This is a genomic window from Flagellimonas okinawensis (genome assembly GCF_029194005.1).
Taxonomy (GTDB): domain Bacteria; phylum Bacteroidota; class Bacteroidia; order Flavobacteriales; family Flavobacteriaceae; genus Flagellimonas; species Flagellimonas okinawensis.
Genome location: NZ_JARFVA010000001.1, coordinates 806,668 through 922,010 on the forward strand (window position 1 = coordinate 806,668; position 115,343 = coordinate 922,010).

The window sequence follows — 115,343 nt, forward strand, 5'->3', positions numbered from 1 at the left end:
CCCTACATGCGCTTGCCCGGCTTTGAAAAAGTGGAAAAAAACGACATTGTCGTATTCAGTTTACCAGCGGATACTTTGTATCAGTTTTTTAAAGCTCAGAAAGCGGTCATAAAACCCATTGATAAAAAATCCAACTATGTAAAACGGTGCGTAGGAACCCCTGGCGATTCCTTGGCAGTAATTGATGGATTCGTTTATATCAATGGCGAACAATTGACATTGTCCGATCGGGCAAAACCGATGTATGAATATAACATATATGCCGAAAAAGGAGTTTCCACTCGACTTCTTTTAAGCTTGGGAATAGATGAGTTCAGCAGAACGTATATCTCCAACACGCCATTGTCCGCCTCTCAAATTCAAATATTGAGAAGTATGGGATATGGTGTGTTTACCCAAAGTGGCACCAATGTGATCATGACGGACAGCAAAGGTATTCAACCAGAAACCATTAGAGCCGTTAGACTTTCGCTTAAAGAGATTACCGGAAGGGAGCGAAATGCCAATATGACCAATGAAATGGTGGATCAACTTAGGAAAAATGAAGCCATTGATTCTGTTGTCAAAATTATTGAACCCAAAGGTGAGTACGGAGGAGCTTTTCCCCAAAAACCAAATCTGTACCCTTGGAACAACGATAACTTTGGACCGATTTATATTCCCAAGAAAGGAACTACCGTTGAAATCAATTCCAAGACCATCCCATTGTATAAAAAGATTATTCGGGATTATGAGTACAACGATGTAAAAGTTACCGGTAACAAAGTATTGATCAATGGTGAAGAAGCAGATTCGTACACCTTTAAACAAGACTATTACTGGATGATGGGCGATAACCGCGACCATTCCGAAGATAGTAGGACTTGGGGCTATGTACCTGCAGACCATATTGTAGGTAAACCGGTTTTCCTTTGGATGAGCTTTGACAACTTTAGACAAGGAATTTCCAATTGGAGGATTCGTTGGGATCGTGTATTCACCACAGTAGGGGGTAGCGGAGAATCTGTATCGTATTTCTGGTATTTTATCGCACTATTGGCTGCATGGTTTATTTTTGATTTCTTCCGTAAGAAAAAGAAAAAAGCATAGTCAACCTTAATCATTGATTTCTTTGAAAATTCTTGTCCATCCAGCATATTTTCCAAGTATAGCAACGTATGCAGCTATAGTCCAGCATGATGTAATATGGGAAGCACACGACAATTTTCAGAAGCAGACCTATCGCAACCGTTGTTATATTTCAACTGACAAAGGCAAGCACATGCTCAATATTCCCATAAAACATGTGGGAGGTAAAGAAGGCCGTCAAAAATATTTCGATGTATCCACGGAAAACAGTTATAATTGGAAAAAGGAACATTGGCGAACATTGGAAACAGCCTACAGGACTTCTCCGTTTTTTGAGTTTTACGAAGATGAAATACGGCCGCTTTACGAGGGCTCGGATGACAACCTATTCGAGTTCAACTTAAAAACGGTGCAAGCCATTGCTGAATGCATTGGTATTCAACTTGCTGAGGAAACCACACCCACTTACCAAACCGAACCAACAAATTATACTGATGCCCGTTTTCTGGTAGAAGCCAAAAAAGAGAAGGATTGGGGTATTATGCCTTATACACAGGTTTTTGAGGAACGACATGGATTTATCCCCAACTTGAGCATCTTGGACCTGCTTTTTAACGAAGGGACGAACACGCTCAACTATTTGAAGAACTTACCTTTAGATTTAAAAAATGTATAGGCATCTGATTCATTATGGAATACATTTTTTGGTTCCAGTGATCATTGCTTTTTGTTTTTTTAAAAAGGATGGAGTAAAGGTTGCGCTAATATTATTGGCGGGAATCGTAATTGATATCGACCATCTTTGGGCAACTCCGCTATATGATCCAAATCGGTGCAGTGTTGGTTTTCATGCGTTACACAGCTACTTGGCCATATTGGTATATGCGATTTTGCCATTTTTCAAGACTACTCGAATTGTTGGTCTCGCCTTGATCTTGCACATTTTTGCAGATACCATGGACTGTTTACTCATGTGAATTTAATCTCAAAGTAGCCATAACAGGGTAATGATCGGAAAGCCGCTCATCAAAATTTTGGTGGGACAATACCTCGAAGTCTTGGTCTGCCAAAATATAGTCTATCCTCAACGGGATTTTCCATAGATCATATGTTCGGCCAAAACCACTACCCTCTTCCAAGAATGTATCCTGTAAATCCCCTTTTACAATCTTATATACATTGGAAAACTGTGTATTGTTGAAATCTCCACAAACCAAATTGGTGTGCGGACTTTTTTTAATATGTTCCCTAAAAAATTCAGCCTGCTCCAATTGTTTGGAAAATGTACTGACCAATCGTTTGTATGTTCTTTCCGATTTTTCACCATCTGAAAAATTATCGGTACTTGGTATTATGCTAAAAGACTGTAAATGTGTGTTGTAAATCCTAACAGTATCCTGATTATACACAATATCAGCATAAATAATATTATTGATGGTCCCTGGTAAATCCAATGATCCATTTCCAACAATGGGATATTTAGAGAAAATAGCCTGTATGGTCCTAGGAACAGAATAAGGCGTTTCACTCCGATAGGGATATTGTGCCAACTGTTTGTATCTTATCCGATTATGTTCCTGAATACAGATGATATCCGGGTCCTTTTCCTTTATAAACTCAATAATACTATCACCCACACCTGGTTTTTTAATCCAACCATTTTTATTAAAACCCCAAGCATTAAAAGACATTATTTTTAAGTCTGAAGATTGTGTTTCTTTGGATTCTGCGCCGTTAACTCCATAAAAGGACCCAAACATGGCATAACCAACCAAAATAGCAAACAGGGATAATAAGAAGTGTTTTCTCAATCGAAGAATCCAATAAATGAGAAATAACACATTGAATGCAAAAAGAAAAGGAACAAATAAACTCAATACGGCAAATCCAGAGACAAAAGAAAACGGCAAAAACGATATAACACCGGAAAACAAAAGCAGAAAAGCCACCAATATATTGATTGCGAAAACCGCTTTACCCCATATCGAAATTGATTTTTTCACCTTTATCAATCCTCCTTTCCAGCCTTAAACAAAAAGTCCTTTTCTTCTTTAGACAAGCTTTCATATCCCGACTTACTTATTTTATCCAAAATAGTATCGATCTTACGTTGCTTGGCCTGTTTATCGTAACCTTCCTTAATGTTAGTGGATGCCTTTTTTTTGTAAACCGTTTTTAATGGCGCCTTTTTTTCCTTGGGCTTAAAAAGTGCTATTATGGCGTTTCTAAACTTGGTGAAACCAGCCCCGATATCATTCCCTTTAAACAACTGTCGCGCATAAACATATCCCAATAATGCACCGCCCAAATGGGCCATTCCCCCGCCAATGTTCTCCCCCATTCCTATTAGCACCAAATCCTTGACTACCAGGGCGGCGCCTATGTACCAAAGCTTGATATTAAAAAAGATAACCCTGACCTCTTGGTTCGGGAGATAGGCGCAAACAAAAATCAGTACCGCATTGACACCTGCAGATGCTCCGATAAGGGCGGCATTGGAGTTGACCAAAGTCGGGAATACATTATAACTAAGTAGAAACACCAGTCCACCCAACATCAAACCCAAAAAATAGACATTGATGAAGCGTTGGGAATCAAAAAGGTTCAAGAAGATTCTACTGGCAAAATAGAGAACGAGCATATTCCAAAAAATATGTCCAAATCCTGAGTGAAAGAAAGAATACGTTATCAGCGACCAAGGTTGTGATAAAAACTCGAAAAAATCCTTTGGCAAATGGAACCAATGGGCGAACGATTGCCCGAACAAGGCCCTAGAAAGTCCGTCCACCAAAAATATAAGTACATTGACGACAATCAGCTTTTCCGCAATGCTAAGTCTTGCAAATTGATATCGTAGTCCGCCACTCATCATATATTAATCCCATCGATTATTGTTGAACTGGTTCCTTTTCCAGTACCACATAATTATAAATCCTGTAATTGCCCCACCAACGTGAGCCATGTAAGCCGTATTACTAGGGCTAAAAAACGATTGGCCCGTAATTGCCGAAATAACATCCAATAGTATGATTCCTGGTATAAAATATTTAGCCTTTATTGGAATCGGCAAAAATATCAACATTAATTTCGCTTCTGGGTTCATCATGCCGAAAGCCGCCAAAACACCCATTATACAACCCGATGCACCGACCATACTAGCATAATAAATTTGAGCGTATTCGGGCATAACCGCTCTCACGGTAGATACCTGAACTTCACTCAATCCATCTATCAACCGATTAGAAGACATCATGTCCAATATTTGTTGATTTGAAAGTCCAGTACTTAGCATTTCCGCTTGGGCCGGTAAAAAATTGAAATAATAATACCCCAATTGGAACAGCACTGCTCCTAGACCTGCTGAAAAATAAACAAATAGAAAACGATTTTTGCCCAAAACTCGTTCAACGGGGGTTCCGAACATCCAAAGTGCAAACATATTAAATGCAATGTGCATAAAACCGCCATGCATGAACATATGGGTAATTATTTGCCAGGTTTTAAAGTTCTCACTTTCCGGAAACCAAAGTGCCAACCATTGGTACAGTTGCTCTCCATAAATTTGAGTGGCAAAAAACAAGATCACGTTAATGATCAATAAATGCTTTACTGCCTCGGTCATTCTACCCATCTAATTGAATTTTTTATCGATATCTCCCTCGGAGATAATGGTGTACGTTATTTTTTGAAAAGGACTCAAGTCAGGTTCCTTACATGCAAATAGGTTGTTGACCAGCATTAATTGCGACTCGGCATCAAGAACATCACCGGTACGCACCGCAAGATTTCTACTTAGTGCCTTTGCCAACATTTCGGCCTGCGAAATGGAACCATCGCCATAGCCCTCCATATAATCCGCAATCAAGCGATCCAATACCGTGCCGATCCCACTTTCTGGGACCATCATGGGTACTCCTGTCACTTTTACAGTTTCGTGTTCCAAACTCTCAAATATAAAACCAATGTTTGTCAGACTTTCATGGATTTCCTGTAACACAGTCAACTCTTGCTTATTAAAGTTCAATTCCAATGGAAAAAGCAACTGTTGGCTCACGCCTTCTTTAACGGTGATCTCTCCCAAAAACTTTTCAAAAAGAATCCGTTCATGGGCTCTATTTTGATGGATGACAAGCATTCCGGATTTTACGGTACTCACTACATACTTACGTCTCAACTGAAATGTGCTCGCTAAATGCTCCTCTATCCCTTCACCGGAATATAAGGTACCCTGCTCCTCACTTTCAGATTCGATTACCACACTACTGAACTCTTGGTGCTCGTTCTGGCTCCCAAGTCCCTCGTACAGGTCTTCCCATCCTTTAGAACTTTGCTTACGGAAATTACTGCCCGATCCGCCCTTTCTTGCCGTTGTTGCCTCTTCAAACGGATTAAAACTGGCGTCTACGGTAACTTTTGGGATTACAGCACCTTTCTCTTTATAAGCATAGGGTGTGTCCAAATTGGGATCATGATCAAAATCCAACACTGGGGCCACATTGAATTGTCCCAAGCTATGTTTTATGGTAGAACGTAAAATTGCATAAAGGGTATTCTCATCATCAAACTTGACCTCGGTTTTGGTCGGATGAATATTGATATCTATGGAAGCAGGATCTACATCCAGGAACAAAAAATAACCTGGATAGGTTTCGGACTTGATCAAACCTTCAAAAGCAGCGACCACAGCATGATGCAAATATGGACTTTTAATATATCGGTTATTGGCAAAAAAGAACTGTTCACCCCTACTCTTTTTGGCATATTCTGGCTTACAGATAAATCCTGATACCTTAACCACGTCGGTCTCTTCCGTTACCGGCACCAAACGATGTTCCATCTTACTGCCAAAAATATGCACGATCCTCTGCCGGTGCTTTGCACTGGGTAGATTGAATATTTCCGATCCGTTGTTATAAAAATGAAATTCAACATTCGGGTGCACCATGGCCACGCGATGAAACTCATCGGTGATATGGCGAAGTTCCACTTGATTGGACTTTAAAAAATTACGCCTAGCGGGAATATTGAAAAAAAGATTTTTTACTGATATGGAAGTCCCCTTTGGTGTGGCCACCACTTCTTGGGAAACTATTTTGCTCCCTTCAATCTTAAGATGTGTCCCTACTTCGCTCGCAGCAGTTCGTGTTTGCATATCCACATGGGCAATAGCGGCTATTGAGGCTAGAGCTTCACCACGAAAACCTTTGGTTTCCAAATTGAACAAATCTTGGGCCGAGGATATTTTGGAGGTAGCATGACGCTCGAAAGACAAACGGGCATCCGTTTCGCTCATACCACTACCATCGTCCACTACTTGAATAAGCGTTTTACCGCCGTCCTTTATAATCAATTTAATGGAAGAAGCACCGGCATCTATGGCATTTTCCATTAGTTCCTTTACTACAGAAGCTGGCCGTTGCACCACTTCCCCTGCTGCTATCTGATTAGCGACATGGTCCGGTAAAAGTTTAATGATGTCCGCCATTATGGATTCAGGAATATTGATAGATCAAAATCGATGATAAAAAGGAACACCAACACCAATACTGCCACTATGATCCAGAACCGAAGTTTTAAATTTTTATCCCCTTCGGTCTGTAGATCGTCCATTGCAGAGGTGAACTTATTTTTGAGACCCCTGGTAGACTGTGCCGTTGTTCTAAATTTATCTAATTTATGCTCAATTTTATAAGGATTCCCCTCACCCTTATAATATCTGGGAGAGTAATCGAAGCTCTTATTTTTCCTAAGTTTTAAGGGGTTTCGCATGATATCCTTGTAGCTATTACCTCAAAGGTACTCAAATTAGGAAAAAAGGTTTGGGGGATAGTCCCAAAAAATGTTAACAACCCATATATGGATGATTGGATTGTTGGATTGTTGTATTGTAAGAGTAACTCAATTTGAACTTGCGCTAAAGATTGAGCTTTATTTCGTTACGTAGGCTTACTTGCCCAACATAGCCATTTGTATGGCAACGATGGCAGCCTCGGTTCCTTTGTTTCCATGCTTGCCACCACTTCTTGCCCTGGATTGTTCGATATTATCGTCGGTAAGCACACAGAAAATCACGGGAACATCATAATTAACGTTTAAATCCTTGATGCCTTGGGCCGTTGCACTGCAAACAAAATCAAAATGACTGGTTTCTCCACGAATAACACTGCCAATAGCAACTATGGCATCAACTTCTTCCGTTTGAATCATTTTTTTACAACCAAAAGTCAGTTCAAAACTGCCCGGAACGTTCCATCGTATCACATTTTCTGGAAGGGCCCCGCAATCCAAAAGAGCTTCTTCCGCACCCTTGTAAAGGGCCTCTGTAATTTCATCGTTCCATTCAGAAACAACAATCCCAAACCGAAGATCCTTCGCGTTTGGGACTGTATTTTTATCGTAAACGGATAAGTTTTTATTCTCTGTGGCCATATTTTAGTTTTGCGCCAAACCAATTAGGGCGTCAACACTATTGGCTTCTTGTGAGTTGGGATATTCCTCTTTGATTCGCTCAAAATATCCTAACGCTTTACTTTTTTCGCCCAAGTCCAAGGCTACAACTCCTGCTTTGTACAAAAATCTAGGAGCTGTGAATTCATTATCACTGTGTGAAACCGCTTTCTCATAATAGTCCAGAGCGTCTTCCGACTGGTTCAATTGAGAAAATGCATCCCCGATTCCACCTTTGGCCATAGCACCCATTATGTCATCATCAGAAGTAAAACCTTCCAAATGTTCAATGGCTTGGTCATATTGCTTCAAGTTCAGATAAGTCATACCAGCAGAATACTTGGCCAAGTTGGCCGCTTTTGTTCCACTGTACTCTTCAATAATATCCAAAAAGCCATATTTACCTTGGGCACCGTTCAATGCCAGTGTGAACAACGAATCCTTCTCGGTTTCACTAACCAAGGCTTGATCAAAATATTGTTGCGGGTAAAATAGTTCGTTTGCTGCGGAAGCTTCTTTTGGATTCTGTATAAATTGGTGGTAGCCCAAGTAGGCCAGTACACCGATTGCAACGACTCCAATTACGCCCAAAATGTAGTTTTGGTTCTTTTGAACCCACTCTTCGGTCTTGGAAGCACCTTCGTCCAAAGTATTGAATACTTCAGCCGTAGTACTGTCGTGTTCTTCTATCTGAGCTTCCTCCTCCTTATTTTTTGGCTTAAAGCCTCTCTTCTTGTATGTTGCCATCCGTCATTTAATTGGTCGCGCAAAAATAAAGTTTTTATCCAAAACCAAAAGCTAATTTATTCGTTATTTTTGGAATCCCTCAAAAGAAGGGCAACCTTTTAAACCCATTTTGTTTCTCTAATTTTTTATGTTTTTAAGACATTTATCTTTAGTCAATTACAAAAATTTTGATTCCAAGACCCTGGATTTCGACCCTGTGATCAACTGTTTGGTTGGTGACAATGGCGTAGGAAAGACCAATGTTTTGGACTCTATCTACCATTTATGCTTTGGCAAAAGTTACTTTAACCCGGTATCTACCCAAAACATAAAACACGGCACCGATTTTTTTGTGATCGAAGGGGAATTTGAGAAGAACAATAGGACGGAAAAAATTCTATGTTCTTTTAAAAAAGGAACTAAAAAAGTGATCAAACGCAATGGTAAACCTTACGAAAAGTTTTCCGAGCACATTGGTTTTTTGCCCTTGGTGATCATTTCACCGTCCGATCGTGATCTAATTCTTGAGGGTAGCGACACCCGAAGAAAATTTATGGACGGGGTAATCTCGCAATCGGACAAGGTCTATCTGCAAAACCTCATCAAATACAACAAGGTGGTATCCCAACGGAACTCTCTTTTAAAATATTTTGCAGCCAACCGCACTTTTGACTCCGATACCTTGAGCATTTACAACGAACAAATGAATACCTTGGGAACGGCAATACACCAAAAAAGGGTTGATTTTATTGATTCCTTTTTGCCAATTTTCAAAGAACAGTATCATCATATTTCGGAGAAGGACGAGCAAATTGACCTTGCCTACGAAAGTCAATTGAGCGACGACAATCTTTTAGATCTCCTGAAAAGTAATATTGAGAAAGACAGAGCCTTGCAATATACTTCCGTTGGTGTTCACAAGGATGACCTCAGCTTTACGATTGCAGGCCATCCCATCAAAAAATTTGGCAGCCAAGGCCAGCAAAAATCCTTTTTGATCGCTCTAAAACTGGCGCAATTCCATTTCATCAAACAAATGGCGGATACTACTCCCATTCTATTGTTGGATGATATTTTTGACAAGTTAGATGAGAACCGTGTATCCCATATTGTGGGACTGGTCAAAGATGATAATTTTGGTCAGATCTTCATAAGCGACACACATGCCGACCGAACGGAAAATGTAGTTAAAAACATTCATCAGAGTTATAAAATATTTACCTTGTAGGAACATGAAACGCATTCTTCCCCTTTTATTGATTTTATTGTTATGGAGCTGTAAAGATTCTTCCATAACTGAAAAAGATTTGACCTATTTGAACGGTTATTGGGAAATATCAGAAGTGGAATTCCCTGATGGATTCACCAAAGAATACGGATTAAATCCCAGTATTGATTTTATTCAATTGAAAGAGAAAAAAGGCTATCGAAAAAAAATGAAACCCCAGTTCGATGGCTCATATGACACCTCCAATGATGTTGAAAATTTTGAAGTTTCGCAAATCAATGAAACCTATACACTTCGTTACAAAAGTGAGTTCAGCGAATGGGAAGAAAAGTTGGTTGCTTTGGATTCGGTGTCCTTTGCTGTAACCAACCAAGAAGGTGTCACCTACAAATACAAGAGATTTGAACCTATAAAAATACCACAGTAATGGCCAAACGACACAGTTCCCATATTCCGCTGAGCGAAGCACTGAGCGAATTCATCCAAGAGAACAAGCTGCAAAAAGGCATGGACAAGGTGGATGCCAGAGAAGCATGGGTAAAACTGATGGGCAATGGGGTCAACAACTATACATCCGCCGTTGAGCTAAAAAATGAAACACTTTACGTATCACTCAACTCTTCTGTATTGCGAGAAGAATTGAGTTTGGGAAAAACCAAGATCATTAAAATGATCAATGAGGAACTGGGCAAGGAATTGGTGAAAAAATTGGTTTTGCGATAACTCGACATCATGCTGAACTTGTTTCAGCATCTCATCAATAATCGGTTGGGTATCATTTGACACAAATTCAACGAATGGCCGCGAATACCTTTCCTGGTCATTCTGAGCTGGTGCGCTGAACGGAGTCGAAGTGAAGCGAAGAATCTTTGATCTTGAACTTAAATCCTTCCCTTTTATTAGCTTTTGAAATAGAGATTCTTCAGTCACATGCTCCTTCAGAATGACAAATCTGCAAAACCATTGCTGAAATTCCGTGACAAGTACGGAACAAATAAAAAAGCCACCCAAAAAGGTGGCTTTTTTTTATCAATATCTTGTAGCTAGACTAGTAGATTTCCCTTCCTGAAAAGTGGAACGCTCCTTCGATAGCAGCATTTTCATCGCTATCCGAACCGTGTACGGCATTTTCACCGATACTGGCAGCATACAATTTTCTGATGGTACCTTCTGCAGCTTCTTCTGGGTTTGTTGCCCCGATCAAAGCACGAAAATCATCAACAGCGTTGTCCTTCTCCAAAATGGCCGCAACAATAGGACCTCTTGTCATGAACTCTACCAACTCGCCAAAAAATGGACGTTCTTTGTGGATGGCATAGAATATTTCGGCATCCCTCTTGCTCAATTGTGTGTACTTCATGGCCACAATCTTAAATCCAGCAGCCGTAATTTTATCCAAAATTGCACCGATGTGTCCGTTTTCTACAGCATCAGGCTTAATCATGGTAAATGTTCTATTTCCAGTCATTTTTTAAATTTTGCGCAAACTTAAGCTTTTTAAATCAAGGTACAAGGCTCAATAGCTTTGTTTTAACTCTTGCAACACTTCGCCGTTGTCTCCCATTATCTTAAATTCTGCTTCCTTATCCTTTATATTTAGGTTGATAATACCATAACTCTTATCTGAAACCACCTCACCTACACGATGTTTATTAGGTTCACCGCTAAAGCTAAAATAAGAATGGGTAAGTCCACTGCTGGTAAAATCCACCAAAGGATACGATAAGCCATGGACCTCCGCTCTGGAGAATTCGGAAATATGTCGGTCACCTGATAAAATGATCACACCTTTTGCCCCTGATTGGGTTATCGTTTGCTCCAATTTTTCCACTTCCAAAGGAAAATTGCCCCAAGTTTCGAAACCATGCTCTCCGGATAAAACCTGAATACTGGACATAATCAAATTAAAATCCGCATCGGAGCCATTAAGCTCGTTCTCCAACCATTTCCATTGCACTTCACCCAGCACGGTAGCTGTAGAGTCCATGGTAGGCTTATAGCGTTTGTTGGAATCTTCATCTTCTATGAGATCGCTCCTAAAATAGCGGGTATCCAAAACGATTACTTTTATCTTGCCCTCGGGCACTTCGTAATCGTGGGAAGCATAAACCCCCTCTTGTGACCGTCTTTCACTATCCTGGGGCACTCTCATAAAATCCAAAAACACTTGTTGGCTTTCAGCTTTAATAGCAAAATCCGAACCTCCATCGTTCACACCAAAATCATGATCGTCCCATGTTCCTATTATCGGCACCTCATTTCTTAACTTGTTGTATCCGGCCACGGTATCCTGCATGGCATAAATAGACCTTAATCGATCAACATCGTCTGTATCCGCATAAACAATATCCCCTCCCCAAATCCAGACATCGGGGTTCTCTTGCAGAATATCATCCCAAAACGGATTCGGTTCTTGCGACATATTGCACGAGCCAAAGGCTACAACAAAATCTGGTACTGATTGCTCCTCTGCCACCGTGGTTTTCTGCTCTTTATTTTTACAAGCTGAAAACAGAACCACTGCGACCAAGAAAATATTAAAATGCTTCATGATGTATTTTTACAGATCCAAAAATAAGGATAAACCAAGTTACCTCTATATTATATTATTGTATATTTGGCCGCATGAATTCAGCGGATATCACGACAGTAAAGTCGATTCTTTCCCAACCTCAGAAGATAGCAATCATCCCTCATAGAAATCCAGATGGGGACGCCATGGGATCCTGTTTGGCACTTTATGGTTTTTTAAAGGCAAAGGGGCATACCGTGCATGTGGTAGCTCCGAACGACTATCCAAAATTCCTGAAATGGATGCCGGGAAATGATACGGTAATCAATTTTGAAAGGGAAAACCCAAAAGCCAAAGAAATCATTGAAGGAGCTTCCCTAATTTTCACCTTGGATTTTAACGACCTATCCCGTGTTGGTCAAATGGAAACAAGTTTGCAAGAAGCAGCGGCAGATTTCATTATGATCGATCACCACCAACAGCCAAGCGACTATGCCAAGGTGACCTACTCTGATGTTTCCATGAGTTCTACCTGTGAAATGGTGTATAATTTTATTGCTTTCTTAGGGGAAACCGATTTGATTGATGCCGATATGGCCACAAACCTGTACACGGGCATTATGACGGATACGGGCTCCTTTAAATACCGTTCCACATCGAGCAAAACACATCGAGTGGTGGCCGATTTAATAGACAAGGGAGCAGACAACATGGCCATCCACCAAGAGGTGTTCGACACCAATTCCCCTTCCCGTTTGCACTTGTTGGGCGTAGCTTTGAGCAACATGGTAATTCTACCGGAATATAAAACCGCATACATTACATTAACGCAAGATGAACTGGACCAATACGATTTTAAGAAGGGAGATACAGAAGGTTTCGTTAATTACGGTTTAACTTTGGAAGGGATTATTTTTGCCCTCATATTTATAGAAAACCGTGAAGAGGGCATTATAAAGATTTCCTTGCGATCCATCGGGGATTTTTCGGTTAACGAATTTGCAAGAGAGCATTTTAATGGTGGAGGACACAATAATGCGGCCGGAGGAAGAAGTGAAATGAGCATGGAAGATACCATTGCCTATTTCAATGGAATTTTGAAAAATTATAAAGATAAATTGAACCCATGAGATTTGTTGGAGTCATACTATTGGCAGTAATCATTGTGAGTTGCGGTGGCCCTGAGCCAAGAAAACCAGTAGAGGTTAAGACGGGCAGTTTTTACAAAGAATCCATAGAGCGGACCAAACAATTATTGGCAGAAGAGGAAAAAGCGATTCAGGAGATTATTTCCAAAGACACAGTTCACGAATACCTATCAAGTCCAAATGGATTCTGGTATTATTTCGAGACCAAAAACGATACAGCTAGCTATCTGCCCAAAACCGGTGATCAAATTTTATTTACCTACAATTTGATGAGCATGAATGGAGACACCATTTATACGGCCGAAGAAATTGGGCCAACATCCCATGTGATCGACAAGCAACAGTTGTTCCCCGGACTCCAAAATGCGGTAAAGCTTTTAAAAATAAACGAGAAAGCCACCTTTTTGTTTCCATCTCCCGTAGCTTACGGATACCAAGGAGACAATAAAGCCATCGGTCCAAAAACACCTATTCAATCATCTGTAGAATTACACACAATCATAATAGATAACGACAGTTTAAACTAAAAAAAGTAAACATGAAGAAATCACTTTATATCATTCCGCTTTTGTTGCTCTTTGTTTTGGGGTGCAAATCGAGCAAATATGCCGATTTGGGCGATGGTATTTTTGCGGATATCCAAACCACTAAGGGAGATATCATTATTCAATTGGAATACAAAAAAACTCCGGTGACCGTGGCCAACTTTGTTTCTTTGGCAGAGGGCAACAACCCATTTGTTAGTGATGAATACAAAGAAAAGAAGTTTTACGACGGTATCATTTTTCACAGGGTCATCAAAGATTTTATGATTCAGGGAGGAGATCCAACCGGAACAGGAAGCGGCAGCATTGGTTACACCTTTAAAGATGAGTTCAACGATTCTTTGAGGCACTCCAAAAAAGGACTTCTATCTATGGCAAACAGAGGACCAAAAACAAATAGCAGTCAATTTTTTATCACCCATGCCCCTACCCCTTGGCTCGATGACAAACACACCATTTTTGGCGAGGTAGTTGCCGGAATGGATGTAGTGGATACCATTGCCAATGTTAAAACCGGGCAAAGGGATAAACCGACAACTGACATTGTTATGGATCATGTAGAAATTATTCGCAATGGCAAAGAAGCCAGACAATTTGATGCTGTTCAAATTATGAGCGATTATTTCGAAGAAGCTAAAGCAGCCGAGGAAGCATTCATTAAAATGAAAGAGGATTTGGCCGCACAATTTACCGAACAGATCAATGAAGCGGAAGAAACAGCTAGCGGACTGCGTATCCTTAAATTGAAAGAAGGAGATGGGGAACAACCTAAAATTGGTCAAAAAGCATTGGTAAACTATGCAGGCTGGTTGTTCAATGGAGATCTTTTTGATAGTAATATTGAAGAAGTAGCCATCCAATTCAACCAATTGAACCCTGGCAGAAGAGACCAAGGCGGGTACCAACCATTCCCGATGGATTATAGCCCTGATGCACAATTGGCGGCAGGATTCCGTGAAGGTTTGTTGACCATGAAGGTCGGTGACAAAGTACGTTTGTTCATTCCACCCCACTTAGGGTATGGAGACAACGACTACGGACCTATTCCAGGTGGTTCAACTTTGGTTTTCGATGTGGAAATAGTCGGAGTCCAATAATAAAACTCAAATGAACAAACATAAAAAAGCCGTACTTTTCCGTGCGGCTTTTTTTATGTTCAATTTTCACAACGCTTTTATTTTTTGATGGGACAGAAAACCAAGACCATTATCGCCTTTGCGCTACCCCTACAAATTATACTGGTACTTTGGGCCGGTAGCTACCCCAACTTTATCGAAAACTATTATAGCAACGGTGTATACCCATACATTTCAGGCTTTTTAAGAATTCTTTTGGGCTGGATTCCCTTTTCCTTTGGTGATTTGATCTATACCACTTTGGTGATTTTAGCCATTAGATATGTATACAAACACTGGAAACGCATTAAACAAAAACCGCTTTATTTCATAAAGGATATTGCAGTTGCTCTATCCATCGTTTATTTTTCCTTTCATCTATTGTGGGGCCTGAATTATCATCGCCAACCTATAACTTGGAAGCTAAATATTCAAAATGAATACACGGTTGATGAGTTGGTGGAATTGACCCAGCATATCGTCGAAAAATCAAATCAATATCAGCAGCAGCTCACTGGAGATACCATTTTACCTGTACACATTCCCTATGCGAAAAAAGAAATCTTTGCCAAAACTGAAGAAGCTTATGAAAATTTTGCGCATCAATTTCCCGATTTCAAATACGAGCATCGTAGCTTAAAATCCTCCATTTATAGTGTACCCCTAACTTTTATGGGATATGGAGGCTACCTTAACCCATTTACCAACGAAGCACAAGTGAACGGAGTAACACCTAAATTCAGGTTGCCAACGGTCAGCGGTCACGAAGTCGCACATCAATTGGGTTACTCGGCGGAAGGGGCCACTAATTTCATAGGTTTTTTGGTTACATCACAAAGCAACGACCCTTATTTTAAATACTCTGCATACAACCATGCATTGGGCTATTGCCTAGCGGACCTTTACCAAAAAGATGAGGCAAAATACAATCAAGTTGTGATGACCATTAATCAGGGGGTGAAAGAAAATTTTAATGAATTGCGAAAATTTTGGGAAAAATATGAGAACCCATTGGAACCCATATTTAAATCCGTGTTCAACACTTTTTTAAAGGCAAACAACCAAAAGGACGGCATCAAAAGTTACAATGCTGTCGTGGGCTATATGGTGAACTACCAAAAACAGCATTCGAGTCAACTTTGAAACTTGCGGAGTCCTTTCACAAAGGTTATCTTTAAACCGACTAATTCAATTCAAACCTTATGAAAATTAAACTTTTAGCACTGTTTCTATTCATGGGCAGTGTTTCTTTGTTTGCACAGGATTATTTCCCCATAAATGATGGTGTAAAGGCAAAGAAGAACAACAATTACACGGCATTTACCAATGCCAAGATTTATGTTACCCCCACTCAAGTAATCAATAACGGTACTTTGCTTATCCAAAATGGCAAAGTAGTACAGGTGGGCAAATCAGTTAACATTCCAAAAAATGCTATCGTTGAGGATATGAGTGGTAAATCCATCTATCCATCATTTATAGATGTATTTTCTGGATTTGGTGTAAAACTACCAGAAAGAGCTAGTGGAGGAGGCAGATCTGCACAATATGGCCCATCTAGAGAAGGGTTCTATTGGAACGATCACATTATGCCAGAAAACGACGCCATAAACAGTTTTTCCTATGATGCCAAAAAGGCAAAAGAGTTGAGAAATGCTGGTTTCGGTACAATCAACGCACATATCGAAGATGGCATTGCCAGAGGAACGGGTCTATTGGTTACTTTGAACGATGATGCTTCCGAAGCACAACGAATCCTTTCCGACAAATCGGCACAATATTTTTCTTTTGAAAAAAGTCGTGCATCCAGACAATCCTATCCAGGGTCCCTAATGGGCTCCATGGCTTTGATGCGTCAAGTGTATTACGATATGGATTGGTACAATAAGGGTAATGTGGACACCAAAGACCGTTCCTTGGAAGCCCTTATTAAAAACCAAGGGTTAACGCAGATTTATGCGGCTGGCGACAACGGAAATGTATTGAGAGCTGATAAAATTGGCGACCTTTTTGGAATTCAGTATACTATTTTGGCCGGAGGAGATGAATACGAACGTATTGATGAAATCAAAGCGACCAACGCCAAATTGATTTTGCCCATTAACTTCCCAGATGCGTTCGACGTTTCCAATCCTTACCAAGCAAAATATATTGCCTTAAAAGATATGAGGCATTGGAACCTAGCTCCATCCAATCCAAAAGTATTGGCAGACAATGGTGTGGAGTTTTCCATTACATTGCATGGGCTTAAATCCCCAAAAGATTTAAAAGGAAATATCATGAAAGCCATCACTTATGGTCTTTCAGAAACAAAAGCACTTGAAGCCTTAACAACGATTCCGGCATCCATTTTAGGAAAATCAGATGAAATAGGATCTCTTCAACCAGGTAGCCAAGCCAATTTCTTGATTACATCGGGCGATATTTTTGACAAGGGAACCACCCTTTACGAAAACTGGGTTCAAGGAAACAAGAATATTGTGGAGAGCATGGACGTAATCGACATTCGTGGCGACTATGATCTTGCCATTAATGGTACAACATACAAAGTATCTTTGACCGGCAGTGCCGATAAGCCAAAAGCGGAGATCAAAAAAGGTGATGAAAAAATAGATTCCAAAATAGATTACTCATCCGATTGGTTAAATATTTCCTTCAGCGAGGACAATGTTGGTTCTTTCCGAATGGTAGCACAGGTCTTGCCCGGTTTTAAAACCATAAAAGGAAATGTTGTTCTACCAAACGGCAACGAAACTTCGGCAAGTATGACCAAGACCTCACCTTTCGAAGAAAAATCCAAAGAAGAGGAAGCTGTAGAAAAACCAGAACTTATGGCCGTGACATATCCAAATGTCGGTTTTGGCTATAAGGAAAAACCAAAACAGGAAAGTATCCTTTTCAAGAATGCTACAGTTTGGACAGGTGAGACCATTTTGGAAAACACAGATGTACTGATTAAAAATGGAAAAATTTCCAAAGTGGGTAAAGATTTACGTGCAGGTGGTGCCACGGTTGTAGATGCTACCGGCAAACACTTAACCGCAGGTATTATAGACGAGCACACCCATATTGCCGCTCTTTCCATAAACGAAGGTGGCCATAACTCCTCTGCCGAAGTGCGCATGGAAGATGTTATCGATCCTAAAGACGTAGCGATTTACCGTGATTTGGCAGGTGGTGTAACCTCTGCTCAATTGCTTCATGGTTCTGCCAATCCAATAGGTGGCCAATCGGCGGTAATGAGATTAAAATGGGGCGAAAGTGCCCAAAACATGGTATTCGAAAACTCTCCCAAATTCATCAAGTTTGCCTTGGGTGAAAACGTAAAACAATCCAACTGGGGCAGTTATTCCAGGTTTCCACAAACAAGAATGGGTGTTGAACAAGTCTACACGGATTACTTCCAAAGAGCCAAGGAATACGATGAAAAGAAAAAGAGCGGACAGCCATACCGACATGATGAGGAGATGGAAACATTGGCCGAAATTTTGAACGGAGAACGATTCATTTCTTGCCACTCCTATGTACAGAGTGAAATCAACATGATGATGAAAGTCGCTGAGAAATTCGATTTCCGCGTAAACACCTTTACCCATATTTTGGAAGGTTACAAAGTAGCCGACAAGATGGCCGAACATGGTGTTGGTGGTGGAACATTTAGTGATTGGTGGGCCTATAAGTACGAGGTAAACGATGCTATACCGTACAATGCAGCAATTATGACCAGTCAAGGTGTTACCGTTGCCATAAACAGTGATGATGCCGAAATGTCCAGAAGATTGAACCAAGAAGCTGGTAAGACTGTAAAATATGGAGGTATGTCAGAAATTGAAGCTTGGAAAATGGTAACATTGAACCCGGCTAAATTACTTCATTTGGATGACAGAGTTGGTAGTATTGAAGAAGGTAAAGATGCTGATGTTGTTCTTTGGACCGACCACCCGTTGTCTGTTTATGCAAAAGCTGAAAAAACCCTAATAGAGGGCAAAGTGTATTTCGACTTGGAAAAAGACAAGCAGCTAAGGGAGTCCATCAAAAAGGAACGTAATCAGTTGATTGGAATGATGTTGAACGAGAACAAGAAGGGTGGTAAATCCAGAACTCCTGTTCAGAGCAAGAAACAAGAGTTTAATTGTGACACCCTTTAAAAAAATAGACCATGAAAAGAATATTTTTAATCATAGCAATTGTTTTTGGGGTTTCAACAAACGCACAACAAACCCCGGCACCACCTCAATCCGAACAGATTGCCATTATTGGAGCTACGGCACATATTGGGAATGGAGAGGTCATAGAGAACTGTACCATTATTTTTAAAGATGGAAAAATCACGGCCATTGGAGCAGATCTAATGGCACCGACCATCGGGACCATGATCAATGCCGAGGGCAAACACGTATACCCAGGGTTTATCGCTCCTTCCAAATCCCTTGGTTTGGTAGAAGTGGATGCGGTCAGGGCCAGTGACGACCAAGATGAGATTGGTGAAATGATTCCACATGTGCGATCCTTGATCGCTTACAACGCAGAGTCCAAAGTAGTGGAAAGTATGCGTCCAAATGGCGTTCTCATTGGACAGGTCACCCCTGTTGGCGGTACTATTTCCGGAACTTCCAGCATTGTACAATTCGATGCATGGAACTGGGAAGATGCAGCCGTAAAAACAGACGATGGCATTCACATGAATTGGCCAAACTTCTTTAGAAGAGGTCGTTGGTGGATGGGCGAAGAACGAGGCTTCATCCCAAACAAGGATTATGGAAAAGAAATGAACGACATTAAAATGTTTTTCCAAAATTCGATAGCCTACGGAAAGGCTTCCGAAAAAGAGAAAAACCTTCCTTTTGCTGCCATGCAAGGTTTGTTCGATGGGTCACAACGACTTTATATCCACGCTGATGGGGAAAAAGAAATGACCGACGGCGTAACTTTGGCCAAAGAAATGGGCGTTAAAAACGTGGTAATCGTTGGCGGATACCGTGCCAATAAAATTGTGGACTTGCTAAAAGAACATAATGTACCGGTTTTGGTAGAGCGCACACATTCACTTCCAAGTTTTGAAGACGATGATTACGACATTACCTACAAACTGCCAAAATTATTGGTAGATGCAGGATTATTGGTAGGATTGCAAAACGAGGAAGCTGCAAATTTCCAGACCAGAAACCTTGCCTTTTACGCCGGTCAAACGGTCGCACAAGGGTTGGATAAGGAAACCGCTCTAAAATTGATTACTGGAAACACAGCAAAAATCCTTGGCATAGATGATATGTACGGAACTTTGGAAGAGGGCAAAAGCGCAACGCTTTTTATCTCTGAAGGTGATGCCTTGGACATGAGGACCAACCAATTGACCAAAGCTTACATCGATGGTAGGGATGTTTCCTTGGAAACACACCAGACCGAACTTTGGAAAAGGTACATGGGCAAATATGAAAGAGAAAAACAAGGACAATAGAGTTATTGATCCGACCATTTAAAAAAGGCGCTCCATCGAGCGCCTTTTTTTATCTTATAAAATCAACCAAATACACTTGGAAAACGTTACTCTGAATTTATTTCAGAATTTCACCCAATTGATGGTGAAACAAATATGAGAAGCTAAATGAAGTTCAGGTTGACAATGAACAATCAATTCTTATTAGTTTCTCAGTGTCAATTGACAAACTCTCCCTCTTCAGGTCTGGCGTAAAAAGATACAGGATTAGGACCCTGGCTCAACATAACCTTTTCAAAAGTCACCGTACTTACTGGGTCAAGAATTTGCCTGCCTTCGTAATTGTGCCAAGTAATCGATTTGGGCAGTAACAGCCCGTTCACCTCCTGCCAATCAGTATAATTGATCCACCTTACATTTTCCGAACTTTCGCCTGATCGATAGGTAACGGTGTATCCCAACCATGCCATCTCGTAAGTTTCAGGATTAAAATGGATGAAGTACTCATCTTTAGATGAGGCACCAACTCCAGAGCGGTAGGCTATTTTAATTCCGGGATAACTTTTTCCATCATACTTCAAATCTTCGGCTTCGGAATACATGATACCGTCATCCGCAAAAACAAAAGGCATGGCATAGAAGTAAAACATCAGATTATGGTAAAACCCTGGATCACCTTCATAATTCCCGCTTCCATTCATAAGCCAGGCTTGTTCGCCATCAAAACCCATGGAAAATTGTTCGGTATCCACTCTATCCATTCTGGACCACAAATCAATAGTATGAGTTTCTGAGAAGTTTGTCTTTGGCAATAAAAAGGTTAAAGTACGTTGCTTTTTCCATTGTTTTAAGCTCCCATGGGCCTCAAAAACTTTCGATAAGGCATCTGGATAAATTGTATTTTCTTCAGAAGTTTCCTGTTCAACATATGGTTGGTTCTTATCGGATGTGTGATTTTGCTTGCAGGCTATTATGCCCAATAAAAGTAATAGGGTGGTTATTTTGTTCATGGTTCAAATTTTACCTGTTGGTCGAAAACCCCTTTTTATAATTACAGGAATGGCTATTTTTACCATTAATATGGAAGCTAAACTCATTAGTAGTACCCAAAATCCTTTGATAAAGAAAGTCCTGCTCCTAAAAGAGAAATCACGAGAAAGGAGAAAAAGTGGTCTTTTTGTAGTGGAAGGACAGCGAGAAATTGAATTGGCCCAAAAGGGTGGATACAATTTGCAGACTCTCTTTTTTTGCCCAGAAATCATGGGTTCTAGCTCCATAGATGTTTTTACCAAAGCCACAGACCCTGAAATTGTGCAGGTTTCAGAAAGTGTATATGGTAAAATTGCACATCGTGCCACCACCGAGGGTATTCTTGGTCTAGTACAATCCAAGAACCACGGTTTGGACCAAATATCCTTTACCAACAAAACACCTTTGGTGTTGGTTGCCGAGGCCCCTGAAAAACCTGGCAACATAGGTGCACTGTTACGTACCGCAGATGCTGCTGCAGTGGATGCCGTTCTTATCGCAAATCCCAAATCCGACCTATATAGTCCAAACATAATCCGTTCCAGTGTGGGGTGTCTTTTCACCAACCAAATTGGCGTGGGTACAACGGACGAAATCATTGATTTTTTAAGAACCAACCAAATCAAAATTTACTGTGCTGCATTAAGCGCTTCCAAAAATTATGTGGATTGTGATTTTAAAGCTGCTTCGGGCCTAGTAATGGGCACGGAAGCTACCGGTCTTACCGAAACATGGCTTCAAAATTCCGACCAAAACATAATAATACCGATGCAGGGAGAAATAGACTCCATGAATGTTTCGGTATCCGCCGCAATACTTATATTTGAGGCGAAGCGCCAGCGCGGATTTTAAGCTATGGAAAAAAATATACTCTTTTATGTTATCCTGGCCATTCTTGTGGTCCAATACCTGGTTCACCAGTATTTGGAATACCTGAACGCCAAGCGTTTCAAATCAACTTTACCGCCTGAACTTGCCGATGTTTTTGATGAAGACGAGTATCAAAAATCACAAAAATACAAACAGACCAATTACAAATTCGGTGTTATTTCCGATGGATTTTCACTGGTATTGACCATCTGTTTCCTAGCATTCGGAGGTTTTGAATGGGTAGACCAAATCACGCGTTCCATAACAGAGGACAGTATCTCAATGGCTTTGATATTCTTCGGCATCATAATGCTAGGAAGCGCCGTTTTAGGCCTCCCCTTTTCCTATTATCGAACCTTTGTGATCGAGGAAGAGTACGGGTTCAACAAAACCACCAAATCCACCTTTTGGTCCGATAAAATCAAGGGCAGTATTCTCACGGTTATTCTTGGAGGTGGTATTTTGAGCTTGTTTATGCTGTTCTACCAATCCACAGGCCCTAATTTTTGGATTTATACATGGATTGCTGTGGGCATTTTCATCTTGTTCATCAATTTATTTTACAGCAGGTTAATCGTTCCATTGTTTAATAAACAAACACCTCTTGAAGATGGAAGCCTTAAAAGTTCCATCGAAAACTACGCCCAAAAAGTAGGGTTCGAGCTCCAGAATATATTTGTGATCGATGGTTCCAAACGATCTACTAAGGCAAATGCCTATTTTTCAGGTTTCGGCAAAGAAAAACGTATCACCCTTTTCGACACCTTGATAAACGACCTTAGCGAAGATGAAATCGTAGCCGTACTGGCACACGAAGTAGGTCATTACAAACGTAAACATATCATCGTGAACCTTGTGGTTTCCTTATTGACCACTGGGCTCACACTTTTTATACTATCGTTGTTCATCAACCACCCAGAAATATCGCTGGCCATCGGAGTGTCCAAACCAAGTTTTCATGCTGCTTTGGTAGGGTTTGCCTTGTTGTACAGTCCAATTTCGGAATTGACAGGATTGATCATGAACTATTTATCCAGAAAATTCGAGTTCCAGGCCGATGATTTTGCAAAAACGACATTTGCTGCGACACCCTTGGTTTCGTCCCTGAAGAAATTGTCCAAGAAAAGTTTGAGCAACTTAACACCACACCCTGCTTACGTTTTTGTGCACTACTCCCACCCGCCATTGGTGGAGCGTATCCGAAACCTAAAGGCATAGATTTTGTTGGTTAGATAATAAGATTGTAGTAAATTTAAAATACTATGACAGAGGCTGCTATTGAAAAAGAGAACAAGGAGATTGCGAAGCAGTACAAAGAATTACTTCGCATAAGCTACCAGACGCTGACGGATGAAGACAAGAAATTGATTCGTACTGCCTTTGATGTGGCCGTGGACGCCCATAAGGATCAGCGAAGAAAGTCTGGGGAAGCATACATCTTCCACCCTATTGCCGTTGCCAAGATCGTGGCTTCGGAAATTGGATTGGATGCGGTTTCCATCGCCTCTGCCCTACTGCACGATGTTGTTGAGGACACACCCTATACCTTGGACGATATTGAACGGATGTTCGGTGAAACCGTGGCCCGAATTGTGGATGGGCTAACCAAGATTGCCCACTTAAAAAAGGACAAGGACATCAGTCAACAGGCTGAGAATTTCCGTAAAATGTTGCTTACCCTTCATGATGATGTACGGGTAATCATTATTAAAATTGCCGATCGGTACCATAACATGCTCACCATGGATTCCATGCCAGAGCACAAGCAGGTAAAAATTGCATCGGAAACTTTGTACATATATGCACCACTGGCGCATAGAATAGGATTGTACAATATAAAAACGGCCTTAGAGGATTTAGCGCTTAAATATACCGAGCCGGATGTTTACGAGGATATTCAAGCCAAAATTGAAGACACAGAAGAGGAAAGTTTAGCCTATATAGATGATTTTGCCAATGTAATCAGGACTTCATTGGACAAGGAAGGACTAAATTACTATATAAAAGGGCGAATGAAATCCATCTTCTCCATCCGTAGGAAGATGAAGGCCCAAAATGTGACCTTTGAGGAGGTATATGATAAGTTTGCCATAAGAATCATTTATAAATCCGACCGGAAAAATGAGAAATTCCTGGCCTGGAAGATTTATTCCATTGTTACGGACCACTTTACACCCAACCCTATTCGATTACGTGATTGGATCACTTCACCAAAATCTACCGGTTATGAGGCCCTACATATCACCGTTATGGGACCAAAGGGTAAATGGGTAGAGGTACAGATACGAAGTGAGCGGATGCACGAAATTGCCGAAAAAGGATATGCGGCACACTTTAAATACAAGCACGGAAACCAAAAAGAACAAGGAATAGAAGAATGGTTGAACAAGCTTCAGGAAGCCCTCGAAAGTGCCAATGGAAATGCCGTAGACTTTGTGGAGGAATTTAAGCTCAACCTATATTCCAAAGAAATATTTGTTTTTACTCCAAAGGGAGACCTAAAATCCATGCCCAAAGGCGCTACTGCACTGGACTTTGCCTTCAATATCCATACAGAAGTGGGGATGAAGACCCGAGGTGCAAAAGTCAATGGAAAATTGGTGCCCTTAGGCACAAAGCTTCGTAGTGGTGACCAAGTGGAGATCATAACATCGGAAAGTGCCAAACCAACACAGACATGGTTGGATTATGCCGAAACGGCAAGGGCACGTTCCAAGATCAAATCCTCACTGAGTGAAGAGAAAAAAGAGGTGGCCGCAGAAGGCAAAGAAATTTTGCGCCGTAAGCTAAAAGCCCAAAAAATAACCTTGAACGAGGACACGGTAAATAAACTGGTGACCTTTTTTAAGCTAAAGACCAGTTTGGACCTCTTTTATAGGGTGGGCATTGGCGTTATAGACAATGAGAAATTAAAGGATTTTTCCTCTTCCTACCACAATGCATTTATCAATTTCTTTAAGAACAGGATACGCAAGACCCCTGCCCCTAAGGATATCGATAAAAATGAGATTACCACCAAGTACGATTTATTGGTGTTCGGAAAAGAAGAAGAAAGGCTCAATTATAAATTATCGCAATGTTGCAACCCAATTCCCGGTGACGAAGTGTTTGGATTTGTGAGTGTCAACGATGGTATCAAGGTGCACAAAAAAAACTGCCCCAATGCCATTTCATTGCAATCCAATTACGCTTACAGAATTATTAGTGCCAAGTGGATAGACTCATCTCAGGAAGAATTCTCCGTTGATATTCAAATTACGGGTATCGATAATATGGGGCTGGTCAAGGACATCACAAAAATTATCTCCGAAAACATGCATGTCAACATGCGCAACCTCAACTTCAGTGCAGACGGAGGCACCTTTAAAGGAAAAATCACTTTGGTGGTAAAAAACAATAATATCCTTAAAAGGTTGATGAACAGTTTAAAGCAAGTGGAAGGTATAGATAAAGTGACCAGAATTTAATTTTTAACTGTACCTTTGTGCATTAGCATAGGTAGAACGCCATGGGAAACAATAAAAATCAGGAAATTGTAAAAAATGTGTTCACTGCTTTCCTAGAAGAGAAAGGACACCGCAAAACCCCTGAACGCTACGCCATTTTACAAGAAATTTACGAAAGCGACGATCATTTTGATGTAGAGTCCCTTTACATTAAAATGAAAACCAAAAACTATAGGGTAAGTCGAGCTACGCTCTACAATACCATCGAGCTGTTATTGGAGAGCAAATTGGTCCGCAAACATCAATTTGGGGAGAACCAGGCAAAATATGAGAAATCATATTTTAATCGTCAGCACGATCATGTTATTCTTACCGATACTGGCGAAGTAGTGGAATTTTGCGACCCGCGCATTCAATCCATCAAAAAAACAATTGAAGAGGTTTTTGATATCAAGATCAACAATCACTCATTATATTTCTACGGAACTCGAAACAAAGAAGAAAACCTAACCGAATAACCCGAACATTACATGGTAGATTTATTGCTTGGACTCCAATGGGGAGACGAAGGAAAAGGAAAAATTGTTGATGTACTGACCAAGGAATACGATATTATAGCTAGATTTCAAGGAGGTCCGAATGCAGGGCACACCTTGGAATTTGATGGTATTAAACACGTTCTGCACACCATCCCATCGGGAATTTTCCATGAAAACGCCATGAATGTGGTAGGTAACGGCGTGGTAATCGATCCCGTGATCTTCAAAAAAGAACTGGATAATCTTGAAAAGTTCAATATCGACATAGAATCCAAACTTTTTATCTCAAGAAAAGCACACTTGATTCTACCAACCCACCGTTTGTTGGATGCCGCTTCCGAGGCTTCAAAAGGTAAAGCAAAAATTGGATCAACCCTAAAGGGTATTGGCCCAACTTACATGGATAAAACCGGACGAAATGGTATGCGTGTTGGGGATTTGGAGTTTGATGATTGGAAAACAAAATACCGTGCGTTGGCGGATAAGCATGAGGCCATGATCGACTTTTACGATGTGGACATTCAGTATAACCTGGATGAGTTGGAGGCCGAGTTCTGCGAAGGTGTCGAGACCTTAAAAAAATTGACCTTTATTGACAGTGAGGAATATATTTTCAAGGCGCAGGCAGAAGGAAAGAAAATTTTGGCAGAAGGCGCCCAAGGCTCCTTGTTGGATATAGATTTCGGAACTTACCCCTTTGTAACATCTTCCAATACCACTGCGGCCGGTGCATGTACCGGATTGGGCGTAGCTCCCAATAAAATTAAAAGTGTTTTGGGAATTTTTAAAGCATACACCACTAGAGTGGGTAGCGGTCCATTCCCTACCGAACTTTTTGATGAGGATGGAGCCACCATGGCAAAAGTGGGCAACGAATTTGGTGCCACGACAGGAAGACCACGACGTTGTGGTTGGTTAGATTTGGTCGCCCTAAAATATGCGGTTCAAATCAATGGTGTTACCGAACTTATGATGATGAAAGCCGACGTTCTTAGTGGTTTTGATACTATTAAAGTCTGTACGGCCTATACTTACAAAGGAGAGGAGATTCAACACTTACCTTACAGCATTGAAGAAGAGTATGTTACCCCAGTCTACACAGAGATGAAAGGGTGGTCCGAGGACCTCACAAAGCTTACGAATGCAGAACAATTGCCAAAAACCTTGAACGATTATATCTCCTTCTTGGAAGAGCAGTTGAACGTACCTATAAAAATAGTATCCGTAGGCCCGGACAGGCTTCAAACTATTCACAGATAAGTCTCGGTTTTCTGTTCATTTTTCAGTAATTTAAAGGTCCGATTGTCTAATCTTGGACAATATTTTACTGCATAGTTAATTGACTAAAAATCAATACAATGAACAAAACACTGACCCTGCTATTTCTAATAGCTAGCTTAATTTCCTGTACAAAAGAATCAACAAAACTAACGGTAGCATCCCCAAACGGAATCAATTCCATTGATTTCCAACTTTCGGAGGATGGTTCACCGTACTATTTTGTGAATCATAACAACAAAACCGTTATCGATTCCTCTTCCATGAGTTTTGACTTCAAAAACCAAGAATCCTTAAAAGGTGGATTGAATATCATCAATTCAACCACAACTTCGGTAAATGAAACTTGGGAAATGCCCTGGGGAGAACAAAAGGAAGTGGTGAATCACTACAACGAAATGATTATAGAGCTTGAAGAGACCCAAGCACCCAACCGTAAATTCAATATCTATTTTAGGGCCTATGATGATGGCATCGGTTTCCGCTACGAGTTCCTGCCTCAACAAGGGATGGATAGCATCATTATTATGGATGAAAACACGGAGTTCCAATTAACCGAGGATTATATGTCTTGGTGGATTCCTGGAGACTGGGACATTTATGAGCATCTGTACAACACCACTAAAGTTTCAGAAATAGATGCCATATCCAAAAGAAATAATGAAGATTTGGCGCAGACCTACATTCCCGAAAATGCGGTGAATACTCCGGTGACCATGCGTGGCAAGGATGGTCTGCATCTTAGTTTCCACGAGGCCAATCTTACCGATTATGCTGGGATGACATTAAAAGTGAACAATGAGTCATTACTTCTTACAAGCGAATTAGTAGGTTCCGATAGGTCGGGATACAAAGTAAAAAGGGAACTACCCTTTAAAACTCCATGGCGTAGCATACAAATTGCCGAAAAAGCTGGGGACCTTATTGAATCCAAGTTGATCGTAAACCTTAACGAGCCCAACAAATTGGGTGATATCAGCTGGTTTAAGCCTAAAAAATATGTGGGTATTTGGTGGGAAATGCACGTAGGTAAATCTACATGGGACTATGCAGGCTCCCAAGACATGAACACCTTTACCAACGACCTAAAACCTACAGGCAAGCATGGAGCCACCACAGAAAACACCAAGCGCTACATTGACTTTGCCGCTCAAAATAACATTACCGGAGTTTTGGTTGAAGGCTGGAACACCGGTTGGGAACACTGGATAGGTTTTGAAGACCGTGAGGGTGTTTTCGATTTTGTGACCCCCTACCCCGATTACGATTTGGAAGAATTGAATCGCTACGCCAAAGAGAAAGGTGTAGAGATAATTATGCACCACGAAACCTCGGCCGCACCGAGAACCTACGAGCAACAATTGGATACTGCCTATCAATTGATGAACCAATTGGGTATCCACTCCGTTAAAACAGGTTATGTGGGCAAAATAATTCCAGAAGGTGAATACCACCATGGACAATGGATGGTCAATCATTACAGAAAAGTAGTGGAGACCGGTGCCAAATACAATGTGGCCATAAACGCCCACGAACCCATTAAAGCTACCGGAATCCGAAGAACGTATCCAAATGCCATTGCACGAGAAGGGCTTCGCGGTCAGGAATTCAATGCCTGGTCGGCCGATGGTGGAAACCCTGCCGAGCACTTGCCCATTGTAGCTTTCACCAGAATGTTGGCAGGACCTATCGATTTTACACCTGGTGTTTTTGATATTGAAATCCCGAGCAAGGAAAATAACCGCGTCAGCACCACACTTGCACAGCAACTGGCTTTATATGTTGTTATCTACGGACCTGTACAAATGGCTTGCGATTTACCCGAAAATTATGAAGGTCAGCCCGCGCTTCAATTTATCAGGGACGTTGGCGTGGACTGGGACGAATCCAAGGTCTTAAACGGAGAGGTCGGCGATTTTGTTACCATTGCCAGAAAGGAACGGGAAACAGGCAATTGGTTTGTTGGTGGAATTACCAACGAAAATGCACGGGAAGTCACCATTGATTTTGATTTTCTGGAGGATGGCGTTGCATATGAAACCATTATTTATAAAGATGCAGAAGATGCTAATTTTAAAAACAACCCAACAGCCATCAATATTGAGCGAATCGATGTTGACAAAGATTCATCTTTGACCATACAAATGGCAGAAGGAGGAGGATTTGCCATTAGTTTATTAAAGAAAAACGGATAATTCAAACCGGGGTTATGTGACCTATATCACTGTAAAAACAGGTTGCATAAACTACTTTTGAAGAAAAGCAAAATATACCGTTATGACAGATAAACTCAATAAAATAGGACTGGACAAACAGGCCTCTAGCGACTTAGCCGATAAACTAAACGAATTGTTGGCCAATTATCAATTATTCTACATGAACGCACGTGGTTTTCACTGGAACATTAAGGGTGAAAAGTTTTTTGAACTGCACCTTAAGTTCGAAGAGCTCTACAACGATTCGTTAGTGAAAATTGATGAAATTGCAGAGCGTATATTAACCTTGGGCTTTACTCCCCTACACACGTACGGCGACTATACAGGATTATCAAAAATCAAAGCTGCAAAAAATGTATCGAGTGGCAACAAGGCCATTCAAGAAATTTTAAATGGATACGAGGTACTATTGCCATTGGAACGAGAACTGCTGGAAATGTCCGGAGACTCCAATGATGAAGGTACCAATGCCTTAATGAGCGATTACATTCGTGAGCAGGAAAAACTCATTTGGATGTATTCCGCATATTTGAACCAATAAATTATATGACCAAAAACATTCTTAAGGATTTAATCGCACAGAACAGAAAAACATGTGATTTCACTTTCAACGAGATCACTCAGGAAAATAGCTCGCTAAAATTAAACGATGATACCGCTTCCGTTGGATTCATATATCGTCATATTGGGGAGATTATGCATCTACTCACGCAATTTTTTGGTATTCCCACCGAAGTTAAAAACACCACCATGGGCGAAAAGGATACCGGTGAAGTGTACAACTTGGAGGAAAGTCAAAAACTAGTGGAAGATGGATACAAATTACTGGATGATCTCGTTGAAAGCTTATCCGAAAAAGAATGGACGGAAACCATCGAAACTCCATTTTTTGGCCCCATATCCAGGACCAAGTTGTTGGGACACGTACTATACCACAACACCTATCACTGCGGACAAATAACTCTTACCTTAAAAAGGGGAAAGTAAAAGCAAAGGGCAATCACTTGAATTAGAAATCCCAAAGCTTTCTAAACGATGTATGCCACTTCCGTTAAAAATCCTACTTTTGGGCAAAATTTCGTGAATTTGAAAAGCATTTCATTTTTCATTCTGGCCCTTTTCACTTTTGGCGCATTTGCCCAAGAGCAGCAGCCCGAGGGTGGCCGACAAATCAACATCGTTTACGGGGCCAACTTCACCAAAGATGAGGCACAGTTTCCCGGTGCTTCCATTTTTAGCAAGGATGATGAGCGACAGGTACAGTTTGAGCACCAAGGAGCTGACCTGTGGTGCGATATTGCTATTTTTTATGCTGAAGAAAACCGCCTAAAGGCGATTGGGAACATTCGTTTACAACAAGGGGATTCCATAGAGATGAACAGTGGAAAAATGGACTACGATGGCAATTCAAAATTGGCCAAAGCTTGGGAAAAAGTGGACCTTACCAATGGCCAAATGACCTTGACAACCGACACCCTTTATTTTGATAGGGAAAAACAACAGGCCTACTACAATTCAGGTGGAAAGGTTATAGATTCCGCGAATGTGCTCACTAGCATTGTGGGAACCTATTTTATGACCCCCAAAAAGTACCAGTTTCAACGCAAGGTACACATTGACAATCCTGATTATATTATTGATTCGGAGCAACTGGACTATTACACCACATCCAAAAACGCCTATATGTACGGTCCTTCCACCATAACTGGCGAGGAATACAAAATCTATTGCGAGAGAGGTTTTTACGACACCACAATCGAGCAAGGTTACGGGATCAAAAACACCCGTATTGATTACGACAATAAAATAATCGAAGGGGACAGCCTCTATTTTGACAAGGCTACGGAATTTGCCTCTGCAACGAACAACATCCAAATTACAGACACCATCAATAATGGGGTGATCAGGGCACATTATGCCGAAGTGCACAAGGCCAAAGATTCCGTTTTTGCCACCAAAAGAGCAGTTTCCATCAGTCTGGTACAGAAAGATTCCCTTTATATGCACGGCGACACCTTGATGGTCACTGGAAAAGAAGAAGAACGTGTTTTACGCGCATTCAGGAATGCCAAATTCTATAAAACAGACTTGAGTGGCAAATGTGATTCCATTCATTTCGAGGAAAAAACGGGTATTACCCAATTGATTACCAATCCTGTTTTATGGAATGTAGACAATCAGATCACGGGAGACAGCATTCATTTAATTTCCGATTTGGAAACAGATAAGCTGGATTCCCTAAAAGTAATCGAGAATGCTTTCATAATTTCATTGGATACGATAAGTGGTACTGAGTACAATCAAGCCAAGGGAATAAACCTGAATGGAAAATTCATCGAAAATGAGCTCAAAATCATCGATCTGGATAAGAATACAGAATTGATTTACTATATCTACAATGATGACCAAGAATTAATAGGGGTAAATAAAAGTAAATCGAGCAAGATTAGACTCGAGATGGCCAATAACGATATTGAAGACATCACCTTTTACGTAGATCCGGATGGGGACATTTTCCCGGAAGATGAATGGGAGCAACAATCCAAAAAATTTAAAGGTTTTATCTGGCGTGGCGATGAACGAATCATGTCCAAAGAAGAAATATTCGACGAAGACGACAACAACATTGAACTGGTTAAAATTCGGGGCATAGACAACCCCATTGATATTGATGCAGAGGAAAACGAACGGCAGAACAACCAGAACGACCCCATAAATGCACCCAATACCAAAGCGGTAAAACCTAAAAAGCCCGTTCTTAAAAAGAAAGAACAAACCCCATAATGTCCAAAAAAGATTTTTACACATACCAAGCCCAAACTTCTCCGCATCCATTGGCCTTGGAAGTTTCGCATGCCAAAGGAAGTTACATCTACGACCAAGATGGCAACGCCCATTTGGATTTTGTGGCAGGCGTTTCGGCATGTAGCTTGGGACATTGTCACCCAAAAGTGGTAGAGGCCGTAAAAAAACAAGTAGATCAATACATGCACGTTATGGTCTATGGTGAATACGTACAACAACCCGCGGTAGCGTTTTCCAAATTATTGGCATCTCTCCTACCCAACAATTTAAACACCACATATTTGGTGAATTCGGGTACAGAAGCCATGGAAGGCGCCATTAAATTGGCTCGAAGGCATACAGGCCGCTCACAAGTCATCGCTGCTAAAAATGCGTATCATGGGAACACCATGGGGAGTTTGAGCCTTATGGGATTGGAAGAGCGTAAAAGTGCATTCAGACCGCTAATTCCGGATATTAGGTCCATACAGTTCAATGCTGAGGAAGAAATCGAAAACATTACCGATAAAACTGCTGCGGTTGTATTGGAAACCATACAAGGTGGTGCTGGTTTTATTGTACCTGAAAACGGTTATTTGGAAAAAGTACGGAAGCGTTGCAACGAAGTGGGTGCCATGCTCATCTTGGACGAAATACAGCCAGGTTTTGGACGCACAGGCAAATTGTTCGCTTTTGAGCACTTTAATTGTCCACCAGATATATTGGTCATTGGAAAAGGAATGGCCTCTGGTCTGCCTGTTGGTGCTTTTGTGGCATCACATGAGGTAATGGCCGATTTAAAGGAGAAACCAAAATTTGGACATATTACCACCTTTGGTGGAAATCCGGTAATTGCAGCGGCCAGCTTGGCCACCCTAAAAGAAATCACCGAAACGGACCTTATTCCGCAAACACTTGAGAAAGAAAAACTATTCCGAAAACTACTCAATCACCCCTTGATCACAGAAATTCGAGGCAAAGGCCTAATGTTGGCCCCGATTATGAAAAGCAAGGAAGTAGCCGATTACTTGGTTGTTGAAGCAGCTAAAAAAGGCCTCATACTTTTTTGGCTTTTATTCGAGGATAGAGCTGTGAGAATCTCACCTCCATTAACCATTTCCATGAAAGAAATCGAGGAAGGTTGCGACCAAATCCTCAGCATTTTAAACGACTACCAAACCCGTACTGTTAACTAATTTGTTGATAACATACCCCAAAAATGGACTTTAAGAGTAGCTCAAAGGGTTAATTTTAAGTCCATAGTTCAACCAAAAACGTTCCTATGGCGTTAGAATCTAACGAATATCCAGACAAATCCATTAGCAAATTTGAGTCCATGCTCAAGACGGATGACGTCTATTTCTTTGATGCGGAGGACTTTGAGGAAATCATTCACCACTACCTTAACAACGGCAAAATATCCTTGGGGAAAAAAGCCATTCAAATTGGTTTGGAGCAACATCCAAATTCAATGGAATTAAAACTTTTACAGGTAGAAGTTTTGGCATTCGAGGACAAGTTCGAAGCAGCTGAAACACTGTTGGACGAAATTCAGAACATTAATGCGGCGAACGAGGAAATTTATATTCAGCGTGCCAATATCCGTTCCAAACAAGATAAACACCAAGAGGCCGTAAACCTTTTACTGGAAGCGTTGGACGTTACCGACCATTCTTTCGATATACATTCACTGCTGGGCATGGAGTACCTGTTCATGGATAACTATGAGCAAGCGAAATTGAGCTTTATGCGATGTGTGGAAATGGACGACCGTGATTATTCATCGCTGTACAATGTAATTTACTGCTTCGAGTTTTTAGAAGATTTTGATGGCAGCATCCATTATTTGAACGATTATCTGGAAAGAAACCCTTATTCTGAAGTCGCTTGGCATCAATTGGGAAAAATGTATCTAGCCAAAAGCCTGTACCTTGAAGCTTTGACCGCTTTTGATTTTGCCGTTATTTCGGATGATTCCTTTATCGGAGCCTATTTTGAAAAAGGTAAGGTTTTGGAAAAATTGGGCAGATACAATGAGGCCATAGAGAACTATGAATCTACCATCTCCATCGAAGACCCTACATCTTATGCATTTTTGAGACTTGGAAAATGCCATGAAAAACTTGGGAATTTCGAATTGGCCAAATACTACTATTACCACACCGTTCACGAAGACCCTTTATTGGACAAGGGCTGGTTGGCCATAACGGATTTTCATTACGGACAGAAAAACTTTGAAAAAGCCCTGTATTATATCAACAAGGCCATAAATATTGATGGTGAAAACCCAAAATATTGGAAAAAAGCAGCTAAAATCTATTCTGCCCTAAACAATTTTGATGAAGCTGATTTCGCCTATAAACAAAGTGTAGACTTGGGCAACTATGAATTGGGAACTTGGAAAAATTGGGCTGAGGTCCTTTATAAAATCGGGGACCTGAATTCAGCCATCCAAGTCTTAATACAAGGCCTTGAATTCTATCCGGACAATTCCGACCTCACCTACAAACTTGCGGGCATCCATTTAAAAAATAAAGATTTGGATGAAGCAAAAAGCATTTTATCCAAGGCCATGAGAATTGATATTGGTAAATTGCAGCAATTTGAAAAAGAATTCCCAGAATTCATTGAAGTTGATTGGGTGAAAGCGCTGGTTTCCAAAATAAGGAAGACAGCCAAATAGCCTACAGTTTATCCAAAATTCATGCAAGCACGTCGTATACTGGACTACGTTTTCGTTACCCTCAAAGGTATGGCCATGGGTGCCGCCGATGTTGTCCCGGGAGTATCAGGAGGAACCATCGCCTTTATTTCGGGCATTTACGAAGAACTCATCACCTCCATAAACAATATTGACCTTTCCTTGATTGGTATTTTAAAAAAAGATGGCATCAAAGCCGTCTGGAACAAGGTGAATGGCAATTTTTTATTGGCCCTCTTCCTAGGAATTTTTATCAGTGTGCTCTCCCTGGCCAAATTCCTAAGTTGGCTATTGGAAAACGAGCCCATTTTATTGTGGTCCTTTTTCTTTGGCCTGGTAGTTGCCTCTATATTCTTTGTAGGCAAGGAGATTAAAAAATGGACTGTGGGCACAGTTGTGGTGCTTCTTTTGGGAGCCGCATTGGCATTCTTTATCACCGAACTCCCGGCAAACGACAATGTGGATAGCTTACCATTTTTGTTTTTATCGGGGGCATTGGCCATTTGCGCCATGATTTTGCCCGGCATATCAGGAGCATTTATTCTAGTGTTATTGGGTTCTTATAAAACCATTTTGGATGCTGTTCACGAAAGGGACATCAAGATTATTTTGACTGTTGGGGTCGGCGCTGTTTTTGGACTATTGAGTTTCGCCCGACTTCTTAAATGGATGTTCAATCACTACAAAAACATCACTTTGGCGCTGTTGACCGGTTTTATATTAGGTTCACTGAACAAAATATGGCCATGGAAAACGGTGTTGGAGACCAAAACTTTTGGGGACAAGACCATTGTTGTGGATGATATGAACGTACTTCCTGGCGCTTTTGAAGGCGATAGTAAATTAATGCTGGCCATTGTATTAGCCATCCTAGGTTTTTCACTTATTTTTATCCTGGAAAGACTAGCTTCCAAAAAATAAGGAAAACCTAAGTGGGCAAATGCATCAACCTAGAACATTTCTGGATAATTTCTTCTTGGTCATCAAAGGCCTGTGCATGGGCGCTGCCAACAAAGTGCCAGGTGTTTCAGGTGGTATAGTTGCATTTGTAGCCGGTTTTTATGAAGAATTCATCTATTCACTACAAAAACTCAATTCTAAAGCACTCAAGCTTTTGTTCAATGGAAGGTTCAAAAGTTTTTTCCAGTATACCAATGCTCGCTTTTTAGGTCTATTGATCTTTGGGATGTTGGTGAGTTATTTCAGTGTTTCGCGAATACTGGATTATTTTTTGGAACACAACGAGCTGTTTGTCTGGGCCACTTTCTTTGGAATGGTCATCGGTTCCATTTACCATATCGGGAAGGATTTCACCCCTTGGAACAAACGCACCATTCCTGCAGGTTTAATTGGTTTGATAATCGGCGTATCCATTAGTTTTTTAAGTCCCGCACGCGAAAACGACAATCTCTTCTTCATATTTTTCTGTGGAATAATCAGTGTCTCCGGTATGACGCTCCCCGGCCTATCCGGTTCATTTATTTTAATCCTTTTGGGCAACTATGTGTTGCTTCTTGTAGACTCCGTAAACGCACTTTACGACACCTTTTCCGAGTTGTTTTCCGGTGACTTCAGTTTTGTGAACAATCCGGAGCGAATCCAAATTTTAAAAATCTTGGGGGTCTTTACCTTGGGGTCGATGACTGGGCTGGTTACGTTTTCACATTTATTGAGCTACTTATTAAAACATTTTAAAGCAACAACAACTGCCGTACTATTGGGATTTATCACCGGGTCTTTAGGGGTTCTGTGGCCTTGGAAAAGGACTATTTTTAAATTGAACCCAAACGGTGGCACTTTATTGGATTCCAACGGCAATAAAATCATCCTCAACTATAGAAGATATTTCCCCGACATGGCAGATGCAGAAACCTGGTGGGCCATACTTTTTATTTTGATGGGGATTTTGGTATTATTGATTTTGGATTGGTATGGCAACAACAGACAAAAAAATGTATAGGTACGGACTTCTCGGTAGAAATATCTCATACTCTTTCTCACAAGGATACTTTACACAAAAATTTAAAGACCTTGGATTAACTGACCACAGCTACGAGAATTTTGACATTCAACATATATCCGAATTCAAAAATGTTCTAGTCCAAAAGAACCTAAAAGGACTGAACGTAACTATTCCTTACAAACAAGATGTAATCCCCTATTTGGACGAACTGGACTCCAAAGCCGCTAAAATTGGGGCCGTAAATACCATACAGTTTTCAGAAAAAGGATTAAAAGGATTCAACACCGATGCTTACGGGTTCAAGAAGTCTTTAGAACCTTTTCTACAAGCGCATCATACCCATGCTTTGATCTTGGGTACCGGTGGCGCATCCAAGGCAGTACGCTTTGTACTGGACGAACTAGGTATTGCCAACACTTATGTTTCCAGAACTAAAAAAGAAGGTCAGCTCACCTACGAGGAGCTGGACAAAACATTGATGGAGCAAAACACCTTGATCGTTAACTGCACTCCATTGGGAACATATCCCAATATTGAAAACAAACCAGAACTCCCCTATCAGTTCATTGGAAACGGGCATTTGCTCTACGATTTGATCTATAATCCAGAAAAAACCAGTTTTCTCTCTATAGGAGAAGCCAATGGAGCTGCCATCTGCAATGGCCTGAAAATGTTGGAACAGCAAGCAGAAAAAGCTTGGGAAATCTGGAACCAAGGTTAAAAAAGAACCATTGACATAAGGATTCCATCAATCCTCACAAGCGTCATATTCTGCAAAAAGAAGAATCAATACTTTTGCTATTAGACAATTAAGTTGTTAAATTGGCTATAACTTTCATCAATCACATAGGTAAACAAGCAACGAATGCAGGAAAATGATCGTAAACTTCAGCAAGCTGAAGGTGGCAAAGAAGAAACTACGGAAAACACAAAAGCTCCTTTGGAGGAGACCAAACAGGTCGAACCAGAAGTAGCGGAGGACACCACACCCAAAACTGAAAATTCGGAAGAGCCGAAAGAGGAAACGGTTGCGGAATCCAAAAGTGATGAAGAAGCTGCCAAAACAGATGCATCCAACGATCATTTAGATGAAATTGACGAATCCAATGCCGAGGATGCCGAGGATACGGACAACGAAAAACGTCACACGATTCCCATGTTGGACTATCACTCCATGTCCATGGAAAATCTTGTGGGAGAATTACAACGCTTGGTAAAGAATGAAAAGGTTCAGGCAATTCACAAGCATGTCAGTTCCATCAAATACGAATTCGACCAAAAATTTCAAGAATTCCTTGATGAGAAAAAAGAGGAATTCGTTTCCAAAGGAGGAAATGAGATAGACTTCAGGTATAATTCCGTAGCTAAAAGACAATTTAACGAAGTATATTCCGAATATAGAGAGAAACGTGACCAGTACTACAAACAACTGGACCAGTCGTTAAAGACCAATCTACAGAAGAGACTGGATATAATTGAAGAATTGAAGGGCCTGATCGATATTGAGGAGGACATTAATACCACCTACAACAATTTTAAAGATCTTCAGCATAGATGGAAGAATGCAGGACCTATTCCCAGAGCCAATTATAACGATGTTTGGCGCACCTACCATCACCACATGGAAATCTTTTATGATTTTCTGCACCTTAACCGCGAACTGCGGGACTTGGATTTTAAGCACAATCTGGAAGAAAAACAAAAACTTGTGGAGCGTGCAGAAGCTTTGGCCAACGAGCCAGACCTGAACAAAGCCTTCCGTGAGCTACAGACCTTGCACAAAATTTGGAAAGAGGACATAGGCCCAGTTGCCAAAGAGCATCGCGAAGAAATTTGGGAAAAGTTCAGCAACGCTACAAAAACCATGCACCAACGTAGGCAGGAACATTTCCAAGAACTGGAAAAGGTCTACGAGAAAAACTTGGAGAAAAAACAGGAAATTATCGCCAACATTGCCAAGATTGCAGAAAGCGTTGCGGATAATCACAGAGGCATTCAACAACAAATAAAAGAAGTTGAAGCATTGCGCGAATCCTTCTTTAAAGCGGGAAGAGTGCCCCAAAAAGTGAACGAGGAAACCTGGAGCCAATTCAAGGAAACCGTTCGCAAGTTCAACAGAACCAAGAATGCTTTCTATAAAAATCAGAAGAAAGAACAACAGCTTAATCTTGAAAAGAAAAAGGAGCTGCTGGAGTTGGCAGTATCTTTAAAAGATAGCGACGATTGGGCGGAGGTTACTCCCCAAATGAAGCGCATACAAAGAGATTGGAAAAAAATTGGGCATGTTCCAAGAAAATACTCCGATAAAATCTGGAAAGAGTTCAAAGATGCTTGCAACCACTATTTTGATCGCCTACATTCAGAAAAAAATGAAGCCCATAAAGAAGAATTCGAAAACTTTAAAAAGAAGAGTGAGTGTTTGGATCGTTTAAAGGAATTCCAGCTGAGTGGAGATAAAAAGAAAGATATTGAAGACATCAAGGCCTTTTTGGCGGAATGGAAGCAATACGGCCGTATACCCTACAACAAAAAGCACATAAATTCCAAGTTCAACAAGATTGTGGATGCCCTGTTCAAAAAATTAGGGGTCGGCAAACAACAGTCCGAACTTCTCAAATATGGCAATAAGGTTCAAGAATTGGCCAAAACCGAGGACAATTATGCCATAGGCAACGAGCGTGTTTTTGTAAAACGTAAAATCGATGAAGTCAAAGCCGAGATCCGTCAGTTAGAGAACAATCTTCAGTTCTTCTCTGGGGACACGGAGGACAATCCATTGGTAAAAGAGGTGGTTAACAATTTGAACAAGCAAAAAGAGGCACTTCAAACCTGGAAAGAAAAAATGAAGAAACTCAATATCCTCGAACACAAACTCAACAAAGAAACCGAAGAGGATGAAAACTACGAGGAGGAATAGACCTCGGCCCATTCCTCCCCATCAAAAAATCATATCACCATCCAGAATTAAAAAATACTTTTTAAGAAATACCTTATCAAGTCGGTCGTAGTAACAATACCTTTAAGTTTTCCGTCATCTACGACAGGTAAGGCATGAAATTCTCTCTTCGACAAAATTTCTGCTACTTCTTTTATGCTTGAACCGGAAGTAACAGTAACTACATCGTGTACCATTACTTGTGGTATGGTGAACATATTATAAACAATGGTATCCACATATTCTTCATGTTCATCAATGGCATCCGCAAAACTAATACGCAACAAATCCGTATAGCTCAGCATTCCTTTAATGGCATTTCCCTCAACTACGGGAATATGTCTAATATGATGCTTTTTGAATAACCTCTCGGCCGCCACCAAATCATCTGTGGGACTTAATGTGACCAAGTTTTTGGTCATGATTTTTGAAACAGGCACACCATTTTTCATCTCACCAGTATTTTACAATTCCATGAATGAAGTTACCCTGATTCTCAACGGAAAAGTATGATAATTGTCAGGCCAACTGCATTTTTCAGGACGATTTAAACACACTATTTTGCCATAAAATGGTTCGTTCACTTATAATTTTTGGCAATACACCCCTTTTTCTTGTGGTTTTTGTAAACTTTTAAAATATTTACCGAAACCAACCTCTACTATCCTTACAATGAAAAATCTTTTTACCCCCGCACTGATTTTATTGTTTTGCATCCAAGTTTATTCACAATCCTTTTACGAGACCAGCTGGATCAGCAATAATGTAAAATACACAGCTTTTATAGTTCAGCACACCAGCGAAGAAGCGTTGGTTGCAGTAAAGTATTTTAACAACGGTTCTGACAAAGTAGCATTATACCCTGGCAGGTACAAGACATTTACAAAATCGGACGGCACAACCGACCGATACCTAAATGGATACGACGCCTTTATAAAACGTGGCCCTTCAGGTTCTAGCTACAGTGCCGATAATTTTTACTTTAAAAAGACGGGGAACGGTAATTTTGAAGCTTACACCGTGGATGATAATGGGTTCAAAGGAGGCGACATCACAAATTATATGAAACCTACCCTGTATTGGATTCCAATACAAAAAGAAGCTCTCACAAAACGATACTTGGACGACTATTTTGATAAAGAGGATGCACTATTTCCACTTTTAGCGTTTTACGGAAACGGCGAAGCAGAATTTGTAACTGAAAAAGCCGCTATAACAGCATTGGGAAGTGGAATTACCCACGCCAACCCGCCTTACGATGATAGTCTTTGGGCCATATCCCTTAGTGATTTAGGTTCTGCAGCCTATACAAAACAAGTACTAAAACATTCCGACAGTTTTCCAAGTACCTGGATCAAGACTCAATGGGACAATGGCTATTTTATCACCTCCCTGGAATACGACTCATTTATGAACAAGTATTTAGTTGTAATGAGCAAAGGACCTAAATTAACAGGGCCACAATCTTGGAAAAAGTCCGAAACCTTCCCAAAAGAATGGGTTTCGGAAAAATGGGATAATTCATACTATATCACTTCAATGACCAATGATGGTGGAAGTTGGTACTTGGCAATGACAAAGAATACAGGACTTGGCACCCAAAGATGGAAAACCAGTTACGAAATCCCAAAAAGCTGGATCGAAGAAAGTTGGAACATGGGATATTCCATTACCTCTGCGACCTATGGAAACGGATTATGGGCGACCTGTGTAAGCAAAAATGCAAATCTGGGCCTACAATCCTGGAAAACGGCGACAGAATGGCCTATCGACTGGATTCGAGGAAAAGCAAATGATGGATATAAAATAACCACGATAGCTTATGGCGACAATCGTTGGTTTGTAGTAATGTCCAATAGCTCATCTATAAGTTACAACACCTCCATAACAAACTATACCGATTTACCCATCGATTGGATACTAGATAAGATCAGAGGTATTAATTAAAAGTAGCGACAAAGTTATTTTGCCACGTTCACGGACCTTGTTTCACGGATAACCGTTACTTTCACCTGTCCGGGATAGGTCATATCCGTTTGTATCTTTTGTGAGATTTCAAAAGAAAGTTCCGCCGCTTTGTCGTCGTTCACTTTTTCGCTTTCCACAATTACACGAAGCTCCCTACCCGCTTGGATAGCGTATGCCTTTTGCACTCCATGAAAACCAAAAGCAATGTCCTCCAAATCCTTCAAACGCTGGATGTAAGAATCCAACACCTGTCTTCTTGCACCTGGTCTTGCACCACTAATGGCATCACAAACCTGTACAATTGGTGAGATCAAAGTGGTCATTTCTATTTCGTCGTGGTGAGCTCCAATGGCATTGCAGACCTCTTCCTTTTCACCATATTTTTGTGCCCATTGCATTCCCAAAATGGCGTGTGGTGTTTCTACTTCAACCTCTGCCATTGGCACTTTTCCGATATCGTGAAGAAGTCCGGCACGTTTTGCGATTTTTGGGTTAAGCCCAAGTTCAGCAGCCATTACCCCACAGAGTTTGGCAACCTCTCTAGAGTGTTGCAATAAGTTTTGCCCGTATGAGGAACGATACTTCATTCTTCCTACGGCTTTGATCAATTCTGGGTGCAATCCATGGATTCCCAAATCTATGACGGTTCTTTTCCCTATTTCGGCGATTTCTTCATTGATTTGCTTTTCGGTCTTCTTCACGACTTCCTCGATACGGGCTGGGTGAATTCTTCCGTCGGTAACCAATCTATGGAGCGATAAACGGGCCACTTCTCTTCTTACCGAATCAAAACAGGACAAGATAATAGCTTCAGGGGTATCATCTACAATAATCTCTACACCAGTGGCAGATTCCAATGCCCGGATGTTCCTACCTTCCCTACCAATAATACGTCCTTTGACATCGTCAGATTCCAAGTTAAATACGGAAACACAGTTTTCCACGGCTTCTTCTGTCCCGATTCGCTGGATAGTGTTGACAACAATTTTTCGGGCTTCCTGCTGAGCGGTAAGTTTTGCCTCTTCCAAGGTGTTCTGCAAATAAGCCATGGCATCGCTCTTAGCAGTTTCTTTTAACGACTCTAACAATTGTGCTTTTGCATCTTCGGCGGACAGTCCAGAAATAACTTCTAACTGCTGCACCTGGCTTTTATGGAGTTTTTCAACCTCAGCCTGTTTTTTGTCCAGTATCTCACTTTTATACTCGACCTCTTTTATCTTTTGTTGGTATTGGTCGTTCAGTTTTTTATTCTTGGCAAGTTCACTGCTTACTTGGGACTCTTTGTCTCTTGTGCGCTTTTCTGCCTCACCAATTTTTTTATCCTTATTGTTGATGACCTTTTCGTGCTCTGCCTTCAACTCCAAAAACTTTTCTTTGGCCTGAAAGATCTTATCCTTTTTAATGCCCTCTCCCTCTTTCTTGGCTTCTTTTATTATGTCTGCAGCCTCCTTTTTTGCATTGGCAATGGTCTTGGACGCTTTGCCCTTCTCCATCATCTTGGCAATTGCGAATCCTATTGCCAGCCCTACAACAGCTGCGACAACGATAAATATGATATTATCCATGTTTGCTTGTGTTTAGTTAAAAAAAAAGCCCACATCGGAAGAAGTTTTGTACAAACTCCAAAATACAGGTTTAGGGCTAACAGACTGATCAAGGATCCCTATACAAGTAGGGCCTGCTTTTACGGCCTAAACTCACCCTTTCTAATTATATTAGTGTTGAGTTTGTCAAAAATAAATTACCAATGTGGGCAGTAACAATATTTTATTTAAAAGAACTTATTCCCCCAATTTAGAATGGACCAGCTCATCCAAGGCCCTGAGTCGCTGCATGGCGGCCTCTGCGTTTTCTGAACGGTCTATTCCACCTTGCTCAATTTTGGAAGCAAATTGCAAGGCACACATGGCCAATACATCTTGCTTGTCCCGAACGGCATAGTTTTGCTCAAACTTTTTTGCCAGATTTTCTATGTTCTTGGCTGCTTTACGCAACCCCTCCTCTTGCTTTGGGTCTATCGTTAACGGATATACCCTATCGGCAATGGAAAGCTTTATTTTGAGCTTCTCGTCCATAATTTCGGTACCAGTTAATCCGCTAGTTTTGCAATGCAAACATCCAATTCACGGATCAAAGTATTTATTTTGAGCTTAGCTTCTGTTTTACTAGTATTACTACCCAGCATTGTGTTCGCCATTTTCAAGGAGTCATATTTTTCCTCCCATTCCTTGAGCGCTTTTTGTTGAAGGTCGTTTTCCTCCTTTTGAAGCTCCAATTCCTGTTTTAACTTGGCATTGAATTGGTGCAATTGCTCCATTTTGTGAAGCAATTTGCTCACCTTGTTCTCCAAAGAATCAACAATCTCAACAAGTTCGCTCATATATGCAAACAACAATACGTATTACACAAAGTTAACCAACCTCGGACAACCTCGCAATACTTTTAAGATTTATTCTTACAGCTATTATTCAGGTTATAGGCACAACGATCAAAACCTTTTTTCAAATCAAAACATTGGTTATTTTCGTGGGGAACTATTGACGATTTTATGCGCAGCAACTTTTTTTTAGTCCTTTTTTTTATTGCATTACAACTTCCTGCACAAGAAAAATACCCCCAAGACGCGTTTCGTTCCCCATTGGACATCCCCTTGGTTTTGGCCGGCACCTTTGGTGAGCTTCGCTCTAATCATTTTCACTCGGGAATGGATATTAAAACCCAACAAAGGGAGGGACTCCCGGTTTTCGCTATCGGAGATGGTACCATAACCCGTATAAAAGTATCCCATTGGGGCTATGGCAAAGCCCTTTATGTTGCGCACCCAAACGGATACACCTCCGTTTATGCCCACTTGAACAAATTTGGCCCCGAGATAGAGGCATTTGTAAAAAAAGTACAGTATGAAAAACAATCCTACGAAGTTGAAATGTTCCCGGATTATGGCGAACTCAAAGTTTCCAAAGGAGATATTATAGCTTATTCCGGAAATACGGGCGGTTCTGCAGGGCCTCATCTACATTTTGAGATTCGTAACAGTGTAAACGGAAAACCCACCAACCCCCTGCTCTATGGCTATGATGTCAGGGATGCAACAGACCCTACGTTATTGGGACTTTATGGCTATCCGTTATCCGATGAATCGCTGATCAACCAAAGTGCGGAAAAAATACAACTCAACTATACCAGACAATCGGACGGCTCATATTTGGCCGACAAAGTAACTGCCATTGGCACCATTGGGTTGGGCATCAACAGTTTTGATAGGTTGGATATGGCAGCCAATAAAAATGGCGTATATGCCGTAAAGCAAACCGTAAACGGCAGAGTTTATTCAGCATTTGATTTTGAGTCGTTCTCTTTTGGGGAAACCCGATACATCAATACACTGATAGATTATGCCCATTTCTATGACCATAGGCAGCGAATCCAGAAATGCTTTAAAGAACCCTACAATCATCTGAGCATTTATAAAACCCTTTATAACGATGGGAAAATTGATATCGAGGAAGGCATGTCCTATAATGTGGAATTGCTTATTTCCGATCTTGCGGGGAATACCACCAAATTAATTATTCCCATTGAGGGCAAGTCGATGGAGGAAAAAATAAGCAAAGAGGATATGTCCACCGATAATTTTGTAATCGCGGACAAACCAAACAATTTTGACCTTGGAGCTGCAAAGGTATATTTCCCGGCAAGTACGTTTTATGAGGATTTCTACATTAATTTGGAAAAAGGGAACGACACGGTTACCATTCACGATAACAGTGTAGCTGCACACAGAAATTTTACCATAAGCTTTGACCCGTCCAAATATCACTTAGAGGACAGAAAACAATTGTTTATAGCGCATTTGGACAGTAAAATGAGACCTTCCTACTCCAAAACCTACAAAAGAGACGGTTCTTTCACCACCAGAACTCGAACCTTGGGCACATACACATTGGTAAAAGATACCGTTGCACCAGAAATAAAACCCAAAAATTTTAGGGAGAAACAATGGTTGAGCAATTACAACTTTTTAAGCTTAAAAATCACGGACGACCTTAGTGGAATTGACACCTACACCGCCACATTGAACGGCAAATGGATATTGATGGAATATGAGCCAAAAACGAATACCATTACATACAACTTTGAAGATAATGTGACCAATGAGACCGAATGTGAACTAAAAGTTGTTGTTACGGACAATGTAGGCAACTCAACAACCTTTACCAGCACGTTTTTCAGGAAATAGGCTTATTTTTGCAACCGTAAAACCAACAACCACTTTTAATTGGACGTTTGTTCCCTCTTAAATACAATCAATAATCAACCTGACTTGTTACAACCTGAAGCCAAAAAACCAAAGGCGTTAAATTAAAAATAGATCAATGAAAAGATTTGTCTTCTTTATTTTTCTTTTGGCCACATCCATGGCATCCGCACAAAAGAACATTTATGAAAACATTAGGTTTGATGAGTTAACGAGCGACCATGAAATTTTGGCCATTGTACCATTTATAGCCCATTTGGAACTTAAAAAGGCCGTTGATAGGGAAGAATTGAAAGTACTGTCCAAAAACGAAGGGTACGCTGTACAGAATGCATTGGAAATGTATTTTTCGAAAAGAAAAAAGAGGAAAAAATTCAATGTGGATTTCCAAAACACCACCAATACCAATGCCATTTTGGCCCAGAACAATATCGATTACAACAATATAGACACCTACACTACCCAAGATCTATGTAAAATATTGGATGTAGATGGAATTATAAGCGGTAACCTTAATCTTAACATTCTACTATCCGAAGGTGTCCCAACAGATTTTAGCATTTTGGACTATTTCAGCGGAGACGCCAATTATGGACGGATCGGGGTTAAAATCAGTGATGGGGAGACCGGCAAACTTCTTTGGAAATATGAAAATGAAATTTCCAAGAAAACCGGTAAGAACACCAACGAGCTTATCGACAAAATGATGAAAACGGCATCGAGAAAATTTCCGTACGACCGAGAAAAAAGAAGGGATAGAAATTAATTAGCTATTGGCAAATTCCCTTAAAACCTCAACAGCGTAATCCAACTCCTCCTTTGTATTGTACATGGAGAAAGAAAAACGTAAACTAGGTTTCTCCAACTCCTCACCGGACAATATTTCGGATAATACATGAGAACCTTGATCGCTCCCTGATTGACAGGCACTTCCTTTGGAACAGGCAATTCCCTTCATATCCAAATGGAACAAAAGCATCAAGCTTTTCTGTTTATCAAATGGTAATCGAACATTCACTAAAGTATAGGTACTTTTATCCAAATCACCGGAAAGTCCATTACAAACAGCCCCGGGCACCTCTTTTAATACCTTGTCCACAAAGTATTCCTTTAATTCCCGCACTGTTTTGGTCTCTTCTTCCAGATGCTCATAGGCCTTGATAAAGGCTTCCTCCAACCCAACAATGTTGTGAAAAGGCTCCGTGCCAGCTCTAAAGCCTCTTTCTTGGGCTCCCCCGACAATCAATGGTTTTAAACCGGAATTTTTTCTGATAAATGCAAAGCCTATTCCTTTTGGGCCATGAAATTTATGGGCCGCTGCAGTCATAAAATCAATATTGACCGCTTGCACATCCCAAGGGTAATGTCCAATAGACTGTACTGTATCAGAATGAAAAAGTGCGTTGTTTTCTTTGCAAAGTTCACCTACCGCAGCGATATCAGTAATATTACCGATTTCGTTGTTCACGTGCATTAAGCTCACTAATTTTTTAGAATCGTCCTTTTTCAATAGTGTTTCCAAATGATCCAGATCAGGATTGCCCCATTCATCCAAATTCACATACCAAACATTTATGCCATACTCTTTTTCAAGTTCCTCAACAGTGTGCAGAACAGCATGGTGTTCAATTTTTGAAGTAATAATGGTCTCAACCCCCAAATCCCTTACCGAGCATCTTAAGATCATATTGTCGGCTTCGGTGCCTCCAGAAGTAAAAATAATTTCCGAAGCCTGTGCATTCAAGGTTTTCGCAATGGTTTTTCTTGCTTGCTCCACTGCTGTTTTTGCAGATCTTCCAAAACTATGGGTAGAAGAAGGATTGCCATAATACTGCGCCAATGCCTCTTGCATCCGCGAAATAACTTCGTCCCTTACCTGCGTTGTAGCAGCATTGTCCAAATACACTTTTTGCATGGTCGGATTTACTTTTTAACAGGTGCAAAAGTACAAGAAATAAAGTTAATTTCTTTTAAAGTAGCGCTTGGGATTGGGGTATTAAAATGGAATTGCTTTAAATTTGGAGCATGAGAAAATTTATCTTTTCAATTCTTGGATCAATCGTATTGCTATCCTGTAGTGATGGTGATCTTGAAATAGAGACAATTGATTTTGACAGCGTCTCCATACAGTTTTGCAGTGAACCTGACCCCACCACAAGCAATATACTGTTCAAAATAAATGATAGTGAAGCACTCATTTTAGAATTGCAGAGCGGCGTACTTGACAATGGAGTTGTGGGTGAAACAGTAATTACCGAAAGTTCCGTACCAAGCAGGTCACAAGTTACTTATAGGATTTTCTCCGAAAATGTAAACAATGCCTATTTCTGTGACAATATCCCTCCTGCAACACCTACTGTTGTGGATGAAGTGGAAGCCGAGGATGGAGCAGTGATCATAGAGACCATGGTCGACCCGGATGATGCCACTTCTTTTATCCATAACATTAGCTTAAGTGGAATATCCTTTGTCACCGGCGATGGAGAACGCATTACCAATTTAACCATCAGTGAGTTCGGTGATGTTCGCACCGATGTACCTTAGTTCTGATAAATATACACCTCGGTTGCACCCAAACCATACTTTTGGTAGTCGGCGTCATAGAACTTGATGTTATCGTAGCGGTTGAACAGATACCTCAATTCCTCCTTTAATATTCCCTCACCCACTCCGTGGATAAAAACCACTTTTTGGATACGCTTGCCGATGGCAAAGTCCAATTGCCTTTTTGCCGTATCCAATTGAATATTGAGCATATCAAAATTGCTCATTCCCTTACTGGATTTAACCAATTGATGTATATGTAGGTCCACTTCCATTTTTGGAGCACTTCTTTCCTTTGGCTTCACCGTGCTCGCTTTCCTTTTTTTAGGACCTTCCTTTTCTTTTTTAATTTGGGCCACCTCGTAATTGGTCACAGAAATATCATCTGCCACACGAACTAGGTCGCCAGCTTCAAAATGCATGGGAAAACCATCATCGGTGATCATGGTCACTTTATCACCTTCAATATTTTGGACAACGCCAGAAATTGCTTCGTCCAATACCTCAACCTTATCTCCAATAGAAAATTTGCCCATAATGATTTTCTGCAGTAAAAAATGATGTAAAAATTAAACCTGAATACAAAAATAATAGTATTTTTCGCCTACCACAGACTATGATACACTTAACACCGACCATATTGGCCATTGACTTGAAAGACTATATGTTGCCCTGCCTCAACAAACAACTTTTTGGACTGGATTGTCCAGGTTGCGGCATGCAACGTTCCATTGATTTGTTGTTTCATGGTGAATTTATGGCCGCTTTTAAAATGTATCCGGCCATTTATCCCATAATGGTCCTGTTGGTTTTTTTGATCACGAGTACTTTTTTCAAGTTAAAATACTCGTCGCAGATAAAATTGGGGCTCATGCTGATCACAGCTGGGACCATTATGATTAGTTACATCCTAAAAATGAACAACCTTTTTAATTAATACCTTAAAATTATGGAACAACAAAAACTTCCAAACGCAACACTTATAATGGTCTTTGGAATCATTTCAATCGTAACCTGTTGTTGTTATGGTGTAATCGGACTTATATTCGGAATCATTGCCTTAATCTTGGCCAATAAGGCTTTAAAACTCTATGCCGAAAACCCTGAAATATATGAAGGTGTCCAGACTGTAAAAACAGGAAGAATACTGGCAATTATCGGTCTTGTACTCAACGTTTTGGCCATCGCCTATATGATCTGGGCCATTTCATTCTTTGGATGGGAAACCCTACAGGACCCGCAAAAAATGCAAGAGATTTTAGAACAATATCAATAGTAGAATATGAACCAACAACCCTTACCCGGGGCAAGTACTGTGTTGACAATGGGGATACTCTCCATTGTCGGCACTTTGATTTGCTGTGGCCCATTCGGAGCCATTTTTAGTATTATAGGATTGGTAAAGGCCAAAACCGCCAATCAATTATACCAACAAAGTCCTGAAAGCTATACCGATTACAGCAATGTAAAAACGGGTAAGATCCTATCCTATGTTGGATTGGGTCTAGCCTTAGTCTCCTTAGTACTGTTTATACTTTATTTTGGATTAATTATAGCGGCAATTACTACAGGTGAGTTAAGTCGCGAATTTTAATTCGCGACCTCACTTATAAATTTAAGACGGTACAAACGTAGCTCTTCATCTTCGTAATCACCCTCAAACTCATCTATAGCTGCTGAAATGGAGTCCGACTCGGCTTCTAAAAAGTAATCGTGGATTTCTTCCTGCTGGTCCTCATCAAGGATTTCATCGATCCAATAACCAATGTTCAATTTGGTACCACTGAAAACAATTTGCTCCATTTCTTTGATCAACTCAGGTAGTTCCAAGCCTTTTGCGGAAGCAATATCATCCAGTGGCAACTTTCTGTCCACACTTTGTATCACATAAAGTTTTAAGCCAGAATTGGCTCCTGTGCTTTTTACCACGAGGTCATCAGGCCTTACAATATCATTTTCCTCAACGTATTTGGAAATCAAATCCACAAATGCCTTTCCATACTTTTTGGCCTTTCCCTCACCAACTCCTTGGATATTAATGAGTTCCTGCATAGTAATCGGATATTTTAAGGACATATCCTCTAAAGACGGGTCTTGAAAAACCACAAATGGAGGTACCTCGCGTTTTTGCGCTTCCTTTTTTCTGAGGTCACGTAATAATTTCAATAAATTTTCATCCGCAACGGCCCCATTGGATTTTTCAGCCGTAACAATATTTCCGGTATCATCCTTGGAATAGACATGGTCTTTTGTCATCATAAAAGACTCTGGGGCATTTAGATAGCTTTGACCCAATTTGGTCAAGTGTAGTATCCCGTAGCGTTCAATTTCCTTTTTGAGAAGGCCAGCTACCAATACCTGTCTTGTCAGGGCCATCCAAAACTCCTTATCCTTGTCCTTTCCTATTCCAAAAAAGGGTTTTTCATCTGTTTTATGTGAGGAAATCATCGCATTGGTCTTTCCCACCAACACCCTTACAATTTCCTTGGTCTTGAATTTTTCTTTGGTTTCCTTTACCACGTTCAGAAGTTTCACCACTTCATCCATGGCTTCCTCTTTAGGCTTTGGGTTTCTTGAATTATCATCCATATCGGCCCCTTCACCGTTCACTTCGTCAAAATCTTCTCCAAAGTAATGGAGTATGAATTTTCTTCGCGATATGGATGTCTCGGCATAGGCCACAATTTCCTGTAGCAGCGCATTTCCTATTTCTTGCTCCGCTACCGGCTTGCCCGACATGAACTTTTCCAGCTTTTCCACATCTTTGTATGCGTAGTAGGCCAAACAATGACCTTCTCCCCCGTCTCTTCCTGCGCGTCCGGTTTCTTGATAGTAGCTTTCTATACTTTTTGGAATATCGTGGTGGATCACAAAACGCACATCGGGTTTATCGATTCCCATTCCAAAAGCAATGGTGGCCACGACCACATCCACTTCTTCCATCAGAAACATATCCTGATACTTGGAACGTGTCTTGGCATCGAAACCCGCGTGGTAGGGAACAGCACTTACCCCGTTCACCTGAAGCACCTGGGCCAGTTCTTCCACCCTTTTCCGACTCAAACAATAAATAATACCGGATTTCCCTTGATTCTGTTTTACAAAGCGAATGATATCCGCATCAACATCTTTGGTTTTTGGACGAACTTCGTAAAATAGATTGGGGCGGTTAAAGGATGCTTTGAAAACTTTCGCATCCGTCATCCCCAAGTTTTTAATAATATCTTCCTGGACTTTGGGCGTTGCCGTTGCCGTTAACCCAATTATTGGAATATTGTCTCCAAGCCTGTTGATTATACCTCGAAGATTTCGGTACTCGGGCCTAAAATCGTGCCCCCATTCCGAAATACAGTGGGCTTCATCCACCGCTACAAACGATAGCTTTACTTTTTTCAGGAAATCTACATTCTCCTCTTTGGTCAACGATTCCGGTGCTACATAGAGTAGTTTGGTAACACCGTTGGTAATATCCTCTTTGACCTGCCTTACTTCCGTTTTGGTCAGGGAAGAGTTAAGTACATGGGCTATTCCGTTTTGTTCGGATATCCCCCGTATGGCATCTACTTGGTTTTTCATCAAAGCGATCAAGGGAGAGACCACAATGGCGGTCCCCTCTTTCATGATTGCGGGCAACTGATAGCATAGCGATTTACCCCCTCCTGTGGGCATGATCACAAATGTATCGTTATCACCAAGTACGTTCTGTATTACATCTTCTTGTAATCCTTTGAACTTTGAGAAACCAAAATATTTTTTGAGCGAGGAATGCAAATCAGTGTTCGTTAGGCTCATTTCCGCATTTTTCAATTTTATACAAGCAACCTAAAAGGCAGTTGAAGCTAATATTTTAACCATTCGATTACAGAAGAATCTATTCTCACTTCCATAATAGTCTGTAAAAGATAGTTTGATTAGTTTTGTAATCTTAAATATAAGACATTCTTTTAGGAATACAATCAGATAATCGGTTAATTACTTTGAACGACATTAAGTCCATTTTATCCATAGCAAAACGGACCCTTGAAATCGAGAGCAAGGCCGTGGCAAATTTAATAGGTCTGTTGGATGACCAATTCGCTCATGCCGTCCAATGCATTTTGGAGTCGGAAGGTAGGGTCGTGGTATCCGGGGTTGGTAAAAGCGCCATAATCGCATCCAAGATCGTAGCTACTTTAAACTCCACAGGAACACCTGCCATATTTATGCATGCAGCAGATGCCATCCACGGAGATTTGGGAACCATACAACAAAACGATGTAGTAATTTGTTTGTCCAAAAGTGGCAATACACCGGAGATCAAAGCACTGCTTCCACTTATTAAAATTGGAAAGCACAAACTGATCGGCATAACCGGAAACATGGATTCCGTGTTGGCAAAACAGGCAGATTTTGTATTGAATACCTATGTAGAGAAAGAGGCTTGCCCAAATAACTTGGCCCCCACAACAAGTACTTCGGCCCAAATGGCCATGGGAGATGCTCTAGCTATTTCTCTTCTGGAACTCAAGGGGTTCAGCAGTTCTGATTTCGCTAAATACCATCCAGGCGGAGCTTTGGGCAAAAAATTGTATTTGCGCGTTGCCGATATTGTAGTGAACAACCAAAAACCGCAGGTGGACATCAACACCAAGGTAAAAGACGTAATTGTTGAGATTTCCGAAAAAATGTTAGGTGTAACCGCAGTATTGGACAACAACAAAGTCGTAGGAATCGTTACAGATGGCGACGTAAGGAGAATGTTGAGCAAGTATGATAATATAAGTGGACTTACCGCAAAGGATATTATGACTTCCAACCCAAAAACAATAGACGTGGACACCCTGGCCATCAAAGCTTTAAAAATGTTGCAGGAAAAAAGCATATCCCAATTATTGGCCTTTGATGGGGACAATTATGCGGGCGTTGTCCACATCCATAACCTTATAAACGAGGGAATCCTATAATGGCAAAAAAAGAGAGAAAAAATCCGGATGAAATGTCCTTTTTGGACCATTTGGAAGAGTTACGTTGGCATTTGGTGCGCTCCACTTTGGCAGTAGTGATCATTGCCTGTTTAGCCTTTGTATTCAGGAGCTTTATTTTTGATACGATATTGTTCGGTCCCAAAAACATGGACTTCCCAACCTATCAGTTCTTCTGTAATATTGGAAAGTTCTTTGGAGTAAACTCCGAATTCTGTGGTGATACAATTCCGTTCACCATTCAGAGTAGATTGATGGCGGGTCAATTCTCCGCCCACATCTGGACTTCAATTTGGGCAGGGGTTATCCTTGGGTTCCCTTACATTTTATGGGAATTGTGGAAATTCATCAGCCCTGGGCTATACGAAAACGAAAGAAAACACTCCAGAGGCTTTATCATAACAGCTTCAGGATTGTTTTTTCTTGGGGTTCTTTTCGGTTATTACATAGTTGCTCCACTATCCATCAACTTTTTGGGGTCGTACCAAGTGAGCAAGGAAGTACTGAACGAAATAGACCTAGCATCATACATTGGAACAGTAAGGGCCTCGGTAATAGCTTGCGGTATTATGTTCGAATTGCCCATTGTAATCTTCTTTTTGACCAAAGTGGGATTGGTAACCCCGGAAATCCTCAAAAAATACAGAAAGATTGCATTGGTGATCATATTGATACTGTCCGCGATCATTACACCTCCGGATGTCACCAGTCAGATTATTGTATGTATTCCCGTTCTTGTTTTGTATCAAGTAAGTATTTTCATTTCAAGAATGGTGGTTAGAAAAGAAGAAAGAAAAGAGAAAGCAAGAAAAAATGCCAAATAAAGTAGAAGAGTTCAATGCCTATCGTGCCAAAATGAACGATAAGCTCCTTGCCGAAAACAATAAACTCATCAAACGCATCTTTAACCTGGACACCAACGCCTACATGGAAGGAGCCTTGGATGTAAAGACCAAAGAGCTATTGGGCTTGGTAGCCTCAGCGGTGTTACGCTGCGATGATTGTGTTAAATATCACTTGGAAAGCTCCAAGGAGGCCGGCGCCAACAAGGAAGAGGTGATGGAAACATTGGGCATTGCCACTTTGGTGGGAGGCACCATTGTAATCCCACACTTGCGTCGCGCTTTTGAATATTGGGAAGACCTGGAAGAAGCCGAAGCTTAAAAAAATCCAAAAGACCATACAGCAGAAAAAGAATATGTTTAGTTTTGGCAAATTCCTATGAAGCTACGCGCAGATAATATAATGAAGGCCTATCGAGGCCGAAAAGTTGTAAAAGGTATTTCCTTGGAAGTAAACCAGGGTGAAATCGTAGGACTATTGGGACCCAATGGTGCCGGTAAAACAACTTCGTTTTATATGATCGTTGGACTGATAAAGCCAAACGGTGGAAATATTTATCTGGACAACACCGATATTACAAGTTTCCCTATGTACAAAAGGGCACAGCATGGTATCGGTTATTTGGCGCAAGAAGCTTCAGTTTTCCGAAAATTGAGTATCGAAAAAAATATTCTCAGTGTGTTGCAACTTACCAAGTTGAGCAAAAAAGAGCAACATATGAAAATGGAATCCCTGATCGATGAATTTGGTCTGGGACATATCCGTAAAAACCGCGGAGACCTTCTTTCAGGTGGTGAACGTCGCCGTACAGAGATTGCCCGTGCTTTGGCCACTGACCCTAAATTTATTCTTTTGGATGAACCTTTTGCAGGTGTGGATCCCGTGGCAGTGGAAGATATTCAACGAATTGTAGCACAGCTCAAGAACAAGAACATTGGTATTTTGATCACAGACCACAACGTACAGGAAACCTTGGCCATTACCGAACGCTCTTATTTGATGTTCGAAGGGGGAATCCTAAAAGCAGGTGTTCCCGAAGAGCTGGCTGTAGATGAAATGGTAAGGAAAGTATATTTGGGTCAAAACTTTGAGCTGCGTAAAAAGAAACTGGATTTTTAACATCCACTATTTCTTATTTTTCTTCTTAAGATCAACCTGAATGGATGGTGACAATCGCTTGAGATGCTCAATGAACTTCATTTTATCCCTGGGAGAGATTATAGTGCCACTGTATTTTCCATAATAAACTTCCAAACGATCCAAGGAAGCTGCCGGGGAACTAAGCGGATTGTTTGACTCCACTATCCTTGTAATATCTTTTATAAGAATACTTTTCTTGATAAAGAAAAAGGTGGTAACAGTTAAAACTTCATCAGTAACCTCATAAGAAATCGAGAAAAATAGAGCTATGAAAGCGAACATCAGCCCAAACTGGACAATGACATCAATCAAGCTGCTTTTTTCAAAAGAGAGGACAATTGCTATCCCGAAAATCAAAATAAAGGGAACAAGCAACTCCAATCCCACCTTGGAAGGATAAACCACACCTTTGGTCGAAGCTTCTTGTTTTGCACTATGCTGCTTTTCCTCTTCCATTAATCAATGACATCAAAATGTAAGCAAAAACAATAACAGGTATCGCCAAAAAGCGCAAGGTCAACAACAGCACCAAACTACCAATAATAAACAAATACCTAATCCCATTATCCTTAAAGCTCCAATTTTTAAACTTTAGCGCAAACAATTCAATCGGTGAATTCAATAAGTACGAACTCAAAACGGTTAGCGCTACCAAAAACCATGGGTTCAAGATAATGTTACCCAACACCTCGTTGTTGTGGTATAACAGAATCATGGGCAACGAAAGAATTAAAAGTGCATTTGCAGGTGTTGGAAGACCAACAAAAGAGGATACCTGGTTTTCGTCCACATTAAACTTGGCCAAGCGATAAGCTGAAGCCAAAGTAATGGCAAATCCCACAAACGGCAGAAGGGTAATTTCTGCATCATGGCCAATAAACCCAAGGTTCCATCCTCCCCTTTCAGCCATACTCAACAATTGGAACATTACAACTCCGGGCACCAAACCACTCGTAATAACATCGGCCAAAGAGTCCAATTGTACTCCAATTTCACTTTGAACATTTAGTGCTCTTGCAGCAAGGCCATCGAAAAAATCAAAGAAAATCCCGATAAACACAAAAAGTGCAGCCCATTCCAAATGATTGAGCACCGCGAAAACAGTTGCCACACAACCACTAAAAACATTGAGAAGGGTTAAAAAATTAGGAATATAGGACTTCATAAAATTAGGTTTCCGTAAAAATAAAGGAAAAATTAAACTGTAGGCAACGCAAGGTACACCGAGCCATTTTTATTCTGATATTTGTTCTGATAAAATTCGGAATGAGACGAAAGCTCCATCTATTATTTATATGCTTCATTATAGGGAAATTCCTTTTTTCCCAAGTCCCACAGCTCACGGAAAACTCAAAAGTAAGCTTGCTTACGTGCGCAGCAGGCGATCAGCTTTACTCCGCATTTGGCCATACGGCATTTAGAGTACAAGACCCTGCCCTGGGAATCGATGTAGTGTACAATTACGGTACTTTTGATTTTAACCAGCCGAACTTTTATCTAAACTTTACCAAGGGAAAAATGATCTATTCCCTTTCCAGAAGAAGGTTTGAGAGCTTTCTGTACGAGTACGAATTGGAAAAAAGATGGGTAAAGGAGCAGATTTTGAATTTGGACCTTGGCCAAAGAAATCAGCTACTTTCATTTTTTGAAGAAAATTATCTGCCCGAGAACAGGGATTATCTTTACGACCCCCTGCTGAACAACTGCTCCAGTATTACAGGGGATATTTTAAAGGAACAATTTGGTGATGCCGTTGTTTTTGATGGATCATATCTTGAAAAACAATACACATTCCGACAATTGGTACGTCAATTCATGGATGTGAACACTTGGTCCATGTTCGGCATAGACTTGGCCTTTGGCTCTCCGGTAGACCGGACTGCCACAGTACAAGAGCATATGTTTTTGCCCTACTACACCATGGAGCAACTTAGAAACACTACATTGAACGGAAAAGCCCTGGTCTTAAGAGAACGTTCCATCTTGGATTACAATGAGCATACCCAGAACAGTTTTTTCCCGCTCTCCCCTTTATTTTGGTTTTTGATGCTCTTTGCTTTTACTGCCATTATCACTTATTTTGATTACAGACATAAAGCCCGTAGCCGCTGGTTGGACTTTTCTTTGTTGTTCATAACCGGATTTGCAGGCACCTTCCTATTTCTGCTGTGGGTAGCGGCCGACCATACCTCCACACCTTACAATTTTAATATCCTATGGGCATTTCCATTAAATATGGTTGTTGCATTTATCCTTGCTTTTCAGGATAAAATACCCGAGTGGGCACCTAAATATCTTTGGGCCACATTAGGCCTTATCGCACTTGTTCTGATACTATGGATATTTAAGGTCCAAATTTTTTCTCCTGTGCTTATTCCACTACTTTTGACCCTTGCCATCCGCTACGCGTACATGATTCGGTACTCCAAATTGTAGGAAGGCACACAAATAACAGACATGAACTTATTAACGGTCGAAAACATATCAAAATCGTATGGAGAGCTAGTGCTCTTCTCCGCTATTTCCTTTGGAATAAATAAAGACCAAAAGATTGCGCTCATCGCTAAAAATGGAAGTGGTAAAACTTCCATTCTAAACATAATGTCGGGAAAGGACACTTCCGAGACAGGCCAAGTGACCACCCGCAAGGGCATCAAGATTTCATTTTTGGAACAAGAACCCGATTTGAATCCAAATTTGACCGTCGAGGAAACCATTTTTACTACCGACAATGAAATCTTAAAGGTAATTGCCAATTACGAAAAGGCCGTCGAGAACCCAGAGAACACCGAGCAATACCAAAAAGCCTTCGAGGCCATGGAACGGCTCAATGCTTGGGATTTTGAGACACAATACAAACAAATACTATTTCAATTACAGCTTTCCAAACTGGATGCGAAGGTGAGCACACTATCCGGTGGACAAAAAAAACGATTGGCCTTGGCCAATGCCCTGCTTAACAAACCTGACCTTTTAATATTGGACGAGCCTACCAACCATTTAGATCTAGAAATGATCGAGTGGCTAGAGGCCTATTTTGCCAAGGAAAGCATAACGCTGTTTATGGTGACGCACGACCGCTATTTTTTGGATAGGGTCTGTAACGAAATTTTGGAGCTGGACAACAACCAACTATACACCTACAAAGGCAACTACTCCTATTACCTGAACGAAAAAGAGGCCCGAATGGAGCGAGAGGCCGTGGAACAGCAAAAAACAAAAATGCTGTACAAAAAGGAGTTGGATTGGATGCGCAGACAACCCAAGGCACGTACTACAAAATCCAAATCCCGCATCGATGATTTTGCTGAAATTAAAAAACGGGCACATCAAAGGAGACAAGAGCATGAGGTTCAATTGGAACTGAACATGGAGCGCTTGGGCAGTAAGATTTTGGAACTTCACAATATTTCCAAATCTTACGGCGACAAAACGATTTTGGATAAGTTCGATTATAACTTCACCAAAGGTGAACGTGTGGGCATTATCGGGAAAAACGGAACCGGAAAATCCACTTTTTTGAACATCATCACACAACAAGAAAATGTGGAAGGCGGGAAGGTTGTGGTCGGTGATACCGTAAAATTCGGTTATTATACCCAAAAGGGAATTCCCGATAAAGAGGGCCAAAAGGTAATCGATGTAATTCGGGAATTCGGCGACTACATCCCTTTAAAAAAGGGGAGGCAAATCTCTGCCCAGCAGTTGTTGGAGCGTTTTCTTTTTGACCGTAAAAAGCAATATGATTTTGTTGAGAAATTGAGCGGAGGGGAACGTAAGCGACTGTATTTATGTACCGTACTCATTCAAAACCCTAACTTCCTTATTTTGGATGAGCCGACAAACGATTTGGATATCGTTACCCTTAATGTACTGGAAAGCTTTTTGTTGGATTTTCCCGGCTGTTTGATAGTGGTCTCCCACGATCGTTATTTCATGGATAAAATTGTAGACCACTTGTTTGTCTTCCGCGGAGAAGGAGTAATAGAGGATTTCCCAGGCAACTACTCCGATTACCGAAGCTACGAGACCAGTAAAGTAATCGAGGAACGCGAAAATAAAACCACTTCTTCCGACAAAACAGAGAATAATTGGCGTGACACCAGTGGCGGCAAACTGTCCTATTCAGAGCAGAAAGAATACAAACAACTGGAAAAGGACATTCAAAAACTGGAAGAGAAAAAAGTCACACTGCAGAACAAATTCACTGACCCTGATCTGGATGGGGACGAAATTGCCAATCTTTCCATCGAACTTAAAGAAGTCACCGATGCTATCGAGGAAAAAACGGAACGCTGGTTCGAGCTTTCTTCCATTCTAGAAGGATAATACATGTGGTTCCGATTCATTTCATATCTAAAATTTTTAGGTAAATCTACCAACGAACACGGCGTGCATTCGCCATTTGTGTTCCAATATGTAACGCAATGCCTATATTCCAAAAAAAAGCTGCACCAGAACAAAAGCATCAATGTACTGCTAAAGACCATGAGCTATTTCGGTTTTGAAAGAGTGGGCATTAAAAACAATGATGAGGTCATGGAGCTCGTTGAACAAACCTTTCCCCATATTCAATTTGATGAAAACCGTTTAGACCTTTTTTTTGTTGATGAAATGGATATTCCCTTATTTCAAGAAATACATTCCGAAGGAAAATTGCACAACGACAGTCTTGTGTTGGTCAATTCCATTTATGATAACAAAGAAAAATTGGAAAAATGGAACCGTTTGATTGTCCTACCAGAGATAACGGTAAGCATTGATATGTACCATTGCGGTCTCATTTCCATCCGGAGGGAACAAGTAAAGGAACATTTCACGATTCGAATTTAAAACGGTAATTTTAGGCTATGGAAAATGTTGCAACAGATAACACCATTTGGTACGTACTCGCCGTTTTGGGGCTGGTCTATTTGATTATACTGTTCCGAAACAAGAAAGCGACAAGGCGTAGAAAATCCAGAAAGTTTATGGAAGGAAAGCGTCAACATGATAAAAACAATGAGCAATAAACAATGTGCAATGGTCAATTACTATTGTTAATTGATTATTGAACATTGATAACTGACAACATGAAGATATACACTAAAACCGGGGATAAGGGTACCACATCATTATTTACGGGCACCCGTGTTCCCAAGCACCACGCCCGTATTGAAAGTTATGGCACCATAGATGAGCTCAATTCGCACCTAGGTCTTTTACGAGATCAAGACATGGATGAGCATTCCAAAAACACGCTGGCCCTGATTCAGGAAAAGCTTTTTACCGTTGGTTCCATTTTGGCCACAGAGCCAAAAAAGGACAATCGACTCAAAATTCCGCGTATAAGTCCAGATGACATTCAATTTTTGGAACTTGAAATGGATAAAATGAACGAGGAGCTTCCAGAAATGACACATTTTATTTTACCTGGAGGACATACCACCGTGTCATACTGTCATATCGCCAGAACCGTTTGTCGTCGTGGAGAACGCATGATATCCTATTTGCACGAAAACGAACCCGTGCCCGATGCTGTGTTATCCTATATTAACCGACTATCCGATTATTTATTTGTTTTGGCCCGAAAGTTATCCAAGGACTTAAAAGCCGATGAAGTAAAATGGATCCCAGAGAAGTTAGACTGATAAAATCTCTTTTTTAGCCCAAAAGTTTTGTCAACAATAAAATAATTTTTAAATAATGGTGTTTTTACTTGACAAATTGGGTTTAAAAATTATTTTTGCAAAAAATTTAAAATCAAACCGTTACTATGTACTGGACTTTAGAACTAGCTTCATATTTAAGTGATGCGCCTTGGCCAGCAACCAAAGACGAACTGATAGATTACGCCATTCGAACAGGAGCGCCGTTGGAAGTTGTAGAAAATTTACAATCGATGGAAGAAGAAGGTGGCGAAATATACGAGTCAATAGAAGAAATTTGGCCGGACTATCCTACCGAGGAGGACTACCTCTGGAACGAGGACGAATATTAGATCCGAAAAACACAAACCACGTTAAAAAGTCTCATTTGAGGCTTTTTTTTATGTAATTTTGACAGCCTAGCGAAAGAATTCCATCGTAATCCCATCAATGGAACAGCTTTTGACAATCAAAAGAAAAAACATTTCATGAGTTTTATTAATTCCGTACTAAAGGTATTTGTAGGAGATAAATCGGAGAAGGATGTAAAATCATTACAACCTTTGGTGAAAGAAATTAAATCCTTTGAGCAAGAACTTGAAGGGTTGTCACTTGATGAACTAAGACAAAAAACCATCACATTCAAGGCCAAAATAGCCGAAGATTGTAAAGAGGTAAACGATAAAATAGCCGAACTTCAGGCCGAAGTGGAAAACTCCAGCGACATAGATCGTAACGAGGAAATCTACTCCGAAATAGACAAACTCAACGAAGAAGCATATAAAATCTCCGAGAAAACTTTGGAGGACATTCTTCCCGAAGCCTTTGCAGTGGTAAAGGAAACGGCTAAGCGTTTCGCCGCTAACGAGACCCTTACCGTAACAGCAAGCGAATTCGACAGAATGCTTTCCGGTGATAGGGACTACGTTACTTTGGAAGGAGATAAGGCAGTTTGGCAAAACTCATGGGATGCTGCCGGTAAAGAAGTGACCTGGGACATGGTACATTACGATGTACAGCTTATAGGAGGTATAGCCTTGCACCAAGGTAAAATTGCAGAGATGCAGACCGGTGAAGGTAAAACCTTGGTAGCGACCCTCCCACTCTACTTAAATGCACTGGCAGGAAAAGGCGCACACTTGGTAACGGTGAACGATTATCTGGCCAAAAGGGATAGCGCTTGGATGGCTCCTTTATTTGAGTTCCACGGCCTATCCGTGGACTGTATAGACAAGCACAGACCCAACTCCGATGGAAGAAGGGCTGCTTATAATGCGGATATCACTTACGGAACCAACAATGAATTTGGTTTTGATTACCTCCGCGACAACATGGCGCACACTCCAGATGATTTGGTGCAACGCCCACATCACTACGCTATAGTGGATGAGGTGGATTCGGTATTGATCGATGATGCTCGGACACCTTTGATCATTTCCGGTCCCGTCCCAGAAGGTGACCGCCATGAGTTCAACGAGCTTAAACCTCAGGTAGCGAATATTGTACAACAACAACGCCAGCACTTGACAGGGGTTTTGGCAGAGGCCAAAAAAATGATCAAGGAAGGAAACACCAAAGAAGGTGGCTTCCTATTGCTAAGGGTTCACCGTGGATTGCCCAAAAACAAGGCACTCATCAAATTCTTGAGTGAAGAAGGCGTAAAACAGTTGCTTCAGAAAACGGAGAACTTCTACATGCAGGACAATAATAGGGAAATGCCAAAAGTGGATGAGGACCTATTATTCGTTATCGACGAGAAAAACAACCAAATAGAACTTACCGATAAGGGAGTTGAATATATTTCCACGGATCAGGACAAAGAGTTTTTTGTAATGCCCGACATTGGTAGCGAGATTGCCAAAATCGAGAACCAAGGACTGGAAATTGAAAAAGAAGCGGAGCTCAAAGAAGAACTTTTTAAGGATTTTGCCGTAAAAAGTGAGCGCATCCATACCATGACCCAGTTGTTGAAAGCCTACACCCTATTCGAAAAAGATGTGGAGTATGTGGTGATGAACAACAAAGTAATGATCGTGGACGAGCAGACCGGTCGTATTATGGACGGACGCCGTTACTCGGATGGTCTCCACCAAGCTATCGAAGCAAAGGAGAACGTAAAAATCGAGGCAATGACCCAGACTTTTGCGACCATTACGCTTCAAAATTATTTTAGAATGTACAACAAGTTGTCCGGAATGACCGGTACAGCTGTTACCGAAGCAGGGGAATTCTGGGAAATTTATGAGTTGGATGTGATGGAAATTCCAACTAACAGACCCATTGCCCGTGACGATAGACACGATTTGATCTATAAGACCAAACGTGAAAAATATAACGCGATTATAGAAGAGGTTACAAAACTGTCTCAAGCAGGACGACCTGTATTGATCGGTACTACTTCTGTAGAAATATCAGAATTGCTGTCCAAATTGTTGAGCGTTCGTAAAGTGCCCCACAACGTATTGAACGCAAAACTCCATAAAAAGGAGGCCGATATTGTGGCCGAAGCTGGTAAAGGCGGGGTGGTAACCATCGCAACCAATATGGCCGGTAGGGGTACGGATATTAAATTGTCACCGGAAGTCAAAGAAGCTGGCGGTTTGGCGATTATCGGTACGGAACGCCATGATTCCAGACGTGTGGACAGACAGTTGAGAGGTCGTTCTGGACGTCAAGGAGACCCAGGTAGTTCACAATTCTACGTTTCCTTGGAAGACAATTTGATGCGTTTGTTCGGATCGGACCGTGTGGCCAAAATGATGGACCGTATGGGCTTGGAAGATGGCGAAGTGATACAACACTCCATGATGACCAAATCCATAGAACGTGCTCAGAAAAAAGTTGAGGAGAACAACTTTGGTATACGAAAGCGTTTGTTGGAGTATGATGATGTTATGAACGCACAACGTGAGGTCATTTACAAAAGAAGACGACACGCATTGGAAGGTGAGCGACTTAAGGTGGATATCGCCAATATGATCTACGACACCTGTGAGGCCGTTGCCGAGACCAATAAAATGGCGGATGATTACAAGAACTTTGAGTTCGAATTGATCAAGTTCTTCTCCATCACCTCTCCAATAAGCGAGGAAGAGTTCAAGAAAATGAGCTTCCAAGAAATCGCGAACAAGATTTACGATGAGGCCTACAAGTATTACAAACAAAAAATGGAGCGCAGTGCCACTGTGGCATTCCAAGTAATCAAAAAGGTATACGAAGATGAGTCCAACAAATTTGAACGCATCGTAGTTCCATTTACCGATGGCATCAAAACCTTGAACGTAGTCACCAACTTGGAGAGAGCCTATAACACAGATGGTAAGCAGTTGATCACAGATTTTGAGAAAAACATTACCCTGGCCATTATAGATGACTCTTGGAAAACGCACTTGCGCAAAATGGACGAATTGAAACAGTCCGTACAATTGGCGGTCCACGAACAAAAAGACCCATTATTGATCTATAAGTTCGAAGCATTCGAGCTTTTTAAGGAAATGATGGACAAAGTGAACAAAGAAGTGATTTCCTTCCTATTTAAAGGGGAACTACCTTCTGAGAACACCAATCAGATACAAGAAGCAAGAACCGTTCGTAAACCAAAGGAAAACCTTAAGACTACAAAAGAGGAAATTCCGAACAGTGACGAACTTGCCGCACAAAACAGAGCTGCGGGACAAACCCAGGGACAAAGACCACAGGTAACCGAAACCATAGTGCGGGAAAAGCCAAAAATTGGTAGAAACGAAAGGGTCACCATTAAAAATGTGATGTCCGGGGAAAGCAAAACCGTAAAGTTTAAGCAAGCAGAACCCCTTATAGATAAAGGCGAGTGGGTTTTGGTGAACGACTAAAGTCCCGTTTATAATACCAACAAAGTGGCAGTTATTAAAGCTGCCACTTTTTTTATATCAAAAACATAGTTAGATTTACATCCTAAAACACCCCATTAAGCTACTCTGCCACACGATTTTCAACTTTATATCGTGGTAGAGCACATTCACGCGCAGCATATGAAAATTCCTGATAAGGATACATATAGATTACAAGACAAGATTGATTTGATACTAAAGGTTAATTATAATTCATCCTTTTTTGCTGCCATTTTTGGTTTGGTCTGTTTTTTCCTTTTAGATATAAGGGGGATTATCACCTATACCTTTTTGGGGTATGCTTTCATCAACTTATTGAATACGTTGTTGTACCAAAAACACAAAAATTTGGTGCTCACCTATAATTTGACTTCGATATTATCCATGATCGGGGCCATCATTATTACCATATATAGTGGAGGAATCGAAAGTCCATTCATTTTTGTACTGGCCATTATCGTATTTGCAGGATATGTAACTACCAAGGTTTTTGGTCAATTGTACCTAATAATCAACTTGGCGGTCCTTACCCTCTTGTTTTTATATGACACCGGTGACTTTAGAATATCGGAAAATATGGTTCCAGCAGCATCAAGAAGTTGGTTTGCCTATTTAAGTGCGGTTTTCGCCGTGTATTTGCTAGGAGGTGTTTTTGGTAAAAACCTTTTAAGGGCCCATCACAGGCTTTATAAATCCAGAAATGAGATCCAGGAACGCATCGAGGAAAAAGAAACGTTGCTCAAGGAGGTGCACCACAGGGTCAAGAACAATCTCCAGACTGTTTCCAGTCTGTTGAGCTTGCAATCCCGAGCCATAGACGATACCAAAATCAGCAATATCATTAAGAGTAGTCAAAATCGTGTTGTATCCATGGCCATGGTACACGAGATGCTCTACAAACGCGATGACTATCTTTCCAAAATTGAATTGGAGCCCTATGTTCGTGAACTATGCGATTATTTGGTAAGATCGGTAAAGGGAAGCAATCGAAATGTAAAGGTTGATTTGGATATAGCCGATTATAAACTTAGTATCGATACCGTAATCCCTTTGGGGCTTATAATTAACGAAACCATCACCAACGCATTGAAATACGGCATTACAGAAGGGCATGATGGAGAAGTTCATGTATCCATTCAAAAAATGGATGGTAACCGCTATAAAATGTACTTGGGTGACAATGGTATAGGATATTCTGAGGAAATCAACCCGAAAACTTCAAATTCTCTCGGGTTAAAGCTTATTTACAATCTTGCTCGTCAATTGAGAGGTTCTATAAGCAGGGACTATTCCAAAAAAGGAACACACTATTGTATCGAATTCGAAGAGGTCATAGAAGAGTTCAATTCGGTGGATTCCTAAAAAGAAAAAGGTCGGATGTACCGACCTCTTCATACTTATTCCAATATAAACTTAAACTTCTACAGTTTTCTTTCCCTGAACGAGAAAGCTATACTTGCCAGAACAAAGGCAATACTTAAGGACAACACAAAAGGCACCAGAATATCCAACATCATAATTAAGCCAATTTTGCTCTGTTCTTCTTAGTTTTAAAAGAAAGTTCTTTTTTAATTCTAGAATTCTTGAACTTGTACAATCTAGCTGTCTTTCTATCTTTTCTGATAGTATTGTCGATTTCAACTTTCAATTCCACTCCAGCTGCAAGAGTGTCAACTTTGGCTTCTTTTGAAATGTCTTGAGCAAAGGCCATAGTTCCGAAAAAAGTTACTGCGATGATGGTGAAAATTGTCTTCATTTGTTCTGATTGTTTTACGATGTAAAATTACTTTCGCTCACAAGCACAACTCGATTTCTGTCGCTCAACGACCCTTTTCTTTCGGTGAATAATTTTTTTTCGGATGAAGTGAATTTTATCGTCGATGAACGTTTTTGAGGTCAAAAACACTATACCGAACGCAAATGCATTTCATCGATAATCTCTCTTATGTAACTTTTGTAACATACTGTATTTCAATAACTTATTTGTAGGAAAAGGACTATATTTTTGTAAGTATATATAGGAATAAACTCTATATTTCCTACATTTTTTGATTCATCCAATTTTTGTAAATGGATTATCGAAAAACGTTGGATTAACATTTTTTAACGAGCATCCTAGTAATTCTTGGTATCTTATTGCAACTAAATAAGAAACTAAAAAAATCAGCATGAGAACTCCATTTTTAATTCTTCTCTTTTTGGCATCGGTAAGTTGTCAGCCAAAGAACAAATCAGAACAAAAAGAAGTAGCCCAAAAGGAAACTTCCGAAACCCAAATTCAAACAAAATTGAGCAACGAGCAATTGCAACAATTCGAAACGGCCTATTTTGCCAGTGGGTGTTTTTGGTGCGTGGAAGCCATTTTTGAAAGTGTAAAAGGAGTAAAAGAAGTGTATTCGGGATATTCTGGTGGCTCTGAAGAAAATCCTACCTACGAAGAAGTTTCTTATGGTAGAACACACCATGCAGAAGCTGTGGAGGTGTACTACGACCCCAAAGTAATATCTTTTGAAAAGTTGGTGAAAGTGTTCTTTGGTTCTCACGATCCCACAACACTTAACCGACAAGGACCGGACCGAGGAGCGCAATATCGCTCTATTGCCTTTTACAAAAACGAGGAAGAGCGTAAAATTATTCAGGATTATATCGACCTACTGGAAAACGAGAATGTATATGGCAATCGTTCCATTGTAACCGAGGTAACACCTTTCGAGAAATTCTACATGGCAGAGGAATACCATCAGGATTACGAGAGGAGAAACCCGGACAACAGTTACATTCAAAATGTATCCATTCCTAGATTAAATCGTTTTAAAAAGAATTTTAAATCCTACTTGAAGGAAGAAGTTCACTAAAGCAATATAAAAGAGAATCGGCCAGGGAAGAAACAAGTGGCCCAATAGGATAGTAGGTGGTTCTTTTTGGGACTTTAAAAAAGATTAGTTCTCTAGAACCACCTCGCTGTATTTGGAGTTGATCTTAATGGATTTACCATCATTCTTGCTAATATTATAACCTGTATACGAATTGCCTCCCTTTTTTTTACTGGGCACCAATTTTAAGGCCTTTGGATATTTAAATTCAGATGTGGTTTCGTTTACCGATATTACAAATGAAGTTTCTGGCAATTTACAGCTGAGTTCGGCATTTTCCATAGAAATATCGATAGTGCTGAAACTACTGGATACCTCATCAATACTTAGGGCTCCAAAATTATTGCTCACCAAGGCCTTATTGGCCACCTTCCCTATTTTTACATTGGATGATATCGAATTTAATTTTAACTCCTTCACCTCTTTTAAGTTGACCTTATCGGAATAATCCGTACTCAAGGTTCCGTAGTTCCAGTTTTGAACCACAACCGGGGAATATGACGCCCTGATATCCGTATTGGCCCCATCGATGGTAGAGGCAAGCAAGCTTGCGTAGGACAAGCTTGCATTGATGTTTTTGGCATTTTCGGCCAATTTTACCTCGCCGTGGCGTACATTCATGTTCACTTTAATGTACTTGGGCATTTTGATGATTATTCGTTTTTTGACTTTGTACTCTTTATGCTTGCCATCGGAAGAGAAATAGAATACGTTCGGGTTTCCATGTATGGTCCTTGCCTCTTGTCGCAACTGTTTTCTCAACTCCGCCTGTTCTTTTCTAATTTCCGTTTGCTGGGCACGAATCTCCTCTCGTTGCTCTCTAACTCGCTCTTGGATCTCCTTGCGCATTTCTTCACGCTCTTCCCTTAGCTGTTCCCTTTCTTCCCTCATCTCTTCTCTTCTGGCTTCGCGTTCCTCTGCCATCTTTTCCATTTCTTCTCCCCATTTTTCAAAACGCTCTTTGTACTCCTCATCAAAGGTTTTTCGGAATTTTTCGTTCCATTCCTTCATGTATTTTTCTCCATCCTTTTTATAGGCATCATAATCAAAATTTATCGGGGGCATTGGAGGCAATGGTGGCATAGAGGGCATTACAGCTATTTCAGGAATTACAATTTCTGGAAATTCCTGAATTTCCACATTAGCGATAATTTCTGCCACAGAGGGCATTTCTGGGATGTCAATGTTCTCAGCTCTATAATCAAAAGCATAGGGCGATGCGGCACCCCTGGTACTCACCTCTATTTCTTTACTATTGCCCATGATTTTCACCAAATCCCTATCGAAATAAGAATCTGCCTCTTCCTGTTCCACACCCTCAAGTTCGATTACAGCCGTGATTTCAACCTGGTCCTTGTTCCACGTTTCAAATTCTATATCGGCATAACTGGTGGTAATGTTAAGTTCCGTGTCTTTGTTGACATTGAACGTTTCCTTATAGGTTTTAGACTTTTCCTGCGCTTGACCGGTAAACCCGACCAAGGCAAGAAGCAGTCCGCTAAACAATATTTGATGATTCCTGTTCATTTTTTGATGATTTTAATTGATTCAACTTTGATTTTAACTTTTGCAACAACTGCAACCGTAACTGTAGATTATTGATTAAGGCACTAATGGTTTGATCATTGGGGCCCAATTCGTTCAACTCTTGGTTCAACCTTAGATATTCTTTATTGAGTTCCGCCAATCTGTCCATATAACTATCCACAAGTTCCTTGTTCCCTGGGTCATCGGCCAATTCGGATAATTGCAGGTTGATATTGGTGGTGTAATAGGTTTCGATTTTTTTGAGGTCGGGCGACAAATCTCCCAATGAGATGCCCTGTACACCATTATCTGTATGATCCCTATCCACAACAGTTACTTTTTCATCCGGGTCCACTGTTCCCCCATTACTGTTAAAATAATAGAAGGACAACCCAACAGCTACGATAACGGAGGCTGCAATCTGCATCCAAAGGGAAATTACCTTTCGCTTGGGCGGGTCTTTGGGCAACTCTTCTTCCAACTTGGCGAAAAATCGGTCCTCATGCCCTTTCTTCATTTCAAAGCGCTTCTCCTCTCTTTCCTTTTCAAACAATTTTCTAAGATCACGTGCCATAAGCCAAATCTTTTAATTTCTCTTTTAATTGTGCCTTTCCTCTTAGCAATCGGGTCCGGGATGCTGTTTCCGTGATGCCTAAAATTCCAGCTATCTCTGAATGATCGTAACCTTCCACTAAAAACAATTGCACAACATATCTATATTTTTGAGGCAGTTCCTCGATGGCTTCCTTCACTTGCTCCATGGAGATTCCTTCTTCCACGGACCAATCATCCTCCTCTGCCACCTGCATGTAACTCTCATTGAGTTCCACAGTTCGTTGGTGTTTCGATTTTAAAAAATCGATACTGCCGTTCACCACAATTCTTTTTAACCAAGCTCCGAACGTGACATCTCCCTTAAACTGCTCGATCCGCTGAAAAGCCTTTATAAAGGAATCTTGCAACACATCTTCCGCATCATCGGCGTTTTTAAGAAAGCGCATGGCCACACAAAACATACCATCGCAATACTGACGGTACAGTTTCATTTGTGCCTGGCGATCGTTCGCTTTGCACTTCTCTACTAGCTCTATATGGAGCACACTTGGTTCTATGTCTGGTTTTTTAGTTGTTCTGTATTAAGGACGAAGCAAAAAATGCAACGTTGCAAATTAGTATGTTTTTGACGCATTTTTAACAAAAAAAGCCCCGCTGATCACTACAACGGGGCTCATAATTAAAAAGTTATGTGACTTATTCGTCCATCAACAAATTTAAGTGCACAGTAATATTATCACGTGTGGCCTTGCTATAAGGGCACATTTCGTGCGCTTCATTGATAATGGTTTCGCCCATTTCCTTATCTACGGTCGGTAAATAAGTATCCAAGGTCACTTCCAAGAAAAAACCTTCCTCCTCCTTGTTCAAAGCTACAATGGCGGTAACATTAAAATCTCCAAGGTCATCAATATCGTGGCTTTTGGCAACAGCTTCTACCGCACCAGCATAACAAGTGGAGTATGCCGCGGCAAAAAGTTCTTCAGGATTTGTTGATTTTGGGTCTGGCTTTCCTTTGGAATTAGGCATGGAAATAGGGAAATCCAACACACCATCCTCGCTCTTCACATGTCCAGCTCTTCCTCCCGTATTAGTGGCCTGGGCCTCAAAAATAGTCTTCATCTTTTAAATGTTTATAGGTTCGTATCAATCAATGTCTACGCGACTATTGATTATTTATTGAATAAGGTACCAATTTGTAATTGGAAGTTTGCTTAAACAGATATTAAATTTTTGTGAAATGGATATTTATCAAAGAAGAATGGTAATAAGTCACAAGTTCCACTTTGCACGCAAAATCTTTATAAATTCGTATAAACTGATGAAAAGGACTTTTGACAGACAATAACCACAAACCTTCGGATACCATTTCTAAAATTAAGGCCCTCAGAAAACAAGAGCTTTCTGCAGATGCTTTGGCACAAGGTATTTTTGATGGCAACAAAGCCATGCTGGCCAAGGCCATTACCTTATTGGAAAGCACCAAACCAGCCCATTTTGAAAAAGCCAACGCTATTATTGAAAAATGTCTGTCCCGACCAACAGATAGCATACGTTTGGGAATTACTGGAGTACCTGGTGTTGGCAAGAGTTCGTTTATAGAAACCTTGGGCAAAACATTAACGGACCAAGGCAACAAAGTAGCCGTTTTGGCCGTAGACCCGACGAGTTCCTTGAGCAAGGGAAGTATTTTAGGGGACAAAACCCGAATGGAAACCCTGGCCAAAGACCCTAATGCCTTTATCCGCCCCTCACCTTCGGGCACCTCCTTGGGTGGTGTGGCCCAAAAAACAAGGGAAAGCATCATTCTTTGTGAAGCGGCGGGATATAATGTGATTTTGGTTGAAACCGTTGGTGTTGGCCAAAGTGAAATTGCCGTGCACAGTATGGTGGATTTTTTCCTGCTGCTCAAATTATCGGGAGCCGGCGACGAGCTCCAGGGCATAAAAAGAGGGATTATGGAAATGGCTGATGCCATAGCTATCAATAAAGCGGATGGCAGTAATTTGGAACATGCCAAACTAGCAGTGACCGAATTTTCTAGGGCACTGCATCTTTATCCGCCCAAAGTCAATGGCTGGACACCCAAAGTGATGAAATGCTCGGCAATGGAAAAAACGGGGATTCAAGAAATTTGGGAAATGGTACAGCAATTTGTGAAGCACAACAAGGAAAACGGCTTTTTTGAAAAAAACCGACAACGGCAGAACAAAAACTGGTTCCTTCAGACCGTGGACGAATACATCAAACAATTTTTCCATCAAAAAGAGACCTTTAAAGCAGAACAGGCCAAGTTATTGACAGAGATTGAGGAACTTAAAATCTCTCCATTCTACGCCGCGAAAATCCTATTGGATAAGATTACCAAGGAACTTTAAATAAAAGCAATAAATTTGCACAGATTTTATACTGAATGAGCACCGTCACCGATTCCCTTTTATCCATAGTGGTTCCTTTGTACAACGAGGAGGACAATGTGGTTCTTTTGACCGAAAAAATCAACGAAAGCCTTGAAGGGTACAACTATCAAATTGTGTATGTGGATGATTTTTCCACCGATAAAACCCGCATCAAGGTCAAGGAAATGGACGACAAGAGAGTCCATCTGATTGAGTTGAAAAAGAACTACGGCCAAAGTTTGGCACTTGCCGCGGGAATTGATTATGCCGAAGGTGAATACATTATCACCATGGATGGCGACCTTCAAAACGACCCTTCCGATATTCCAAATATGTTGGAGTACGCTATTACAGAGGAGTACGACGTAGTGACTGGTATCCGTCAGAAAAGGAAAGATTCCCTGGCCAAAAAAATACCATCGAAAATCGCCAACTTTCTGGTGCGCCGAGTTACCAAATTGGATATTAAAGATAATGGCTGTGCGCTCAAGGTTTTCACCAAGGATATTGCAAAAAGTCTCAATTTGTACGGTGAAATGCACCGTTTTATTACACTTTTGGCCCATTTGGAAGGTGCTCAGATAAAGCAAGTCCCTGTAAAGCACCATGCAAGACACGCCGGGGTTTCCAAATATGGTTTGGAGCGTGTTTTTAAAGTTGTGGCCGATATGATGCTGCTACTTTTCATTAGAAAATACTTCCAACGTCCTATTCACCTGTTTGGGATTTTTGGGGTGCTACTAGTAATCTTGGGAATCTTGATCAATGTGTATTTGCTGATCGTAAAACTTGGATTCGGACAAGATATCGGGACCCGACCCTTACTAATCTTTGGTATGATGTTCATTGTTGGCGGAATCCAATTATTTACCATCGGGATTGTAATGGAACTCTTGATCCGTACCTACTACGAATCGCAACAGAAAAGACCGTATCGCATCAAAAAAATAAGCATAGGTGACGGAAAAGCTGCGTAAAAAGCTCATCACTGCCCTAAAAATCATTATTAGTGCGGTACTGATCTACTTTATTTTCACCAAAATAGAGCTGAAGGATGTACTCCAAACCCTTAAAAAGAGTGATCCTTTATATTTATTCTTCGCACTGCTGTTTTTTGTGGTATCCAAAGTCATTGCAGCCATAAGGACCAACTTGTATTTTCATCAAATTGGCGCCAAGGTTTCCCAGTTGAGCAATTTGAAATTATACTTATTGGGTATGTTCTACAATCTCTTTTTACCTGGCGGTATTGGTGGTGATGCTTACAAAGGCTATGTCATTCAAAAAGAATATCAACCGGGCACCAAAAAAGTAGTATCCAGTTTATTGCTGGACCGACTTAGTGGCATGTTGTTGCTTTTTGTTTACGCTTGTATGCTTGCGGTGTTGTCCAAAAATGAGTTTTTCCAAAGTTTTTACTGGTTGATTATAGCGGCCATTCCTCTGAGCGTCGTAGTATTTTGGTTTGTAAACAAGATGTTTTTTGCCACTACCCTTCCTGTATTTTGGAAATCTGTCGGGTTTTCCGCTCTGGTTCAATTGACACAGTTGGTCTGCGTGATTTTTATTTTGAAATCTTTGTCCGTTGATTTGGACACCATTGAATACCTTTTTGTGTTCTTGGTATCTTCCATTGTTTCCGTAATTCCATTAACCATTGGGGGAATTGGAAGTCGAGAGGTTACATTTCTATACGGAGCAAAATGGCTGGGACTGGATGAGAGCACTTCCATCGGCATCAGCTTCACCTTCTTTTTGATTACTGCGCTCACCTCCCTTTTTGGCGTGATTTACCACTTTAAAAAGCCAAAGCTGGAATCCGTGGATTAATTCAAATGCACCAAGTGCATTTTATTCAATTTTTCTTTGCGCGTATCGGGATTCAAAAACTTGACCTGTAATCTGGTAATACGAAATTGGTCCACAGTAATTTGATTGTCCCAAGCAATTCCGTTTTTTTCCAATTGTTCCAATTCTTTATCGGTAGCATATACCCAAACATCCTTCATGTTCTTCAAATCGGAAGTGGAAACAATGTTCACAGGGTTTTGATTATAGAAATCCAATGCCCATGTGTGTCTTTCGTTTATTTTATAAATGTCATCCACAGGAATATTGTTCTCCTTTACCTGTTGTGCCATATTTGAACCTCCCTGGTATTCGAGCAATTTTGGATAAAAATGGGCATTCATATAACCATTCAATAAAACAGAGCTTAAAATGGCAACGGTAACGATCTTGGCATATACAGTTTCCCTTTTTTGAACAAAATAAACCACCATCCCTAGTGCCAACAACAAGAATACATAGCCGTACCAATGTTCCAATTGGAAAACGGAAAAGCTTATCAATAAAGTGAAGATTACCACCAATCCCAATATAAAATATTGGATTCCCAGAATCACTTTGGCCATCTTCAATTTTTCCTGCTGATGTAAAACATACAGAAACCCTGCAGATAGAATGGCGTATAGTGGCATCAAAATGTTCATGTAGTGCGGCAATTTAAATTGCGCAAAACTGATGAGCAGAAACAAAATTGAAATCCCACCTACAGTCAAAAATTCCATATTGGACTTGTAAGAGAACTTGGTTTCCCAAAAGGCTTTTACCTTCGTCCAATAGCCAATCAATGCAAGGACGGTCCATGGTAGGAACACCCATAAAAAGGTATGAAAGAAAAAGAAAAAGTCACTACTGTTCTTCCCAACGCCTTCGCCACTCATCCGCTCAAAGCTCTGTTCCCAAAAAATAAAGAAGATGCCACTGCGGTTATCCTTACCGCGAATCACTTTCTCAGGGTGCAAATCAAATTGATGGTAGTAAGCATACAACATCGGTGTAATGGACAAACCAAAAACAAGTAGAGCTACCAATAACTTCCAATTGAGTAATCGTTTCCACTTTCGAGTATAGGCCAAATGGCAGAGTATCGAAATTCCAATGACCACGAGGGCAATCTGCCCCTTGGTGGAAAAGGCCATTCCTGCTCCAAAAGCACCCAAAGCAATGTTTTTTAAGGTTCCTTTTTCAATATAAGTGGCCAAATGCCAAATAGAGAATATTGTAAATCCAGTCAAAACAGCATCGGTACGGACATCGATATTGGCCAAAACCATGGTTTGCGCCGTCATAAAAATCAATGAAGCAAAACGACCTACATCCTTATTGTAGAGCAATTTCCCGAGACCGTAGCAACTGTATGCGCCCAACAAAGTAGACAAAATACCGGGAATGCGATACGCCCAATCATGAATACCAAATATTTTATAAGAAAGTGCGGCCAACCAGTAATGCATGTGAGGTTTGTCCAGGTACTCTTCGGGGCCTTTAAAAAGGCTTAGAAAATCATTCTCCTGAACCATTCGCATGGCCATAACCGCAAACTGGGCCGAATCGTTCTCGAACAGGGTGGCAAACATTCCTATAATGTATACCAACACAATCAGCGCAATGTAAAACCAATATCTGGTGACCGAGATCATACCCCTGTTTTTTGGAAAGCAAATATAGCCAACTTGGCCCATAACCAACCGAAAAGCGTACCCACCAAGGCCCCTGTTAGCACATCCAACGGATAATGCACCCCAATATAAATTCGGCTATAGGCCACAATGCAGGCCGAAAGCAGCAATATCCAAGCAATATATTTCACTTTGTTCCTGAATATCACCGTAAAGAAAATGGCGGGACCAAAAGAGTTAGCTGCATGGGCAGAAAAATACCCGTATTGACCTCCACAATAGCTTTTTACCAAGCGCATCACACTACTAACTTCAGGTTCGTGACAGGGTCGCAAACGGCCGATTCCATATTTAAAAAAGTTGGACAGCTGATCGGTACAGGTAATCAACAATGCGATGGAAACCAAAATTATTCCAGTTCCCTTCCAGCCAAAAGTTCGATAAGATAAATAAAGCAATAAAAGATAAAGTGGTGCCGAGTTTCTGGTCGTTGTCATGAACATCCAAAAACCGTCCCAAGTTTCGGTTCCCAAACCGTTGAGGAACAAAAACAGCTCTTTATCGTATTGTAATAGCTGCTCCAGCATTATTGGTCGTATCTGGAAACTTCTCGATCGTAAAAAGCAGTAGCGGCCTCAATTAGGCTTTCCGCTTCTTCCATAAGGTCTTCTTCATCTTGTTTGGAGAATTCTTCCATCCACTCCACTTCATCATTTTCCAGATTGATGATGAATCGTGGGTATTCGGTATGGACGATAAAAATTGCCTCGGGATGATCTGTATTGTCGGCCAATAAAAATTTAGGTAGTTCCATGTGTTCTTATTTTGATTCCAATCTTGGGAATCCTCTAATTTGTTATCAATTTCTTGGTCAAAAAGTTAAATCGAAGATACAACATTACGGCCGATGCGGTAAGCCCCGACAACAATCCGATCCAAATTCCCGTGCTTTCTAAATTGGTGTGCAATCCCAAATAATAACTGATCGGGAAACCAATCAACCAATACGCAATAAAAGTGATGAACGTAGGTATCTTCACATCTTGCAAACCGCGTAAGGCTCCCAAAACCACTACTTGTAATCCATCAGAAATTTGGAAAAACGCCGCCACAAGCAACAATTTGGCCGCAATAATGATTACTTCTGTATTATCGGCCTGATTGGCAATATCATCCACATCCAAATAAATGGTGGGGAACCAATGTCTTCCCAAAAGGAATATGGCAGCAAAGGCTATTTCCAAAATCAGGGTCAAGAAAAATATGGATTCCGCAATACGCTTCAACTCCTTATGATTCCGGAGACCTTTTTGGTTTCCGACACGGACCATAGCCGCTACGCTAAGTCCCATACCCACCATAAAGGTCATGCTGCTCAAATTCAAGGCAATTTGGTTTGCTGCTTGCGCGTTTTTTCCCAATACACCGCTTAACCAAATGGCCGCGGTAAAAATGGCTACTTCAAAAAACATCTGTAATGCCGACGGAAATCCCAAACTGATGATTTTGTTCATCACCCTTTTTTCAATCTTTCCAAAATTGAAATGGGTCACAAAAAATTCAAATTTCTTTTTGCGCTTGAGCAAATACCAAATAAAGGCCACCATGATCACCCGAGAAGCCAAGGTACCAACTGCCGCACCCACAATTCCAAGTTTTGGAAACCCGAAAGAACCAAAAATGAACAAGTAATTCAGGGTGATGTTCACCACGTTCGCCAAGATGGTGGCGTACATAGGATATTTGGTCTGGGAAAGCCCTTCAGAAAACTGTTTAAAAGCTTGAAAAATAATCAAAGGCACCAACGAAAAAGCCACCAAATCCAAATAGGGCAAAGCTAGCTCCACTACCTCAGGAGGTTGTTTCATGTAGTGAATCAGGGGCTTGGATACCTGAATGAGACCAAAAAGTGACAAACCTAAAATAGTACAGAGTACCAACCCATGCTTTAAGGCACTTTTTCCAGCGGCCTGGTCCTTTGCGCCATCTGCTTCGGCCACCAAAGGTGTAATAGCAGTGGAAAAACCTATTCCAAGGGACATTGCTATGAACACAAAACTATTTCCCAAAGAAACAGCTGCCAACTCGGCCGTACCCAATTGGCCCACCATAATGTTATCTGCAAAGGCCACAAAAGTATGCCCCAACATTCCCAAAATAACGGGATAGGATAGCTTTAGGTTATAGGCAAACTCTTTGGTGTAGTTCTGAAACACAATGGATACTTAAAAAAGGATGGCAAATATAGCTAGATTGACGACAATTATAGTCCCACCTTACATTAGCTTACAAATAATTTTAAAGCTGTTTGGCCTCTTCCCAAAACACGTCCATTTCGGCCAGGGTCATTTCGCTCATGGATTTCCCGGCCTCTTTGGCCTTGCCTTCCAGATATTGAAAACGTTTAATGAATTTTTTGTTTGTCCGTTCCAGTGCATTTTCCGGGTTGATTTTTAGGAAACGGGCATAGTTGACCATGGAAAACAGCACATCTCCAAATTCCGATTCCATTTTATCGGCATTGTTGGCTTCCACTTCTTCTTGAAGCTCTCCCAGTTCCTCCTTCAACTTCTCAAAAACCTGTTCGGGTCTTTCCCAATCAAAACCAACTCCTGCCACTTTATCTTGGATTCGATTGGCCTTGACCAAAGACGGTAAACCATTGGGAACACCTTCGAGCACACTTTTTTTGCCTTCTTTCAATTTGATGTTTTCCCAGTTTTGCTTTACCTCGTCTTCATTCTCCACCGTTACATCACCATAAATATGCGGATGCCTATTGATGAGCTTCTCACAAATACCATTGGCCACATCAGCAATATCAAAGTCTTGGGTTTCGGAGCCTATTTTGGCATAGAACACAATGTGCAGTAAAATATCGCCCAACTCTTTTTTAACCTCCTCAAGATCGTTGTCCAAAATGGCATCTCCCAACTCATAAGTCTCCTCAATGGTTAAATGGCGAAGTGTTTGCATGGTCTGTTTTTTATCCCATGGACATTGTTCACGAAGCTCGTCCATTATGGTCAAAAGGCGGTCAAAGGCAGCCAACTGTTCCGATCTTGAATTCATGATATTGGATTTTCATCAAAAATACGAAGTCCAGTTGGTTGAAATTTCATCCTAAAAATTTACTTATGAAAAGTGTCCCTCTATTTTTCAACAAAGAGGACTTACGGAAAAATATCACTATATTCAACGTCATTTTTAGGCTAAAAACAGTAGAATGAAACAACTATTTATTGCGTTGCTCATACTTCCATTGACGATGTTGGGGCAAACCGATAATCCTTTTAAAAATGAAGTGAAATCCGTTCAGCAAAAAAACGATTCTCTTTGGGATTCATCCAAACCAACTATTGTTTTTACAGGAAGCTCCAGTATACGTTTTTGGAACGATGTACAGGAACGATTTCCGGAACACCAAGTGCTCAATACTGGTTTTGGAGGATCTCAATTTTCTGACCTTGAGCTTTATCTGGATGAACTTATTTTAAACTATAAGCCTGTCAAAGTTTTTATTTACGAAGGTGACAATGATATTTTCGCGAAGAAAAGACCACGAAAAATTATAAAAAGGGCGGAGCAGATTCTAGGTACCCTTCAGCAGAGAAGCCCTAACATGGAAATTGTACTTATTTCTGCCAAACCCAGTATTTCGCGATGGAAGTACAGGGGCAGGTACCGCAGGTTAAACCGTAAGATGGATAAACTTGCATCTGAAAATGAGGGTATTGATTTTGTTGACGTGTGGTATCCCATGCTGGACAAAAGAAAAGTAAAACAGGATATTTTTATCGAGGATGGACTCCACATGAACGATAAAGGTTATGACATCTGGTACGATGTGATCAAAGACTACATAGACTAAAACTGAACAAACGTGATTTATAGATCCCTTTTGCTGTTCGTTGCAGTTATCTGCATGGCAGCTTGCCAAACTGAAAAAGAGGAAATCAATTTTCCCAAGACCGACCTTTCGAATATGCCCATGATCCCAAAACCTTTAAAGACGATTCCGACGGGAAGCGCCTTTGGTTTGGACGCCGGTACAGCTATTTATACTTCCACTACAGATCCAGCTTTTGAAAAAGTTGGGAGGTTCCTATCCGAAAACATAAAGTCCAAAACTGGATTGGAACTTGGCGTAAATTCATCATCGGAGGCAAAATTGGAACGCCTAATCTACATTAATCAATCGGATAGTGTGGATTTGGAAACGCCGGAATCCTATCAACTATACATTAAAAAGGATTCAATTTTATTGAATGCCAAAACTGCGGCAGGTGCTTTTAGGGGGATACAGACCCTTCAACAGCTTATTCCAACAAAAAGCAATGATACCTTGACCGACCACCCATTGTGGGTAATTCCATCCGGTAAAATTACGGATGCTCCGAAATACGGATACCGTAGCTCCATGTTGGACGTAGCCCGACACTTTTTTACAGTGGATGAAGTAAAAAAATATATTGATGCATTGGCATATTATAAGTTCAACACCTTGCATTTACACTTATCAGATGATCAAGGGTGGCGAATCGAAATAAAATCATGGCCAAAACTAACGGAGGTTGGTGGTGCCAGCGAAGTTGGTGGTGGCGAAGGTGGTTTTTACACTCAAGAAGAATACAAAGACATTGTGGCCTATGCTGCAGATAGACATATTACAGTTGTTCCAGAAATAGATATGCCGGGACACACCAATTCTGCTTCGTTGAGTTATCCATTTTTGCACTATGCCGGGGCGGAAACACCACGTGTTAGAACAGACATGAAAGTGGGTTACAGTTCTTTTGATGCACAAAAGGATACGGTATACAGCTTTTTGGATGACGTTATCGGTGAAATCGCCGCGATTTCCCCAGGTCCATATTTCCATATAGGTGGTGATGAAAGTCACGTGACCAAGAAAAGTGACTATATCCTTTTTGTGGAAAAAGTGGAAAAGATTGTACAAAAACACAACAAAAGAATGGTCGGGTGGGACGAAATCGCTCAGGCAGATATTGACTCCAAGTCCATTGTACAATTATGGAACAGTGCTGATAATGCTTTAAAAGCAGCTGATAATGGTTCAAAACTGATAGTTTCCCCTGCTAAAAAAGCATATTTAGATATGAAATACGATTCCATATCAGAATTTGGATTGCACTGGGCAGGTTATATACCGGTGGATGTAGGCTATAATTGGGACCCTGAAACCTATGTTGAGGGAATTTCCAAAGAAAATATTCTTGGTATAGAAGCCCCACTATGGTCGGAAACCATTAGCAACGGCACTGAATTGGAATATTTAGCATTCCCAAGGATTATCGGGTATGCAGAATTGGGATGGTCACCCAGCGATCACTTGGATTGGGAAGACTACAAAGTTCGTCTTGCCGCACAGGTTCCATATCTGGAAGCGATGCAAATCAATTATTATCCATCAAAATTGGTGGATTGGAATAAAGAATAGTGTTTATTCTTCCTCTCCGGAGGCAGATACAGTAGGTTCTTCAGCATCCTTTTCTTCTTCAACAAAATCTGTGATATTGTTGTCGAGAAGGATGTTGTACCACTGTATAATCTTTTTAATATCGCTAGCGTATACTCTGTCCTCATCGTAATTTGGAAGAACTTCGAAGAAATATTCCTCCAATTCGATTTTATCGGCCTTATGACTTATTGAGGTCTTTTTCCCTCCTTCTTTTTCCTTGATTTTTTGAAATACTTCCTTTAAAGGAAGTTCCTCTTCCAAGGTATAAATGGCTATTTCGGACAACACGCTTACATTGCTTCTTAATCCAACGGTTACACGTTTGCCATCCAAAAGGGATTCTCCGACAAAGCCACCTCTAGTTTGTGTCAATAATTTGTAAAGTCCTGGTTTACCTCCAATAGATAAAATCTTCTCTAATGCCATTCAAATAATAATTTATGGGCGCAAAAATATGTTTTTATCGCAAACAGCGATTTTTTTAACGTCCTTTTTTAATGTTAGGAAATCTCATTCTGTAGTCTACATTGATTTTTCCTTTGGAAATCTTTTCCAACCTACTTTTTAAAAGTCGCTTTCTAAGGGAAGAGAGCTTATCAGTGAACAAAATCCCTTCGATGTGGTCGTATTCGTGCTGAATTACCCTGGCCAAAAGTCCATCATAAGTTTCGGTATGGGGTTTAAAATCCTCATCCAAATAACTGATGGTAATCTCTGGCTTGCGTTTTACATCTTCACGAATATCCGGTATGCTTAAACAGCCTTCGTTAAAATCCCACTCCTTACCGGTTTCATCTTCAATCTTGGCGTTGATGAACACTTTTTTGAATCCATCCAGCTGTTTTTGTTCCACTTCGGTCAATTCATCATCTTCCGAAAAAGGAGTAGTATCGACTAGGAACATTCTAATGGGCAAGCCAACCTGTGGGGCGGCCAAACCAACCCCATGGGCATTGTACATGGTCTCCCACATATTTGCTATTAACTCATCAAGTTTTGGGTATTCCGATGTAATGTCCTTTGCTTTTTTTCGCAAAACGGGGTCTCCGTAAGCAACAATAGGTAAAATCATAAATCAAAATCTGTTTAAGTAGGCCTGCAATATAAGCGTGGCACTTATTTCATCAACGAGGGCCTTGTCCCTCCTCTTCTTCTTTTTTACTCCGCTATCCAGCATGGTCTGTACCGCCATTTTTGAAGTGAACCTTTCATCCTGGCGTTCCACAGGTATGGATGGCAATTTGGCCTTCAGCTTTTTTAAAAAGTCTTGTATCAACACCTCGGATTCAGAGTCCGTATTGTCCATTTGCTTGGGAAGTCCGACCACAAAACGCTCAACATCCTCCTTTTCCGTATACTCCTGTAAGAAGGACAAAAGGTCCTTGGTTTCGACCGTAGTAAGTCCCGAAGCAATTATCTGAAGTTCATCAGTAACAGCTATTCCCGTCCTCACCTTTCCATAATCCAAAGCTAAAATTCTAGCCAAAATAATTTTTTGGCAAAAATAACCTTAAAAATGTTATGCGCTTAAAAATGGGAACCATAATTCTGTCTTGGAGCTTATCTTTGTCAAAACTTTAAGAAAAATGACAGGATTAAGATCGCTGATAGAGCAAGCGTGGGACAATAGAGAGTTGTTGGAAGAGGAGAAGACCCAAGTGGCCATTCGTGAGGTTATCGACCTTATCGACCTTGGTGAACTTCGTTGTGCTGAACCGACCGAAGATGGTTGGCAGATCAATGAATGGGTCAAAAAAGCTGTTGTGCTTTATTTCCCCATTCAAAAAATGGAAGTGCTGGAGGCCGGTATTTTTGAATACCACGATAAAATTCCTTTAAAAAAGGGATATAAAGAAAAAGGCGTACGTGTAGTTCCACATGCAGTGGCCAGACACGGCGCGTACATCTCCAGCGGTACTATTTTAATGCCCAGCTATGTAAATATTGGCGCTTATGTGGATGAAGGCACTATGGTGGACACTTGGGCCACAGTAGGTAGTTGTGCACAGATTGGCAAAAACGTTCACTTAAGTGGTGGCGTAGGTATCGGAGGTGTATTGGAACCACTGCAAGCTGCTCCTGTTATTATTGAAGACAATGCTTTTATCGGCTCCAGATGTATTGTAGTTGAAGGTGTACGAGTTGAGAAAGAAGCTGTTTTGGGTGCTAATGTGGTACTAACTGCATCTACCAAAATTATTGATGTCACCGGAGACGAACCTGTAGAATTGAAAGGTCGGGTTCCTGCAAGATCTGTAGTGATTCCTGGTAGTTACACTAAAAAGTTCCCGGCAGGCGACTACCAAGTACCCTGTGCTCTTATTATAGGTAAAAGAAAAGAGAGTACGGATAAGAAAACTTCGCTGAACAATGCATTGCGCGAACACAATGTTGCCGTTTAAACATTTTTAAAGCCATACGGTGTATGCATAAACAAGATAGGGTTGCTATTTTTTCCTGAAATTAAAGCAACCCTATTTGATTTTTAGCCTCTTTAGAATACAAAAGAGATTGAACCATTAACATTTTAACAAAAAATAGGTAGGGAAATTGAATACCTAATTGTTGTAAGAAAAATACGCAGCAAAACAATTTTTACCCTATATTTTTGTTATAGATTTGTAAAATACCAAACACTACACCAATAAATTATGGCTGGATTGAGCACCCCAAAGCAAAAATTATCAGCACTTATTATAACCTACAACGAAATCGGATTCATTGAAAAATGTATCGATTCCGTTTCTTTTGCTGATGAAATCATCGTTGTTGACTCTTATAGTACAGATGGTACTTTTGAGTACCTTTCAAATCATCCGAAGGTTAAGGTAATCCAAAATCCTTTTGAAAATTTCACCGCCCAAAAATCGTTTACTTTAAAGCAGGCGAGCAATGACTGGGTTTTGTTTTTAGATGCAGACGAAGTAGTCACCGAAAATCTTCAAGCAGAAATAACAGAGACGATAAACCAGCCCGATGCCCTTGAAGCGTATTGGTTTTACCGAAAGTTTATGTTCCAGAACGAACCTCTCAATTACAGTGGGTGGCAAACCGACAAAAACCATAGACTTTTTAGAAAAAGTAAAGCTCATTTTACCGACCGTAAGATTGTACACGAAACTTTAGTAGTGGATGGTAAATCTGGAATCCTGAAGGAAAAACTAATCCATTACTGCTATAAAAACTACGAGGATTATAAAGGAAAAATGCTCAAGTACGGCCAATTAAAGGCTAAAGAGGATTTTTACAAAGAAAAGCACTTCAATTACCTTTTAATGACGGTAAAACCTTTCTGGAAGTTCTTTAACCACTACATCCTTCGTTTGGGTATATTGGACGGCAAAAAAGGATGGACCATCTGTTATCTTAATGCTCTTGGTGTATTGGAACGATTCCGTGAACTCAAAAGATTGGAAAAGAAAAACGAGCTTGCCTACTATTTGGTAATGCCGTAGTGCGTCCAAACCAACTTATTGGACCTAGTCTCCTTACGTATGGCCTGATTTTTTGCGATTGATTCCGGTGTTTTGTAACCACGTTTATGGTCTAAGTGCACGCAAACGGCACTGTAGCGCAATTGTTTGGACTTAATACCAAAATTGAACAAACGCTCCCCCAATTCTCTATCCTGACCGCCATATTGCATACGCTCGTCAAAACCGTTCACGTTTAATATATCCTTTTTCCAGCCTGAGGAATTATGTCCGTTCCAACTGGCATTGGTCGGGGTAAACCTATTCAACAATTTAGACACAATTCCATTTGCCGTGAGCTTATTATTCTTGAATGTTTTGGGAATACCTTTATCCTTGAGCCACTGAATATTGAAGCAATGCTGTTTCTCGATATCCTCTAACGTAATCATCTTGGAAATATTCATCGGGAGCATGTAATATCCCCCAGAAATAAAATACCCTGGTTCTTTATTTATATAATGTACTTCGACAAAATCTTCCCGCGGAATACAATCGCCATCCGTCATAATGATGTAATCCGCGTTGCAGGCCTCAACTGCCTTGTTCAAAATCCTGGATTTTTGAAATCCATCATCCTCTTGCCAAACATGGATGATGTTATAAAATACCTTTTCGGACATCTCCTCTAACAATTCCTTTGTTTTTGGACCGGAACCATCATCCGCAATAACCACTTCAAAATCCTTGAAAATTTGGCAATTGAAGCCCCAGAGCACTTTTTTTAGCCATTCTTCGGCATTGTAAGTACTTACGATTACTGATATTTTCGGAGATTCCTTTTCCTTTGGGCTCATTTGAGCAAAAATAGTAAAGTCTATCATTTAAAAGATAACTTTGTAAAAAGAACCTTTAGTTTTATCCAAAAACTCCCAATGAAGAAAGCAGCACTAATCGAGTTCAACTCTTATCATGATGAATGTTTGTATTCGCAGATAAAGTTTCTCGATTCCGCTGGATATTCCCTGACCTTGGTTGTAAGCAGTCAAATTAAAGATAGAGCTTCTGAATATTTGGATATTCCTGAAGATGTGATAACATTTGACCGTTCCCATCAAAAGAATTTTTTCAGTCGCATTTCCTTCTTATGGAAACTTAAAAAGCAATTCAAAAGAAGAAGCTTAAAAAAGATTATATTCAATACCGCAAGTTCCAGATTAGAAGTCATTTTATTGAGTTTTATATTGAAAAGGCAAACAGCTTTATTTGGCATTCTGCATAATCTGAAAAAGGTAAACCACAGCTTTTCCCAAAAGCTCATCAATAGGTCCATAAAAAACTATTTTGTACTCAATGATTTTTTAGAGGACTCCATCCCGCTGGAAGACAAGTCAATACGACTACAGAGTTTTTACCCTATCTTTTTTCCAAACTATGAGGAAACAATCCTCAAAAAACCAAAAGGAGAGATTTGGATCAGCATACCTGGCAAACTCGATTTTGGAAGAAGGGACTACTATCTTGTTGCAGAGGCTCTTCAAAAAACACTATCAAAAAGCAATTTGAAAATTCTGATTTTGGGAAGCACCAACTCCAACGATCCTAGAAATGGGAAATTCATTGAATTCCTCCAAAAAAATGACCTCCAAGAGCATTTTATGACCTTTGATTCCTTCTTGGACAATGATGTATTCCATGACTATTTGAAAAAATCAGATTACATTCTCATCCCATTGAATATAATCGGGAATAATTATGCAAAACATAAAATCATGGGGTGTTACAATCAAGCCTTTGGATATCGGAAAACCTTGATCTCCCCAATCGGACTCAGCCATATCCCCGACATTGATAATCACTCCATACTTTATGATGGAGCAAAAGGACTCTCCATGGTTTTAGAGCAAATCAGCCAAGGAAAAGCAGAAAAAAAGGAATATCCGGAAAGCAAATGGAGTTTCGAAGCACAGAAAAGTAACTATATCAACTTTCTAGAAGAAAATCAAATAAAATGATTGAAGAAATCAACAAATGCTATAAAGTACTGCAGGAAGGCGGACTCATTCTCTACCCTACCGATACGGTCTGGGGCATAGGCTGCGATGCTACCAACCCCGAAGCGGTAAAAAAAGTATATGCCCTAAAAAAGCGAGAAGATTCCAAGGCTCTAATTTGTATGGTGGCCAACCAGGCCATGTTGGAACGCCACGTAAAAGAAGTACCCGATGTCGCCTACGATATTATGGACTTGGCCACAAAACCAACCACTATCGTATTCGATGAGCCTATGGGCGTGGCCAGCAATCTGGTAGCAGAAGACAACACCTTGGCCATTAGAGTAGCTTCGGATAAATTCTGTCAGTATCTCATCAATAAATTTAGAAAACCGATAGTATCCACATCGGCCAATATTTCGGGCCATCCCACTCCAAAACAATTCAAGGATATTGAGGAAGAAATTTTAAAAGGAGTGGACTATGTGGTAAATTTGCCCGATGAAAACATAAACCCTTCCCCCTCCTCCATCATTAAACTGAGTACGGACGGACAAGTGAAGGTTATTCGGGAATAACAATGGCGAAGGAATTCCATATAGAAGCAATACAACATCCTGTTTTTAAACTTATTGGCGAAGCTTCAGATGAATTGGGCGTAGACGCTTATGTGATTGGTGGGTTTGTGCGGGATTACTTTTTAAAAAGAAACATCCCTAAGGATATTGATATTGTCGCCATTGGTAGCGGTATAGAACTTGCCAAAAAAGTGGCTTCCAAACTTAAGGGCAAACCGGAGATTTCCGTATTCAAGAATTTCGGCACGGCCATGATCAAGCACAAGGATTTGGAGCTGGAGTTTGTAGGGGCCCGAAAAGAAAGCTATAATCGGGATAGCCGAAAGCCCATCGTAGAAGATGGCACTTTGGAAGACGACCAAAACCGTCGTGATTTTACCATAAATGCCATGGCTTTGGCATTGAACGAAACCAATTTTGGGGAGCTTTTAGATCCTTTTGATGGTTTGGTGGATTTGGACAAGCAAATCATTCGCACCCCATTGGAGCCCGGTATCACCTATTCCGATGACCCTTTACGTATGATGCGTGCCATCCGATTTGCCACCCAGTTGCATTTCACCATTGAACTGCAATCACTTCAGGCGATAACAGAAAACCAAGAACGCATCAAAATTGTTTCCAAGGAACGTATCGTGGACGAGCTCAACAAAATATTGATGAGTTCCAAACCTTCACTTGGTTTCAAATTGATGCACCAAACAGGGTTGTTGCCTTTGATTCTACCCGAGCTCACAGCATTACAAGGCATCGAAGAAATAGAAGGTCAACGCCATAAGGACAACTTTTGGCACACCTTGGAAGTAGTGGACAACATTGCAGAAACCACGGACAACCTTTGGTTGCGCTGGGCCGCATTGCTGCACGACATTGGCAAAGCACCGACAAAAAAGTTCCATAAAAAAATTGGATGGACTTTTCACGCCCACGAATTTGTTGGTGCAAAAATGGTCTACAAACTATTTAAAAGACTTCGATTGCCATTGAACGAGAAAATGAAATTCGTTCAGAAAATGGTATTGATGAGTTCACGCCCAATCATCCTATCCGAAGACCACGTGACCGATTCCGCCGTTCGGCGATTGGTTTTTGATGCCGGTGATTTTGTAGAGGACCTTATGACCTTGTGCGAGGCCGACATTACAACCAAGAATCCCCGCAAGCAGAAAAAATACAAGAACAATTTTAAGATTGTTCGTCAAAAAATAGTGGAGGTCGAAGAACGGGACCATATCCGAAACTTTCAACCACCTGTTTCCGGTGAAGAGATCATGAAGACCTTCAACCTAAAACCTTCCAAAGAAATTGGCATCATCAAAGACGCTATTAAAGAAGCGATTTTAGAAGGTGAAATCCCTAACGAATATGAGGCTGCCTACCATTTTATGTTGGAAAAAGGCAAAAAAATGAATTTAAAAGTCCACTCCGAATGAAAAAGAACAAATATGTAGTGTATTGGTTGTTAACTGGATGCTTTCTCATTTTTATCATGGTCTTGGTCGGCGGGATTACCCGCCTTACCCACTCTGGACTGTCCATTTCCGATTATAAGTTGATTCAGGGAACAATCCCTCCAATGAACGAGCAGGAATGGCAAGAGGCCTTTGAACTTTACCAACAATACCCGGAATACCAAAAGCTCAACAATCATTTCGGGATAGAGGAATTTAAGGACATTTACTTCTGGGAATGGCTGCACAGGGTTATTGGAAGATTTATTGGTGTTGTATTTATCATACCGTTCCTATTCTTTTTGTTCACTAAAAAATTGGACAGACCAACCATAAAAAAGGCCATTATATTATTGTTTATGGGTGGTTTCCAAGGCTTTTTGGGATGGTATATGGTCAAAAGTGGCTTGGTGGACCGTCCAGATGTATCCCACTTTAGATTGGCGGCACATTTGACCACTGCGTTCATCACATTTGCCTACAGTTTATGGGTGGCCTTGGACCTTATTTATCCAGAACGAAAAGAAATCAACACGAAGATCAGAAACCTGATTCGATTTGGACTTGTGGTTCTATTGCTTCAAATTATTTGGGGTGCTTTTGTGGCTGGTTTGGATGCAGGTTTTATACACAACCACTGGCCTTTGATGAGCGACGGCAAACTTATACATGAAACGGTTTACATTGAGCAACAACCTGTCATCAAAAACTTTTATGAAGGAAAAAGCGGGGTTCAGTTTGTGCACCGATACCTTGCATATATCGTGGTTGCATTTATCGCCTTGATTTGGTACCGCACAAGAAAAATCGAGACTACGGCACTTCAAGAAAAAGGATTAAAAACCCTATTGGCCTTGGTATTTGTGCAATTTTTATTGGGTGTACTCACTTTGATTTACGCCGTACCGCTTTGGCTGGGAATTGCGCATCAAATTGGTGCATTTTTCCTTTTGGCCGCCATGACTTTTACCTTGCACAGGTTCTCCAAATAAGTCCTATTTATTGTACCTTTGTGCCCACTCTAAAATTTGATGGATGATTTATAAAATCAGGATAATACTTGATGCTGAGGAAGATATCTTTCGAGATGTCGAAATTGAGGAGCAAAGTAATTTGGAGGATTTCCATAATGCCATTACCCAAGCTTTTGGTTTTGAGGGAAGTGAAATGGCCTCCTTTTACACTTGTGACGAAGAATGGAACCAAGATGAAGAAATTGCTCTTTTTGATATGAGCGAGAGTGGTTCCGATATCCGATTGATGAACGAAACGTCCCTTGACGATGTTTTAACAGAGGACAATCCAAAATTGATCTACGTGTACGACTTTTTTAGCATGTGGACCTTTTTTGTGGAATTGGCCGATATTGTTGAAAAAGAGGATGGAAGGGTATATCCGAACGTCTTGTTTACTTTTGGTGAATTACCGGATGCCCCACCGGAAAAACAATTTGAAGCTGAACCAAACGACGACGAAGGAAACTTTGACGACCTTCTGGACAGTTATGACGACATGGATTTTGACGAGAATTGGAACTAACCAAAAGTGCTGCCAAGTTTTAACCATTAACACTTAATCTTAACATGCTAAACCTATATAACGCCCAAATAGAAAGTATTTCGCTTCATCGTGTTGGCAACAAAAGTAAAAACGAATCTGCCTTTTTATCCGCAGAACCTTTTTCACTGAACGATGAAATGTCAGGTTTACTAAAGGAGTACTTCTTTAAACCATTTAGGGAAAAGGAGGAAAACTACTATAAGTTTGGCCATGAGGTGGATATGGAATTTAATGAGGTATTCACCGCTGTCACCGGAATTTTTGATAATCCATCCGACAACCACAGGCTTTCCAAAAAAATAACCACACATCTGTATGAACAATCCAATCACCCCCATATTAAGAGTGGTGAGGTCTATGTGGTTCATTTTTCGGATATGGTGATCGACAAACAAAAAACGGATGCCGTAGGTATTTTTAAAAGTGAGTTGAAACACGACTTCCTTCAATTTGAAGAAAAGGAACACAACTTGGAAATTTTGATTCGTCAGGGAATCAACATTAATAAATTGGACAAGGGCTGTATTGTTTTCAATGTTAACAAAGAAGAGGGCTACAAGGTACTGTCCGTTGATAGCAATAGATACGATGCCAAGTATTGGTTGGAAAACTTCTTGGGCGTTGCTCCTTTGACCGATGAAAATTTCTATACCAAGAACTACCTGAAATTCTGCCAGAACTTTGCCAAGGATGTTGTACTACCGGCCGAGGACAAGCAACAGGAAGTACTTTTCATGAACCGAGCGGTTAATCACTTTGCGAAAAACGACAATTTTGAGGAAACCTCATTTTTGAACGAGGTAATGGAAAACCCTGAATTGATTCCTGAGTTTAAGCATTACAAGGTTGAAAAAGGGCCCAAGTATAGCATTGAAGACGTTTCTAATTTCGACATCGCCAATAAGGCTGTAAGTGATGCTCGAAGGAAGATTAAAAACGTAATCAACCTGGATACCAACATTCAGATTAAGATGGATTTCATTAATCCGGAATCCGCGGAAAAATTCGTGGAAAAAGGTTGGGACGAAGAACGTCAGATGTACTACTACCTAGTATATTTCAACAAAGAGCAGAAGAGCTAGAACTTTTTATCTATAATCTGTTTCATACTCACATCTTCGTAATTACGTTTCACAAAGTCCAGGGCATTGGTCAATACTTCGCCCATGGTCTTGCTGTCCCTAAATTTAATGTCACCTGTTAACTCCTGAAGCTGGGCTTTAAGCATTTCAATATTTTCAGGTGGCGAGATGGTATCCACCTCACAAACATCCAAAAGTCGTTTTAGCCTGCGTCCCCAGCTCAATATCCTTTTAGCGATAATGGATCGTTCTTCCACTATATATTGGTTTACGGAATCCACGGTCAATTTATCCTGGACCAGGTCCACCATAATTTTGTTCTCTTTAAAAAATTGGGGACGATACACCTTTAATTTACCCTCGTAGCATTGTTGGTCAAAATCAATGGCCCTTATCTTATAAACCACACTATCAAAATCGTGGGTAGGAACAATAACATAGTTATAAGACCGCATATCACCCAATAATCGGATCATACACCTTTCATTGAATTTCACGAACTCCTTGGCTATTTGTGCTTTATCGAATTCGGAGCATTCCGGCAGATTTTTTTTCATAAAAACATCACCCGGTATACCAACAATATGTTCCTCGATCAACGTATTTTCATAAATCACAAAGTTAAGGTTGTAAGGCGACAGCATGTGTTCCAGTTCCAAGCCATATACACGGGAAGCATCGGTCTTTTTTACATAGAACAGGGTGTAGTTATCGTTTAAAATGTTACGCACCTTGATCCTGAAAGGTTTTGAATTTCCAAAAGTGCAATAGTCCACATAATCTACGTTCAAATACTGAAAAATGGAGTCGCTACCATCTGAAACAAAACTGGAATACACACGTTTTAGGGCAAGGTCTATCTCATCGCGGTCAAACTCGGGATAAAACACCCTTACCCAAAGGGTATCTTCATCATTGGCATCATATACGGCCACACTTCCCGAAAAACGAAGCAAATCGTCGTAATGGATCGGAATCTCTATCTTTCTATTATAATATTCCAAATATTCATCCAGCTCTTCACTTATGGGATAAGCAGGCTTTTTTTTCGACATCAACTTTTCTTCCGACATTGTATTCGATTATTTTGTAACAAATTGCGATAAACATCGTCAAGTTAGTATAAACCATTCAAAAAACGATAGCATCTTTTGGAAACAATACTGAACGTAAGCCATCTCACCAAAAAATTTGGTTATCTCACAGCCGTAAAAGACCTTTCCTTTACTATTGAAAAGGGGAATGTTTATGGTATTTTGGGACCAAATGGGAGTGGCAAATCCACTACACTGGGCATTATACTTAACGTTGTTAACCGGACTTCGGGAGATTTTAGTTGGTTCGACGGAACAACATCCACTCATGACGCGTTAAAAAAGGTCGGGGCGATTATTGAACGGCCCAACTTTTACCCCTACATGAACGCTATCCAAAATTTACGTCTGGTTTGTAAAATAAAAAATGTTCCCGAAACCAAGATTCAGGAAAAATTGGAATTGGTTGGGCTGTGGGACCGCAGAAACAGCAAGTTCAAAACGTATTCCTTGGGGATGAAACAACGTATGGCCATTGCTTCTGCCCTACTCAATGACCCGGAGATATTGATCTTGGACGAACCCACGAATGGATTGGACCCTCAAGGTATCCATCAAATCCGTGAAATCATCAAAAAAATTGCAAGTCAAGGCACTACCATATTATTGGCCTCCCACTTATTAGACGAGGTGGAAAAAGTATGTTCACATGTAATTATTCTTCGTAAAGGCGAAAACCTGTATTCGGGACCTGTGGATAGTATGCTGGCCAGTCATGGTTTTTTTGAGCTTCGTGCCACCCAAATGGAACAACTCCAAGAACTATTGAAGAAAAATGCAAGTTTCGGTAAAATCGAAAATTTCAATGGCACCATAACCGCGTATTTAAAAGAAGAAATGGATGCCGAAAGCTTAAACAAAATGCTGTTCGATAAAGGTATTGTACTATCACACCTCGTAAAACGAAAAGAGAGCCTTGAAGAACAATTTTTAACCTTGACCAAGAACCAATAATCAAAAAACGAATGTTACGTCTCCTTCAAATAGAATTCATAAAACTTTGGAACAATAGGGCCAGCAAGGTGCTGATCATCTCCTATTTTGTGCTGCTAACCTCCATTGCGCTTATTGCGGCCATAAAATTTGACATTGGGCCCGTTCAGTTCCACTTGGCCGACCAGGGAATTTTCAACTTCCCATACATCTGGCATTTTAACACCTTTGTTACAGCTCTGTTCAAATTATTCTTGGCCATCGTAATTGTATCTATGATGTCCAACGAATACAGCAACAAGACCATTAAACAAAACTTGATCGATGGTTTGTCCAAAAAGGAATTCATCCTTTCAAAAGTCCTGACCGTCATAAGTTTTGCATTGATTTCCACAGTGTTCGTTTTTGCCGTATCCATGATTTTAGGTTTGGTATACTCGGACTATAATGAGGTTTCCATCATATTTTCGGATATGGAATTCTTACCGGCATTCTTTTTTAAATTGGTCGGATTCTTCTCCTTCTGTCTATTCTTGGGCATTTTGGTGAAACGTTCCGCGTTTGCACTTGGCTTCTTGATTTTATGGACCATTTTGGAGCAAGTTGCTTTTGGACTACTGGGCTGGAAAGTAATGAGCTGGGAGTCGGCAAAAGCAGTAAAACGATTCTTTCCTTTGGAATCAATGTCGAATTTGATAAAAGAGCCTTTTACAAGGTTGTCCGCCGTACAAAACATCGGTCAGCAAATTGGGGAGGACATGAAATTTGATTATCATGTGTATTGGTATGAATTTTTGGTCGTCATCGTTTGGACAGCCATTTTCATCTATTTATCCTATGCATTATTGAAAAAACGTGATTTGTAGTATCTTGTTAGATGCACATAATCATGTAAATGAAACTTAAACTACTCATTCTTTTGGCGCTAGTAACTGTTGTTCATGCGCATGGTCAAGAATGTCCAAACATTGTATATCCCGCCAATGGTGCCAATAATATTCCGGTTGATGCCACCATTGACTGGGAAACTGTGGATGGAGTCCCCTCATACAATATTACATTGGGAACCAGCCCTGGCGGCAATGATATATTAAGTTCACAGTTCGCAAGCACATCGGCATATACCCCACCAATGGGGCTACCTGCAAACACAACCATTTATGTAACGATCATTCTTTACTTTTTTGACAAGCCCAATATCACTTGTTTCAGCTATAGTTTTACCACTCAGCCTTTAACAACGGTTCCAGAATGTACAGAATTAACCAACCCTACCGATCTCTCAAGTGACGTAAACCCAAATACAAATATTTCTTGGGCCTATGTATATGGCGCAGAAGGGTATCGGCTTAGCTTAGGAACCACCGCTGGTGGCACGGACCTCCTTGATGATTTTGATGTTCAAAATACCTTGACCTATAATCCCACTACCGACCTTCCCGCAGAATCAACCATTTATGCCACTGTAGTTCCGTACAACTCATTGGGGAATGCCATAGGCTGCACCTATCAACAATTTGCTACCAGAGCGGAATCTGATATTCCCGATTGCACCAATATTATTTATCCACAAGATGGTGAAACCAATGTACCCTTGTCCCCCCTGCTCGAATGGTATGCTGTCCCCAATACTACCGGGTATATTGTAACTATAGGCACGACTCCATCTGGCACCGATATTTTGGATGGTTCTATTTTTTACACAAGCTCAACTCCAGTTGTAAATTTTGAGCCGAACAAAACATTTTTTATTTGGATAACCCCTTTTAACGAAGCCGGTCAAGCAGAAGGATGTATCCAAACAAGTTTTACTACCATTGTAGGGTGTGGCCCTTATCTAGATTTTGAAACAGGGGAATACATCACTATAAATCCTACTATGGATTTCCCCGATTCGTTCTCCACATGCCAAAATGATGGTCCCTTAACTATAACCGCACCGGACATAGCGGAAGGTTACAGATGGTATAGCATAGATGAATTTGAGAACGAAATGTTGATTTCAACCACCAAGGATGTAACCATAACAGCGAATGGACTTTATAGATATGAGATTTACAATACAGCCAACCAAGATGGAAACATTATCGAATGTCCCACATCTAAAGTGTTTGAAGTGGTTTCCTCCCAAGTCCCGACGATTGAAGATATCATACCAGAAATAACAGATTCATCATTAAACTTAACGGTAATCGCATCAGGTATGGGGGATTATGAATATGCCATTGATGATATTGATGGTCCTTATTCGGACAATAATATTTTCAATAATGTATCACAAGGCAACCATAAAATTTATGTCCGTGACAAAAATGGTTGTGGCATCGCAAGTGAAGAGTATGCTCAAGATTTGACGATAAACGGTTTTCCTAATTTTTTCACTCCAAATGGAGATTCAGTGAACGATTATTGGCAATTTATACAGCCTCAGGGAACAGATAAAGTTGTTTTAAAGAGCATTCGAATCTTTGACCGCTATGGTAACTTTCTAAAACAGATTTCACCAAATTCCCTAGGGTGGGACGGTAATTTAAGAGGAAGGCCATTACCATCTGACAGTTATTGGTTCGTGGCAATCAATGATTCGGATCAAGTAATCAAGGGGCACTTTGCACTTAAAAGATAATCTGAAACTTTTGTTTCCAATTGGGACAAGCCTTTAGTATTTTTACCCTATGAAATTTCAGGTAGTTTCGGACTTTAAGCCCACGGGCGATCAGCCCCAGGCCATTAAGCAATTAGTGGAGGGAATCGAGGGAAATACTCCCCACCAAACACTTCTTGGGGTAACAGGTTCCGGTAAAACTTTTACGGTTGCCAATGTGGTGGAATCGGTACAAAAACCAACATTGGTACTTGCTCATAACAAGACGTTGGCTGCCCAATTGTATTCCGAATTTAAACAGTTTTTTCCCAATAATGCGGTAGAGTATTTTGTATCCTACTACGATTATTACCAGCCCGAGGCCTATATCCCTTCCAGTGGACTTTATATTGAAAAAGACCTTTCCATAAACGAGGATATAGAAAAATTAAGACTTAGTGCTACTTCTTCACTCCTCTCCGGGCGCAGGGATGTACTTGTAGTCGCTTCGGTTTCTTGTTTGTACGGTATCGGAAACCCTATTGAGTTCCAGAAGAACGTAATCACGATTCACCGAGATCAGGTAATATCAAGAACCAAGTTTCTAAAACAATTGGTTCAAAGCCTTTATGCCCGGACCACTGCGGATTTTAGAAATGGGAACTTTAGGGTAAAAGGAGATGTTGTGGATGTATTCCCCGGCTATGCCGATCATGCGTTCCGTATTCATTTTTTTGGTGATGAGATTGAGGAAATCGAGGCTTTAGATCCATACAACAACAGCGTTATAGAGATTTATGACACGCTGAACATCTACCCTGCCAATATGTTCGTTACATCGCCCGATGTACTTCAAAATGCCATAAAGGAGATACAGGACGACCTTGTAAAGCAAATAGATTATTTTAAGGAAATAGGAAGACCACTGGAAGCAAAACGGCTGGAAGAACGTACCAATTTTGACCTAGAAATGATTCGTGAACTTGGCTATTGTTCAGGAATCGAGAACTACTCTAGATATTTGGACGGTAGAAAACCAGGAACAAGACCTTTCTGCTTACTGGATTATTTTCCCGATGATTATTTAATGGTCATTGATGAAAGCCATGTGACCATCCCTCAAGTGCATGCCATGTACGGTGGCGATCGCTCCCGAAAGGAAAACTTGGTGGAATATGGATTCCGTTTGCCCGCGGCAATGGATAACAGGCCATTAAAATTTGAAGAATTCGAAGCGCTTCAAAATCAAGTATTATATGTCAGTGCAACTCCCGCGGACTATGAATTGGAATTGAGCGAAGGTGTTTATGTAGAACAAATTATCCGTCCTACAGGTCTATTAGATCCCATTATCGAGGTTAGGCCCAGTGAAAATCAGATTGATGACCTTGTTGAGGAAATTCAACAACGGGTGGAACTGGACGAGAGAACACTGGTAACCACATTGACCAAGCGAATGGCCGAAGAACTCACCAAGTATTTAACAAGGATAGATGTTAGATGCCGTTATATACACAGTGATGTTGACACCTTGGAGCGAGTTGAGATCATGCAAGATCTACGAAAAGGACTTTTTGATGTTCTTATTGGAGTCAACCTGCTCCGTGAAGGATTGGACTTGCCAGAAGTATCGTTGGTCGCCATCCTGGATGCCGATAAAGAAGGTTTCTTAAGAAGTAACCGCTCATTGACTCAAACGGTTGGCAGGGCTGCTAGAAACCTCAATGGTAAAGCTATTATGTATGCCGATACCATAACCGACAGCATGCAAAAGACCATTGATGAGACCAATTACAGAAGGGACAAACAAATGTCCTACAACAAAGAAAACAATATAACTCCCACAGCGCTCAAGAAAAATCTGGACAGTGCTTTGGCCAAAAATTCTGTATCCACCTACCATTTCCAAAAAGAAGAGTTACGTGCAGCTGAGCCCGATTTAAATTACATCACGGCAGACCAAAAGGAAAAATTGATAAGGGAGAAAAGAAAAGCCATGGAAAAAGCGGCCAAAGAACTGAACTTTATGGAAGCTGCGAAATTGCGTGATGAGATAAAAATGCTACAGGAAAAGGAATAAAAAAAATGTGCTCCCGAAATTTCGGGAGCACACCTCAAACTAACCAACTAATCCAACCATCATGAAACACCTATAGTTGGTGTTCTAATGTTTTTTTATCCTATTTCAATCAATCTTTTTGGGTTTGGCAATGCCTCTTGTTTTTTAGGCAATGTCAACTTTAAAATTCCATCTTCGTACTTCGCATCGATTTTTGAGCCATCAACGGTTTCTGGTAGTGTAAATGCTCTTTTAAAAGAAGAAAAAGAAAATTCCTTTCTTGTGTAATTCTCGTTACTTTCTTCATTCTCGGATTTCACCTCACTTGAAATTGTCAATACATCATTGTCGATTTCAACTGTAAAATCATCTTTCTTCATTCCTGGAACGGCAAGCTCCAATTCAAAACCTTCAGTATTGTCCTTTATATTTACAGCGGGCACAGAAGCATTCCACTTTTCTGTTCCACCGAACCAGTCAGGACCCATAAAATCGTTCATCAAGGATGGAAAAAACAGGTTGTTTCTTTTTACTATACTCATGGCGATTCAATTTTAGTTAAACATTTAAATCAGCATGTATAAGTCAAAACCTATACCAACAGAAACAACATGTCTTTGTGACATGTTTTAGGGAATATGCAATGTCATTTTGACACTAATTGTAGTAGGCCTTAAAGATATTGATGAGTATTTCTGGCGGTACTATGTTGTCCGGATATCGGTGCATCACTTCCAAAACTTGGCTTATTGCGGCCGGTGGAAGGCCCATTTTAAGTCCAATATTGTACAACGTATTGATTTCTTTCTTGTGCTGCTCCCTATCGACGTTCATAAGAAGTATTAATCGATGGAACTGCACTATTCTTTCGGCTTGCGTTTTAAGCCTAACCTTTGGTGATTTCTCCTTTAAAAGACCATCAAAGATGTCCTTTCCCACCCCTAGATTATTGGCCACTTTCAATAAAAAGTCGTACTCCGAACGCTTCAAAGAATGGTCTACCCTTGCAAAGGCGATCATCTCTGAGAGAATGCTCAATTTTTCTTGATAAGTACCCATTTTGGTTGGTTTTGGTTTGCAATCCTAAGTACATAACTCCAAAACCACCTATTTTAGTACACAAAAAAGCCCTGAATGTTCAGGGCTTTTTCTAACTAACTCAAACAATTCCCGTTTATTAAGCGGTAATACGTACTGGAAGTTCGTAAATTCTACCAGGTGAAACATTGTTAAGTTCAACCTTTTGGTAGTTCAAACGATTTTTTACAAAACCTTCCAAAATTTCGTCGCTGGTCTCTACAGATAGTACCACCAACTCTCCTTTTTCATTGACAATAAATCTAACCTCGGCAGTCATTTCCTTGTAATCAACGTTGAATTGATTTTGTTTCAACATTTCGTAAATCTGACCGGATAGGTTAGGTTGTTTGTTTTCCTTTTTTCCTTTTGTTGCAAATGCACTCATCGTTGCAAATAGTGCAAACGCCACTGAAACAGTTTTTAATTTTCTCATGATTTTTGTTTTTTGATTAAAATTGATGATTAACAATATGTCAAAATACAGACTTGATTAAGGGTCCTTTTTAATGACACTTCAAAAATAAGACGATAAAAAAACATAATTGTTACACTTTGGTGTCATTTAACAAATGTTTAATGTCCTTAACCTTGGGCTAATACCCTACTTACACTTTAAAAATCTCGTTATTAGAGGGTTATTAAAAATGATGGAAAAGCCAATAAATTTCACCTTTTTCACAATCCTGCCACTGTAAGAGGAGCATGTTAAAATTGGGCACAAAAAAAAGGGCAACACCTTTAAGTGTTGCCCTTTTTAAATATCTATTAAGTGTTGAGACTAGCTCAAAACCTCTTCTACTTTATCGGCAGCTTCTTTAAACTGAACCGCAGAATGTACAGCCAATCCGGAGTTATCTATAATCTCCTTGGCCAACTCGGCATTAGTTCCCTGTAACCTAACAATAATTGGTACTTGAATTGCATCACCCATATTTTTATAGGCATCCACAACACCTTGCGCCACACGGTCACAACGTACAATACCACCAAAAATATTGATTAGAATAGCTTTTACATTAGGATCTTTTAGGATTATACGAAATGCCTCTTCAACTCTTTTGGCATCGGCGGTACCACCTACATCCAAGAAGTTGGCGGGCTCACCACCAGCCATCTTGATCAAATCCATTGTAGCCATGGCCAATCCAGCACCGTTAACCATACAGCCTACATTTCCATCCAAATCCACATAGTTCAATCCTACTTCGCGAGCTTCCACTTCAATTGGGTTTTCTTCGCGAAGGTCTCTCATTTCTGCGTAAGTCTTTCTTCTGTAAAGCGCATTGTCATCAATGGTTACTTTGGCATCAACAGCCATAATCTTATCATCGGAAGTCTTCAAAACCGGGTTGATCTCAAAAAGACTGGAATCGCTTTCTTCGTATGCTTTGTATAAAGACATCACAAATTTCACCATTTCTTTAAAAGCAGTTCCGGACAATCCCAAGTTAAATGCAATTCTCCTAGCTTGGAAAGGCAAAAGGCCCATTCCTGGATCAACTTCTTCGGTAAAGATCAAATGTGGGGTCTTTTCGGCCACTTCTTCGATGTCCATACCTCCCTCGGTGGAATACATGATCATATTTCTACCTGTACCCCTATTTAAAAGTACGGACATGTAGAATTCACTGGTTTCGCTATCGCCAGGATAATAAACATCCTCGGCCACCAATACTTGATGTACTTTTTTACCTTCAGCAGATGTTTGAGGCGTAACTAGGTTCATACCTATTATACTACCTGCCAATTCTTCTACTTCTTTCAAGTTTTTGGCCAATTTTACTCCACCGCCCTTACCACGGCCTCCTGCATGCACCTGTGCTTTGATCACATGCCATCCGGTTCCTGTTTCCTGTGTAAGTTGTTTTGCGGCATCTACCGCTTCTTTGGCGTTGTGGGCTACGATTCCCCTTTGGATTCTAACTCCAAAACTGGCTAAAATCTCTTTTCCTTGATATTCGTGAAGATTCATCTGTGAATTTACTTTTGTTTGAAGCAAAAATAGAAAACACCGCTGACAAATTGAAGGTGTTAAATAAATAATTGCTAATTAGGTATCAATAAAAGCCTCTTTTTTCTTGAGGAAGTCTATAACTTGAAATCTTTGAAGTCCAGAGGGTCAAAATTTTTGAAATGTCCATTCATTTCTATAACCTCCTTTGTCCGGTTTACTTCGCTTAATATATTGGTTGTGGCTTCTAAATGGTTTTTTATAAAATTTAGTCTGTCGGTTTCGCTCTTCATCAATAATAATTGATATTCCTGCTCAAATGATAGCCCCATTTTGTGTGCCAAGGAATAGCTATTAAACTGTTTAGGGGTTGTTTTGGTAAAGGGAACATCCATAATATCGTACAACATTTCAATTTTTCGAAGCACTTCACCCCGCAAACCTTCGTCCGCATCATTCTCCATTTCCAGAAACTCTATCTCGCCGCCGGCATATAATTTTCCCTCCAACCGTTCTTCAAAACTTAATACTTTAAATACTTGGCGTGCCACGCAAACCACATCCATTTCACCCGAATCATAGGTATTTACAACCTCCACCAACTGAACTTCGGTTCCATAAGAAAGTGAATTGTTGATGTACACCGGAATTCCAAATGTAAGCGCTTCCTTTCGGCAATCGTTGATCAATTGCTTGTATCGATCTTCAAATATATGCAAGGGCACCGTTTCGCCAGGAAAAAAAACAGATTTTAAAGGAAATAAAGGAAGTCTCATGCAGCTGAATTTGTCTAAAAATACACATCAATACCATAAGGAGCAACATTGACAATCGATAGATTGTTACAAATAAAACAACTTGTTATATTTTGATGTATTATTTTATGTTTCTTGCCTTTATACCTGATAAAACCTAGCTTTACAGCAAAATTATAGTTTAACATGAATACCAAAGACTTACTTCAACTAACAGAACAGTTTGGCGCACCACTTTATGTATACGATGCAGACAAGATCACATCGCAGTACAAAAAGCTTACCAATGCCTTTAAAGGAGTTCCTAGTCTAAAATTGAATTATGCCGCAAAAGCATTGTCCAATGTAAGTATTCTTAGATTGTTGAACAGTTTGGGAAGTGGTCTGGACACGGTATCCATTCAAGAAGTAAAATTGGGACTGTTGGCCGGATTTAAACCAGAATCCATAATCTTTACACCCAATGGAGTTTCTTTGGAGGAAATCGAGGAAGCTGCGGCCCTTGGAGTTCAGGTTAACATAGACAACCTGTCCATTTTGGAACAATTCGGCAGCAAACACCCAGATATCCCCGTTTGCATCAGAATAAATCCACATGTAATGGCTGGAGGAAATTCCAATATTTCCGTTGGACATATCGATTCCAAATTTGGTATCAGCGTACACCAAATCCCACACTTGCTTCGGATTGTAGAGTTGACCAATATGAACATCAACGGTATCCACATGCACACTGGTAGCGACATATTGGATATTGATGTTTTCCTATACGCTTCGGAAATTCTTTTTGAGACAGCGAAAAATTTCAAAGACCTGGAATTCATCGACTTTGGTAGTGGTTTTAAAGTGCCCTATAAAGAAGGTGACATTCAGACCAATGTGGATGAATTGGGTAAAAAATTGACCAAAAGATTCAATGAATTCTGTAAAGAATATGGCAGGGAGCTCACCTTGGCTTTTGAGCCTGGTAAATTTTTAGTGAGTGAAGCTGGGTATTTCTTAGCAAAGGTGAACGTGGTAAAACAAACTACTTCCACTGTATTTGCAAGCATCGATTCAGGTTTCAATCATTTGATCCGTCCAATGCTTTACGGTTCCACACACCAAATAAGCAATATATCCAACCCAAAAGGTAGAGAACGGTACTATTCTGTGGTAGGTTATATCTGCGAAACGGATACTTTTGGAAGTAATCGCAGAATCAGCGAAATATCTGAAGGTGATATACTTTGCTTTAAGAATGCCGGTGCCTACTGTTTTACCATGGCCAGCAACTACAATTCCCGATACAGGCCCGCAGAAGTGCTTTGGTACAATGGCAAGGCCCATCTGATCAGGGAAAGGGAAACCTTTGATGACATCTTAAGGAATCAAGTGGATGTGAAGGACCTTTTCGAAGCTCCAAAGAAGGAGACCGTTAAGTAGATGTATATCCCTTTAAGGAGTGTTAAAGCGAATACTATTTTGGTACAATTTTCGTTAGTTTTGTATTGATACATCGACAATTATGTCAAAAATGATGACTATGCGCTCAATTTATACCCAAATCAGCTTACTATTTTTAGTATTTACAGGCTTTACCACACAAGCCCAGGATATTCAATGGATTTCTTGGGAAGAGGCCGTGCAACTCTCCAAAACAGATGCTCAGCCTAAAAAAATCTTTGTTGACGTCTATACAGATTGGTGTGGATGGTGCAAAAAGATGGATCAAAACACCTTCCAGAATCCAGAGGTTTCTAAGTACATGCAAGACAATTTTTATATGGTAAAATTGGATGCAGAAGGCAAAGACCCGATAGTTTACCAAGGTAAAACTTTCAATTTTGTTCCCTCCGGGAGAAGAGGTTACCACGAATTGGCCGCTGCACTACTACAAGGCAAAATGAGTTATCCTACCGTAGTTTTTCTGGATGAGCAAATTAACATGCTTTCACCAGTTCCCGGTTATCAACAAGTGGAACCTTTTATGCAAATTGCCAAATATTTTGGCGAGAACATCTACAAGAATAAAGATTGGGAAAGTTACGCTGGGAAATAAATTCCCCAGCGTTTAATAATTTATTCACCTACTATAGTTTGGACTTTCTTTGGTAATCGTCACATTGTGGGGATGACTTTCGTGAATACCGCTGGAAGTAATTTTCACAAAACGGGCACTGTTCTTAAGCGTTTCAATATCGCCTGCTCCACAATATCCCATACCAGCTCTCAATCCACCGATAAATTGGTGCATACTTTCCATCAATTCACCTTTGTACGGTACACGGCCTACAATTCCTTCCGGCACCAATTTCTTGATATCATCTTCCACATCTTGGAAATAGCGGTCCTTACTACCTTGTTTCATGGCTTCAACGGAGCCCATTCCTCGATAGGATTTAAATTTACGCCCTTCGTAAATAATGGTTTCTCCTGGTGATTCTTTGGTCCCTGCCAATAAAGAGCCAAGCATTACCGTATCCGCTCCTGCTGCTATTGCTTTGGGTATATCTCCTGTATATCGAATACCCCCATCTGCGATAACTGGCACACCTGTACCTTTTAAAGCAGCGGCCACCTCCAAAACAGCGGAAAATTGTGGGAACCCAACCCCTGCAACCACACGAGTGGTACAAATAGACCCAGGTCCTATTCCAACTTTTACGGCATCAGCTCCGGCTTCTACCAGATATTTTGCAGCCTCTGCAGTGGCAATGTTTCCTACTACCACTTCCAACTCTGGAAATGATTTCTTTACTTCTTTTAATATACCTACAACACCTTTGGTGTGTCCATGGGCCGTATCTATAATAATGGCATCCACACCGGCCTTTACAAGGGCTCCCGCTCTATCTACAGCATCTGCGGTAACACCAATGGCAGCCGCAACACGTAAACGACCGTATTGATCTTTGTTAGCAATAGGTTTTTGGGTGAGTTTTGTAATATCCCTGAATGTGATCAATCCAATAAGCTCTTCCTTATCGTTGACCACTGGTAACTTTTCAATTTTATTTTCTTGAAGTATAACCTCGGCCTGTTGCAAGGAAGTACCCTCACCTACGGTAACCAAGTTTTCAGAGGTCATTACCTCTGCAATGGGGCGATCATCGTTCTTTTCAAAACGAAGGTCGCGGTTGGTTACGATACCGATCAATTTTTTATCTGCATCCACAATGGGGATACCGCCAATGCTGTGCTCCTTCATGCTAGCTTTTGCATCTCGGACCACAGAATCCAAAGGAAGTGTTACAGGATCCATGATCATACCACTCTCCGCACGTTTTACCTTCCTAACCTTTAAGGCCTGCTGTTCTATCGTCATGTTTTTATGAAGAACACCGATACCTCCTTCCCTTGCCATGGCAATGGCCATTCGGGATTCGGTTACCGTATCCATGGCCGCGGAAACAATGGGCACATTAATGGTAATGTTCTTGGTAAATTTTGACTGAATGTTTACTTCTCGGGGAAGTACTTCGGAGTATGCGGGCACAAGAAGAACGTCGTCGTATGTAAGACCTTCTCCAACAATTTTGTTTTGGTGAGCTTCCATTGCAATTACGGATTAATTGCGTGCAAATATACCACTAATTTTAATCAATTATGGACTTAGGTAATACTTTCTCAATTATCAGAATATGTTTTCGCCTTAAAGATGTCCATTAATACCTGAGCAGACCTAAAATCCAAAATATTAAATTTATTTATTCTAAATAAGCATTGTTTTATTCAGTTTGAACCGTACATTTGCCCCAAAATTGTAATTTATTTAAAATAAGTCTTAATTAATACAATGTACCGATCATCATTAATCATCGCATTTTTTAGTTTTCTATTCCTTTCGGGCCAACAAAAGCAAAATCCTACCGATTCAACGCTTATTGAGTTGAATGAAGTCGTTTTATCTGCCAAAGTAATCTTTGGAAGCAAATTTGTAGCAAAAAACAGAACAGGCTCTTCTTATTACCTCTCACCTGAAGAAATCAAAAAATTCAGCTATACAGATATCAATCGCACCTTACGCTCCGTACCCGGTGTAAACATATACGAAGAAGATGGATTTGGCCTTAGACCAAACATCAGCTTACGGGGAACTTCTCCGGAAAGAAGCTCCAAAATCACTTTAATGGAAGATGGGGTTCTCATTGCCCCTGCTCCCTACAGCGCCCCTTCGGCATACTATTTCCCCACCATTGCCAGAATGCAGGCTGTTGAAATTTTAAAGGGTTCCAGTCAGGTTCAATTTGGACCCTATACGACCGGGGGAGCCATAAACATGATTTCCACCGAAATCCCCGATAACTTTGGAATCTTTTTAAACAGTAGTTATGGTAGTTTCCAAAGTGGCCGTATCCATACGCAGCTAGGAGATTGCTACAAGAACTTTGGGTATTCCGTAGAATATCTTAATTACAATTCCAATGGATTCAAAAACCTGGAAAACGGGGACAATACAGGTTTTGACAAGAATGACCTTGTTGCCAAATTCAAGGTCAATACGAACCCTGAGGCAAAGCTAGGACAAGAGTTTGAAGTGAAAGTTCAGTACTCGGATGAAACATCCAACGAAACCTACTTGGGATTGACCCAGGAAGATTTTGATGCCGACCCCTTTCGTCGATACGCAGGATCCCAAAATGATCAAATGAATGCCGAGCATTTCCAACTTATGGGAACCCATGCTTTAAAGTTCAGTGATCAGTTCAGGATCACCACCATAGGCTATTACAACGATTTTAGCCGTAATTGGTACAAGGTGGATTATGTTACCATCGATGGGGAACGCCAAGGTATTGGTAATATTTTTGGTAATCCTAACGAGTATGCGTCTTACCTGAATCTAGTAAAAGGCGCTACCAATAGTGGAGCAAATGATTTTCTAAATGCCAGAAACAACAATAGGGACTATTTATCCACTGGGGTACAGACAAAATTAGATTACCATTGGAGCGGAGAAAACACTTACCATGATTTAGAAATTGGACTGCGATACCACTATGATGAGGAAGATCGCTTTCAATGGATGGATGATTACGCCATGGTGAACGGAAACATGCGGTTGATCAATGCAGGGGTTCCTGGTACAAACGCCAACAGGGTGAGCAGCGCTAAAGCTTTTGCTTCCTATGCAATGTATAAATTGAAAATCAACAATTTAACCTTGACTCCAGGTTTGCGGTACGAGAATATACGCTTGGAAAGACTGAACTATGGCACCAACGACATAGAGCGTACCGGTTCCGAACTTTCTGAAAGACAAAATAAGGTGGACGTATTTATCCCAGGAATTGGGTTCAACTATAATTTTAATGACCTGTCCATTTTTGGAGGGGTACACAAGGGATTTTCACCTCCTAGCAACCAACCCGGCGAAGACCCAGAGGAAAGTGTGAACTACGAGCTGGGAAGTCGTTTTTCTTTCGCCGGCATTTCTGGTGAGCTTGTTGGTTTTTACAACGATTACAGCAACCTTTTGGGCAGTGATCTTGCAGCGACGGGCGGAACTGGTTCTTTGGACCAATTCAATGCAGGTGAAGTGCGCGTACAAGGAATCGAGTTGCTACTTAACTACAACTTTTTGGAGAACAATGAAAGTCTTCAATTGCCCTTTACTTTTGGGTACACTTTAACCGATACGGAGTTCTTGAACAGCTTCGGCAGTGAAAACGACATTTGGGGAGAGGTTTCCGCCGGAGATGAAATGCCATATATTTCCAAGCATCAATTCAATGCTGCGCTATCACTTGAGCACCAAAGTTTTGAAATAAATCTTAGCGGAAGATACAATGGCGCTTTTAGAACAATGGCTGGAAATGGGCCAATACCCGCCGACGAAAAAGTAAGTTCCAACTTTATATTGGACCTTGGTGGAAAGTACAGGTTCAACGACCATTTGGCCGTAACTGCCAATGCCATTAATTTGTTGGACGAAGCATATGCTGTTGCCAGAGTACCGGCAGGTTTAAGACCCGGTCATCCATTTGGTATTTATGCAGGGATCGAACTTAGATATTAATATCGCGCCCTCAATTAATACAAATCAAAGGCACTCTATACCGGGGTGCCTTTTTTAATGATACACCGAAAACAGCTCGGTGGCTTTATTGAAAGCCGCCTCAAAAACCATCCAGTTGACACCGCTATCAACTTTTTCTGTAGTAAAATAGGAAAGCATTCTTTCGGTAGGCATATTGCCGGTAAGCTCATCCTTGGCCATAGGACAACCTCCAAACCCTTGAACGGCACCATCAAAACGGCGACAACCTGCTTTGTAGGCTGCATCAACTTTTTCGTGCCACTTTGTTGGAGTGGTATGTAGATGGGCACCAAATTCAATTTCAGGATATTTGGGAATTAGATTGGAAAACAGATAATCGATTACCTCCGGAGTGGAACTCCCAATAGTATCGGATAAGGAGAGAATCCTTGTGCCCATGGCTGCCAGCTTTTCGGTCCACTCTCCCACTATTTCCACATTCCAAGGATCCCCATACGGATTCCCGAACCCCATGGAAATATAGGTCACCACTTCCTTACCGTTGGCATCGGCCAGTTCCAAGATTCCTTTTAAGGTTTCTACCGATTGGTCGATTGTTTTGTGCGTGTTCCGCATCTGAAAGTTTTCCGAAATAGAAAAAGGAAAGCCCAAATAATCAATTACTCCGTGCTTGCATGCATCCTGTGCCCCTCTAACATTGGCTACAATGGCCAAGAGCTTGCTTTGGGTACGGGAAAGGTCCAATCGGGCCAAAACTTCGGCAGTATCTTGCATCTGGGGTATGGCTTTGGGCGACACAAAACTTCCAAAATCAATCGTGTCAAAACCGCATCCCAGCAAAGATTGGATATACTTCACCTTTTCATCCGTAGGAATAAACGTTTTTATTCCCTGCATGGCGTCCCGAGGACATTCTATAAGTTTTACTTTTGACATAGGCTTCCGTAAAAATAGCACTTATTTATCCGACAGAAATAGATAAAGTGCAATCCCTACAAAAACAATAATCTGCACCCATTTCAAATACACTCCTGCATTTTTATGACTTGTAAGATACTTGGAGATTGTTCCTGCGAGCACTGCAATGGAACCAAAAACAAGTAGGGCCGAAAGCATAAAAAGCAATCCCAGAACGTAGAATTGAATTACAGTATTGAGCTCATCACTGAACAAGAAACCGGGAAAAAAAGCTAAAAAGAAGATAGTAACCTTAGGATTGAGCACATTCATGGTAAAGCCCGTCCAAAAAAGTTTTCTCGGTGACTTAACAGATTTGCTCTCTTGGTTTAGCAGGATGGAGGCATCACTTCGGTATACCTTGTAGGCCAAATACAACAAATACAATGCTCCAAATAGTTTGATGGCAAAAAAAAGGGTGTCGCTACGTTTGATTATTTCCGAAACACCGAATGCCAGCAAAGTTGTGTGCACCAAACACCCTGAGACCAATCCAAAAACCGTGGCCAATCCGGCCTTGGTACCATTACTGATACTTTGTGTGAGCACAAAAATATTGTCTGGACCCGGTGAAATGGCCAGGGCCAAGGAAGACACCAAAAAACCTATCAATATGGGATAATTGATGGTTTCCAGAAATAAAAACATGCTGTACATATAATCTTAGCCCATTTCCTGTAAAATGGCCTTGTTGATTTTCTTTATAAGCGCCGGACCTTCGTATATAAATCCTGTGTAAAGTTGTACCAAATCTGCTCCAGCTTCCAGTTTTTCCAGTGCATCCTCTGCAGAATGGATACCCCCCACTCCAATAATTGGAAAAGCCTTTTTGCTATTGTCTGCCAAAAACCGAATCACTTCGGTACTCCTATTGGTCAATGGCTTCCCACTAAGTCCTCCTTTTTCTTCGGATAGGATCAAATGAGATTTCAACCCCTTTCTTTCTATGGTCGTATTGGTGGCGATTACACCATCAATTTTTGTGTCGGCAACAATCTCGATGATATCCAATAATTGATCCTCGGTCAAATCCGGGGCTATCTTCAATAAAATTGGTTTCTCCTTAACCTTGGAGGTCTTGGCCAATTTTGCATTCTGACTTTTGAGTTTTTTCAACAATTTGGTCAAAGGCTCCTTATCCTGAAGCTCCCTGAGTCCCGGTGTGTTCGGGGAACTCACATTGACCACAAAATAATCCACATAATCAAAAAGGGCTTCAAAACAGATCAGGTAATCCTTGATGGCCTCGTTGTTTGGCGTCACCTTGTTCTTGCCAATGTTTCCGCCGATTATTACCCTATGTTTCTTTTTTAGCTGCTCAACAGCCTCAAAAACCCCCTTATTGTTAAAACCCATTCGGTTAATGACAGCCTTATCCTCTTTTAACCGGAAAAGTCTTTTTTTGGGGTTCCCTGGTTGTGGTTTTGGGGTAACCGTGCCAATTTCCACAAAACCGAAACCAAAATCGGAGAACTCATTGTAAAGTTTGGCATCTTTATCAAACCCAGCGGCAAGTCCGACTGGGTTTTTGAACTTTACACCAAATACCTCACGCTCCAGCCTAGGGTCGTTTACTACGAATACCTTACGGAACAGACCGCCAAAACCCAATCTTGAAAAAAACTTAATGGCCAAAAAAGAAAAGTGGTGCACGGCTTCTGGATCAAACAGAAAAAGTACCGGGCGGATAAGTATTTTATACATTCAAATGGATTTTGGACAAAAATAAAAACTCTTAAAACAGTTCTTTACAAAACAATCAATTTTCGTCAACAGACCTATTAATGTGGATAGGACGCAAGGTCAACTGTCGGCATAACTTTAAATAACGATCATACTGCACATCGTTGAAGCTATTCAACAATCGCTGATCTATCATTCTAACATTTTGCTTCATACTATCCATAATGGTCGCATACTCCTTGGATACCTTGAGCAACACTTCCGGTGAGCTCTCCTCGTTCTTTTTCATCAAGAATTTGGCCTTATCCTTAAGGATATCGTTACGGACCTTCAACTCTGCGCTCCAGTTTTTAAGGTTTACCCGCTGTTCCTCACTCAGTTCAAAAACTTTGGTAATGGTCTCATTGTCTCTCCCTCCTACACCCAAAATGCAATCCATTTGGGAATACCCGAAAAAGCATGAAATAAAAAAAAGTGAAAATGTTAAGGCTTTCAATTTAAGATTGATGTTTATGGTGCCCGAAAGATACTTATTAATGCTTTTGATTTATAAAATAACGTGGGAATAAGCATTATTTTTGGTAAAAAGACCCACATGGAAAAATTACTGCCCCGATTTTTGGAATATGTCACCACCGATACTCAAAGTGATCCGTACTCCAAGACTACACCAAGTACAGAAAAGCAATGGGACCTTGCCAAAAAGTTGGTAATGGAATTGCATCAGATTGGCATGCAGGAGGTATCCATAGATGAGAATGCATACATTATGGCCACTTTGCCCAGTAATATGGACAAAGAGGTCCCTACCATAGGCTTTGTTTCCCATTTTGATACTTCCCCTGATTTCTCTGGAAGAAATGTAAAGCCTCAAATTATTGAAAATTATGATGGCAAGGACATTGTTCTGAACAAATTGAAGAACATTGTACTCTCCCCCGATTACTTTGAAGATTTAAAGGAATATGAAGGTCAGACCCTGATTACTACCGATGGGACAACTTTGCTCGGCGCAGATGACAAGGCGGGCATTGCAGAAATCATCACGGCCATGGAGTACCTTATCAATCACCCAGAAATAAAACATGGGAAAATTAGGATAGCATTTACACCGGATGAAGAAATTGGTCGAGGCGCCCATAAATTCGATGTGCAAAAATTCGGTGCTGAGTGGGCCTACACTATGGATGGCAGTCAAGTAGGTGAATTGGAATATGAAAACTTTAATGCGGCAAAAGCAAACATTACCATAACCGGAAAAAGTGTGCATCCCGGATACGCCAAAAACAAGATGGTAAACGCCATTGGTATTGCCAACGATTTTTTAACGCATTTACCACCAAGTGAAGTTCCCGAACACACATCGGGAAGGGAAGGTTTTTTTCATGTGCACAAGATCAAGGGAGAAATTGAGAGGGCCGAGATAGACCTTATCATACGGGACCATGATGCGGTACATTTTCAGGCCAGAAAAGATCTACTGCACGATATCAAGAAAAAACTCAATAAAAAACATGGAGAGTTTGTCGATCTGACCATTGAGGACCAATATAAAAACATGCGAGAAAAGGTAGAACCCATGTACCATATTGTGGAAATCGCCGAAGAAGCCATGAAATCCCTTCAAATCGAGCCCATAATTAAACCTATTAGAGGGGGTACGGATGGGTCACAGTTAAGTTTTATGGGACTGCCCTGCCCCAATATTTTTGCTGGCGGACACAATTTTCATGGCAAATACGAGTATGTTCCCGTGGAAAGTATGGAGAAGGCCGTTATGGTTATTGTAAAAATCTGTGAATTAACTGCCAGTCAAATAAAATAGCATTGGACAAGACCAAACAGCTCGAAACCTATTACAATCAGGATCACCCCTTTAGGGGTGGTATTGCCCAATTACGCCGGCTAGCGCTAAAAACGGGAGCCGAGGAAACCTTTAAATGGAGTATTCCCGTATACACGGTTAATGGCAAAAATGTTTTCGGGATATGTAAGTTCAAAACTCATTTTGGGATTTGGTTTTTTAATGGCGTGTTTTTAACAGATACTAAACAGGTGCTGGAAAATGCCCAGGAAGGCAAAACCAAAGGAATGCGACATTGGAAGTTTACTTCAGTAAATCAGGTGGACGATTTGGCCGTTTTGGACTACATGAACGAGGCCATCGAGAATCAGACAAAAGGGTTGGAAATCCGGCCGGAGAAATCCAAAAAGTTGACCATTCCCGATTTGCTACATCATGAATTGGAAAAAAATCCAGATGTAAAGACCAATTTTAAAAAGCTATCCCCCTACAAACAAAAAGAGTTCTGCGAATATATTGCCGAGGCCAAACAAGAGAAGACCAAACTGCGCAGGCTGGAAAAAATTCTGCCAATGATAAAAAATGGAGTTGGTTTGAACGATGGGTATCGGTAACACTGGAAGTCCACAATTATGCCGCTATCTAAATATTATATGCTCTGAGGCTTTTCTGAATATGAAAAGACCATTGTTTTAAACAGTGCCAAAAGTTATTTCGTTTTCTCTTCCTACTTTTAACTAGATTTTAAACTAGTAAAAGATGCACAAAAACATTTTAATCTTCATCCTGATTGTTCTAATATCACAAGCCAAAGGAATAGGGCAAGAAGGGATTAAATATATAAAAGCAGGGACACTTTATGACAGTAAAAACAACGTCCTTCTTAAAAATAAATTAATCCAGATCAAAGGAACAAGGATTGTCTCCATTGATGAAGTTGAATCTTTGCCGAAAGGTGCAGAAGTGTTGGACCTGTCAAATCACACTGTTCTTCCAGGATTGATAGACGCCCATACACACGTACTCTTTTCTCAAGATGCAAACAAAGATTTTGCGGAGCACAGTATAACATCATTGACGATGGAACATGATGGACTACGGACGCTACGTGGAGCAAAAAGGGCAAAAAGTTATTTGTACAATGGAATCACATCGATAAAGGACCTAGGTAATTCCGGCCGTTTTCTTGATGTTGCTCTTAAAAATGCCATAAATGAAGGAACCACTGAAGGACCGAGAATTTTTGCTTCGGGGCCTATATTAGCTGCACAAGGAGGCCAAATTTATGATGTTCTGCCCGAACATCAGCAAATCATTAATTTGGAATATAGAATAATAAAAAGTCCTGAGGACGGTAAAAATGCCGTACGAGAACATGTCAACCAAAACGTTGACCTAATTAAGGTCTGTGCCGATAATATTCCCAATAAAACGTTTTTGAGTGTTGATGAAATGAAATCAATTGTACAAACTGCTCATGACCACAATTTAACCGTAACCGCACATTGCATTACAAACCAATCTGCTTGGAATGCAGTTGAAGCTGGCGTAGATGGAATAGAACATGGTTTTAACTTGGCCGATAGCACGTTAACAAAAATGGCCGAGAAACAAATATATCTGGTTCCAACCGAAAACAGTAGATCATATATGGATGTATATACCAAACTTGCCGGATATCAACCGGACGAATTGGACTGGGTGGATGACTATATCGCAAGAATGAACGATCGACTCAAAAGAGCAATAAAAAAAGGGGTGCAAATAGTAGCCGGATCTGATAATTATACAAATATCAATACATCCAGAGGGCAATCCTCAAAGGATATGTTTCGATATTATTTTGAAGCAGGCATGAAACCATTGGATATCTTACAGGCAAGCACATACCTTTCAGCAAAGCAATTCAATAAAGAAAATCGAATTGGAGTAATTGCTCCTAAAGCCTATGCGGACATTATTGCGGTAGAAGGAGATATAAACAAGGACTTTGTCAACACCATCGACAATGTAGTTTTTATTATGAAAGATGGCGCAGTTTATTTGGATGCAACCAAATAAGATTCTATCACACTATCCTACTTGGGAAACTCCCAACCATTGTGGTATTCGTTCATCAACAAAGCATCTGCTTTGGCATTGTTGAAATTTTTGTTTTCCGCATCCCAGAACAAACGCTCCCCTGTTTTGAAGGCAATATTGCCCAAATGGCTTACTACAGCGGTATCATAACCTACTTTTATCGGAGCTTTGAGTATAGATCTGTCCCTTGTTTTAACGGCCTCCAAAAAATTCTTGGTATGCAGTCCCAAGCCTTGACCAATACCTTCCTGTAATGGAACAGCATCAATTTTAGGTCCCAGGTCCTGGCTCCAGTGCGGACGATCATGCTCTGGAATCACCTCCCAGCCACCACGGTCGAGCACCAAAGTTCCATTGTTACCGATAAACGCAATTCCATGATTACGGCCATAGTTGCCACCATCAATACCCGTGGCATGCTCCCATAGCAATGAAAAATCTCCAAAGTCGTATACAGTTTGCAATGTGTCAGGGGTTTCGGCCGCATCATCCGGATAAGCAAATTTTCCACCCATCGCCATGATGGATTTGGGAGTAGCGGCTTTCATTCCGTAGAGGGCATAGTCAATTAAATGTACGCCCCAATCTGTCATTAAACCTCCGGCATAGTCCCAATACCATCTAAAATTAAAGTGGAACCTATTTTTATTGAAAGGGCGTTTTTGGGCCGGACCCAGCCACATATCATAATCAACCCCTTTTGGAACCGGGCTGTTCGGTAATACGGGGATGGATTGCATCCAACCCTGATAGGCCCACGCCTTAACCAAACGTATCTGCCCTAATTTACCCGAGTGCACATA

116 protein-coding genes and 1 other RNA gene (2 of these 117 only partly in view) are annotated in these 115,343 nt (G+C 40.7%); 71 read left to right on the forward strand and 46 right to left on the reverse strand.

All coding sequences use genetic code 11. From position 1 onward, the window contains the following. The 3 genes in view from lepB to PY091_RS03805 are tightly spaced (at most 22 nt apart) and all read left to right on the forward strand, a layout consistent with a single transcriptional unit that may run on beyond the window. A protein-coding gene (lepB, locus tag PY091_RS03795) for a signal peptidase I (RefSeq protein WP_275648373.1) crosses the window boundary here: on the forward strand, window positions 1–1,089 show its 3' portion. It extends 648 nt beyond the left edge of the window; 1,089 of the gene's 1,737 nt are visible here — the last part of the coding sequence; the start codon falls outside the window, past its left edge; the stop codon is at window positions 1,087–1,089. Between the two features lie 22 nt (window positions 1,090–1,111). Further along, the gene (locus PY091_RS03800) at window positions 1,112–1,744 is read left to right on the forward strand and encodes a WbqC family protein (RefSeq protein WP_275648374.1); all 633 of its coding nucleotides are present in this window, start codon (window positions 1,112–1,114) and stop codon (window positions 1,742–1,744) included. Further along, window positions 1,737–2,045 (forward strand): DUF6122 family protein, encoded by a 309-nt coding sequence (locus PY091_RS03805; RefSeq protein ID WP_275648375.1) that lies wholly within the window; start codon window positions 1,737–1,739, stop codon window positions 2,043–2,045. Before PY091_RS03800 ends, PY091_RS03805 begins: the two co-directional genes overlap by 8 nt. On the opposite strand, the gene PY091_RS03810 is transcribed toward PY091_RS03805, so the two are convergent. Continuing rightward, complete coding sequence (locus PY091_RS03810) at window positions 2,034–2,828, reverse strand: endonuclease/exonuclease/phosphatase family protein (protein WP_313790373.1); 795 nt, start codon at window positions 2,826–2,828, stop codon at window positions 2,034–2,036. The two genes, PY091_RS03805 and PY091_RS03810, sit on opposite strands and share 12 nt — an antisense overlap. Window positions 2,829–2,895: 67 nt before the next feature. Between PY091_RS03810 and PY091_RS03815 the strand changes: the two genes are divergently transcribed. Then, on the forward strand, window positions 2,896–3,099 hold the full coding sequence (locus tag PY091_RS03815) for a hypothetical protein (protein WP_275648376.1): 204 nt from the start codon (window positions 2,896–2,898) through the stop codon (window positions 3,097–3,099). Here the strand turns inward: PY091_RS03815 and PY091_RS03820 are convergent. From PY091_RS03820 to PY091_RS03845, 6 genes are all read right to left on the reverse strand, one after another. Further along, window positions 3,077–3,940 carry a rhomboid family intramembrane serine protease gene (locus tag PY091_RS03820; protein ID WP_275648377.1) on the reverse strand — a complete coding sequence of 288 codons (864 nt, stop codon included), beginning with the start codon at window positions 3,938–3,940 and terminating at the stop codon, window positions 3,077–3,079. The two genes, PY091_RS03815 and PY091_RS03820, sit on opposite strands and share 23 nt — an antisense overlap. A 3-nt stretch (window positions 3,941–3,943) precedes the next feature. Beyond that, the gene (locus tag PY091_RS03825; RefSeq protein ID WP_275648378.1) at window positions 3,944–4,699 is read right to left on the reverse strand and encodes a rhomboid family intramembrane serine protease; all 756 of its coding nucleotides are present in this window, start codon (window positions 4,697–4,699) and stop codon (window positions 3,944–3,946) included. Next, window positions 4,700–6,553, reverse strand: coding sequence for a DNA mismatch repair endonuclease MutL (mutL, locus tag PY091_RS03830; protein ID WP_275648379.1), 1,854 nt, complete (start codon window positions 6,551–6,553; stop codon window positions 4,700–4,702). It lies immediately after the preceding gene. Further along, window positions 6,553–6,837 (reverse strand): riboflavin synthase subunit beta, encoded by a 285-nt coding sequence (locus PY091_RS03835; RefSeq protein ID WP_275648380.1) that lies wholly within the window; start codon window positions 6,835–6,837, stop codon window positions 6,553–6,555. The genes mutL and PY091_RS03835 overlap by 1 nt, the downstream gene beginning before the upstream one ends. A gap of 177 nt (window positions 6,838–7,014) precedes the next feature. Then, entirely contained in the window at window positions 7,015–7,497 is a 483-nt protein-coding gene (gene ribH, locus PY091_RS03840; protein ID WP_275648381.1) for a 6,7-dimethyl-8-ribityllumazine synthase, read from the reverse strand. A gap of 3 nt (window positions 7,498–7,500) precedes the next feature. Next, window positions 7,501–8,262, reverse strand: a complete 762-nt coding sequence (locus PY091_RS03845) for a tetratricopeptide repeat protein (RefSeq protein ID WP_275648382.1) — start codon at window positions 8,260–8,262, stop codon at window positions 7,501–7,503. Between the two features lie 127 nt (window positions 8,263–8,389). Between PY091_RS03845 and recF the strand changes: the two genes are divergently transcribed. Genes recF through PY091_RS03860 form a run of 3 tightly spaced genes read left to right on the forward strand, consistent with a single transcriptional unit; the run spans window position 8,390 to window position 10,192 of the window. Further along, window positions 8,390–9,469, forward strand: coding sequence for a DNA replication/repair protein RecF (gene recF, locus PY091_RS03850; RefSeq protein WP_275648383.1), 1,080 nt, complete (start codon window positions 8,390–8,392; stop codon window positions 9,467–9,469). A gap of 4 nt (window positions 9,470–9,473) precedes the next feature. After that, a complete protein-coding gene (locus PY091_RS03855) occupies window positions 9,474–9,896 on the forward strand; it encodes a hypothetical protein (protein WP_275648384.1) in 423 nt (140 codons plus the stop codon). Then, entirely contained in the window at window positions 9,896–10,192 is a 297-nt protein-coding gene (locus PY091_RS03860) for a DciA family protein (RefSeq protein WP_275648385.1), read from the forward strand. Before PY091_RS03855 ends, PY091_RS03860 begins: the two co-directional genes overlap by 1 nt. Before the next feature lie 325 nt (window positions 10,193–10,517). Here PY091_RS03860 and PY091_RS03865 read toward each other — a convergent pair whose 3' ends face one another. After that, window positions 10,518–10,937, reverse strand: coding sequence for a nucleoside-diphosphate kinase (locus PY091_RS03865; protein WP_275648386.1), 420 nt, complete (start codon window positions 10,935–10,937; stop codon window positions 10,518–10,520). 48 nt (window positions 10,938–10,985) lie between these two features. Next, on the reverse strand, window positions 10,986–12,020 hold the full coding sequence (locus PY091_RS03870) for an alkaline phosphatase D family protein (RefSeq protein ID WP_275648387.1): 1,035 nt from the start codon (window positions 12,018–12,020) through the stop codon (window positions 10,986–10,988). A gap of 74 nt (window positions 12,021–12,094) precedes the next feature. On the opposite strand from PY091_RS03870, the gene PY091_RS03875 reads away from it, so the two are divergent. The 6 genes from PY091_RS03875 to PY091_RS03900 all read left to right on the forward strand — a co-directional run bounded on the left by PY091_RS03875 (window position 12,095) and on the right by PY091_RS03900 (window position 20,247). Then, window positions 12,095–13,111 (forward strand): DHH family phosphoesterase, encoded by a 1,017-nt coding sequence (locus PY091_RS03875; RefSeq protein ID WP_275648388.1) that lies wholly within the window; start codon window positions 12,095–12,097, stop codon window positions 13,109–13,111. Next, window positions 13,108–13,656, forward strand: a complete 549-nt coding sequence (gene gldI, locus PY091_RS03880; RefSeq protein WP_275648389.1) for a gliding motility-associated peptidyl-prolyl isomerase GldI — start codon at window positions 13,108–13,110, stop codon at window positions 13,654–13,656. The genes PY091_RS03875 and gldI overlap by 4 nt, the downstream gene beginning before the upstream one ends. Window positions 13,657–13,667: 11 nt before the next feature. Continuing rightward, entirely contained in the window at window positions 13,668–14,771 is a 1,104-nt protein-coding gene (locus PY091_RS03885; protein WP_275648390.1) for a peptidylprolyl isomerase, read from the forward strand. An 87-nt stretch (window positions 14,772–14,858) separates the two neighbouring features. Further along, on the forward strand, window positions 14,859–15,932 hold the full coding sequence (locus tag PY091_RS03890) for a DUF3810 domain-containing protein (RefSeq protein WP_275648391.1): 1,074 nt from the start codon (window positions 14,859–14,861) through the stop codon (window positions 15,930–15,932). 59 nt (window positions 15,933–15,991) lie between these two features. Continuing rightward, complete coding sequence (locus PY091_RS03895) at window positions 15,992–18,937, forward strand: amidohydrolase family protein (protein WP_275648392.1); 2,946 nt, start codon at window positions 15,992–15,994, stop codon at window positions 18,935–18,937. An 11-nt stretch (window positions 18,938–18,948) separates the two neighbouring features. Beyond that, entirely contained in the window at window positions 18,949–20,247 is a 1,299-nt protein-coding gene (locus tag PY091_RS03900) for an amidohydrolase family protein (RefSeq protein ID WP_275648393.1), read from the forward strand. A gap of 197 nt (window positions 20,248–20,444) precedes the next feature. Here PY091_RS03900 and PY091_RS03905 read toward each other — a convergent pair whose 3' ends face one another. Next, complete coding sequence (locus tag PY091_RS03905; protein WP_275648394.1) at window positions 20,445–21,236, reverse strand: DUF6503 family protein; 792 nt, start codon at window positions 21,234–21,236, stop codon at window positions 20,445–20,447. Window positions 21,237–21,285: 49 nt separating this feature from the next. On the opposite strand from PY091_RS03905, the gene PY091_RS03910 reads away from it, so the two are divergent. From PY091_RS03910 to PY091_RS03980, 15 genes are all read left to right on the forward strand, one after another. Then, window positions 21,286–22,107 carry a TrmH family RNA methyltransferase gene (locus tag PY091_RS03910; RefSeq protein WP_275648395.1) on the forward strand — a complete coding sequence of 274 codons (822 nt, stop codon included), beginning with the start codon at window positions 21,286–21,288 and terminating at the stop codon, window positions 22,105–22,107. 3 nt (window positions 22,108–22,110) lie between these two features. Then, the gene (locus tag PY091_RS03915; protein WP_275648396.1) at window positions 22,111–23,343 is read left to right on the forward strand and encodes a M48 family metallopeptidase; all 1,233 of its coding nucleotides are present in this window, start codon (window positions 22,111–22,113) and stop codon (window positions 23,341–23,343) included. Window positions 23,344–23,387: 44 nt separating this feature from the next. Beyond that, window positions 23,388–25,592, forward strand: a complete 2,205-nt coding sequence (locus PY091_RS03920) for a RelA/SpoT family protein (protein ID WP_275648397.1) — start codon at window positions 23,388–23,390, stop codon at window positions 25,590–25,592. Between the two features lie 41 nt (window positions 25,593–25,633). Beyond that, window positions 25,634–26,089: a Fur family transcriptional regulator gene (locus PY091_RS03925; RefSeq protein ID WP_275648398.1), complete on the forward strand. Its 456-nt coding sequence runs from the start codon at window positions 25,634–25,636 to the stop codon at window positions 26,087–26,089. Between the two features lie 12 nt (window positions 26,090–26,101). Then, entirely contained in the window at window positions 26,102–27,370 is a 1,269-nt protein-coding gene (locus PY091_RS03930; RefSeq protein WP_275648399.1) for an adenylosuccinate synthase, read from the forward strand. A gap of 98 nt (window positions 27,371–27,468) precedes the next feature. Further along, a complete protein-coding gene (locus PY091_RS03935) occupies window positions 27,469–29,583 on the forward strand; it encodes a glycoside hydrolase family 97 protein (protein WP_275648400.1) in 2,115 nt (704 codons plus the stop codon). An 82-nt stretch (window positions 29,584–29,665) separates the two neighbouring features. Continuing rightward, window positions 29,666–30,145, forward strand: coding sequence for a Dps family protein (locus tag PY091_RS03940; RefSeq protein ID WP_275648401.1), 480 nt, complete (start codon window positions 29,666–29,668; stop codon window positions 30,143–30,145). 5 nt (window positions 30,146–30,150) lie between these two features. Next, the gene (locus PY091_RS03945) at window positions 30,151–30,591 is read left to right on the forward strand and encodes a DinB family protein (RefSeq protein ID WP_275648402.1); all 441 of its coding nucleotides are present in this window, start codon (window positions 30,151–30,153) and stop codon (window positions 30,589–30,591) included. Between the two features lie 48 nt (window positions 30,592–30,639). Continuing rightward, window positions 30,640–32,388, forward strand: a complete 1,749-nt coding sequence (locus PY091_RS03950) for an OstA-like protein (protein WP_289623470.1) — start codon at window positions 30,640–30,642, stop codon at window positions 32,386–32,388. Further along, entirely contained in the window at window positions 32,388–33,584 is a 1,197-nt protein-coding gene (locus PY091_RS03955) for an aspartate aminotransferase family protein (RefSeq protein WP_275648404.1), read from the forward strand. Before PY091_RS03950 ends, PY091_RS03955 begins: the two co-directional genes overlap by 1 nt. Window positions 33,585–33,670: 86 nt before the next feature. Then, window positions 33,671–35,071, forward strand: coding sequence for a tetratricopeptide repeat protein (locus tag PY091_RS03960; protein ID WP_275648405.1), 1,401 nt, complete (start codon window positions 33,671–33,673; stop codon window positions 35,069–35,071). Between the two features lie 21 nt (window positions 35,072–35,092). Further along, window positions 35,093–36,010 (forward strand): polyprenyl-phosphate transporter, encoded by a 918-nt coding sequence (locus tag PY091_RS03965; protein ID WP_275648406.1) that lies wholly within the window; start codon window positions 35,093–35,095, stop codon window positions 36,008–36,010. Between the two features lie 19 nt (window positions 36,011–36,029). Then, window positions 36,030–37,049: a DUF368 domain-containing protein gene (locus PY091_RS03970; RefSeq protein WP_275648407.1), complete on the forward strand. Its 1,020-nt coding sequence runs from the start codon at window positions 36,030–36,032 to the stop codon at window positions 37,047–37,049. After that, window positions 37,042–37,773, forward strand: a complete 732-nt coding sequence (locus PY091_RS03975) for a shikimate dehydrogenase family protein (protein ID WP_275648408.1) — start codon at window positions 37,042–37,044, stop codon at window positions 37,771–37,773. Before PY091_RS03970 ends, PY091_RS03975 begins: the two co-directional genes overlap by 8 nt. A 144-nt stretch (window positions 37,774–37,917) precedes the next feature. Next, window positions 37,918–39,969: a DUF349 domain-containing protein gene (locus PY091_RS03980; protein ID WP_275648409.1), complete on the forward strand. Its 2,052-nt coding sequence runs from the start codon at window positions 37,918–37,920 to the stop codon at window positions 39,967–39,969. 47 nt (window positions 39,970–40,016) lie between these two features. On the opposite strand, the gene PY091_RS03985 is transcribed toward PY091_RS03980, so the two are convergent. Beyond that, window positions 40,017–40,439 carry a CBS domain-containing protein gene (locus PY091_RS03985; protein ID WP_275648410.1) on the reverse strand — a complete coding sequence of 141 codons (423 nt, stop codon included), beginning with the start codon at window positions 40,437–40,439 and terminating at the stop codon, window positions 40,017–40,019. A 220-nt stretch (window positions 40,440–40,659) separates the two neighbouring features. Between PY091_RS03985 and PY091_RS03990 the strand changes: the two genes are divergently transcribed. Further along, entirely contained in the window at window positions 40,660–41,934 is a 1,275-nt protein-coding gene (locus PY091_RS03990; RefSeq protein ID WP_275648411.1) for a DUF7477 domain-containing protein, read from the forward strand. Between the two features lie 14 nt (window positions 41,935–41,948). Here PY091_RS03990 and rny read toward each other — a convergent pair whose 3' ends face one another. From rny to PY091_RS04010, 4 genes are all read right to left on the reverse strand, one after another. Next, window positions 41,949–43,520 (reverse strand): ribonuclease Y, encoded by a 1,572-nt coding sequence (rny, locus tag PY091_RS03995; RefSeq protein ID WP_275648412.1) that lies wholly within the window; start codon window positions 43,518–43,520, stop codon window positions 41,949–41,951. Between the two features lie 52 nt (window positions 43,521–43,572). Next, a non-coding RNA gene (gene ssrS / locus PY091_RS04000) (6S RNA) lies at window positions 43,573–43,682 on the reverse strand. 54 nt (window positions 43,683–43,736) lie between these two features. After that, window positions 43,737–44,030: a cell division protein ZapA gene (locus PY091_RS04005; protein WP_014031631.1), complete on the reverse strand. Its 294-nt coding sequence runs from the start codon at window positions 44,028–44,030 to the stop codon at window positions 43,737–43,739. 14 nt (window positions 44,031–44,044) lie between these two features. Beyond that, a complete protein-coding gene (locus tag PY091_RS04010) occupies window positions 44,045–44,335 on the reverse strand; it encodes a hypothetical protein (protein ID WP_275648413.1) in 291 nt (96 codons plus the stop codon). 168 nt (window positions 44,336–44,503) lie between these two features. Between PY091_RS04010 and PY091_RS04015 the strand changes: the two genes are divergently transcribed. Next, the gene (locus PY091_RS04015) at window positions 44,504–46,195 is read left to right on the forward strand and encodes a M23 family metallopeptidase (RefSeq protein ID WP_275648414.1); all 1,692 of its coding nucleotides are present in this window, start codon (window positions 44,504–44,506) and stop codon (window positions 46,193–46,195) included. A 136-nt stretch (window positions 46,196–46,331) separates the two neighbouring features. Beyond that, window positions 46,332–46,979 carry a hypothetical protein gene (locus PY091_RS04020; protein WP_275648415.1) on the forward strand — a complete coding sequence of 216 codons (648 nt, stop codon included), beginning with the start codon at window positions 46,332–46,334 and terminating at the stop codon, window positions 46,977–46,979. Here PY091_RS04020 and PY091_RS04025 read toward each other — a convergent pair whose 3' ends face one another. After that, the gene (locus PY091_RS04025) at window positions 46,980–48,128 is read right to left on the reverse strand and encodes a cysteine desulfurase family protein (protein WP_275648416.1); all 1,149 of its coding nucleotides are present in this window, start codon (window positions 48,126–48,128) and stop codon (window positions 46,980–46,982) included. It abuts the gene before it with no gap. 110 nt (window positions 48,129–48,238) lie between these two features. Between PY091_RS04025 and PY091_RS04030 the strand changes: the two genes are divergently transcribed. Further along, window positions 48,239–48,757, forward strand: coding sequence for a hypothetical protein (locus PY091_RS04030; RefSeq protein ID WP_275648417.1), 519 nt, complete (start codon window positions 48,239–48,241; stop codon window positions 48,755–48,757). Here PY091_RS04030 and PY091_RS04035 read toward each other — a convergent pair. Further along, entirely contained in the window at window positions 48,754–49,293 is a 540-nt protein-coding gene (locus tag PY091_RS04035; RefSeq protein WP_275648418.1) for a Smr/MutS family protein, read from the reverse strand. The genes PY091_RS04030 and PY091_RS04035 overlap by 4 nt on opposite strands. An 80-nt stretch (window positions 49,294–49,373) precedes the next feature. Here PY091_RS04035 and PY091_RS04040 point away from each other — a divergent pair, with 80 nt between their 5' ends. The 3 genes from PY091_RS04040 to PY091_RS04050 are packed head-to-tail and all read left to right on the forward strand — an operon-like array spanning window position 49,374 to window position 50,351. Further along, entirely contained in the window at window positions 49,374–49,694 is a 321-nt protein-coding gene (locus PY091_RS04040; RefSeq protein ID WP_275648419.1) for a DUF2752 domain-containing protein, read from the forward strand. Window positions 49,695–49,706: 12 nt separating this feature from the next. Then, on the forward strand, window positions 49,707–50,033 hold the full coding sequence (locus PY091_RS04045) for a CCC motif membrane protein (protein WP_275648420.1): 327 nt from the start codon (window positions 49,707–49,709) through the stop codon (window positions 50,031–50,033). A 6-nt stretch (window positions 50,034–50,039) separates the two neighbouring features. Beyond that, on the forward strand, window positions 50,040–50,351 hold the full coding sequence (locus PY091_RS04050; RefSeq protein WP_275648421.1) for a CCC motif membrane protein: 312 nt from the start codon (window positions 50,040–50,042) through the stop codon (window positions 50,349–50,351). Here the strand turns inward: PY091_RS04050 and recQ are convergent. Beyond that, window positions 50,348–52,549, reverse strand: coding sequence for a DNA helicase RecQ (gene recQ, locus PY091_RS04055; protein WP_275648422.1), 2,202 nt, complete (start codon window positions 52,547–52,549; stop codon window positions 50,348–50,350). The genes PY091_RS04050 and recQ overlap by 4 nt on opposite strands. A 185-nt stretch (window positions 52,550–52,734) precedes the next feature. Here recQ and PY091_RS04060 point away from each other — a divergent pair, with 185 nt between their 5' ends. Genes PY091_RS04060 through lptB form a run of 4 tightly spaced genes read left to right on the forward strand, consistent with a single transcriptional unit; the run spans window position 52,735 to window position 55,680 of the window. Beyond that, window positions 52,735–53,700 (forward strand): KpsF/GutQ family sugar-phosphate isomerase, encoded by a 966-nt coding sequence (locus PY091_RS04060; RefSeq protein WP_275648423.1) that lies wholly within the window; start codon window positions 52,735–52,737, stop codon window positions 53,698–53,700. After that, the gene (gene tatC / locus PY091_RS04065) at window positions 53,700–54,542 is read left to right on the forward strand and encodes a twin-arginine translocase subunit TatC (RefSeq protein ID WP_275648424.1); all 843 of its coding nucleotides are present in this window, start codon (window positions 53,700–53,702) and stop codon (window positions 54,540–54,542) included. Before PY091_RS04060 ends, tatC begins: the two co-directional genes overlap by 1 nt. Continuing rightward, on the forward strand, window positions 54,532–54,882 hold the full coding sequence (locus PY091_RS04070; RefSeq protein WP_275648425.1) for a carboxymuconolactone decarboxylase family protein: 351 nt from the start codon (window positions 54,532–54,534) through the stop codon (window positions 54,880–54,882). The genes tatC and PY091_RS04070 overlap by 11 nt, the downstream gene beginning before the upstream one ends. Before the next feature lie 57 nt (window positions 54,883–54,939). Beyond that, complete coding sequence (lptB, locus tag PY091_RS04075) at window positions 54,940–55,680, forward strand: LPS export ABC transporter ATP-binding protein (RefSeq protein ID WP_275648426.1); 741 nt, start codon at window positions 54,940–54,942, stop codon at window positions 55,678–55,680. 6 nt (window positions 55,681–55,686) lie between these two features. Here the strand turns inward: lptB and PY091_RS04080 are convergent, their stop codons facing one another. Both PY091_RS04080 and PY091_RS04085 read right to left on the reverse strand, forming a co-directional pair. Continuing rightward, window positions 55,687–56,157: a PH domain-containing protein gene (locus tag PY091_RS04080; protein ID WP_275648427.1), complete on the reverse strand. Its 471-nt coding sequence runs from the start codon at window positions 56,155–56,157 to the stop codon at window positions 55,687–55,689. Beyond that, a complete protein-coding gene (locus PY091_RS04085) occupies window positions 56,135–56,866 on the reverse strand; it encodes a CDP-alcohol phosphatidyltransferase family protein (RefSeq protein WP_275648428.1) in 732 nt (243 codons plus the stop codon). Before PY091_RS04085 ends, PY091_RS04080 begins: the two co-directional genes overlap by 23 nt. A gap of 101 nt (window positions 56,867–56,967) precedes the next feature. Here PY091_RS04085 and PY091_RS04090 point away from each other — a divergent pair, with 101 nt between their 5' ends. The 8 genes from PY091_RS04090 (at window position 56,968) to PY091_RS04125 (ending at window position 66,559) form a co-directional block, all read left to right on the forward strand. Beyond that, complete coding sequence (locus PY091_RS04090; RefSeq protein WP_275648429.1) at window positions 56,968–58,137, forward strand: lipoprotein N-acyltransferase Lnb domain-containing protein; 1,170 nt, start codon at window positions 56,968–56,970, stop codon at window positions 58,135–58,137. A gap of 21 nt (window positions 58,138–58,158) precedes the next feature. Further along, window positions 58,159–60,030: an ABC-F family ATP-binding cassette domain-containing protein gene (locus PY091_RS04095; RefSeq protein ID WP_275648430.1), complete on the forward strand. Its 1,872-nt coding sequence runs from the start codon at window positions 58,159–58,161 to the stop codon at window positions 60,028–60,030. Between the two features lie 3 nt (window positions 60,031–60,033). Next, window positions 60,034–60,534, forward strand: coding sequence for a hypothetical protein (locus tag PY091_RS04100; RefSeq protein WP_417956599.1), 501 nt, complete (start codon window positions 60,034–60,036; stop codon window positions 60,532–60,534). Between the two features lie 17 nt (window positions 60,535–60,551). Next, window positions 60,552–60,713 carry a hypothetical protein gene (locus PY091_RS04105; RefSeq protein ID WP_275648432.1) on the forward strand — a complete coding sequence of 54 codons (162 nt, stop codon included), beginning with the start codon at window positions 60,552–60,554 and terminating at the stop codon, window positions 60,711–60,713. Window positions 60,714–60,773: 60 nt separating this feature from the next. Then, window positions 60,774–61,331: a cob(I)yrinic acid a,c-diamide adenosyltransferase gene (locus tag PY091_RS04110; RefSeq protein WP_275648433.1), complete on the forward strand. Its 558-nt coding sequence runs from the start codon at window positions 60,774–60,776 to the stop codon at window positions 61,329–61,331. Window positions 61,332–61,456: 125 nt separating this feature from the next. Beyond that, window positions 61,457–61,681 (forward strand): DUF2795 domain-containing protein, encoded by a 225-nt coding sequence (locus tag PY091_RS04115; protein ID WP_013551418.1) that lies wholly within the window; start codon window positions 61,457–61,459, stop codon window positions 61,679–61,681. A gap of 135 nt (window positions 61,682–61,816) precedes the next feature. Beyond that, entirely contained in the window at window positions 61,817–65,179 is a 3,363-nt protein-coding gene (secA, locus tag PY091_RS04120) for a preprotein translocase subunit SecA (RefSeq protein WP_275648434.1), read from the forward strand. Window positions 65,180–65,311: 132 nt separating this feature from the next. Further along, window positions 65,312–66,559 (forward strand): sensor histidine kinase, encoded by a 1,248-nt coding sequence (locus tag PY091_RS04125; protein WP_275648435.1) that lies wholly within the window; start codon window positions 65,312–65,314, stop codon window positions 66,557–66,559. 157 nt (window positions 66,560–66,716) lie between these two features. Here PY091_RS04125 and PY091_RS04130 read toward each other — a convergent pair whose 3' ends face one another. Beyond that, window positions 66,717–66,953 (reverse strand): hypothetical protein, encoded by a 237-nt coding sequence (locus tag PY091_RS04130; RefSeq protein ID WP_275648436.1) that lies wholly within the window; start codon window positions 66,951–66,953, stop codon window positions 66,717–66,719. 412 nt (window positions 66,954–67,365) lie between these two features. On the opposite strand from PY091_RS04130, the gene msrA reads away from it, so the two are divergent. Then, complete coding sequence (gene msrA, locus PY091_RS04135; RefSeq protein WP_275648437.1) at window positions 67,366–68,052, forward strand: peptide-methionine (S)-S-oxide reductase MsrA; 687 nt, start codon at window positions 67,366–67,368, stop codon at window positions 68,050–68,052. 84 nt (window positions 68,053–68,136) lie between these two features. On the opposite strand, the gene PY091_RS04140 is transcribed toward msrA, so the two are convergent. The 4 genes from PY091_RS04140 to PY091_RS04155 form a co-directional block, all read right to left on the reverse strand. Further along, window positions 68,137–69,597, reverse strand: a complete 1,461-nt coding sequence (locus PY091_RS04140; protein ID WP_275648438.1) for a hypothetical protein — start codon at window positions 69,595–69,597, stop codon at window positions 68,137–68,139. Next, a complete protein-coding gene (locus PY091_RS04145; RefSeq protein ID WP_275648439.1) occupies window positions 69,569–70,171 on the reverse strand; it encodes a hypothetical protein in 603 nt (200 codons plus the stop codon). The genes PY091_RS04140 and PY091_RS04145 overlap by 29 nt, the downstream gene beginning before the upstream one ends. Next, window positions 70,161–70,697, reverse strand: a complete 537-nt coding sequence (locus tag PY091_RS04150) for an RNA polymerase sigma factor (protein WP_275648440.1) — start codon at window positions 70,695–70,697, stop codon at window positions 70,161–70,163. Before PY091_RS04150 ends, PY091_RS04145 begins: the two co-directional genes overlap by 11 nt. Before the next feature lie 151 nt (window positions 70,698–70,848). Then, the gene (locus tag PY091_RS04155) at window positions 70,849–71,274 is read right to left on the reverse strand and encodes an Ohr family peroxiredoxin (RefSeq protein ID WP_275648441.1); all 426 of its coding nucleotides are present in this window, start codon (window positions 71,272–71,274) and stop codon (window positions 70,849–70,851) included. A gap of 212 nt (window positions 71,275–71,486) precedes the next feature. Between PY091_RS04155 and meaB the strand changes: the two genes are divergently transcribed. The 3 genes from meaB to PY091_RS04170 are packed head-to-tail and all read left to right on the forward strand — an operon-like array spanning window position 71,487 to window position 74,381. Further along, window positions 71,487–72,530, forward strand: coding sequence for a methylmalonyl Co-A mutase-associated GTPase MeaB (gene meaB, locus PY091_RS04160; RefSeq protein ID WP_275648442.1), 1,044 nt, complete (start codon window positions 71,487–71,489; stop codon window positions 72,528–72,530). Between the two features lie 35 nt (window positions 72,531–72,565). Further along, window positions 72,566–73,528 (forward strand): glycosyltransferase family 2 protein, encoded by a 963-nt coding sequence (locus PY091_RS04165; RefSeq protein WP_275648443.1) that lies wholly within the window; start codon window positions 72,566–72,568, stop codon window positions 73,526–73,528. Beyond that, on the forward strand, window positions 73,509–74,381 hold the full coding sequence (locus PY091_RS04170) for a lysylphosphatidylglycerol synthase transmembrane domain-containing protein (protein WP_275648444.1): 873 nt from the start codon (window positions 73,509–73,511) through the stop codon (window positions 74,379–74,381). Before PY091_RS04165 ends, PY091_RS04170 begins: the two co-directional genes overlap by 20 nt. On the opposite strand, the gene PY091_RS04175 is transcribed toward PY091_RS04170, so the two are convergent. The 5 genes from PY091_RS04175 to mazG all read right to left on the reverse strand — a co-directional run bounded on the left by PY091_RS04175 (window position 74,378) and on the right by mazG (window position 79,087). Continuing rightward, the gene (locus PY091_RS04175; RefSeq protein WP_275648445.1) at window positions 74,378–76,036 is read right to left on the reverse strand and encodes an ArnT family glycosyltransferase; all 1,659 of its coding nucleotides are present in this window, start codon (window positions 76,034–76,036) and stop codon (window positions 74,378–74,380) included. The genes PY091_RS04170 and PY091_RS04175 overlap by 4 nt on opposite strands. Next, window positions 76,033–76,602, reverse strand: a complete 570-nt coding sequence (locus PY091_RS04180; RefSeq protein ID WP_275648446.1) for a phosphatase PAP2 family protein — start codon at window positions 76,600–76,602, stop codon at window positions 76,033–76,035. Before PY091_RS04180 ends, PY091_RS04175 begins: the two co-directional genes overlap by 4 nt. Then, on the reverse strand, window positions 76,602–76,829 hold the full coding sequence (locus PY091_RS04185) for a hypothetical protein (protein WP_275648447.1): 228 nt from the start codon (window positions 76,827–76,829) through the stop codon (window positions 76,602–76,604). Before PY091_RS04185 ends, PY091_RS04180 begins: the two co-directional genes overlap by 1 nt. A 34-nt stretch (window positions 76,830–76,863) precedes the next feature. Beyond that, entirely contained in the window at window positions 76,864–78,231 is a 1,368-nt protein-coding gene (locus tag PY091_RS04190) for an MATE family efflux transporter (RefSeq protein WP_275648448.1), read from the reverse strand. 82 nt (window positions 78,232–78,313) lie between these two features. Next, entirely contained in the window at window positions 78,314–79,087 is a 774-nt protein-coding gene (gene mazG, locus PY091_RS04195) for a nucleoside triphosphate pyrophosphohydrolase (protein WP_275648449.1), read from the reverse strand. A gap of 154 nt (window positions 79,088–79,241) precedes the next feature. Between mazG and PY091_RS04200 the strand changes: the two genes are divergently transcribed. Both PY091_RS04200 and PY091_RS04205 read left to right on the forward strand, forming a co-directional pair. Continuing rightward, window positions 79,242–79,886, forward strand: coding sequence for a GDSL-type esterase/lipase family protein (locus PY091_RS04200; protein WP_275648450.1), 645 nt, complete (start codon window positions 79,242–79,244; stop codon window positions 79,884–79,886). 54 nt (window positions 79,887–79,940) lie between these two features. Then, window positions 79,941–81,476 carry a family 20 glycosylhydrolase gene (locus PY091_RS04205; RefSeq protein WP_275648769.1) on the forward strand — a complete coding sequence of 512 codons (1,536 nt, stop codon included), beginning with the start codon at window positions 79,941–79,943 and terminating at the stop codon, window positions 81,474–81,476. 3 nt (window positions 81,477–81,479) lie between these two features. Here PY091_RS04205 and PY091_RS04210 read toward each other — a convergent pair whose 3' ends face one another. Genes PY091_RS04210 through ruvX form a run of 3 tightly spaced genes read right to left on the reverse strand, consistent with a single transcriptional unit; the run spans window position 81,480 to window position 82,983 of the window. Continuing rightward, entirely contained in the window at window positions 81,480–81,923 is a 444-nt protein-coding gene (locus tag PY091_RS04210; protein ID WP_275648451.1) for a DUF5606 family protein, read from the reverse strand. Window positions 81,924–81,978: 55 nt separating this feature from the next. Then, window positions 81,979–82,569, reverse strand: a complete 591-nt coding sequence (def, locus tag PY091_RS04215; protein ID WP_275648452.1) for a peptide deformylase — start codon at window positions 82,567–82,569, stop codon at window positions 81,979–81,981. 3 nt (window positions 82,570–82,572) lie between these two features. Next, window positions 82,573–82,983, reverse strand: a complete 411-nt coding sequence (gene ruvX, locus PY091_RS04220) for a Holliday junction resolvase RuvX (RefSeq protein WP_275648453.1) — start codon at window positions 82,981–82,983, stop codon at window positions 82,573–82,575. A 100-nt stretch (window positions 82,984–83,083) separates the two neighbouring features. Here ruvX and PY091_RS04225 point away from each other — a divergent pair, with 100 nt between their 5' ends. Further along, the gene (locus PY091_RS04225; protein ID WP_275648454.1) at window positions 83,084–83,899 is read left to right on the forward strand and encodes a 2,3,4,5-tetrahydropyridine-2,6-dicarboxylate N-succinyltransferase; all 816 of its coding nucleotides are present in this window, start codon (window positions 83,084–83,086) and stop codon (window positions 83,897–83,899) included. Between the two features lie 249 nt (window positions 83,900–84,148). Continuing rightward, window positions 84,149–84,952, forward strand: a complete 804-nt coding sequence (locus PY091_RS04230; protein WP_275648455.1) for a glycosyltransferase family 2 protein — start codon at window positions 84,149–84,151, stop codon at window positions 84,950–84,952. On the opposite strand, the gene PY091_RS04235 is transcribed toward PY091_RS04230, so the two are convergent. Next, window positions 84,934–85,794 carry a glycosyltransferase family 2 protein gene (locus PY091_RS04235; RefSeq protein ID WP_275648456.1) on the reverse strand — a complete coding sequence of 287 codons (861 nt, stop codon included), beginning with the start codon at window positions 85,792–85,794 and terminating at the stop codon, window positions 84,934–84,936. The genes PY091_RS04230 and PY091_RS04235 overlap by 19 nt on opposite strands. 51 nt (window positions 85,795–85,845) lie before the next feature. On the opposite strand from PY091_RS04235, the gene PY091_RS04240 reads away from it, so the two are divergent. From PY091_RS04240 to PY091_RS04265, 6 genes are read left to right on the forward strand one after another with little or no spacing between them, the layout of a single operon-like run. Then, window positions 85,846–86,925, forward strand: coding sequence for a hypothetical protein (locus PY091_RS04240; protein WP_275648457.1), 1,080 nt, complete (start codon window positions 85,846–85,848; stop codon window positions 86,923–86,925). Continuing rightward, complete coding sequence (locus PY091_RS04245; protein WP_275648458.1) at window positions 86,922–87,482, forward strand: L-threonylcarbamoyladenylate synthase; 561 nt, start codon at window positions 86,922–86,924, stop codon at window positions 87,480–87,482. The genes PY091_RS04240 and PY091_RS04245 overlap by 4 nt, the downstream gene beginning before the upstream one ends. A 2-nt stretch (window positions 87,483–87,484) precedes the next feature. Then, window positions 87,485–88,915 (forward strand): CCA tRNA nucleotidyltransferase, encoded by a 1,431-nt coding sequence (locus PY091_RS04250; RefSeq protein ID WP_275648459.1) that lies wholly within the window; start codon window positions 87,485–87,487, stop codon window positions 88,913–88,915. Then, the gene (locus PY091_RS04255; protein ID WP_275648460.1) at window positions 88,912–89,925 is read left to right on the forward strand and encodes a COX15/CtaA family protein; all 1,014 of its coding nucleotides are present in this window, start codon (window positions 88,912–88,914) and stop codon (window positions 89,923–89,925) included. The genes PY091_RS04250 and PY091_RS04255 overlap by 4 nt, the downstream gene beginning before the upstream one ends. Window positions 89,926–89,968: 43 nt before the next feature. Continuing rightward, on the forward strand, window positions 89,969–90,472 hold the full coding sequence (locus PY091_RS04260) for an IS1096 element passenger TnpR family protein (RefSeq protein ID WP_275648461.1): 504 nt from the start codon (window positions 89,969–89,971) through the stop codon (window positions 90,470–90,472). A 44-nt stretch (window positions 90,473–90,516) separates the two neighbouring features. After that, the gene (locus PY091_RS04265; protein ID WP_275648462.1) at window positions 90,517–91,575 is read left to right on the forward strand and encodes a nucleoid-associated protein; all 1,059 of its coding nucleotides are present in this window, start codon (window positions 90,517–90,519) and stop codon (window positions 91,573–91,575) included. Here the strand turns inward: PY091_RS04265 and PY091_RS04270 are convergent. Continuing rightward, window positions 91,572–92,648: a hypothetical protein gene (locus PY091_RS04270; protein WP_275648463.1), complete on the reverse strand. Its 1,077-nt coding sequence runs from the start codon at window positions 92,646–92,648 to the stop codon at window positions 91,572–91,574. The two genes, PY091_RS04265 and PY091_RS04270, sit on opposite strands and share 4 nt — an antisense overlap. Window positions 92,649–92,726: 78 nt before the next feature. On the opposite strand from PY091_RS04270, the gene PY091_RS04275 reads away from it, so the two are divergent. From PY091_RS04275 to uvrB, 4 genes are read left to right on the forward strand one after another with little or no spacing between them, the layout of a single operon-like run. Then, window positions 92,727–93,623, forward strand: coding sequence for an ABC transporter ATP-binding protein (locus tag PY091_RS04275; protein ID WP_275648464.1), 897 nt, complete (start codon window positions 92,727–92,729; stop codon window positions 93,621–93,623). Window positions 93,624–93,634: 11 nt separating this feature from the next. Next, window positions 93,635–94,468, forward strand: a complete 834-nt coding sequence (locus PY091_RS04280) for an ABC transporter permease (RefSeq protein WP_275648465.1) — start codon at window positions 93,635–93,637, stop codon at window positions 94,466–94,468. Window positions 94,469–94,497: 29 nt separating this feature from the next. Next, window positions 94,498–96,228: a T9SS type B sorting domain-containing protein gene (locus PY091_RS04285; RefSeq protein WP_275648466.1), complete on the forward strand. Its 1,731-nt coding sequence runs from the start codon at window positions 94,498–94,500 to the stop codon at window positions 96,226–96,228. A 49-nt stretch (window positions 96,229–96,277) separates the two neighbouring features. Beyond that, complete coding sequence (gene uvrB, locus PY091_RS04290; protein WP_275648467.1) at window positions 96,278–98,266, forward strand: excinuclease ABC subunit UvrB; 1,989 nt, start codon at window positions 96,278–96,280, stop codon at window positions 98,264–98,266. Between the two features lie 95 nt (window positions 98,267–98,361). Here the strand turns inward: uvrB and PY091_RS04295 are convergent, their stop codons facing one another. The 5 genes from PY091_RS04295 to PY091_RS04315 form a co-directional block, all read right to left on the reverse strand. Further along, window positions 98,362–98,787, reverse strand: a complete 426-nt coding sequence (locus PY091_RS04295; protein ID WP_275648468.1) for an Hsp20/alpha crystallin family protein — start codon at window positions 98,785–98,787, stop codon at window positions 98,362–98,364. A 115-nt stretch (window positions 98,788–98,902) separates the two neighbouring features. Beyond that, window positions 98,903–99,304: a TerB family tellurite resistance protein gene (locus tag PY091_RS04300; RefSeq protein ID WP_275648469.1), complete on the reverse strand. Its 402-nt coding sequence runs from the start codon at window positions 99,302–99,304 to the stop codon at window positions 98,903–98,905. Window positions 99,305–99,422: 118 nt separating this feature from the next. Continuing rightward, complete coding sequence (locus PY091_RS04305) at window positions 99,423–99,758, reverse strand: hypothetical protein (protein ID WP_275648470.1); 336 nt, start codon at window positions 99,756–99,758, stop codon at window positions 99,423–99,425. Between the two features lie 345 nt (window positions 99,759–100,103). Continuing rightward, the gene (gene sucC / locus PY091_RS04310) at window positions 100,104–101,297 is read right to left on the reverse strand and encodes an ADP-forming succinate--CoA ligase subunit beta (protein ID WP_275648471.1); all 1,194 of its coding nucleotides are present in this window, start codon (window positions 101,295–101,297) and stop codon (window positions 100,104–100,106) included. Window positions 101,298–101,413: 116 nt separating this feature from the next. Then, complete coding sequence (locus PY091_RS04315) at window positions 101,414–102,052, reverse strand: LON peptidase substrate-binding domain-containing protein (protein WP_275648472.1); 639 nt, start codon at window positions 102,050–102,052, stop codon at window positions 101,414–101,416. A 165-nt stretch (window positions 102,053–102,217) separates the two neighbouring features. Here PY091_RS04315 and lysA point away from each other — a divergent pair, with 165 nt between their 5' ends. Beyond that, window positions 102,218–103,456, forward strand: coding sequence for a diaminopimelate decarboxylase (lysA, locus tag PY091_RS04320; RefSeq protein WP_275648473.1), 1,239 nt, complete (start codon window positions 102,218–102,220; stop codon window positions 103,454–103,456). A gap of 100 nt (window positions 103,457–103,556) precedes the next feature. Further along, a complete protein-coding gene (locus PY091_RS04325) occupies window positions 103,557–104,072 on the forward strand; it encodes a thioredoxin family protein (RefSeq protein ID WP_275648474.1) in 516 nt (171 codons plus the stop codon). A 24-nt stretch (window positions 104,073–104,096) separates the two neighbouring features. On the opposite strand, the gene guaB is transcribed toward PY091_RS04325, so the two are convergent. Continuing rightward, the gene (gene guaB, locus PY091_RS04330; protein ID WP_275648475.1) at window positions 104,097–105,569 is read right to left on the reverse strand and encodes an IMP dehydrogenase; all 1,473 of its coding nucleotides are present in this window, start codon (window positions 105,567–105,569) and stop codon (window positions 104,097–104,099) included. Window positions 105,570–105,809: 240 nt separating this feature from the next. Between guaB and PY091_RS04335 the strand changes: the two genes are divergently transcribed. Next, a complete protein-coding gene (locus PY091_RS04335; RefSeq protein ID WP_275648476.1) occupies window positions 105,810–108,032 on the forward strand; it encodes a TonB-dependent receptor family protein in 2,223 nt (740 codons plus the stop codon). A gap of 54 nt (window positions 108,033–108,086) precedes the next feature. On the opposite strand, the gene PY091_RS04340 is transcribed toward PY091_RS04335, so the two are convergent. The 4 genes from PY091_RS04340 to PY091_RS04355 are packed head-to-tail and all read right to left on the reverse strand — an operon-like array spanning window position 108,087 to window position 111,081. Continuing rightward, window positions 108,087–108,950 carry a hydroxymethylglutaryl-CoA lyase gene (locus PY091_RS04340; RefSeq protein WP_275648477.1) on the reverse strand — a complete coding sequence of 288 codons (864 nt, stop codon included), beginning with the start codon at window positions 108,948–108,950 and terminating at the stop codon, window positions 108,087–108,089. A 21-nt stretch (window positions 108,951–108,971) separates the two neighbouring features. Next, on the reverse strand, window positions 108,972–109,628 hold the full coding sequence (locus tag PY091_RS04345) for a LysE family translocator (RefSeq protein WP_275648478.1): 657 nt from the start codon (window positions 109,626–109,628) through the stop codon (window positions 108,972–108,974). A 6-nt stretch (window positions 109,629–109,634) separates the two neighbouring features. Next, a complete protein-coding gene (locus PY091_RS04350; protein WP_275648479.1) occupies window positions 109,635–110,675 on the reverse strand; it encodes a quinone-dependent dihydroorotate dehydrogenase in 1,041 nt (346 codons plus the stop codon). A gap of 55 nt (window positions 110,676–110,730) precedes the next feature. Beyond that, window positions 110,731–111,081: a hypothetical protein gene (locus PY091_RS04355; RefSeq protein WP_275648480.1), complete on the reverse strand. Its 351-nt coding sequence runs from the start codon at window positions 111,079–111,081 to the stop codon at window positions 110,731–110,733. A 168-nt stretch (window positions 111,082–111,249) separates the two neighbouring features. Between PY091_RS04355 and pepT the strand changes: the two genes are divergently transcribed. The 3 genes from pepT (at window position 111,250) to PY091_RS04370 (ending at window position 114,519) form a co-directional block, all read left to right on the forward strand. Continuing rightward, window positions 111,250–112,479 (forward strand): peptidase T, encoded by a 1,230-nt coding sequence (gene pepT, locus PY091_RS04360; protein ID WP_275648481.1) that lies wholly within the window; start codon window positions 111,250–111,252, stop codon window positions 112,477–112,479. Window positions 112,480–112,481: 2 nt separating this feature from the next. After that, window positions 112,482–113,072, forward strand: coding sequence for a YdeI/OmpD-associated family protein (locus PY091_RS04365; RefSeq protein WP_275648482.1), 591 nt, complete (start codon window positions 112,482–112,484; stop codon window positions 113,070–113,072). 145 nt (window positions 113,073–113,217) lie between these two features. Beyond that, window positions 113,218–114,519, forward strand: a complete 1,302-nt coding sequence (locus PY091_RS04370) for an amidohydrolase family protein (RefSeq protein WP_275648483.1) — start codon at window positions 113,218–113,220, stop codon at window positions 114,517–114,519. Between the two features lie 17 nt (window positions 114,520–114,536). Here the strand turns inward: PY091_RS04370 and PY091_RS04375 are convergent, their stop codons facing one another. After that, window positions 114,537–115,343: the 3' portion of a Gfo/Idh/MocA family protein gene (locus PY091_RS04375; RefSeq protein ID WP_275648484.1), read on the reverse strand. 537 nt of this gene lie beyond the right edge of the window; only the last 807 of its 1,344 coding nucleotides appear in the window; the start codon falls outside the window, past its right edge; it ends in the stop codon at window positions 114,537–114,539.

Excerpts from the sequence above, each read along its gene's own strand:
- PY091_RS03805 (WP_275648375.1), top strand. The coding sequence starts at position 1,737 with ATGTATAGGCATCTGATTCATTATGGAATACATTTTTTGGTTCCAGTG.
- PY091_RS03810 (WP_313790373.1), bottom strand. The coding sequence starts at position 2,828 with ATGTTTGGGTCCTTTTATGGAGTTAACGGCGCAGAATCCAAAGAAACA.
- PY091_RS03815 (WP_275648376.1), top strand. The coding sequence starts at position 2,896 with ATGAGAAATAACACATTGAATGCAAAAAGAAAAGGAACAAATAAACTC.
- PY091_RS03820 (WP_275648377.1), bottom strand. The coding sequence starts at position 3,940 with ATGATGAGTGGCGGACTACGATATCAATTTGCAAGACTTAGCATTGCG.
- PY091_RS03825 (WP_275648378.1), bottom strand. The coding sequence starts at position 4,699 with ATGGGTAGAATGACCGAGGCAGTAAAGCATTTATTGATCATTAACGTG.
- mutL (WP_275648379.1), bottom strand. The coding sequence starts at position 6,553 with ATGGCGGACATCATTAAACTTTTACCGGACCATGTCGCTAATCAGATA.
- PY091_RS03835 (WP_275648380.1), bottom strand. The coding sequence starts at position 6,837 with ATGCGAAACCCCTTAAAACTTAGGAAAAATAAGAGCTTCGATTACTCT.
- ribH (WP_275648381.1), bottom strand. The coding sequence starts at position 7,497 with ATGGCCACAGAGAATAAAAACTTATCCGTTTACGATAAAAATACAGTC.
- PY091_RS03845 (WP_275648382.1), bottom strand. The coding sequence starts at position 8,262 with ATGGCAACATACAAGAAGAGAGGCTTTAAGCCAAAAAATAAGGAGGAG.
- recF (WP_275648383.1), top strand. The coding sequence starts at position 8,390 with ATGTTTTTAAGACATTTATCTTTAGTCAATTACAAAAATTTTGATTCC.
- PY091_RS03855 (WP_275648384.1), top strand. The coding sequence starts at position 9,474 with ATGAAACGCATTCTTCCCCTTTTATTGATTTTATTGTTATGGAGCTGT.
- PY091_RS03860 (WP_275648385.1), top strand. The coding sequence starts at position 9,896 with ATGGCCAAACGACACAGTTCCCATATTCCGCTGAGCGAAGCACTGAGC.
- PY091_RS03865 (WP_275648386.1), bottom strand. The coding sequence starts at position 10,937 with ATGACTGGAAATAGAACATTTACCATGATTAAGCCTGATGCTGTAGAA.
- PY091_RS03870 (WP_275648387.1), bottom strand. The coding sequence starts at position 12,020 with ATGAAGCATTTTAATATTTTCTTGGTCGCAGTGGTTCTGTTTTCAGCT.
- PY091_RS03875 (WP_275648388.1), top strand. The coding sequence starts at position 12,095 with ATGAATTCAGCGGATATCACGACAGTAAAGTCGATTCTTTCCCAACCT.
- gldI (WP_275648389.1), top strand. The coding sequence starts at position 13,108 with ATGAGATTTGTTGGAGTCATACTATTGGCAGTAATCATTGTGAGTTGC.
- PY091_RS03885 (WP_275648390.1), top strand. The coding sequence starts at position 13,668 with ATGAAGAAATCACTTTATATCATTCCGCTTTTGTTGCTCTTTGTTTTG.
- PY091_RS03890 (WP_275648391.1), top strand. The coding sequence starts at position 14,859 with ATGGGACAGAAAACCAAGACCATTATCGCCTTTGCGCTACCCCTACAA.
- PY091_RS03895 (WP_275648392.1), top strand. The coding sequence starts at position 15,992 with ATGAAAATTAAACTTTTAGCACTGTTTCTATTCATGGGCAGTGTTTCT.
- PY091_RS03900 (WP_275648393.1), top strand. The coding sequence starts at position 18,949 with ATGAAAAGAATATTTTTAATCATAGCAATTGTTTTTGGGGTTTCAACA.
- PY091_RS03905 (WP_275648394.1), bottom strand. The coding sequence starts at position 21,236 with ATGAACAAAATAACCACCCTATTACTTTTATTGGGCATAATAGCCTGC.
- PY091_RS03910 (WP_275648395.1), top strand. The coding sequence starts at position 21,286 with ATGGCTATTTTTACCATTAATATGGAAGCTAAACTCATTAGTAGTACC.
- PY091_RS03915 (WP_275648396.1), top strand. The coding sequence starts at position 22,111 with ATGGAAAAAAATATACTCTTTTATGTTATCCTGGCCATTCTTGTGGTC.
- PY091_RS03920 (WP_275648397.1), top strand. The coding sequence starts at position 23,388 with ATGACAGAGGCTGCTATTGAAAAAGAGAACAAGGAGATTGCGAAGCAG.
- PY091_RS03925 (WP_275648398.1), top strand. The coding sequence starts at position 25,634 with ATGGGAAACAATAAAAATCAGGAAATTGTAAAAAATGTGTTCACTGCT.
- PY091_RS03930 (WP_275648399.1), top strand. The coding sequence starts at position 26,102 with ATGGTAGATTTATTGCTTGGACTCCAATGGGGAGACGAAGGAAAAGGA.
- PY091_RS03935 (WP_275648400.1), top strand. The coding sequence starts at position 27,469 with ATGAACAAAACACTGACCCTGCTATTTCTAATAGCTAGCTTAATTTCC.
- PY091_RS03940 (WP_275648401.1), top strand. The coding sequence starts at position 29,666 with ATGACAGATAAACTCAATAAAATAGGACTGGACAAACAGGCCTCTAGC.
- PY091_RS03945 (WP_275648402.1), top strand. The coding sequence starts at position 30,151 with ATGACCAAAAACATTCTTAAGGATTTAATCGCACAGAACAGAAAAACA.
- PY091_RS03950 (WP_289623470.1), top strand. The coding sequence starts at position 30,640 with ATGTATGCCACTTCCGTTAAAAATCCTACTTTTGGGCAAAATTTCGTG.
- PY091_RS03955 (WP_275648404.1), top strand. The coding sequence starts at position 32,388 with ATGTCCAAAAAAGATTTTTACACATACCAAGCCCAAACTTCTCCGCAT.
- PY091_RS03960 (WP_275648405.1), top strand. The coding sequence starts at position 33,671 with ATGGCGTTAGAATCTAACGAATATCCAGACAAATCCATTAGCAAATTT.
- PY091_RS03965 (WP_275648406.1), top strand. The coding sequence starts at position 35,093 with ATGCAAGCACGTCGTATACTGGACTACGTTTTCGTTACCCTCAAAGGT.
- PY091_RS03970 (WP_275648407.1), top strand. The coding sequence starts at position 36,030 with ATGCATCAACCTAGAACATTTCTGGATAATTTCTTCTTGGTCATCAAA.
- PY091_RS03975 (WP_275648408.1), top strand. The coding sequence starts at position 37,042 with ATGTATAGGTACGGACTTCTCGGTAGAAATATCTCATACTCTTTCTCA.
- PY091_RS03980 (WP_275648409.1), top strand. The coding sequence starts at position 37,918 with ATGCAGGAAAATGATCGTAAACTTCAGCAAGCTGAAGGTGGCAAAGAA.
- PY091_RS03985 (WP_275648410.1), bottom strand. The coding sequence starts at position 40,439 with ATGAAAAATGGTGTGCCTGTTTCAAAAATCATGACCAAAAACTTGGTC.
- PY091_RS03990 (WP_275648411.1), top strand. The coding sequence starts at position 40,660 with ATGAAAAATCTTTTTACCCCCGCACTGATTTTATTGTTTTGCATCCAA.
- rny (WP_275648412.1), bottom strand. The coding sequence starts at position 43,520 with ATGGATAATATCATATTTATCGTTGTCGCAGCTGTTGTAGGGCTGGCA.
- PY091_RS04005 (WP_014031631.1), bottom strand. The coding sequence starts at position 44,030 with ATGGACGAGAAGCTCAAAATAAAGCTTTCCATTGCCGATAGGGTATAT.
- PY091_RS04010 (WP_275648413.1), bottom strand. The coding sequence starts at position 44,335 with ATGAGCGAACTTGTTGAGATTGTTGATTCTTTGGAGAACAAGGTGAGC.
- PY091_RS04015 (WP_275648414.1), top strand. The coding sequence starts at position 44,504 with ATGCGCAGCAACTTTTTTTTAGTCCTTTTTTTTATTGCATTACAACTT.
- PY091_RS04020 (WP_275648415.1), top strand. The coding sequence starts at position 46,332 with ATGAAAAGATTTGTCTTCTTTATTTTTCTTTTGGCCACATCCATGGCA.
- PY091_RS04025 (WP_275648416.1), bottom strand. The coding sequence starts at position 48,128 with ATGCAAAAAGTGTATTTGGACAATGCTGCTACAACGCAGGTAAGGGAC.
- PY091_RS04030 (WP_275648417.1), top strand. The coding sequence starts at position 48,239 with ATGAGAAAATTTATCTTTTCAATTCTTGGATCAATCGTATTGCTATCC.
- PY091_RS04035 (WP_275648418.1), bottom strand. The coding sequence starts at position 49,293 with ATGGGCAAATTTTCTATTGGAGATAAGGTTGAGGTATTGGACGAAGCA.
- PY091_RS04040 (WP_275648419.1), top strand. The coding sequence starts at position 49,374 with ATGATACACTTAACACCGACCATATTGGCCATTGACTTGAAAGACTAT.
- PY091_RS04045 (WP_275648420.1), top strand. The coding sequence starts at position 49,707 with ATGGAACAACAAAAACTTCCAAACGCAACACTTATAATGGTCTTTGGA.
- PY091_RS04050 (WP_275648421.1), top strand. The coding sequence starts at position 50,040 with ATGAACCAACAACCCTTACCCGGGGCAAGTACTGTGTTGACAATGGGG.
- recQ (WP_275648422.1), bottom strand. The coding sequence starts at position 52,549 with ATGAGCCTAACGAACACTGATTTGCATTCCTCGCTCAAAAAATATTTT.
- tatC (WP_275648424.1), top strand. The coding sequence starts at position 53,700 with ATGGCAAAAAAAGAGAGAAAAAATCCGGATGAAATGTCCTTTTTGGAC.
- PY091_RS04070 (WP_275648425.1), top strand. The coding sequence starts at position 54,532 with ATGCCAAATAAAGTAGAAGAGTTCAATGCCTATCGTGCCAAAATGAAC.
- lptB (WP_275648426.1), top strand. The coding sequence starts at position 54,940 with ATGAAGCTACGCGCAGATAATATAATGAAGGCCTATCGAGGCCGAAAA.
- PY091_RS04080 (WP_275648427.1), bottom strand. The coding sequence starts at position 56,157 with ATGGAAGAGGAAAAGCAGCATAGTGCAAAACAAGAAGCTTCGACCAAA.
- PY091_RS04085 (WP_275648428.1), bottom strand. The coding sequence starts at position 56,866 with ATGAAGTCCTATATTCCTAATTTTTTAACCCTTCTCAATGTTTTTAGT.
- PY091_RS04090 (WP_275648429.1), top strand. The coding sequence starts at position 56,968 with ATGAGACGAAAGCTCCATCTATTATTTATATGCTTCATTATAGGGAAA.
- PY091_RS04095 (WP_275648430.1), top strand. The coding sequence starts at position 58,159 with ATGAACTTATTAACGGTCGAAAACATATCAAAATCGTATGGAGAGCTA.
- PY091_RS04100 (WP_417956599.1), top strand. The coding sequence starts at position 60,034 with ATGTGGTTCCGATTCATTTCATATCTAAAATTTTTAGGTAAATCTACC.
- PY091_RS04105 (WP_275648432.1), top strand. The coding sequence starts at position 60,552 with ATGGAAAATGTTGCAACAGATAACACCATTTGGTACGTACTCGCCGTT.
- PY091_RS04110 (WP_275648433.1), top strand. The coding sequence starts at position 60,774 with ATGAAGATATACACTAAAACCGGGGATAAGGGTACCACATCATTATTT.
- PY091_RS04115 (WP_013551418.1), top strand. The coding sequence starts at position 61,457 with ATGTACTGGACTTTAGAACTAGCTTCATATTTAAGTGATGCGCCTTGG.
- secA (WP_275648434.1), top strand. The coding sequence starts at position 61,817 with ATGAGTTTTATTAATTCCGTACTAAAGGTATTTGTAGGAGATAAATCG.
- PY091_RS04130 (WP_275648436.1), bottom strand. The coding sequence starts at position 66,953 with ATGAAGACAATTTTCACCATCATCGCAGTAACTTTTTTCGGAACTATG.
- msrA (WP_275648437.1), top strand. The coding sequence starts at position 67,366 with ATGAGAACTCCATTTTTAATTCTTCTCTTTTTGGCATCGGTAAGTTGT.
- PY091_RS04140 (WP_275648438.1), bottom strand. The coding sequence starts at position 69,597 with ATGAACAGGAATCATCAAATATTGTTTAGCGGACTGCTTCTTGCCTTG.
- PY091_RS04145 (WP_275648439.1), bottom strand. The coding sequence starts at position 70,171 with ATGGCACGTGATCTTAGAAAATTGTTTGAAAAGGAAAGAGAGGAGAAG.
- PY091_RS04155 (WP_275648441.1), bottom strand. The coding sequence starts at position 71,274 with ATGAAGACTATTTTTGAGGCCCAGGCCACTAATACGGGAGGAAGAGCT.
- PY091_RS04165 (WP_275648443.1), top strand. The coding sequence starts at position 72,566 with ATGAGCACCGTCACCGATTCCCTTTTATCCATAGTGGTTCCTTTGTAC.
- PY091_RS04175 (WP_275648445.1), bottom strand. The coding sequence starts at position 76,036 with ATGATCTCGGTCACCAGATATTGGTTTTACATTGCGCTGATTGTGTTG.
- PY091_RS04180 (WP_275648446.1), bottom strand. The coding sequence starts at position 76,602 with ATGCTGGAGCAGCTATTACAATACGATAAAGAGCTGTTTTTGTTCCTC.
- PY091_RS04185 (WP_275648447.1), bottom strand. The coding sequence starts at position 76,829 with ATGGAACTACCTAAATTTTTATTGGCCGACAATACAGATCATCCCGAG.
- mazG (WP_275648449.1), bottom strand. The coding sequence starts at position 79,087 with ATGAATTCAAGATCGGAACAGTTGGCTGCCTTTGACCGCCTTTTGACC.
- PY091_RS04200 (WP_275648450.1), top strand. The coding sequence starts at position 79,242 with ATGAAACAACTATTTATTGCGTTGCTCATACTTCCATTGACGATGTTG.
- PY091_RS04205 (WP_275648769.1), top strand. The coding sequence starts at position 79,941 with ATGGCAGCTTGCCAAACTGAAAAAGAGGAAATCAATTTTCCCAAGACC.
- PY091_RS04210 (WP_275648451.1), bottom strand. The coding sequence starts at position 81,923 with ATGGCATTAGAGAAGATTTTATCTATTGGAGGTAAACCAGGACTTTAC.
- def (WP_275648452.1), bottom strand. The coding sequence starts at position 82,569 with ATGATTTTACCTATTGTTGCTTACGGAGACCCCGTTTTGCGAAAAAAA.
- PY091_RS04225 (WP_275648454.1), top strand. The coding sequence starts at position 83,084 with ATGACAGGATTAAGATCGCTGATAGAGCAAGCGTGGGACAATAGAGAG.
- PY091_RS04230 (WP_275648455.1), top strand. The coding sequence starts at position 84,149 with ATGGCTGGATTGAGCACCCCAAAGCAAAAATTATCAGCACTTATTATA.
- PY091_RS04235 (WP_275648456.1), bottom strand. The coding sequence starts at position 85,794 with ATGATAGACTTTACTATTTTTGCTCAAATGAGCCCAAAGGAAAAGGAA.
- PY091_RS04240 (WP_275648457.1), top strand. The coding sequence starts at position 85,846 with ATGAAGAAAGCAGCACTAATCGAGTTCAACTCTTATCATGATGAATGT.
- PY091_RS04245 (WP_275648458.1), top strand. The coding sequence starts at position 86,922 with ATGATTGAAGAAATCAACAAATGCTATAAAGTACTGCAGGAAGGCGGA.
- PY091_RS04250 (WP_275648459.1), top strand. The coding sequence starts at position 87,485 with ATGGCGAAGGAATTCCATATAGAAGCAATACAACATCCTGTTTTTAAA.
- PY091_RS04255 (WP_275648460.1), top strand. The coding sequence starts at position 88,912 with ATGAAAAAGAACAAATATGTAGTGTATTGGTTGTTAACTGGATGCTTT.
- PY091_RS04260 (WP_275648461.1), top strand. The coding sequence starts at position 89,969 with ATGATTTATAAAATCAGGATAATACTTGATGCTGAGGAAGATATCTTT.
- PY091_RS04265 (WP_275648462.1), top strand. The coding sequence starts at position 90,517 with ATGCTAAACCTATATAACGCCCAAATAGAAAGTATTTCGCTTCATCGT.
- PY091_RS04270 (WP_275648463.1), bottom strand. The coding sequence starts at position 92,648 with ATGTCGGAAGAAAAGTTGATGTCGAAAAAAAAGCCTGCTTATCCCATA.
- PY091_RS04280 (WP_275648465.1), top strand. The coding sequence starts at position 93,635 with ATGTTACGTCTCCTTCAAATAGAATTCATAAAACTTTGGAACAATAGG.
- PY091_RS04285 (WP_275648466.1), top strand. The coding sequence starts at position 94,498 with ATGAAACTTAAACTACTCATTCTTTTGGCGCTAGTAACTGTTGTTCAT.
- uvrB (WP_275648467.1), top strand. The coding sequence starts at position 96,278 with ATGAAATTTCAGGTAGTTTCGGACTTTAAGCCCACGGGCGATCAGCCC.
- PY091_RS04295 (WP_275648468.1), bottom strand. The coding sequence starts at position 98,787 with ATGAGTATAGTAAAAAGAAACAACCTGTTTTTTCCATCCTTGATGAAC.
- PY091_RS04300 (WP_275648469.1), bottom strand. The coding sequence starts at position 99,304 with ATGGGTACTTATCAAGAAAAATTGAGCATTCTCTCAGAGATGATCGCC.
- PY091_RS04305 (WP_275648470.1), bottom strand. The coding sequence starts at position 99,758 with ATGAGAAAATTAAAAACTGTTTCAGTGGCGTTTGCACTATTTGCAACG.
- sucC (WP_275648471.1), bottom strand. The coding sequence starts at position 101,297 with ATGAATCTTCACGAATATCAAGGAAAAGAGATTTTAGCCAGTTTTGGA.
- PY091_RS04315 (WP_275648472.1), bottom strand. The coding sequence starts at position 102,052 with ATGAGACTTCCTTTATTTCCTTTAAAATCTGTTTTTTTTCCTGGCGAA.
- lysA (WP_275648473.1), top strand. The coding sequence starts at position 102,218 with ATGAATACCAAAGACTTACTTCAACTAACAGAACAGTTTGGCGCACCA.
- PY091_RS04325 (WP_275648474.1), top strand. The coding sequence starts at position 103,557 with ATGCGCTCAATTTATACCCAAATCAGCTTACTATTTTTAGTATTTACA.
- guaB (WP_275648475.1), bottom strand. The coding sequence starts at position 105,569 with ATGGAAGCTCACCAAAACAAAATTGTTGGAGAAGGTCTTACATACGAC.
- PY091_RS04335 (WP_275648476.1), top strand. The coding sequence starts at position 105,810 with ATGTACCGATCATCATTAATCATCGCATTTTTTAGTTTTCTATTCCTT.
- PY091_RS04340 (WP_275648477.1), bottom strand. The coding sequence starts at position 108,950 with ATGTCAAAAGTAAAACTTATAGAATGTCCTCGGGACGCCATGCAGGGA.
- PY091_RS04345 (WP_275648478.1), bottom strand. The coding sequence starts at position 109,628 with ATGTACAGCATGTTTTTATTTCTGGAAACCATCAATTATCCCATATTG.
- PY091_RS04350 (WP_275648479.1), bottom strand. The coding sequence starts at position 110,675 with ATGTATAAAATACTTATCCGCCCGGTACTTTTTCTGTTTGATCCAGAA.
- pepT (WP_275648481.1), top strand. The coding sequence starts at position 111,250 with ATGGAAAAATTACTGCCCCGATTTTTGGAATATGTCACCACCGATACT.
- PY091_RS04370 (WP_275648483.1), top strand. The coding sequence starts at position 113,218 with ATGCACAAAAACATTTTAATCTTCATCCTGATTGTTCTAATATCACAA.